General features: G+C 61.3%; 90 protein-coding genes and 1 pseudogene (1 of these 91 cut by a window edge). 48 read left to right on the top strand and 43 right to left on the bottom strand.

What is annotated here, in order from left to right:
• The 6 genes from ACO77H_RS22740 to yaaA form a co-directional block, all read right to left on the bottom strand.
• On the bottom strand, positions 1 to 385 hold the start of the coding sequence (locus tag ACO77H_RS22740; RefSeq protein ID WP_432754597.1) for an alginate export family protein. 1,103 nt of this gene lie to the left of the window's left edge; 385 of the gene's 1,488 nt are visible here — the first part of the coding sequence; its start codon is at positions 383 to 385; its stop codon lies beyond the left edge, outside the window.
• Positions 382 to 1,761: an alginate biosynthesis TPR repeat lipoprotein AlgK gene (gene algK / locus ACO77H_RS22735; protein WP_432754596.1), complete on the bottom strand. Its 1,380-nt coding sequence runs from the start codon at positions 1,759 to 1,761 to the stop codon at positions 382 to 384. Before algK ends, ACO77H_RS22740 begins: the two co-directional genes overlap by 4 nt.
• A 164-nt stretch (positions 1,762 to 1,925) precedes the next feature.
• Entirely contained in the window at positions 1,926 to 3,095 is a 1,170-nt protein-coding gene (locus ACO77H_RS22730) for an alginate biosynthesis protein Alg44 (protein WP_169954545.1), read from the bottom strand.
• A gap of 37 nt (positions 3,096 to 3,132) precedes the next feature.
• Positions 3,133 to 4,614, bottom strand: coding sequence for a mannuronan synthase (gene alg8, locus ACO77H_RS22725; protein ID WP_432754595.1), 1,482 nt, complete (start codon positions 4,612 to 4,614; stop codon positions 3,133 to 3,135).
• 148 nt (positions 4,615 to 4,762) lie between these two features.
• The gene (locus ACO77H_RS22720; RefSeq protein WP_169954544.1) at positions 4,763 to 6,079 is read right to left on the bottom strand and encodes a nucleotide sugar dehydrogenase; all 1,317 of its coding nucleotides are present in this window, start codon (positions 6,077 to 6,079) and stop codon (positions 4,763 to 4,765) included.
• 813 nt (positions 6,080 to 6,892) lie between these two features.
• Positions 6,893 to 7,672, bottom strand: coding sequence for a peroxide stress protein YaaA (gene yaaA / locus ACO77H_RS22715; protein WP_169954543.1), 780 nt, complete (start codon positions 7,670 to 7,672; stop codon positions 6,893 to 6,895).
• A gap of 147 nt (positions 7,673 to 7,819) precedes the next feature.
• Between yaaA and ACO77H_RS22710 the strand changes: the two genes are divergently transcribed.
• The 7 genes from ACO77H_RS22710 (at position 7,820) to ACO77H_RS22680 (ending at position 19,120) form a co-directional block, all read left to right on the top strand.
• Positions 7,820 to 8,944, top strand: a complete 1,125-nt coding sequence (locus ACO77H_RS22710) for a polysaccharide deacetylase family protein (protein WP_432754594.1) — start codon at positions 7,820 to 7,822, stop codon at positions 8,942 to 8,944.
• 323 nt (positions 8,945 to 9,267) lie between these two features.
• Positions 9,268 to 10,662 (top strand): PhoH family protein, encoded by a 1,395-nt coding sequence (locus tag ACO77H_RS22705; RefSeq protein ID WP_169954541.1) that lies wholly within the window; start codon positions 9,268 to 9,270, stop codon positions 10,660 to 10,662.
• Positions 10,663 to 10,811: 149 nt separating this feature from the next.
• On the top strand, positions 10,812 to 11,285 hold the full coding sequence (gene moaC, locus ACO77H_RS22700) for a cyclic pyranopterin monophosphate synthase MoaC (protein ID WP_057438233.1): 474 nt from the start codon (positions 10,812 to 10,814) through the stop codon (positions 11,283 to 11,285).
• Positions 11,282 to 11,524, top strand: a complete 243-nt coding sequence (gene moaD, locus ACO77H_RS22695; protein WP_169954540.1) for a molybdopterin converting factor subunit 1 — start codon at positions 11,282 to 11,284, stop codon at positions 11,522 to 11,524. Before moaC ends, moaD begins: the two co-directional genes overlap by 4 nt.
• A 2-nt stretch (positions 11,525 to 11,526) precedes the next feature.
• Positions 11,527 to 11,973: a molybdopterin synthase catalytic subunit MoaE gene (moaE, locus tag ACO77H_RS22690; RefSeq protein WP_169954539.1), complete on the top strand. Its 447-nt coding sequence runs from the start codon at positions 11,527 to 11,529 to the stop codon at positions 11,971 to 11,973.
• Between the two features lie 223 nt (positions 11,974 to 12,196).
• A complete protein-coding gene (locus ACO77H_RS22685) occupies positions 12,197 to 14,155 on the top strand; it encodes a hypothetical protein (protein ID WP_432754593.1) in 1,959 nt (652 codons plus the stop codon).
• Positions 14,156 to 14,245: 90 nt separating this feature from the next.
• Entirely contained in the window at positions 14,246 to 19,120 is a 4,875-nt protein-coding gene (locus ACO77H_RS22680; RefSeq protein WP_432754592.1) for an RHS repeat domain-containing protein, read from the top strand.
• 17 nt (positions 19,121 to 19,137) lie between these two features.
• Here ACO77H_RS22680 and ACO77H_RS22675 read toward each other — a convergent pair whose 3' ends face one another.
• The 3 genes from ACO77H_RS22675 to ACO77H_RS22665 all read right to left on the bottom strand — a co-directional run bounded on the left by ACO77H_RS22675 (position 19,138) and on the right by ACO77H_RS22665 (position 22,621).
• The gene (locus tag ACO77H_RS22675) at positions 19,138 to 20,265 is read right to left on the bottom strand and encodes an NAD(P)/FAD-dependent oxidoreductase (protein WP_432754591.1); all 1,128 of its coding nucleotides are present in this window, start codon (positions 20,263 to 20,265) and stop codon (positions 19,138 to 19,140) included.
• Positions 20,266 to 20,410: 145 nt separating this feature from the next.
• The gene (gene rhlB, locus ACO77H_RS22670; RefSeq protein ID WP_432754590.1) at positions 20,411 to 21,868 is read right to left on the bottom strand and encodes an ATP-dependent RNA helicase RhlB; all 1,458 of its coding nucleotides are present in this window, start codon (positions 21,866 to 21,868) and stop codon (positions 20,411 to 20,413) included.
• A gap of 78 nt (positions 21,869 to 21,946) precedes the next feature.
• The gene (locus ACO77H_RS22665) at positions 21,947 to 22,621 is read right to left on the bottom strand and encodes an alpha/beta hydrolase (protein WP_432754589.1); all 675 of its coding nucleotides are present in this window, start codon (positions 22,619 to 22,621) and stop codon (positions 21,947 to 21,949) included.
• A gap of 344 nt (positions 22,622 to 22,965) precedes the next feature.
• Between ACO77H_RS22665 and ACO77H_RS22660 the strand changes: the two genes are divergently transcribed.
• The 4 genes from ACO77H_RS22660 to ACO77H_RS22645 all read left to right on the top strand — a co-directional run bounded on the left by ACO77H_RS22660 (position 22,966) and on the right by ACO77H_RS22645 (position 27,135).
• Positions 22,966 to 23,997: an amino acid ABC transporter substrate-binding protein gene (locus ACO77H_RS22660; RefSeq protein WP_169954533.1), complete on the top strand. Its 1,032-nt coding sequence runs from the start codon at positions 22,966 to 22,968 to the stop codon at positions 23,995 to 23,997.
• 72 nt (positions 23,998 to 24,069) lie between these two features.
• Positions 24,070 to 25,251 carry an amino acid ABC transporter permease gene (locus ACO77H_RS22655; protein WP_432754588.1) on the top strand — a complete coding sequence of 394 codons (1,182 nt, stop codon included), beginning with the start codon at positions 24,070 to 24,072 and terminating at the stop codon, positions 25,249 to 25,251.
• Positions 25,252 to 25,261: 10 nt separating this feature from the next.
• Entirely contained in the window at positions 25,262 to 26,359 is a 1,098-nt protein-coding gene (locus ACO77H_RS22650) for an amino acid ABC transporter permease (RefSeq protein ID WP_432754587.1), read from the top strand.
• 11 nt (positions 26,360 to 26,370) lie between these two features.
• Positions 26,371 to 27,135, top strand: coding sequence for an amino acid ABC transporter ATP-binding protein (locus ACO77H_RS22645; protein WP_169954530.1), 765 nt, complete (start codon positions 26,371 to 26,373; stop codon positions 27,133 to 27,135).
• 56 nt (positions 27,136 to 27,191) lie between these two features.
• On the opposite strand, the gene ACO77H_RS22640 is transcribed toward ACO77H_RS22645, so the two are convergent.
• Positions 27,192 to 27,686: a type II toxin-antitoxin system MqsA family antitoxin gene (locus ACO77H_RS22640; RefSeq protein WP_432754586.1), complete on the bottom strand. Its 495-nt coding sequence runs from the start codon at positions 27,684 to 27,686 to the stop codon at positions 27,192 to 27,194.
• Positions 27,683 to 27,994 (bottom strand): type II toxin-antitoxin system MqsR family toxin, encoded by a 312-nt coding sequence (locus tag ACO77H_RS22635; protein WP_169954528.1) that lies wholly within the window; start codon positions 27,992 to 27,994, stop codon positions 27,683 to 27,685. The genes ACO77H_RS22640 and ACO77H_RS22635 overlap by 4 nt, the downstream gene beginning before the upstream one ends.
• A 159-nt stretch (positions 27,995 to 28,153) precedes the next feature.
• On the opposite strand from ACO77H_RS22635, the gene ACO77H_RS22630 reads away from it, so the two are divergent.
• Both ACO77H_RS22630 and ACO77H_RS22625 read left to right on the top strand, forming a co-directional pair.
• The gene (locus tag ACO77H_RS22630; protein WP_432754585.1) at positions 28,154 to 28,813 is read left to right on the top strand and encodes a FadR/GntR family transcriptional regulator; all 660 of its coding nucleotides are present in this window, start codon (positions 28,154 to 28,156) and stop codon (positions 28,811 to 28,813) included.
• Positions 28,803 to 30,083, top strand: coding sequence for a CynX/NimT family MFS transporter (locus tag ACO77H_RS22625; RefSeq protein ID WP_169954526.1), 1,281 nt, complete (start codon positions 28,803 to 28,805; stop codon positions 30,081 to 30,083). The genes ACO77H_RS22630 and ACO77H_RS22625 overlap by 11 nt, the downstream gene beginning before the upstream one ends.
• Here ACO77H_RS22625 and ACO77H_RS22620 read toward each other — a convergent pair.
• From ACO77H_RS22620 to ACO77H_RS22585, 8 genes and pseudogenes are all read right to left on the bottom strand, one after another.
• Positions 30,080 to 30,727: pseudogene (locus ACO77H_RS22620) on the bottom strand (DUF1120 domain-containing protein). The gene ACO77H_RS22625 and the pseudogene ACO77H_RS22620 overlap by 4 nt on opposite strands.
• A gap of 17 nt (positions 30,728 to 30,744) precedes the next feature.
• Entirely contained in the window at positions 30,745 to 31,887 is a 1,143-nt protein-coding gene (locus ACO77H_RS22615; protein ID WP_432754584.1) for a DUF1120 domain-containing protein, read from the bottom strand.
• Between the two features lie 11 nt (positions 31,888 to 31,898).
• Positions 31,899 to 34,322, bottom strand: a complete 2,424-nt coding sequence (locus tag ACO77H_RS22610) for a fimbria/pilus outer membrane usher protein (RefSeq protein WP_432754583.1) — start codon at positions 34,320 to 34,322, stop codon at positions 31,899 to 31,901.
• A 193-nt stretch (positions 34,323 to 34,515) separates the two neighbouring features.
• Entirely contained in the window at positions 34,516 to 35,217 is a 702-nt protein-coding gene (locus ACO77H_RS22605; RefSeq protein ID WP_169954522.1) for a fimbria/pilus chaperone family protein, read from the bottom strand.
• 33 nt (positions 35,218 to 35,250) lie between these two features.
• Entirely contained in the window at positions 35,251 to 35,877 is a 627-nt protein-coding gene (locus tag ACO77H_RS22600; RefSeq protein ID WP_170041794.1) for a DUF1120 domain-containing protein, read from the bottom strand.
• 90 nt (positions 35,878 to 35,967) lie between these two features.
• The gene (locus ACO77H_RS22595) at positions 35,968 to 36,588 is read right to left on the bottom strand and encodes a DUF1120 domain-containing protein (protein WP_169954520.1); all 621 of its coding nucleotides are present in this window, start codon (positions 36,586 to 36,588) and stop codon (positions 35,968 to 35,970) included.
• A gap of 25 nt (positions 36,589 to 36,613) precedes the next feature.
• Positions 36,614 to 37,234: a DUF1120 domain-containing protein gene (locus tag ACO77H_RS22590; protein WP_169954519.1), complete on the bottom strand. Its 621-nt coding sequence runs from the start codon at positions 37,232 to 37,234 to the stop codon at positions 36,614 to 36,616.
• 32 nt (positions 37,235 to 37,266) lie between these two features.
• Positions 37,267 to 37,887 (bottom strand): DUF1120 domain-containing protein, encoded by a 621-nt coding sequence (locus ACO77H_RS22585; protein ID WP_169954518.1) that lies wholly within the window; start codon positions 37,885 to 37,887, stop codon positions 37,267 to 37,269.
• 397 nt (positions 37,888 to 38,284) lie between these two features.
• On the opposite strand from ACO77H_RS22585, the gene ACO77H_RS22580 reads away from it, so the two are divergent.
• The 5 genes from ACO77H_RS22580 (at position 38,285) to ACO77H_RS22560 (ending at position 41,823) form a co-directional block, all read left to right on the top strand.
• Positions 38,285 to 39,094 carry a response regulator gene (locus tag ACO77H_RS22580; protein WP_432754582.1) on the top strand — a complete coding sequence of 270 codons (810 nt, stop codon included), beginning with the start codon at positions 38,285 to 38,287 and terminating at the stop codon, positions 39,092 to 39,094.
• A 194-nt stretch (positions 39,095 to 39,288) separates the two neighbouring features.
• Positions 39,289 to 39,924, top strand: coding sequence for a response regulator transcription factor (locus ACO77H_RS22575; RefSeq protein WP_169954516.1), 636 nt, complete (start codon positions 39,289 to 39,291; stop codon positions 39,922 to 39,924).
• Between the two features lie 96 nt (positions 39,925 to 40,020).
• On the top strand, positions 40,021 to 40,491 hold the full coding sequence (locus ACO77H_RS22570) for a nuclear transport factor 2 family protein (RefSeq protein ID WP_169954515.1): 471 nt from the start codon (positions 40,021 to 40,023) through the stop codon (positions 40,489 to 40,491).
• A 36-nt stretch (positions 40,492 to 40,527) separates the two neighbouring features.
• Positions 40,528 to 40,812, top strand: coding sequence for a GIY-YIG nuclease family protein (locus ACO77H_RS22565; RefSeq protein ID WP_346266476.1), 285 nt, complete (start codon positions 40,528 to 40,530; stop codon positions 40,810 to 40,812).
• A gap of 81 nt (positions 40,813 to 40,893) precedes the next feature.
• The gene (locus ACO77H_RS22560; RefSeq protein ID WP_432754581.1) at positions 40,894 to 41,823 is read left to right on the top strand and encodes a glutathione S-transferase family protein; all 930 of its coding nucleotides are present in this window, start codon (positions 40,894 to 40,896) and stop codon (positions 41,821 to 41,823) included.
• Between the two features lie 176 nt (positions 41,824 to 41,999).
• On the opposite strand, the gene ACO77H_RS22555 is transcribed toward ACO77H_RS22560, so the two are convergent.
• Together ACO77H_RS22555 and yejK are read right to left on the bottom strand one after the other, a co-directional pair.
• Positions 42,000 to 42,353 carry a glutaredoxin family protein gene (locus ACO77H_RS22555; protein WP_169954512.1) on the bottom strand — a complete coding sequence of 118 codons (354 nt, stop codon included), beginning with the start codon at positions 42,351 to 42,353 and terminating at the stop codon, positions 42,000 to 42,002.
• Positions 42,353 to 43,357: a nucleoid-associated protein YejK gene (gene yejK / locus ACO77H_RS22550; protein WP_169954511.1), complete on the bottom strand. Its 1,005-nt coding sequence runs from the start codon at positions 43,355 to 43,357 to the stop codon at positions 42,353 to 42,355. The genes ACO77H_RS22555 and yejK overlap by 1 nt, the downstream gene beginning before the upstream one ends.
• Before the next feature lie 396 nt (positions 43,358 to 43,753).
• Between yejK and ACO77H_RS22545 the strand changes: the two genes are divergently transcribed.
• Positions 43,754 to 44,035, top strand: a complete 282-nt coding sequence (locus ACO77H_RS22545; protein WP_169954510.1) for an HU family DNA-binding protein — start codon at positions 43,754 to 43,756, stop codon at positions 44,033 to 44,035.
• A 66-nt stretch (positions 44,036 to 44,101) separates the two neighbouring features.
• Here the strand turns inward: ACO77H_RS22545 and rlmF are convergent, their stop codons facing one another.
• The 5 genes from rlmF to ACO77H_RS22520 all read right to left on the bottom strand — a co-directional run bounded on the left by rlmF (position 44,102) and on the right by ACO77H_RS22520 (position 50,798).
• A complete protein-coding gene (gene rlmF / locus ACO77H_RS22540) occupies positions 44,102 to 45,118 on the bottom strand; it encodes a 23S rRNA (adenine(1618)-N(6))-methyltransferase RlmF (RefSeq protein ID WP_169954509.1) in 1,017 nt (338 codons plus the stop codon).
• Between the two features lie 216 nt (positions 45,119 to 45,334).
• Positions 45,335 to 48,181: a valine--tRNA ligase gene (locus tag ACO77H_RS22535; protein WP_432754580.1), complete on the bottom strand. Its 2,847-nt coding sequence runs from the start codon at positions 48,179 to 48,181 to the stop codon at positions 45,335 to 45,337.
• Between the two features lie 142 nt (positions 48,182 to 48,323).
• On the bottom strand, positions 48,324 to 48,716 hold the full coding sequence (locus ACO77H_RS22530; RefSeq protein WP_170041798.1) for a DNA polymerase III subunit chi: 393 nt from the start codon (positions 48,714 to 48,716) through the stop codon (positions 48,324 to 48,326).
• A 7-nt stretch (positions 48,717 to 48,723) separates the two neighbouring features.
• On the bottom strand, positions 48,724 to 49,152 hold the full coding sequence (locus tag ACO77H_RS22525; RefSeq protein ID WP_169954506.1) for a DNA polymerase III subunit chi: 429 nt from the start codon (positions 49,150 to 49,152) through the stop codon (positions 48,724 to 48,726).
• A 155-nt stretch (positions 49,153 to 49,307) separates the two neighbouring features.
• Positions 49,308 to 50,798: a leucyl aminopeptidase gene (locus ACO77H_RS22520; protein ID WP_169954505.1), complete on the bottom strand. Its 1,491-nt coding sequence runs from the start codon at positions 50,796 to 50,798 to the stop codon at positions 49,308 to 49,310.
• Positions 50,799 to 51,080: 282 nt separating this feature from the next.
• Here ACO77H_RS22520 and lptF point away from each other — a divergent pair, with 282 nt between their 5' ends.
• The 10 genes from lptF to tadA all read left to right on the top strand — a co-directional run bounded on the left by lptF (position 51,081) and on the right by tadA (position 61,522).
• Positions 51,081 to 52,199 (top strand): LPS export ABC transporter permease LptF, encoded by a 1,119-nt coding sequence (lptF, locus tag ACO77H_RS22515; protein WP_169954504.1) that lies wholly within the window; start codon positions 51,081 to 51,083, stop codon positions 52,197 to 52,199.
• The gene (lptG, locus tag ACO77H_RS22510; protein WP_169954503.1) at positions 52,192 to 53,271 is read left to right on the top strand and encodes an LPS export ABC transporter permease LptG; all 1,080 of its coding nucleotides are present in this window, start codon (positions 52,192 to 52,194) and stop codon (positions 53,269 to 53,271) included. The genes lptF and lptG overlap by 8 nt, the downstream gene beginning before the upstream one ends.
• Positions 53,272 to 53,423: 152 nt before the next feature.
• Positions 53,424 to 55,223, top strand: a complete 1,800-nt coding sequence (gene lepA, locus ACO77H_RS22505) for a translation elongation factor 4 (RefSeq protein ID WP_003210439.1) — start codon at positions 53,424 to 53,426, stop codon at positions 55,221 to 55,223.
• Between the two features lie 5 nt (positions 55,224 to 55,228).
• On the top strand, positions 55,229 to 56,083 hold the full coding sequence (lepB, locus tag ACO77H_RS22500; RefSeq protein WP_032859965.1) for a signal peptidase I: 855 nt from the start codon (positions 55,229 to 55,231) through the stop codon (positions 56,081 to 56,083).
• 154 nt (positions 56,084 to 56,237) lie between these two features.
• The gene (gene rnc / locus ACO77H_RS22495) at positions 56,238 to 56,927 is read left to right on the top strand and encodes a ribonuclease III (RefSeq protein ID WP_029297476.1); all 690 of its coding nucleotides are present in this window, start codon (positions 56,238 to 56,240) and stop codon (positions 56,925 to 56,927) included.
• Complete coding sequence (gene era, locus ACO77H_RS22490) at positions 56,920 to 57,822, top strand: GTPase Era (RefSeq protein WP_029297473.1); 903 nt, start codon at positions 56,920 to 56,922, stop codon at positions 57,820 to 57,822. The genes rnc and era overlap by 8 nt, the downstream gene beginning before the upstream one ends.
• A 188-nt stretch (positions 57,823 to 58,010) precedes the next feature.
• Entirely contained in the window at positions 58,011 to 58,700 is a 690-nt protein-coding gene (recO, locus tag ACO77H_RS22485; RefSeq protein WP_170056784.1) for a DNA repair protein RecO, read from the top strand.
• Between the two features lie 51 nt (positions 58,701 to 58,751).
• Positions 58,752 to 59,495 carry a pyridoxine 5'-phosphate synthase gene (gene pdxJ, locus ACO77H_RS22480; protein ID WP_432754579.1) on the top strand — a complete coding sequence of 248 codons (744 nt, stop codon included), beginning with the start codon at positions 58,752 to 58,754 and terminating at the stop codon, positions 59,493 to 59,495.
• 150 nt (positions 59,496 to 59,645) lie between these two features.
• Positions 59,646 to 61,025, top strand: coding sequence for a multicopper oxidase family protein (locus ACO77H_RS22475; RefSeq protein WP_432754578.1), 1,380 nt, complete (start codon positions 59,646 to 59,648; stop codon positions 61,023 to 61,025).
• A complete protein-coding gene (gene tadA, locus ACO77H_RS22470) occupies positions 61,025 to 61,522 on the top strand; it encodes a tRNA adenosine(34) deaminase TadA (protein WP_169954499.1) in 498 nt (165 codons plus the stop codon). The genes ACO77H_RS22475 and tadA overlap by 1 nt, the downstream gene beginning before the upstream one ends.
• Before the next feature lie 146 nt (positions 61,523 to 61,668).
• Here tadA and cmoB read toward each other — a convergent pair whose 3' ends face one another.
• From cmoB to lon, 5 genes are all read right to left on the bottom strand, one after another.
• Positions 61,669 to 62,625: a tRNA 5-methoxyuridine(34)/uridine 5-oxyacetic acid(34) synthase CmoB gene (gene cmoB / locus ACO77H_RS22465; RefSeq protein WP_169954498.1), complete on the bottom strand. Its 957-nt coding sequence runs from the start codon at positions 62,623 to 62,625 to the stop codon at positions 61,669 to 61,671.
• On the bottom strand, positions 62,622 to 63,365 hold the full coding sequence (gene cmoA / locus ACO77H_RS22460) for a carboxy-S-adenosyl-L-methionine synthase CmoA (protein ID WP_169954497.1): 744 nt from the start codon (positions 63,363 to 63,365) through the stop codon (positions 62,622 to 62,624). Before cmoA ends, cmoB begins: the two co-directional genes overlap by 4 nt.
• Positions 63,366 to 63,401: 36 nt before the next feature.
• On the bottom strand, positions 63,402 to 64,058 hold the full coding sequence (locus tag ACO77H_RS22455; RefSeq protein WP_169954496.1) for a lysoplasmalogenase: 657 nt from the start codon (positions 64,056 to 64,058) through the stop codon (positions 63,402 to 63,404).
• Position 64,059: 1 nt separating this feature from the next.
• A complete protein-coding gene (locus ACO77H_RS22450; protein WP_432754577.1) occupies positions 64,060 to 64,452 on the bottom strand; it encodes a protease inhibitor I42 family protein in 393 nt (130 codons plus the stop codon).
• Positions 64,453 to 64,635: 183 nt separating this feature from the next.
• The gene (lon, locus tag ACO77H_RS22445; RefSeq protein WP_262376934.1) at positions 64,636 to 67,056 is read right to left on the bottom strand and encodes an endopeptidase La; all 2,421 of its coding nucleotides are present in this window, start codon (positions 67,054 to 67,056) and stop codon (positions 64,636 to 64,638) included.
• A gap of 400 nt (positions 67,057 to 67,456) precedes the next feature.
• Here lon and ACO77H_RS22440 point away from each other — a divergent pair, with 400 nt between their 5' ends.
• The gene (locus tag ACO77H_RS22440; protein WP_432754576.1) at positions 67,457 to 69,793 is read left to right on the top strand and encodes a putative bifunctional diguanylate cyclase/phosphodiesterase; all 2,337 of its coding nucleotides are present in this window, start codon (positions 67,457 to 67,459) and stop codon (positions 69,791 to 69,793) included.
• A 186-nt stretch (positions 69,794 to 69,979) separates the two neighbouring features.
• Here ACO77H_RS22440 and ACO77H_RS22435 read toward each other — a convergent pair whose 3' ends face one another.
• The 3 genes from ACO77H_RS22435 to ACO77H_RS22425 all read right to left on the bottom strand — a co-directional run bounded on the left by ACO77H_RS22435 (position 69,980) and on the right by ACO77H_RS22425 (position 76,552).
• Positions 69,980 to 72,391 carry a glucose/quinate/shikimate family membrane-bound PQQ-dependent dehydrogenase gene (locus tag ACO77H_RS22435; RefSeq protein ID WP_169954493.1) on the bottom strand — a complete coding sequence of 804 codons (2,412 nt, stop codon included), beginning with the start codon at positions 72,389 to 72,391 and terminating at the stop codon, positions 69,980 to 69,982.
• Between the two features lie 100 nt (positions 72,392 to 72,491).
• Positions 72,492 to 73,829, bottom strand: a complete 1,338-nt coding sequence (locus ACO77H_RS22430) for a carbohydrate porin (protein ID WP_432755777.1) — start codon at positions 73,827 to 73,829, stop codon at positions 72,492 to 72,494.
• A gap of 704 nt (positions 73,830 to 74,533) precedes the next feature.
• Positions 74,534 to 76,552: a TonB-dependent receptor gene (locus ACO77H_RS22425; protein ID WP_169954492.1), complete on the bottom strand. Its 2,019-nt coding sequence runs from the start codon at positions 76,550 to 76,552 to the stop codon at positions 74,534 to 74,536.
• 296 nt (positions 76,553 to 76,848) lie between these two features.
• Between ACO77H_RS22425 and ACO77H_RS22420 the strand changes: the two genes are divergently transcribed.
• Both ACO77H_RS22420 and ACO77H_RS22415 read left to right on the top strand, forming a co-directional pair.
• Positions 76,849 to 77,082 (top strand): VF530 family DNA-binding protein, encoded by a 234-nt coding sequence (locus ACO77H_RS22420; protein WP_057438302.1) that lies wholly within the window; start codon positions 76,849 to 76,851, stop codon positions 77,080 to 77,082.
• Positions 77,083 to 77,086: 4 nt separating this feature from the next.
• Positions 77,087 to 77,713 (top strand): Pr6Pr family membrane protein, encoded by a 627-nt coding sequence (locus ACO77H_RS22415; protein WP_172312045.1) that lies wholly within the window; start codon positions 77,087 to 77,089, stop codon positions 77,711 to 77,713.
• Between the two features lie 106 nt (positions 77,714 to 77,819).
• Here ACO77H_RS22415 and ACO77H_RS22410 read toward each other — a convergent pair whose 3' ends face one another.
• Positions 77,820 to 78,587: a siderophore-interacting protein gene (locus ACO77H_RS22410; RefSeq protein WP_432754575.1), complete on the bottom strand. Its 768-nt coding sequence runs from the start codon at positions 78,585 to 78,587 to the stop codon at positions 77,820 to 77,822.
• Positions 78,584 to 79,156: a PadR family transcriptional regulator gene (locus ACO77H_RS22405; protein ID WP_169954489.1), complete on the bottom strand. Its 573-nt coding sequence runs from the start codon at positions 79,154 to 79,156 to the stop codon at positions 78,584 to 78,586. Before ACO77H_RS22405 ends, ACO77H_RS22410 begins: the two co-directional genes overlap by 4 nt.
• Before the next feature lie 522 nt (positions 79,157 to 79,678).
• Between ACO77H_RS22405 and ACO77H_RS22400 the strand changes: the two genes are divergently transcribed.
• From ACO77H_RS22400 to ACO77H_RS22375, 6 genes are all read left to right on the top strand, one after another.
• On the top strand, positions 79,679 to 80,173 hold the full coding sequence (locus ACO77H_RS22400) for a CS1 type fimbrial major subunit (RefSeq protein WP_169954488.1): 495 nt from the start codon (positions 79,679 to 79,681) through the stop codon (positions 80,171 to 80,173).
• A gap of 119 nt (positions 80,174 to 80,292) precedes the next feature.
• Complete coding sequence (locus tag ACO77H_RS22395) at positions 80,293 to 82,818, top strand: TcfC E-set like domain-containing protein (protein ID WP_169954487.1); 2,526 nt, start codon at positions 80,293 to 80,295, stop codon at positions 82,816 to 82,818.
• 5 nt (positions 82,819 to 82,823) lie between these two features.
• Positions 82,824 to 84,083, top strand: coding sequence for a hypothetical protein (locus tag ACO77H_RS22390; RefSeq protein ID WP_432754574.1), 1,260 nt, complete (start codon positions 82,824 to 82,826; stop codon positions 84,081 to 84,083).
• Positions 84,084 to 84,098: 15 nt separating this feature from the next.
• Positions 84,099 to 84,836 carry a molecular chaperone gene (locus tag ACO77H_RS22385; RefSeq protein ID WP_169954486.1) on the top strand — a complete coding sequence of 246 codons (738 nt, stop codon included), beginning with the start codon at positions 84,099 to 84,101 and terminating at the stop codon, positions 84,834 to 84,836.
• Positions 84,836 to 85,363, top strand: a complete 528-nt coding sequence (locus tag ACO77H_RS22380) for a CS1 type fimbrial major subunit (RefSeq protein ID WP_169954485.1) — start codon at positions 84,836 to 84,838, stop codon at positions 85,361 to 85,363. The genes ACO77H_RS22385 and ACO77H_RS22380 overlap by 1 nt, the downstream gene beginning before the upstream one ends.
• 14 nt (positions 85,364 to 85,377) lie before the next feature.
• Positions 85,378 to 86,121: a molecular chaperone gene (locus ACO77H_RS22375; protein ID WP_170056790.1), complete on the top strand. Its 744-nt coding sequence runs from the start codon at positions 85,378 to 85,380 to the stop codon at positions 86,119 to 86,121.
• Here ACO77H_RS22375 and ACO77H_RS22370 read toward each other — a convergent pair.
• Together ACO77H_RS22370 and ACO77H_RS22365 are read right to left on the bottom strand one after the other, a co-directional pair.
• Positions 86,111 to 91,123 (bottom strand): NEL-type E3 ubiquitin ligase domain-containing protein, encoded by a 5,013-nt coding sequence (locus ACO77H_RS22370; RefSeq protein WP_432754573.1) that lies wholly within the window; start codon positions 91,121 to 91,123, stop codon positions 86,111 to 86,113. The two genes, ACO77H_RS22375 and ACO77H_RS22370, sit on opposite strands and share 11 nt — an antisense overlap.
• A gap of 118 nt (positions 91,124 to 91,241) precedes the next feature.
• Positions 91,242 to 94,373 carry a transglycosylase domain-containing protein gene (locus ACO77H_RS22365; protein ID WP_170056792.1) on the bottom strand — a complete coding sequence of 1,044 codons (3,132 nt, stop codon included), beginning with the start codon at positions 94,371 to 94,373 and terminating at the stop codon, positions 91,242 to 91,244.
• Positions 94,374 to 94,974: 601 nt separating this feature from the next.
• Here ACO77H_RS22365 and ACO77H_RS22360 point away from each other — a divergent pair.
• Positions 94,975 to 96,393 carry an amino acid permease gene (locus ACO77H_RS22360; RefSeq protein ID WP_170041809.1) on the top strand — a complete coding sequence of 473 codons (1,419 nt, stop codon included), beginning with the start codon at positions 94,975 to 94,977 and terminating at the stop codon, positions 96,391 to 96,393.
• A gap of 48 nt (positions 96,394 to 96,441) precedes the next feature.
• Here ACO77H_RS22360 and ACO77H_RS22355 read toward each other — a convergent pair whose 3' ends face one another.
• Together ACO77H_RS22355 and ACO77H_RS22350 are read right to left on the bottom strand one after the other, a co-directional pair.
• Positions 96,442 to 102,924 carry an NEL-type E3 ubiquitin ligase domain-containing protein gene (locus ACO77H_RS22355; RefSeq protein ID WP_432754572.1) on the bottom strand — a complete coding sequence of 2,161 codons (6,483 nt, stop codon included), beginning with the start codon at positions 102,922 to 102,924 and terminating at the stop codon, positions 96,442 to 96,444.
• A gap of 62 nt (positions 102,925 to 102,986) precedes the next feature.
• On the bottom strand, positions 102,987 to 104,123 hold the full coding sequence (locus ACO77H_RS22350; protein WP_170041811.1) for an OpgC domain-containing protein: 1,137 nt from the start codon (positions 104,121 to 104,123) through the stop codon (positions 102,987 to 102,989).
• A 263-nt stretch (positions 104,124 to 104,386) separates the two neighbouring features.
• On the opposite strand from ACO77H_RS22350, the gene ACO77H_RS22345 reads away from it, so the two are divergent.
• Genes ACO77H_RS22345 through ACO77H_RS22335 form a run of 3 tightly spaced genes read left to right on the top strand, consistent with a single transcriptional unit; the run spans position 104,387 to position 107,210 of the window.
• On the top strand, positions 104,387 to 104,761 hold the full coding sequence (locus ACO77H_RS22345) for a GtrA family protein (protein ID WP_170041812.1): 375 nt from the start codon (positions 104,387 to 104,389) through the stop codon (positions 104,759 to 104,761).
• Entirely contained in the window at positions 104,758 to 105,693 is a 936-nt protein-coding gene (locus ACO77H_RS22340) for a glycosyltransferase family 2 protein (protein ID WP_170041813.1), read from the top strand. Before ACO77H_RS22345 ends, ACO77H_RS22340 begins: the two co-directional genes overlap by 4 nt.
• 23 nt (positions 105,694 to 105,716) lie before the next feature.
• On the top strand, positions 105,717 to 107,210 hold the full coding sequence (locus ACO77H_RS22335) for a glucosyltransferase domain-containing protein (RefSeq protein ID WP_432754571.1): 1,494 nt from the start codon (positions 105,717 to 105,719) through the stop codon (positions 107,208 to 107,210).
• A gap of 38 nt (positions 107,211 to 107,248) precedes the next feature.
• Here the strand turns inward: ACO77H_RS22335 and ACO77H_RS22330 are convergent, their stop codons facing one another.
• Together ACO77H_RS22330 and ACO77H_RS22325 are read right to left on the bottom strand one after the other, a co-directional pair.
• The gene (locus tag ACO77H_RS22330) at positions 107,249 to 107,533 is read right to left on the bottom strand and encodes a putative quinol monooxygenase (RefSeq protein WP_169954475.1); all 285 of its coding nucleotides are present in this window, start codon (positions 107,531 to 107,533) and stop codon (positions 107,249 to 107,251) included.
• Between the two features lie 11 nt (positions 107,534 to 107,544).
• Positions 107,545 to 109,164 carry an FMN-binding glutamate synthase family protein gene (locus ACO77H_RS22325; RefSeq protein ID WP_170041815.1) on the bottom strand — a complete coding sequence of 540 codons (1,620 nt, stop codon included), beginning with the start codon at positions 109,162 to 109,164 and terminating at the stop codon, positions 107,545 to 107,547.
• Between the two features lie 278 nt (positions 109,165 to 109,442).
• Here ACO77H_RS22325 and ACO77H_RS22320 point away from each other — a divergent pair, with 278 nt between their 5' ends.
• The 4 genes from ACO77H_RS22320 (at position 109,443) to ACO77H_RS22305 (ending at position 112,366) form a co-directional block, all read left to right on the top strand.
• Entirely contained in the window at positions 109,443 to 109,715 is a 273-nt protein-coding gene (locus tag ACO77H_RS22320) for a type B 50S ribosomal protein L31 (RefSeq protein WP_169954473.1), read from the top strand.
• A gap of 142 nt (positions 109,716 to 109,857) precedes the next feature.
• Positions 109,858 to 111,186 carry an HD domain-containing phosphohydrolase gene (locus tag ACO77H_RS22315; RefSeq protein ID WP_169954472.1) on the top strand — a complete coding sequence of 443 codons (1,329 nt, stop codon included), beginning with the start codon at positions 109,858 to 109,860 and terminating at the stop codon, positions 111,184 to 111,186.
• A 102-nt stretch (positions 111,187 to 111,288) separates the two neighbouring features.
• Entirely contained in the window at positions 111,289 to 111,702 is a 414-nt protein-coding gene (locus tag ACO77H_RS22310; protein WP_169954471.1) for an NUDIX hydrolase, read from the top strand.
• 25 nt (positions 111,703 to 111,727) lie between these two features.
• Positions 111,728 to 112,366 carry a LysE family transporter gene (locus ACO77H_RS22305; RefSeq protein WP_169954470.1) on the top strand — a complete coding sequence of 213 codons (639 nt, stop codon included), beginning with the start codon at positions 111,728 to 111,730 and terminating at the stop codon, positions 112,364 to 112,366.
• Positions 112,367 to 112,370: 4 nt separating this feature from the next.
• Here the strand turns inward: ACO77H_RS22305 and metR are convergent, their stop codons facing one another.
• On the bottom strand, positions 112,371 to 113,288 hold the full coding sequence (metR, locus tag ACO77H_RS22300) for a transcriptional regulator MetR (RefSeq protein WP_032859924.1): 918 nt from the start codon (positions 113,286 to 113,288) through the stop codon (positions 112,371 to 112,373).
• A gap of 182 nt (positions 113,289 to 113,470) precedes the next feature.
• Between metR and ACO77H_RS22295 the strand changes: the two genes are divergently transcribed.
• Together ACO77H_RS22295 and ACO77H_RS22290 are read left to right on the top strand one after the other, a co-directional pair.
• A complete protein-coding gene (locus ACO77H_RS22295) occupies positions 113,471 to 114,490 on the top strand; it encodes an alpha/beta fold hydrolase (RefSeq protein WP_432754570.1) in 1,020 nt (339 codons plus the stop codon).
• A 61-nt stretch (positions 114,491 to 114,551) separates the two neighbouring features.
• Positions 114,552 to 115,205: a DsbA family oxidoreductase gene (locus tag ACO77H_RS22290; RefSeq protein WP_169954468.1), complete on the top strand. Its 654-nt coding sequence runs from the start codon at positions 114,552 to 114,554 to the stop codon at positions 115,203 to 115,205.
• The last annotated feature ends 138 nt before the right edge of the window (positions 115,206 to 115,343 follow it).

Below are 115,343 nucleotides of genomic sequence, written 5' to 3'. Positions count from 1 at the left end.
CGCTGTAGCCGACCCAGAACTCGCGCAGGGCCAGGTAGTTTTTCTTGGTCTTGCGGTCGTTGTTGCTCGATTGCTCGGTGGTGTCGCCATCGGACTGTTGCAGGGTGTCGGTCTCGATGATGTCGCTGGACGCCACCGCCTGGCCCATGGCGTAAGCGCTCCACGCGCCGCGCTCACCATAGATCCACGGGCGTACATCCAGACCGATGCCGTTGACGTCGCCGCCTTTTTGCGTACCCAGGTCGCGGTCATCTTCGGACTGGCCGGTGACTTTCACTTCCAGGCCGAAGTTCTTGTCTTCGGTCAGCGCGGCCAGGGTCGGGCACGACCACAGCAGGGCGAAGGTCAGGCCAATACCGGCCTTGACGAATGGATTGAGTTTCATAGGGTTTCCTCGCCGTCTTCTTCTTGCAGGGCGTGCAGTTGCAGCGCGCTTTGGCTCAAGGCGCCACGGGCGGCCAGCTCTTGTTGCAGCAGGCGCTGGCCCTCGGCGCGCTGGGCAGGCGGCAGTTGTTGTTCGAGTTGCGCGGCCAGTTCATTGGCTTGCGGCGTGTTTTGGGCTTTGGCCAGTTGGCTGAACACATAGGCGTTGAGCGGGTCGGGCTGGGTGCCCTTGCCTTGGGAAAACAGTTGGGCGATAGCAAAGTCGGCGCTGTTCTGGCCGTTGCGCGCGGCGGTCAGCAAATGGTCCAGGGCTTTTTGCGGGTAGACCTGGCCCAGGTAGCCACGGCGGTAGATCTGGCCGAGGTAGTAATCGGCGGCCACTTCCCGGCCCTGGGCTTTCTGAAAGTGCGCTTGCGCGGCCTTGGCATCGGCCGGCACCCACTTGCCTTCGTAGTAGAGCTTGCCCAGCAGCAGTTCGGCGCGGGGCTGGTCGGCGGCGCGGCCGTTGTCGAGGTACTTCATCATTTGCTCGACGTCGCCCAGTTCCGGGAAGTCGTAGAGCAGCTGCGCGAGGCTGACCCAGGACGCCGGGTAGCCGGGGGCGATTTTTTCCAGCAGGGCCTGGGCGGTCTTTTCGTCCGTCTTGCCGAGTGAGGCATCACCCAACACACGGGCCACACTGTCGACCCGCTGGGCGCTGACGGTGCCACGGCTGTAGCCGGCTTGCATCTGCTTGAGCAGTTCGGCCTGTGGCTGCGGCTGCTCGCGCTTCTGGTAGACGGTGGCCAGTTCGACGTAGCAGATATCGGTGCTGCTGAGCGCGGCCTTGCAGATTTTTTCGATGTCATCCAGGTGCTGGTCGTAGGTGCCCTGGGTGCGGTACAGCAGCACCTGCGCCAGGCCGGCTTCCGGATAGCCGGCGGTGCGCCAGGTATCGATCTGCTGCTGCGCGTTGACGCTGGGGAAATCGTGGGGGTATTGCAGGTACAGCATGGCCAGGGGGATCAGGGTGTTGCCTTCGCCATTGGCAAAGGCTTTTTTCAACAGGCCTTCGGCTTCACGGTGCTCGGCTTCGGTGGCGTCGGGCTTGGCCACCAGCAGGCGGCCGAGACGGGCCTGGGCGCGGGGCGAGATATCGGCGGCCGCGCGGTAGGTGGCTTCGGCTTGCTTGATCTGCGCCGGGTCGCGGCTGCCGACCTGGATATCTGCCAGGCCGACCTGGGCCTCGCTGTAGCCCAGTTCTGCCAGTTGCTGGTAATTGTGCGCGGCGGTGGCGGTGTCGCCACGCTTGAGGGCTTCATTGGCCAGGCGCTGGTCGGGCAGGCCGGCGCAACCGGCCAGTGTGACGGCCAATGCCAGCAGCGCCACAGGTCGCATGGGGGAGCGAGCTTTTGTAGGAGCTGGCTTGCCTGCGATGCGCGCGACTCGGTTTGCCTGCTGCACCGAGTCGATGCTATCGCGGGCAAGCCCGGCTCCCACAGAAGTGGGCTCCCACAAGGGTTGTGTTGTTCTTGAAATAGGGTTCACAGGCAAATCCTCGCTTACAAACCAGCAGCCATGGCTTTATCAATCAGCCAGTTCAGGGACGGGCCACGGTCGCTCGTCACTTCTACCGGGCGGCCGGCATAGGCGCTGTCCAGCGGGGCATCGGGCTTGATCTGCACGCGGATATCCGAGGACAGGTCGGCGCTGTTGAGGCTGGTGCTGCTGACGATGGTGCCGGTGCGGGTCTGTTCCTCATCGGCGACCTGGAAGCTCACCGGGGTGCCTGGGCGCACATCACCGAACTGGCGATAGGAGAAACGCGCCTCGACATTCGCCTGGCTGCCGCGCGGCACCAGTTGGAAGATCACATCACCCTTGCTCGCGTATTGACCGTCGGCCACCAGTTGCTGGGCGACGATGCAATCGCAGGGCGAGGTCAGGGTGCCGGTCATTTGCTTGCCGAACAGCTCTTCGACCTTGGCCGGTTGCAGCTGGTCTTCGTCCAGGTGGCCCTTGAGCACATCCAGCATGCTGGTGCTGAAGGTCGCCAATGGCGCGCCTTTGGCGGCAACCCCGTTGTCCTTGATCAGGCTTTGCACGGTGCCGTCGCGGGGCATGGTCACGTTCATGCCCGGCACGCTGACCAGGCCGGCCTGGGCGTGGCTGACGAAGTACATGCCATACACCGACTTGAACACAAAACCGAACGCCGCCAGGCCCACCAGGAAGATCGCCAGGCTGAAGGTCACGGCGCGCAGGCGGCCAAAGGCGGTCATGCCGCTGCCGCTGTCCTTGACCTTGCGTGCCTTGGTGAAGTTGTCGCGCTGCAAGGTCGCCAGTACATCGCCCATGGTCACGATATCGCCGGACAGGTGCGAAGTGATCAGGTGGCGCAGGGTGGAAATATCCTGGGCATCCAGGTTCTGGAACTGGCAGCCGGTGCGGCCGGTCTGGCGGTCGTGGGAGCGGATCAACAGCTCCACGTCCATCGCCAGGCCGAGGTTGTCGATGACAAATTGCAGGCGCGCCTTATGCACATCGCCAACCTTCAGCGGTTGCTGGGCGGCATTGAAGGCCAGGCCGCCGGCGGACAGGTCGATGACCCGTACTTCCATGGGGGTGCGGTCGGCGCCGAAGAAGCGCAGCTTGGCCGGGATTTTGACCCGGGCGTGTTGGCGCTGGGCTTCGGATTCGTGGACAACATTGGCGTTTACTTGACTGTTCATCAGGGCATTTCCTTAAGTTAATTCAGGCTTGGCAGGGTCAGACCATCATCAGCAACACGGCGACGAAAATGCTGCCGGCGGAGAAGGTCATGGTCCGAGACGACCAGGTGTTGAACCAACGCTGTGCGCTTTCCAAATCACGGGTCAGTTTGGTGTCCTGGCGGGTCCAGGATTGTTGATCGAGGCGGAAGAACACGTAGATCTTCACCAGCGCGCCCATGATCTGGTTGTAATAGAGAATCACCGGGTAGGCGGGGCCGATCTTGTGGCCCGAGCACGACAGCAGCAGGGTCAGGATCAGGCGCGTGATACCAATCCACAAAAGGTAAGCAAGGATGAACGCGCCGCCGTACTTGAAGGTGGCGATGATCGCCACGGTCAGGCCGAGCAGGGAGGTCCACATCGACACGCGCTGGTCGAACAGCACCACGCTGGTGAACAGGCCCAGTCGGCCCATACCCAGGCCCAGGGCCCGGGAGTTCTGGCGCAGGTTGTTGCCGTACCAGCGGAACATCAGCTTGCGGCTGGCCTTGATAAAGCTTTTTTCCGGTGGATGCTCGACGGTGTTGATCGCTGCGTCGGGCACGTAGAAAGTGTCGTAGCCCAGGCGCATCAGGCTGAACCAGCTGGACTTGTCATCGCCGGTGAGGAACTTGAAGCGGCCCAGGCGCCAGTGTTGCAGCGAGTCGCTTTCCACGTCGGCGATAAAACCGGGGTCGGTGACCACGCTGGCACGGAACACCGACATGCGTCCGGTCATGGTCAGCACGCGCTTGGACAGGGCCATGGAACACATGTTGATGTGGCGCTGGGCGAAGCGCAGTTTGTGCCACTCGCTCATGATGTAGCCGCCGCGCACTTCGCAGAACTCGTTGGTGGTCAGGCCGCCGACATTGCCGAACAGCTGGAACCACGGCACGGTCTTGCGTACCACGCCTTCGGCGAGCACGGTGTCTCCATCGATCACCGCCACCACGGCGCGGTCGTCCGGCAGGTGGCGGGAGATGGCGCGGAAACCAAAGGCCAGGCCATCGCGCTTGCCGGTGCCGGCGATGCGCACGAAGTCGAGCTTGACGTGATCCGGTGGGTTCATCTTTTCCCAGAGGCTCTTGACCAGCAGCTCATCGGACATTTCCACCAGCGAGCAGACTACGGTGGTGGGGAAGCCGCACTCGATGGCCTCGCGGATCACCGAGCTGTAGACCTGGGCCGTGGTCAATGCGTCGATGCGAAAGCTGGTGACCATCAGGAACACGTGGGAGGGGTCCGCCGCCTTGCCCAGCTTGCGCACTTTGCGCCGCAGGTGCGGGTAGACCACGTACAGGAACAGCATGCCGCGCACAAAGTGCGTAGCGCCCATGGAGTAGCGCCAGATGCCAACGGCGCCAATCAGGAAAATGAAATTCTTCGACTGCGAGTCGAATGTGCTCGCCGGCAACGCCAGGGCCAGGCACATCAACACGCTTAAAAACAACAGCCAACCGGCGGCCTGAAGGAGGCCGTGCTTTAGCCTGTGCATAATCTGCATCCGTCTGGAGTCTCGGGCGAGCCTGTGGGGTGGCCCGATGGGGTTGTGGCAGGCTTACAGTGGGGCGCCATCGCCGGCGAGCCGGCTCCTACATGACATGCGCGACCTGTAGGAGCCGGCTTGCCGGCGATCAGCGCGCTTACCAGCAAATGCCTTCGGTACGCCCATTGACGCTGGTGGCCTGGGACATGAAGCCCACCAGGTCGATCACTTGCTTACCGTGCGGGGCTTGTTGGGCCAGGGCGCGGAATTTCTCGTCGCGGTTGCCGAGAATGATCACGTCGCTGTTGTTGATCACATCGTCGAAGTCCGAGTTGAGCAGGGACGACACGTGGGGGATCTTGCCTTCGATGTAGTCCTTGTTGGCCCCATGCACACGGGCGTATTCGACGTTGCTGTCGTAGATGCTCAGGTCAAAGCCCTTGCCAATCAGCATTTCCGCCAGTTCCACCAGTGGGCTTTCGCGCAGGTCATCGGTGCCGGCCTTGAAGCTCAGGCCCAGCAGGGCGACCTTGCGCTTGTCGTGGCTGGAGACGATGTCGAAAGCGTTCTGCACCTGGGATTCGTTGCTGCGCATCAGCGAGTTGAGCAGCGGCGCCTCCACGTCCAGGGTGCTGGCGCGGTAGGTCAGGGCGCGCACGTCTTTTGGCAGGCACGAGCCGCCGAACGCAAAGCCTGGGCGCATGTAGTACTGGGACAGGTTGAGGGTCTTGTCCTGGCAGACCACTTCCATCACTTCGCGACCATCCACGCCGACCGCCTTGGCGATGTTGCCGATCTCGTTGGCGAAGGTGACCTTGGTGGCGTGCCACACGTTGCAGGTGTACTTGATCATCTCGGCAACGGCGATGTCCTTGCGGATGATCGGTGCGTCGAGTTCTTCGTACAGCGACTGCAGGACGTCGCCCGAGGCTTTGTCCAGTTCGCCGATCACGGTCATCGGCGGCTGGTCGTAGTCGGCGATGGCGGTGGATTCGCGCAGGAACTCGGGGTTGACCGCGACACCGAAGTCGACCCCGGCTTTTTTGCCCGAGCAGTCTTCGAGGATCGGGATCACGACGTTGGCCACGGTGCCGGGCAACACGGTGCTGCGCACCACGATGGTGTGGCGGGTGGTCTTGTCACGCAGGACAAAACCAATCTCGCGGCATACCGCTTCGATGTAGTTGAGTTCCAGGTCGCCGTTTTTCTTGCTCGGCGTGCCCACACAGATCATCGACAGGTCGGTATCGCGGATGGCGTCGGCGAAGTTGGTGGTACCGCGCAACCGGCCGGTGGCAATGCCCTGGCTCAACAGTTCGCCCAGGCCGGGTTCAACGATGGGGGATTTACCCGCGTTGATCAGGTCGATCTTATCCTTGGAAATATCCACGCCGACCACTTCGTGGCCCCGTGCAGACAGGCAACCGGCACATACTGCACCCACGTAACCCAAACCAAATATGCTGATGCGCATCGCATTTACCTCTATCTTTATCACGCCATTAGATGGCCGGAGTTCATGTTTTCAAGCGTCACTCATGCACTAGGTAATGCCGTGAATAGACACTGCATTGCCATGTACAGGCATGTTAAAAGTCGAGTGACTAACTAATGCACTCAAGTTGTGCGCAACTTGGCCTTGTTGTTGGGGCTTGCCCTGAAATGCAGCCAGCCTTCGGTGAGAAGGGTCTGGCGTCAGTGCCGCAATGCCTTGATATGGACGTGAAGCCCTTATCTATCAATGCCTTGGGTTGTCTCACTGACCCATTTGAGTAGGCTTAGCCTTGGCCTTGTAGGGGATGGTCATGCAACCTTATCGCCCGCCCTCAACTAAACAGTTGGTAATTAGACCGAAGAGTCATAGTTGTATGTGACAACTTCACTACTTCTTTTGGTCGCTGTGTAAGTCATATCGCACAAGAACAGAGATAATCGTTACCGGTGGTATGAGCGGCCCTGGAAGACATAGTTCCGGGCCGCTCATCCTGTTTCTCGAAATTTCTTGAAATATTAGGAAAGATGGCACTGGTACTATATTGATAGCACTTGCGGATTGGGCTAGTGGTTATAGGGAGTTGGCGCGGGGATATAGTTTTATGCCACTACTGTTTTAAAAAAGTGGTGCCACTACGAAAAAAACTGACGAATGTCGAGTGAAAGAAACGTTAGGAATTCTGAAGAAATATTTTTGACGTCAAGTTAATGACGATTTCATTGGGGAAATGCAGATAAAAATGTGGGAGCAGGCAAGCCAGCTCCCACATTGGATTTGCGCTGTATTGGTGACCTATTGCGGTGCGTGGTCGCGCAAAAACACCAGGTTGTCCGGCTTGGACTGTTCGGCACTGAAGCGATAGCCCTGTACATCGAACTGCTTGAGCTGCGCCGGGTCGTTGATGCGTTCTTCGATGACGAAGCGGCTCATCATGCCCCGGGCTTTCTTGGCGTAGAAGCTGATGATCTTGTACTGGCCGTTCTTCAGGTCCTTGAACTCGGTGTTGATGATCCGCGCGTTGAGGGCCGGGCGCTTGACCGCCGAGAAGTATTCGTTGGAGGCCAGGTTTAGCAGCACGTCATCGCCTTGCTCGGCCAGGGCTTCGTTGAGCCATTCGCTGATGCGTGTGCCCCAGAAGGCGTACAGGTCCTTGCCACGGGCATTGGCCAGTTTGGTGCCCATCTCCAGGCGGTACGGCATCATCAGGTCCAGCGGGCGCAGCAGGCCGTACAGGCCCGAGAGCATGCGCAGGTGATCCTGGGCGTAGGCGAAGTCGGCGTCGTTGAAGGTCTGGGCGTTGAGGCCGGTATAGACGTCGCCCTTGAAGGCCAGCAGCGCCTGCTTGGCATTGGCCGGGGTGAAGGCGGGGGTCCAACTGCCGAAACGCGCGGCGTTGAGGCCGCCGATCTTGTCGGAAACATGCATCAGTTCACTGATCTGCGCCGGGCTCAGCTCGCGCAACTGCTCGATCAACTCTTGGGAGTGGTCCAGGTATTGCGGCTGGGTAAAGCGCTGGGTCGCAGGCGGGCTCTCGAAATCGAGGGTTTTGGCTGGGGAAATCACCATCAGCATGAAGTCGTCTCCTGTAATCGTCGGGGGATTCTAGGGGGTTGGGGCCTTCGACTCCACCTATCACGGCAATAGCTGCCATACGGTTATCCCTGTGGGAGGATTGCGATCGGCTATAGTGGCCGACGACTCTGGAGGGGGAGACCCGTTGTGCGAATTGCGCTTTTGTTGTGCGCCTGGCTGACCTGCCTGGGTGCCCAGGCGGCCAGTGTGGATGTCGCGAGCCTGGACCGCGGCACCTGGCCGGAAAAACTCAGCAGCCCGGCGCTGTTCGATGTGGCGTCACGCGCTGAAATCCTCATGTTCGCCAACGCGCTGCTGGCCCGCGAGGCCCTGGATGAGCCGGCCCTCAAGCAGCGCCTGGGGCTGAAGATCATCAATCAGGGGGCCATCGACGACCTGCGTCGCCACCTCTGGCAACGGTTGCTGGAAAACTACGGATTTGCCCAGCAAAGCTGCGAGCAGGACGCCTCGTTCTGCTACCTGGTGGACAACATGGACGACCTGCGCGAGCAGGCCGGCAAGTTCGCGGTGGGCGAGCAGTCCTTCTATATAGGCTGGGCCGGCCCCAGCCGCGTGTTTCACCAGCGCTACCTGGACGAGCTGTTGCGCAAGGCCGCCCTGTTTCCACAGATCAGCAGCGAAGTCGCACGTTTTGGCGATTTCGAGCGCAACGGTGATGAACTCAATGACCGCCTGTTTTTACTGACCTTCGATGGCGGCCCGTCACCGATCAGCGGTAATACCGACTGGCTGGCCGACTACCTGCGCAAGCAAAAAATGACCGCGACCTTTTTTGCCCTCGGCAATAGCCTGCAAACCCGCCTGGAAAAGACCTCGCCCGCCGATATGCAGGCGTTGTACCAGGGCCAGTGCGTGGGCATCCAGGGCTGGCAGTACCGCTCCCATAGCCATTGGGTCGACTGGCAAAGTTCGATCACCCGCACGGCATCACTGACCCAGAACCTGTTGCCGGAAAACTACGTGCCGCTGTTTCGCCCGCCCTACGGCCAGCGGCGGGCTGACAGCCAGGGCTTCTTCCAGGGCCAGGGCCTGCAAGTGGCGCTATGGGATATCGACTCCCAGGACGAGCCCGGCCAGCTCAAGGCCGACGAGTCGGCCCAGCGGGTGCTGACGCTGATGCTGTTGTGGCGCAAAGGGGTGATTGTGTTCCACGACACCCAGGACAAGGCGCGGGTCGCATTGCCGCTGTTGCTCCAGGCAACGGCGCAAAGTGGGCTGGGCTGGCAGGACTGTCGGGAGGCGTTTCGCTGAAAAGCGCAAAGGCCCGGCCCTGTTGGGGATGATGGCGTTTCGGGGTGATTTGCTGCGACATTTCGATGCAGGCGGACTTCCGACTTTAGCGGTGTGTGTGGCGGCCCGCCAGTGCTATTCGTCATCCTGAAAAATAAACTTCAAAAAAGCGTCAAAGTGCTTTTTCCTGTCATGGGTTTTGCGGTATTACGAAGGCAGATCGCCGAAACCTGCACCACAGGTGGCGTCTTCCCAGACTCCCTTTGCGGTGTGTTCGGCGGTCGAATCGAGGCGCAGCACTGTTGTGGTATTGCGTCGACTGGCTCCCACAAAGGTGACCGAGTATGGATGATCATGGACGTAACCCTTCTTCCGACCAGCCAATCCTTTATGTGCTTGATACCAATGTATTGATCCACGATCCAAACGCGTTGCTCAATTTCGAAGAACACCACGTCGCCATCCCAATGATCGTGCTCGAGGAACTCGACAAACTCAAAAGCGGGCACCACAGCGTTGCCGCCGAATGTCGCCAGGCGATCCGCCTGATCGACAAGACCCTGGGCGAAGCCTCGCCCGAGGATGTGGAAGTCGGCGTACCGATCCAGCGTGGCAAGAGCGGGCCCAAGGGCTTGCTGTCGATCCTGATGAGCAAGCGCAGCGAACCCAACAGCCTGCTGCCGGAAAACCTCAACGACAACAAGATCATCAACCAACTGATCGACCTGCACGCACGCGACAAGGACCTGCGCCTGGTGCTGGTGACCAAAGACATCAATATGCGCCTCAAGGCACGAGCGTGTGGGATCGCCGCCGAGGACTACAGTACCGACCAACTGGTCGACGACGTATCGATGCTGTCCCGTGGTTATCACACCATGACCGGCTCGTTCTGGGACCGCGTCAGCAAGGTCGAGACCCGCCAGGACCATGGCCGCACCTGGCACCAGGTGCAGCTGACCGACAACTTGCCGGCGGTGCATATCAATGAATTCATCATCGACGAACAGGGTTTTGTAGGCTGGATCAAAGAGATCCAGGTCGACAAGCTGCTGATCCTCGACCTGCATCAGGAACCCCTGTTGCACCAGGAAGCCTGGGGCCTGAAACCGCGTGATATCTACCAGAGCCTGGCGCTGTACGCGTTGCTCGACCCGGACATCCACCTGGTCAACCTGACCGGCGCGGCGGGTTCGGGCAAGACCATCCTCGCCCTGGCGGCGGCCATCGAGCAGACCATGGTCACCAAGCGTTATCGCCGCATCATCGCCACTCGCAGTGTGCAGGGCCTGGACCAGGAGATCGGCTTTTTGCCCGGCACCGAAGCGGAAAAAATGGAACCGTGGCTGGGGGCGATCACCGACAACCTCGAAGCCTTGCACATGGATGACGAAAACACCCATGGCAGCGTCGACTACATCCTCAGCAAAGTGCCGTTGCAGTTCAAATCCCTCAACTACATTCGAGGTCGCAGCTTCCAGCAGAGCCTGATTTTGATCGATGAATGCCAGAACCTCACCCCGCACCAGATGAAAACCATCATCACCCGTGCCGGCGCCGGTTCCAAAGTGGTGTGCCTGGGCAACCTGGCGCAGATCGACACCCCTTACCTGTCCGCGACCAGCTCCGGGCTGACCTACCTGACGGAACGCTTCAAGGATTTCCCGAACGGCGTGCACATCGCCTTGCAGGGCGTCCCTCGCTCGATTCTGGCCGAATACGCCGAATCCCACCTGTAACCGCCCAGTGTGGGAGCGGGGTTGCCCGCGATAGCGGTGGGTCAGTCGATGATAAGTTGACTGACGCGCTCCTATCGCAGGTAAGCCAGCTCCCACCTTTTGATCTGCGTTGGGTTTACAATCGGGGGCTTCTGATCAGGAGTATCCCCGTGCTGACTCATCTCGATTCCCAGGGCCGTGCCCATATGGTCGACGTCACCGACAAAACCGTGACGTTCCGTGAAGCCGTGGCCGAAGCGCGGGTGCGCATGCTGCCCCAGACCCTGCAAATGATCGTCGACGGCGCCCACCCCAAGGGCGATGTGTTCGCCGTGGCCCGCATCGCCGGGATCCAGGCGGCGAAGAAAACCAGCGACCTGATCCCCCTGTGCCATCCGCTGATGTTGACGGGCGTCAAGGTTGAGCTGGCCGCCGAAGGGGAAAATACCGTACACATCATCGCCCGCTGCAAACTGTCCGGGCAGACCGGCGTGGAAATGGAAGCGCTGACGGCCGCCAGTGTCGCCGCGCTGACCATCTACGACATGTGCAAGGCGGTGGACCGTGGCATGACCATCGAGAACATCCGCCTGCTGGAAAAACTCGGCGGCAAAAGCGGGCATTTCAAGGCGGACCAGGCATGAGCATCCACGTACTGTTTTTTGCACGCTACAGCGAGGCGGTAGGCCTGGACTCCCTGGAGGTCGAAGGCGACTTCGCCACCGTCGATGCCGTGCGCCAGGCACTGGCCGCAGATCCTGGCTTCGAGGTGCTCAATGAGGCCAGCCTGATGTGCGCGCGCAACCAGGAACTGTGCGCCCTCGACGAGCCTTTGCAGGCCGGCGATGAAGTGGCCTTCTTCCCGCCCGTGACCGGAGGCTGACCATGGCCATTCGTGTGCAAGCCCAACCCTTTGACCCCGGCGCCGAAGTCAACGCCATGCACGCCGCCAATGTAGGCGTGGGCGCAGTGGTGAGCTTTGTCGGCTATGTACGCGATTTCAACGACGGCCTCGATGTGGCGGGGATGTTCCTCGAACACTACCCCGGCATGACCGAAAAGGCCCTGGCCAAGATCGCTGTCGAGGCTGAGCAGCGCTGGCCGCTGCTCAAGCTGGAAGTGCTGCACCGCATCGGCGCCCTGGAGCCTGGCGAGCCCATCGTGTTCGTGGCGGCTGCCAGTGCCCATCGCCAGGCGGCGTTTGATGCCTGTGCGTTTGTGATGGACTACCTCAAGACCCGCGCGCCGTTCTGGAAGAAGGAAAACACCAGTGAGGGGCCGCGCTGGGTGGAGGGGCGCGACAGTGATCATGCGGCGGCGGATCGCTGGTAGTGGCGAGCAGCACCCACTACTAGCTCTATTTGACCTATAAAACCTTTGGTTTAGGCCAAAAGGTTCTGCACAACTGTCAATTCTGACAGTTGTTCGTCATTCTCCTTTAATACTTAATTACACTCACGGGCATTGGGTTTTCCTTTAGAGATAACCAGGCTGTATTAAGTAGTTATGCCTCCGATTGTACTTCATCGAAGATGAAAGTTTCAGGGAGAAAAAAATGACTGAGGAAAATAAACTGTCCAGGCTTTCCCATTTCAGGGTTACATGCCCGGATGGCTCGAACTTTACGGATAATCTTTATGCCAACGGGCGCCATCAATGTGAGGTTGTTGTTGAAGTAATAAAAGAGTGCCAAAATAGAATTGGGGTATGGGAGCGTACTGAATTAACTGATGAAGAAATTGAAAGTATCAGAGTTGTTTCGTTTTTTTCAGAAGATGGAGGATTTTTACCTAGTGGTTGGAGTTGTGATGAGAGAAAAAATATTTACAGTGAAGGGCTTTGGGAAGGTGATAAAAAAGTAGAACTGAAACCAACTGATTATAATCCGGGTCCCCTGGTTCAGAGGGTTTCTCGTTACTTGCGTTTCAGTTCGCAAGGCTCTATGGAGTCAGTCAGACTTGTAGCATGTATGGTTTTGAACGGTCAGGTTTATAAAACCAAGTCGTTGGCGGAAGATAGCGGTTTTGATTCGTCGGTTACCCTCCAGCCAGTGGTTCCATTTAGACTCTCTGTGAAAGATTTGGTTGAGTATAAACATGCAGCAGTTTCGGATACAACGTTCTATGCGACGGTATATTATTGGACTCCTCCTGCTGGGGTGGTGTTCGTTGCGCAAGAAGGTCTTGACCGGCCGTTGGATATGGACTACGAGGGTGACCATTTTCAGACTGGTTACGCTTATGCAAAACAGGGCAATAACACTCCCCATAAGGGGGGTGTAGTTGTTAATAAGGGGAACTCTCCCGTTATGCGGTCGGATATATTCAAGCCTTACGGTATTCCGGTTTACAATTATTATGTGCGGACTGATATGCGGCCGACAATCATGAGGGCAATAACGGCACGATCTCTTGCTTTGAAAGTTGATGTTACGCACGACTCGAATAGCACATGGAGTTTAATAGATAATTTTGGAAACTTACATCAGTTTGTATTGGAGTCGGCCGGTGCTAACTATGAAGGATTGCGTATAAAAGATAAGGGGCCAGACCTGAAGTTGACCTATTTCAAGATAAAACTTCCTAATAATCAAACTTGGACGGATGCTCTTTATAGCAACGGTCGTCATCAGTGCAAGGTCCAGGTCGAGGTGATATTGGAGCGCGAGGATACAGGTCCTGTTCCACTGACTGCAGAGCAGCGTGCTAGTGTGACGATTACACGTTACTCAACAAATGTACACGAAGTATTGCCGCCTGGATGGTCGTGTGATGTTGAAAAAAATATGTTTGACACGGGACGCTGGGTGAGAGATGGCATCATGGAAGATGAGCAACGCAACATAGGCCCGGATGATAATGGTTCGGTACCGTTTTCAGAAATAATTGATCGGTATATGCGTTTCGACTCGACCACTCCGATCGAAACTCAAAAATTCATGGCCAGAATCATAATAGATGGGGTTGTTTATACAACTAATCCGATATCTACTCCAGGTGGTAGTTCAATTGATATTCTTCCGATTAGACCATACCGTCTAAGCGTGCGCGATTTGACAGTTTATCATGATTTTGATGCGCAGCATGATGCTAATAGTGACGCAGATGTTTTTTATTATAATCCACCGGCGGGACTGAGGATTGTCTCCACGATGGGGCTTGACAACCCTTTGCAAGTCAATGATGAGGGTGATTACTTTCAAACGTCATTTTCGCAAAAAATCAACAGAGATGGATATCGGTATTGTAAGGCCGGTGTTGTCTTGCAAAAAGATGTGCCAGGCTTGAAGCTGCGGACTCATGATGTTCAGAGAAATGCTAACTTTCTTAATCCTTATATTGAATACAATGTTGTGTCTACTATTTTTCGTGTAGTGAAAATTTGGACAAAAAATCCAATTGTTGAAGGTGATACAAAAAGTACATTGCGTGTCTGGGATAATTTTGGATGTGAGCATAGATTTTTTATAGAGAAGGCGGACAGTGGACGTAGTTTAGAACTGAGAGATGCGTGAGTGTGCGATTTCTGATGGCGAGTTCGGGTATGTAGTGTGCGTTTGGATTTAACTATTTTGCTGGTTGTCTGTACAGTTGAGGAGTTAAAAATGAATGTCTATTCTAATGCTTTTAATTTCAGTTCGTATCTCAACGGTTCAGTTGATCCGCGCACGGGGCAGTATGGTGGGCAAATTCGCTTGGCCACTTTGTATCCTGAAGGCCCACAAGAGGTGAGTCGGGATATTATGCTGTCGTTTTCTATGCTTAATTCAATTAATAGCCCTTACGGTATCGGATGGCAGCTCAGTAATACTTCATTTGATTTGGTCAGCCTGAATTTTACCTTGCTCAATGGCGGAAGATATCAAACCAGTGGTCTGCCTTCGGTAGGCGGCACGATGATATTCAAGGATTACAAGTTAAAAGATCTAGTCGTCAAACGGCCGGATACCAATACGCTGCATGTAATTTACAAAGATGGATCTGTAGAAGTTTTACGTCGCACAAGCAGTACTGTGCCGTACCGGATAGACGCTATATTGTTCGAGAATGGCGAGCGCTTGACTTTCCGGTACGGCACTACAGGTTTTTTGGAGCGGATCCTCAACCATAAGCAAGAAGATCTACTTATTCTGACCTACTCCACCGGGCGTTTGTCGTACGTAGATGCTCGGGTCGAAGGAGGGCGTTATGCCCGCATTCAATTTACACAGATCAATAATCTTTTGACGAGAGTGACGGCCCCCTATGATCGTAATGAACCGCCCGGCGCTGCGGCTTATGCGTTTGAATACTGGCCGGAGTTTCGCAACGGCCTGGTCCCTCTTAAGCGAGTTTATTCGCCGATGGGTGGGGAGGAACTGATTAGTTATGAGGAGAACGGGCACCAATATGCCAACAACCAATACATTCCACGGGTCGTCCGTTGGGTGCAGACACCAGGGGCCAGTCAGCCGGACATGATCCGGACCTATGCCTACAGTCAGGGCAAGAATTTTACCGGTTACCCGTTCTCCGGCGGTTTTCGCGAAGGCGAAGACAACCTGTACTTGGTAGGCAGCGCTTATGACTACTGGACCGAAGAGACCAGCCGCAGTGCTAATAATGCGGTGCTGAGCGTCAGCCGCACCACCTATAACAAGTTTCACCTGTTGACCGAAGAACGGGTTACGCGTGAGGGGACGCGGACCCAAATGAACATCACGTACAACACGGTCCCCGGCCTGTTTCCCGCCCAGCCAGCCAATCTCCACCTTGCCAAAACCATCACCAAACGCTATGAGCTAGTGGCTGGTGGTACCCCGAGGGAAGAGATCCAGCAGATAGAAACTGACGACTACGGCAACGAACTCAGTCGCACTGAGCCTTCCGGTATCCGTACCGAATACAGCTATTACCCGATTGCGGGAGAAAGCGGCAAGTGCCCTGCCGACCCCCACGGTTTGTTCCAGCGCTACCTCAAAGAAGAGCGACTCGTGCCCGTAGGAGGCGCGCCTGCCGCGCGGCTCACGGAATATACCCATACACGTGTCCCGCAGACGGGCAGTAGCTATTTTGTGCTGCAGCAATCCATCAACCAGGCTGGTGTGCTGGCCATGCAGCAGACTTATTACCAAACCCCTGTCGAGCTGGCTGGCCGGTTGAAGAGCGCCACCAGTACGGTCGGCGGGCAGGCGCTGACCAGTGAGTTCAGTTACGTGATTCAAGGCGATAATGTGCTCGAAACCCGGCGGCTGAAGGGGCGCGAGGGGCAATGGCTTGAGGCCAAGCGCACGCTTTCGCTGGTCAATCGACGCCTGTTGTCGATGACGCGAGACGGCGAAAGCACTCTGGATCTGGCTTACGACGTCAGTGGCCGGTTGACGGTGGAAACGGTTGCTCCCGGCACACCGCAAAAAGCCACGCGGCAATACGCCTACCATTTTGCGCAGGGGGTGACGCGTGCCCATTTGATCACCACGGATGCGCAAGGGATCAAGGCCATTACTTACTATGATGGTGCTGGCCGCCAGGTGGCCGAAGCACAGGTGATCGGCTCGAATCAGGAGCGACCCACTTGTACCTGGCGTTATGACGCGCTCGGGCAAACCGTCGAAGTGGTCGATATGGATTACGTGACCGAAGGGCAACGCTTGTTGAAAAGCACCCACACCTACAACCGCTGGGGCAACGCGAGCCGTGTCACCCACGCCGATGGCCGCGTAGTGATCAATGAGTACGACCCGCTGCTCAATCTCACGGAAGAGGGCGTTGTGGGCGGGGAACGCCGTATCACCTATTTCAATGCCTACAACCAGCCGATCAAGGTCGAGCGCCTGGATGCCAGCAACAATAAAGTTGAAGTGGAGTCGTACACCTACGATGGCCTGGGGCGATGCCTGACGGTATTGGATATCAATAAAACGCTCACTGAGTTGACTTACGACGGGTTTGACCGGCTGGTGACGACCCTGCAGAAACCGGTCGACGGTACCCCGCAGCGGCTGAGTAAAACTGACTACGTCCCAGGAACCAGCAGTGAGTTGGCCAGTGCCATCACCGTCGACGGCAAGCGGTTGGGGGCCCGTACTTACGACAGCCTGGGCCGGATGACCAGCCAGGTGCGTGGGACGGGACAGGCTACGACCTGGGAGTACGAGGCCGGTTGGTTTGAACCTATTGCCATGGTTTCCCCCCGGGGTGGGCGCCAGGTCATGACCTATGACAAGCAACTCGATGTGCCGACTCGGATTGAGATGACAGGACTGCCGGTGAGCACCTACCGGTATGATCCGGTGGGCGGAGCATTGACGCGTTCGGAGGCCAATGGCCTGATCCATGAGCTTTTCCAGGATGCCATCGGCCATCCCGAGAAGGACATTCAAACCGCCAGCGGTACGTCGCTGACTTCCCAGTATGGCTACTCCCCCGCAGGGCGCCTGCTGCATCAGACCTCAGCCGATGGCCAGCGCAGTGCGCTTGCATACGATACCCTCGGGCGATTTTCCAAGATGACCACCGGCCCCCTGGTGATCGAACAGACTTACGACACCCTGGGCCGGCCGCAGAACCTGACCACCACCTATGAAAGCACGAAGATTCTCACACGCGTGACCTACGACTCGCTGGGTCGGGAAGCTGAGCGCCGCTTTGAGCAAAACGGTGCATTGTTCCAGGTGTTGGCCAGTACGTATTACGTCAACGGTATGTTGGCGACTCGGTTTCTTCGCAATGCGAGTTCACAGGTGGTCATTGGCGAGACCTTCACCTACGACGCCTACCTGCGGCTCAAGACCTATCGCTGTGAGGGGCCTGAACATCCCAAGGATCACCTGGGCCGGGGCATTGTCGGGGAGGATTACACCTTCGACAGCCTCAATAACATCACGCGGGTCGTCACTGCATTTGCCGATGGCACACAAGACACCTGCCAACGTTATTTTACCGGTACCGACCCCACGCAGTTGACCCGCCTGACCCATACCCGCCCGGTGCAGGATGTCACCCTGACATATGATGCAGCGGGCAATTTGCAGGCGAGCCCAGAGGGCCACGCCTATACGTACAATGGCTTTGAACAACTGACGGCGGTGAAGGCCGGCCCTCTCAACTACAGCTATAAGTACGATGCCGAGGCGCGCCAGGTGCATGCATCCCGGGGCGCTGAACCGCCCGTGATGCTGGCATACGCCGGTAGGCGTCTGGATCTGCTGGTTGAAGGCAGTAAAAAGATCCGTTTCGCTGACGGTGGGGATGAGGTGATGGCGCGCAGTGGTGGCGTGGACGGCCCACAACTGCATATGAACGATGCCAGCGGTAGTGTGCGCGGCCTGTCAACTCCCGGTCAGCCCCATGTCCGCCGGCACTATACGCCCTATGGTGATGCATATATCCCCCTGGATGATGGCAAGGTCCGCAGCATGGCCGACCTGCAACTGCCGGCGTTCAATGGCGAGCGTCTGGATGTGCCGACCAACCTGTATTTCCTCGGTAATGGTCTGCGGGCCTACAGTCCTAGCCTGAGGATGTTCTTGCAGCCTGATCTGTTGGGCCCATTTGATGAGGGGGGGATCAATTGCTATGCCTACTGTGCCGGCAACCCGATCAACATGCGCGATCCTAGTGGGATGTGGCCTGGCTGGGTGAAGTGGGTATTGACCGGGGTAGCACTGGCGTTGTCGGTGGTAACGCTTGGGTTTGGGGCTGTCGGTCTTGCGGCCACGGTATCAGCTGCTGCAGCTTCGGCAACGTCAGTTGCTGCGGGGTTAGCTGCGGCAACAGTGGCGATGACCGCTGTGGGGGCGCCGGTCGTTGCGGGGGTTTTTGCGGGCGCGGCAGCCACTGCGACTGCGGCTGGCGCTACGATTGCCGCTGCCGCCGCTGCCGCCACAGGGTGGGTTATCGCCTCCAAGGCAGCGATCACCGTCGGAGCGGGGCTCGGTGTTGTCGGCGGGACGTTGAGTGTCGCGGGGCTGGCTACTGCCGAGGTCGATAAAGCCATGGGGTGGGACCGTTCGCACATCATCCGTAGGCTGGGGTGGGCCTCCCTCGGGTTTTCAATTGCCTCGTTGGTAGTGGGTATTGGGGGGGCTTATACCTCGTGGCACATGACCTACACCTCTGCGGCCTCAAAGGCGGCCGGAACCGGAAAACTGCTGGAAAGTCCCGCCGCCTTGGGGTTAATCGCGGGGGGCAAACGCATGTTGGGCTTATCTTACAAATTCACCGATAAATGGGGCATCACCCCATACAGCCAGCTTTTTGGGGCTACACGGGCTGTATTGAGATTTACCAATCTGGGGCGCTCGATTCAAGCGAGAGTCGGCTCACCGGCCACACCTCGACCGGAAGGCGGCGGCCCTGCTCCAGCCCAACCCCAGTCACAACCCACTGCCAGTCGAGTGGTCGATATGCCCGGCAGCAGCGCCGGCTTCTACCAGTCATTCAGAGAGGAAGCCTCGCGCATTCGCCAGCCCATCCTGGGGGAATTGTATCGAGGGTAGTCTTGGCAAACGCCGCATTAACCCAGACGCCGGGGCGACAACATCGCCTCGGTCAACCCCGCTCCCACCAACGCTTCGGGTAACGCCAGCCCACGCACCAGCGCCGCGCTGGCCTGGCCCATCGCCGGTGAGGTCTGGATGCCGTAGCCACCCTGGGCCGCGACCCAGAACAAGCCCTCTACCTGCGGATCAAAGCCACACACCAGGTCGCCATCGCTGACAAAACTGCGCAGCCCGGCCCAGGTGCGCGTGGGGCGGCGGATGCTCAGGGTGGTGGCCTGTTCGATGTGATAAATCCCCGTGGCGATGTCCAGTTCTTCGGGCTGCACGTCGTGGGGCTCGACCGGGTCGGCATTGGCCGGGGAGCCGAGGAACATGCCGGCGTCGGGCTTCATGTAGAACGAGCCGTCGAGGGCGGCCAGCTCCGGCCAGGCATGGATATTCACGTCTGCCGGCGGGGCGAAGATAAAGGCACTGCGGCGCTTGGGTTGCAGGCCGATTTTTTCGGCGCCGGCCAGTTCCGCGACTTGGTCGGCCCAGGCCCCGGCGGCGTTGATGATCACTGGGGCACTGAAGCGCTGTTGCGCGGTGCGCACTTGCCACTGGCCTTGATCGTCACGGGCCAGTTTCTGCACCTCGTTGTCGGTGTGGATTTGCCCGCCATTGCGCCGAATGCCACGCAAGTAGCCCTGGTACAGCGCATCGGTGTCGATATCGCAGACCGTCGGGTCGTAGATCGCGCCGTGGACTTTTTCCGCGCGCAGGATCGGCAGCATACGCAGCGCCTGCTCGGCACTCAGCAGCCGCGTCTCGGGCACCAGCGCCTTGGCGCTCAGGTATTGGCGCTGCAACTCGTCAGGATCGCCCGCCAGGTCCACCAGCAGTTCGCCACGGGGCGTGAGCAAGGGGTGTTCGCTGAAACCTGCGGGCGGGTGATCGAAGAAGTCGCGGCTGCCCAGGGTCAGGGCGCGCACTTGCGGCGTGCCGTAGGCCGCGATGTACAGGGCGGCGGAGCGGCCGGTTGCGTGATAGCCCGGCATGGACTCACGCTCCAGCACGATGACGCGGGCGTGTCGAGACAGCCAGTAACCGGCGCTGGCACCGGCGATGCCGCCGCCGATGATGAGGTAGTCGGCCTGGTTCATGGGTTCCTCCTTGAATATAAAAGCGCTGAAAGCCAATGTGGGAGCGGGCTTGCTCGCGAATGCGGGGTGTCAGTCTCTGGATATATTGACTGATCCACCGCATTCGCGAGCAAGCCCGCTCCCACATGGTTTACCGCATTCCAGCTTAAGGGCGTTTACGCTCTACGGGGCGCAGCAAGTGCGTCGGCGGCGTCTCGCAGCTGATCTTGCGGCCCAGCAGGGTTTCAATCGACGGCAATTGATACGAATCGTCTTCCCCGGCAAAGCTGATCGATACACCCGCAGCGCCCGCCCGGCCGGTACGGCCGATGCGGTGTACGTAGTCGTCCGGCACTTCCGGCAGGGTAAAGTTGATCACGTGGCTGATGCCATCGATATGAATCCCGCGGCCCGCCACATCGGTGGCCACCAGCACGCGGATCTTGCCCTCGCGAAAGCCTTCCAGGGTCTTGATGCGCTTGTGCTGCGGCACATCGCCCGACAACTGCGCGGCGTTGACGCCATCGCGTACCAGGCGTTCTTCGATGCGCCGTACTTCGTCCTTGCGGTTGGCAAACACCATGACCCGCTCCCAACCGTTGTCGTTGACCAGGTTGTAGAGCAGCTTGTATTTGTCGGCACCGGCCACGGCATAGATATGCTGCTCGACGTTCTCGCTGGCAACGTTCAGTGCCTCGATCTCGACGATGGACGGGTCGGTGGTCCATTGCTTGGCAAGGTTCATCACGTCTTCGGTGAAGGTCGCGGAGAACAGCAGGGTCTGGCGCTCGTTTTTCGGTGGGGTCTGGCGAATGATCTGGCGCACTTGTGGGATAAAACCCATATCGAGCATCCGGTCGGCTTCGTCCAGCACCATCACCTCGACCATGTCCAGATGCACGTCGCCGCGCTGGTTGAAGTCCAGCAAACGGCCCGGGGTGGCGACCAGGATGTCGCAGTGCCGCGCTTCCAGGTGCTTGAGCTGTTTGTCGAAGTCCATGCCACCGACGAACGTCATGACGTTGAGGCCGGTGTACTTGGTCAGGTCGGCGGCGTCCTTGGCGATCTGCACCACCAGTTCGCGGGTCGGGGCGATGATCAGCGCCCGTGGCTCACCCATGTAGCGCTCTTTGGGCGGTGGGGTCTGCAGCAACTGGGTAATGATCGAGATCAGGAACGCAGCGGTCTTGCCGGTGCCGGTCTGGGCGCGGCCGATGGCGTCTTTGCCGGCCAGGGTAAAGCCCAGGACCTGGGCCTGGATCGGTGTGCAATACGGAAACCCCAGGTCCTGGATGGCGTGCATCAGTTCCGGAGCCAGCTTGAAGTCATGAAAGCGAGTCTTGCCCTCTTGGGGCTCGACCACGAAGTCTTCCAGCTTCCACGGCTTTACCACAGGTTTTGGCGCGCGTTCGCGGCGCGGTTTTTCTGCGCGCTGGGCGGCGACAGGGGCCGGGACAGCAGGCGTGGCGGGCGGCGGTTTTGGCGAGGCAACAGGCGCGGTTCGGCCAGGCTGTTTACCATCATTGCGGCTGCCGGACGTTTGGACAGGGGCGCTGGGAACAGGGGCGAGTGGTTCAGCCTCGCTTTTACCGAACATCTTCTTGAGTGCTTTGAGCACGGTCATCTCATCAATTGGTTAAGGAATGTACGCCGGCCAGTGTAATGCAAGAATCGGGCGCGGCGTAGTGCGTTGGTCATGCGGCTACATAATGGCGGGCTTTGAGCCCAGGCGGCCGGACAACCAGGTGCCGATGTCGCGGATTTCTTCGGGTAACACCTCGTGACCCATTGGGTATTCCTGCCATGTCACGGTGACACCACGCAGCTTTAAATGCTCGTAGGCGCTGCGGCCCATGGCGTTCTGCACCACCTCATCGTACTGGCCATGCAGGCACAGGGCTGGAATTCGCTGCTGGCTGGCGGACAGTTCCAGCTCATCGCTGAAAGTCGGCGCATAAGTGGAGAGGGCAAGCACGCCACCCAAGGCACCCTGCCATTTCACAAACGCGGCGTGCAGGACCACGGCGCCACCCTGGGAAAAGCCGGCAAGGAAAATTCGCGAGGCGTCTATCCCGCTGGATTTTTGTTGTTCGATCAAATCGATGACCATGTCTGCCGACTCATCCAGCTGTTCGCGGCTGATGGCCCGTGCCGGACTCATGGCCAATATGTCGTACCAGCTTGGCATCTCGTAGCCACCATTGATGGTCACCGCACGGGTCGGCGCCTGGGGCAACACAAAGCGCGTCGACAGCAAGGTTTCCTGCAACGCTTCGGCCACTGGCAGGAAGTCGTAGCGATCGGCACCCAGGCCATGCAACCAGATTACGCAGGCGTCTGCGGGCTTGGCGGGCTGAAGAATCAAGGGTTCGGTCATGTTTGCTCCAAAAATGTGCGTGCGCGCCGATGGGGGGCGTCGGGGCGGTGCGTGGACGGTGGCTCAGTTAACAAGATGTCGCATGGCTGACTGTTTTGCGATTGATCCTGGGCTGAAACGGCTCAGCAGACACTCTGGTACGCCGCTTGCTATGTGTAGGTCGATGTCAGAACTATCTGAGGACGGTAACACTATCAGTGACTGCCGCCTCTGGGATAGCCGCTGCAATTACAGCGAAAGTCTCTGTCGCTTGACCCAAAAAAAAGCCAACACGGGTCGATATCGCCTCATAAGGGTGCGCAGAGGTTGGAGCTCCGACACAACAAGAGCAACTGGAGGTTTGAATGAAGGTATTGAAGTCTACCCTGGCCATCGTGACCGCGGCGACCGTCCTGGGCATCAGTGGCCTGGCCCAGGCCGGTGCCACCCTGGATGCGGTACAGAAGAAAGGTTTTGTGCAATGTGGCGTCAGTGATGGTTTACCGGGGTTCTCGGTGCCGGATGCCAGCGGCAAGATCCTCGGGATCGACGCTGACTACTGCCGCGCCGTGGCCGCTGCCGTGTTCGGTGACGCGACCAAGGTCAAGTTCAGCCAGTTGAATGCCAAGGAGCGTTTCACCGCGCTGCAGTCTGGCGAAGTCGACATCCTCTCGCGCAACACCACCATGACCAGCTCCCGTGATGCGGGCATGGGCCTGAAATTCCCAGGGTTCATCACCTACTACGACGGCATCGGCTTTTTGGTCAACAGCAAGCTGGGGGTAAAAAGTGCCAAGGAACTGGACGGTGCAACCATCTGCATCCAGGCCGGTACTACCACTGAGCTGAACGTTTCCGACTACTTCCGTGGCAATAACCTCAAGTACACCCCGATCACCTTCGATACCTCCGACGAAAGCGCCAAGTCCCTGGAGTCCGGGCGCTGCGACGTGCTGACCTCCGACAAGTCGCAACTGTTCGCCCAGCGCAGCAAGCTGGCCGCGCCGAAAGACTACGTGGTATTGCCGGAAACCATTTCCAAGGAGCCCCTGGGCCCGGTCGTGCGCAACGGCGACGACGAGTGGCTGGCCATCGTGCGTTGGGTAGGCTACGCCATGCTCAATGCTGAAGAAGCCGGCGTCACCTCGAAAAACGTCGAGGACCAAGCCAAGTCCACCAAGAACCCGGACGTTGCGCGTCTGCTGGGGGCTGACGGCGAATACGGCAAAGACCTGAAAGTGAAGAAGGACTGGGTGGTACAGATCGTCAAGCAGGTCGGCAACTACGGCGAAGTGTTCGAGCGCAACCTGGGCAAGAGCACCCCACTGGAAATCGACCGTGGCCTGAACGCGCTGTGGAACAACGGTGGCATTCAATACGCACCACCAGTGCGCTGATAGCTGATGGTTCTATCACCCGGTGGGCCAACCGCCGGGTGATGTTCTGTTCCATTATTCCTGGGGCACTTAATGCAAACTCAAATCGGCGCACCAAAACAGAAGCTCAGCTTCAGTGATCCAAAAGTGCGTGGGTGGCTGTTCCAGATCATCACCATCGTGGCGGTGGTCTCGTTGGGCTGGTACCTGTTTAACAACACGCAAACCAATCTTCAGCACCGGGGCATTACCTCCGGTTTCGACTTCCTGGAGCGCAGTGCCGGGTTTGGCATCGCTCAGCATTTGATCGACTACACCGAATCGGACAGTTATGCCCGGGTCTTTGTGATCGGCCTGCTCAACACCTTGCTGGTGACCGTGATCGGTGTGGTCCTGGCGACGCTGCTCGGGTTCGTCATTGGGGTGGCGCGGCTGTCACCGAACTGGATGATCAACAAACTGGCGACCGTGTATGTGGAAGTGTTCCGCAACATTCCGCCGTTGTTGCAGATCCTGTTCTGGTATTTCGCGGTGTTCCTGACCATGCCGTTGCCGCGCAACAGCCATAACCTGGGCGACACCTTCTTTATGAGCGCCCGGGGCCTGAATATGCCGGCGGCGCTGGCGGCCGACGGTTTTTGGCCGTTTGTGGCCAGTGTGGTGGTGGCCATCGTGGCAGTCGTGCTGATGGCGCGTTGGGCCAACAAGCGCTTTGAAGCCACCGGCGTACCGTTCCATAAATTCTGGGCGGGCCTGGCGCTGTTCATCGTGATTCCGACGTTGTGCACCTTGATCTTCGGTGTGCCGCTGCACTGGGAAATACCCAGGCTTGCGGGTTTCAACTTTGTCGGCGGCTGGGTATTGATCCCCGAACTGCTGGCGCTGACCTTGGCACTGACCGTCTACACCGCCGCGTTTATCGCCGAAATCGTGCGCTCGGGCATTGAGTCGGTGAGCCACGGCCAGACCGAAGCTGCGCGCTCCCTGGGCCTGCGCCCGGGGCCTACGCTGCGCAAGGTCATTATCCCGCAAGCCCTGCGGGTGATCATTCCGCCTTTGACCAGCCAATACCTGAACCTGGCGAAAAACTCATCCCTGGCCGCCGGCATCGGCTACCCGGAGATGGTGTCGCTGTTTGCCGGCACGGTGCTCAACCAGACCGGCCAGGCCATCGAGGTCATTGCCATCACCATGAGCGTGTACCTGGCGATCAGCATCAGCATTTCCCTGCTGATGAACTGGTACAACAAGCGCATTGCGCTGATCGAGCGGTGAGGAAACCAGCATGACTTCCCATACTTTCAAACCTGACATGCCACCACCGAACAAAGTGTTCGGGCCGATGGCATGGATGCGCGCCAACCTGTTCTCCAGTGGGTTCAACACCCTGCTGACGTTGCTGGCGATCTACCTGGTCTACTTGGTGGTGCCGCCGATCGTGCAGTGGGCGATCCTCGACGCGAACTGGGTCGGCACTACCCAGGCCGATTGCACCAAGGAGGGTGCTTGCTGGGTGTTTATCCAGCAGCGCTTCGGGCAATTCATGTACGGCTATTACCCCGGCGACCTGCGCTGGCGCGTGGACCTGACCGTGTGGTTGGCCATCGTCGGCGTGGCGCCGTTGTTCATCTCGCGTTTTAAACCCAAGGCGATCTACGGCCTGGGCTTTCTGGTGGTGTACCCGATCATCGCCTTCTTCCTGCTGCACGGCGGAATCCTTGGCCTGGCCAACGTCGCGACCAGCCAATGGGGCGGGCTGATGCTGACCCTGGTGATCGCCACCGTCGGTATCGCTGGCGCCTTGCCGCTGGGCATCGTGCTGGCGTTGGGGCGGCGCTCCAATATGCCGGCGATTCGCGTGATCTGTGTGACCTTTATCGAGTTCTGGCGCGGCGTGCCGTTGATCACGGTGCTGTTCATGGCGTCTGTGATGCTGCCGCTGTTCCTGCCAGAAGGCATGAACTTCGACAAGCTGCTGCGGGCGTTGATCGGCGTAATCCTGTTCCAGTCGGCCTACGTGGCGGAAGTGGTGCGCGGTGGCCTACAGGCGATTCCCAAGGGGCAATACGAAGCCGCCGCCGCGATGGGCCTGGGCTACTGGCGCAGCATGGGCCTGGTGATCCTGCCGCAAGCGTTGAAGCTGGTGATCCCCGGCATCGTCAACACTTTTATCGCGCTGTTCAAGGACACGAGCCTGGTGATCATCATCGGTCTGTTCGACCTGCTCAACAGCGTCAAGCAAGCCGCCTCCGACCCGAAATGGCTGGGCATGGCCACTGAGGGCTATGTGTTCGCGGCCCTGGTGTTCTGGATTTTCTGTTTTGGTATGTCGCGCTATTCCATTCATTTGGAACACAAGCTCGACACTGGCCACAAGCGTTAGGAGTTCTTTTGATGAGCGAAGCAATCAAACAGCCTGTGAGCCCTGAAGGCATTATCCAGATGCAGGGCGTCAACAAGTGGTACGGCCAGTTCCATGTGTTGAAAGACATCAACCTCAACGTCAAGCAGGGCGAGCGTATCGTGCTGTGCGGCCCGTCGGGCTCGGGCAAATCCACCACCATCCGCTGCCTCAACCGCCTGGAAGAACACCAGCAGGGGCGCATCGTGGTCGATGGCGTGGAGCTGACCAACGACCTCAAGCAGATCGAAAGCGTGCGCCGCGAAGTGGGCATGGTGTTCCAGCACTTCAACCTGTTCCCGCACCTGACCATCCTGCAGAACTGCACGCTGGCGCCGATGTGGGTGCGCAAGATGCCCAAGCGCAAGGCTGAGGAAATTGCCATGCACTACCTGGAGCGCGTGCGCATCCCGGAGCAGGCCCACAAATTTCCGGGGCAATTGTCCGGCGGCCAGCAACAGCGCGTTGCCATTGCCCGTGCCTTGTGCATGAAGCCGAAAATCATGCTGTTCGACGAGCCAACCTCGGCCCTCGACCCGGAGATGGTCAAGGAGGTGCTGGACACCATGATCGGCTTGGCTGAGGACGGCATGACCATGTTGTGCGTAACCCACGAAATGGGCTTTGCGCGCACCGTGGCCAACCGCGTGATCTTTATGGACAAAGGCGAGATCGTGGAGCAGGCGGCGCCCAATGACTTCTTCGACAACCCGCAGAATGAGCGGACCCAGTTGTTCTTGAGTCAGATTTTGCATTGATTGCGATGTGATGTTCAAAAGCAAACCCGGCCTGGCGCCGGGTTTGTTTTTGCGGGCTAGGAAGCTTTGAGTGTTTCTGCGTCGTTGTTTACGGCATACGTGAAGGCTGCGCGCAAATCAGCACCTTCGGCGAGGACTTTTGCCTCCGCCAGCAAGTGCGGGTGACGGTCCAACAACCGCATCAACAGCACCAAGGGTTTGGGCGCCATAAGCTCACCGCGCTCATACCGAGAGAACGCGTTGTGGCCGCCCCCGGACAACCATTGCACCGCTTCCTTTTGTGTAAGGTGAAGTTTTCGACGGATGCGTTTCATCTCGGTGCCGATCATTTTCCGAGCTGCCAGAACTAACTCGTCACCTGCTTCTCCATAGCGATCGGCACTATCGGCCTCGGGGTCCCAAAAGCCGTCGCCGCAGGCTTTGCATTCCCAGCCTGAAAGATTGTCGACCCGACGCTCCATGCCGTGGACACTGATGGTTTCGCTGCGGCCCTCGAAATAGCTCAAGGCATCAGGGGCGCCACAGATGTAGCACAGCTCGGTTTTTTTCATGGATTTTTCTCCTTGAAGGAGATTACCGGAGGCCTTCCGTCTGTGCGGTAAGTGACCTTGATGTAAATCTCCCGGTCTTTTGAGTGAGTGTGGTACACGTCCTGCCAGACTCGATGGTCTCCATAAGTGGTCATCGACTTGTACAACATCCAGTTTTCCAACGCATAGATCACTTCCTGCATTTCCTCGATGCTCAAGCGCAGGTTCCAGGCACATTGCTGTGCTGTCTTGGTAAATGCGTTCCTCCCAAGCCGCCTGACATCCGCCTTTATCACCGCCAAATCGTAATGAGGTGTGTACTTTTCCATAAGACACCTGCGTTCAATAATTACCCTCAGAGGGTAATTTTACTAATCGAAAATTCCGTTCTTTTGCCCGCCTGAAAACCCTAGTGCGTTGCTTCCGTAGGCAACTCCGAATAGGCTGTACGAAAATTCATCCTATGATTGGACGAAAGCACCAGGCCCATGCCAAACATCGCCCCGCTTATCAAACGCTCTCTGGTCGATCTGGCCCTCGATCAACTGCGCCAGCGCATCACCCAGGGCAAGTGGGCCATTGGTGAACGCCTGCCCACCGAGCCGGAGCTGTCTGCCGAGCTGGGCATCAGCCGCAACACCGTGCGCGAGGCGATGCGGGTGCTGGCGTTTTCCGGGTTGATCGAGATCCGCCAAGGGGACGGCAGCTACCTACGCTCGATGACCGACCCGCTGGGGGTGATGAATGCCATGTCCCATTGCACCCTGGTCCAGGCCCAGGAGACGCGGCAGATTCTCGAAGTCGAGGCCATTGGCCTGGCGGCCTTGCGCCGTACGCCGGAGGATTTGCTACAGCTGCGCCAGGCGCTGCAGGCCAGTGGCGAGCACTACCACGGCGACCTGGAGCACTACATCCAGTGCGACCTGGTGTTCCACAAGCGCCTGGTGGATGCGGCCCACAACCCGGCCCTGAGTGAGCTGTACCAGTACTTTTCGAGCATTGTCGGCGCCCAGTTGCGCCAAACCCTGAATATCAAGCCGCGCCGCCAGGCGGTATTCGACCTGCATGTCGAACTGCTCGAGGCCGTGGAACAGCAGGACCCGGAGCGTGCCAAGGCGCTGTCCCGGCAGTTGATCAATGAACCTTGAACCCGAGAACGCCATGCCCCGTGCAGATAACGCCCTTGAAGAATTGCTGATCGACGCCGAAGCCGATGATGCGGTGGTCCAGCACAGCCCGGTGCAGGTGCATCGCCCGTGGCTGTTGTTGCTGGGCCTGATCCTGGTGGCGTTGAACCTGCGTCCGGCGCTGTCGAGCATGGCGCCGTTGCTCAGCGAAGTGTCCAGCAGCCTGGGGCTGTCGGCGGCCCAGGCAGGGCTGCTGACTACCTTGCCGGTGCTGTGCCTGGGCCTGTTTGCGCCCATGGCGCCGATCCTGGCCCGCCGTTTTGGCGCCGAGCGGGTGGTGCTGGGGATTTTATTGACCCTGGCCGCCGGGATCATTCTGCGCAGCTCGTTCGGTGAGGTCGGGCTGTTCGCCGGCAGCCTGCTGGCCGGGGCCAGTATCGGCATCATCGGGGTGTTGTTGCCGGGTATCGTCAAGCGTGACTTTGCCAGGCAGGCCGGGGCCATGACCGGTGTCTACACCATGGCCCTGTGCCTGGGCGCGGCGTTGGCGGCCGGTGCCAGCGTGCCGTTGAGCCACTATTTCGCCGACAGCTGGAACATCGGCCTGGGCTTCTGGATGCTGCCGGCACTGGTGGCGGCGCTGTTCTGGTTGCCGCAAGTGGGGCACAAACACGGTGCGCACCAGGTGGCTTATCGGGTCAAGGGGCTGTTGCGTGATCCGCTGGCCTGGCAGGTGACCTTGTATATGGGCCTGCAATCCTCCCTGGCCTACATCGTGTTCGGCTGGTTGCCGTCGATCCTCATCGGCCGTGGCCTGAGTGCCACCGAAGCCGGGTTGGCCCTGTCCGGCTCGATCATCGTGCAGTTGGCCAGTTCCCTGGCGGCACCCTGGTTGGCCACCCGTGGCAAGGACCAGCGCCTGGCAATCGTGGTGGTCATGCTGCTGACGCTCGGCGGTTTGTTCGGGTGCCTGTACGCACCGCTGGACGGTTTGTGGGGCTGGGCGATCCTGCTGGGCCTGGGCCAGGGTGGCACGTTCAGCCTGGCGCTGACCCTGATCGTGCTGCGCTCGCGCGACTCCCACGTGGCCGCCAACCTGTCGAGCATGGCCCAGGGCATCGGCTACACCCTGGCTTCCCTCGGCCCGTTCGCGGTCGGCCTGGTACACGACTGGACCGGCGGCTGGACTGCCATCGGCTGGATTTTCGCGCTGATCGGCCTTGGCGCAATCGCCGCCGGGCTCGGCGCCGGGCGTGCGCTGTATGTGCAGGTCAGCAGCGAAAAACTCTAGAGGTACAGCACTTCCAGAGTCGCCGAGCCGTCGAGCGGGGTGTCGCGGCTCAGGTCCAGGTTCTGCCGGGCATTGATCACCGCTTCGACCTTGACCGTGCTGACCAGCTCCTGGATCGCCGACGGCCCGGCGGTGCTGCCCTAAATGTCGGTGAACCCCAAGTAGCTGTTGGCGCCGATATCGATGGGGTTGAGGTTGGCCGTGCGCCAGGCCAGGCCGCCTGTGGTGGACTCGGTGCCAAAGACCGTTGCGGTGCTGTCCACCAGGGTGTGGCGCGGGTCGAAACTCATGGAGTAGAGGCCGATGCGATTGCCGCTGTGGTCCAGCCCCAGCCCGTAGTAAATCTCGCTGTTGACCGTGGCTGTGCCATCGCGATTGTCGCGCATGCGCAAGGCAAAGCGACTCGGGGCGTTGCAGCCGATACTGACTTGCAGTTGCTTGATTGGCAGGCGCGTGCCGCGTTCGAGGTTCAGGTCCTGCTGGGAAATCTTGCCGTAGTCGATCAGCCCGCCACTGGACAGCAGTGGGGTGCAGGCGGTGGGCGTGATCCGGCCCGTGACGCTCAGGTCGACGGTCGAGGCTGCTGTCGCAGGGAGGGCGGCCCACAGCAGCAGGGAAGAAACAGCCAGGCTCAAGTTGTTCATAAGACAGGTTCCAGAGGTCAGAGGTAGATGATTTCGAGGGTGCCGGAGCCGTTGATATGCACCACGTTGCGCAGGTCCAGGGACTGGATCCGAGCCAGGTAGGCCTTGACGCGTACCGTGCCGGCCAGGTGCTGGATGGCAATCGGGCCCTGGGTGTTGCCGACGCTGTTGGTGAAGCCCATCAGGCTGTTGGCGGCGATTGGGATTTGCCGGGCACTGGAGCTGCTCCACGCCCGGCCATTGCTGGTGGAGTCGGTGCGATACAGCGTGCCGAAACTATCGGCGCTGAAGTCTGCGGGGTCGATGTTCAGGTAGTAGCGTCCGATCTTGTTCCGGCTGGCGTCCAGGTCCAGGCCGTAGGCGGTTTCATCGGTGCCGCCGGTAGCCGAGCCGAAGCGGTTGTCATGCATCAGCAAGGCAAAGCGTGCGGGCGCATCGCAGCTCACGGAAAACTGCAAGGTGCGGGTGGGCAGTGGGTTTTCTTGGGTGGCGCTCAGGTCCTTGGCCAGCAACGTGCCGTAGTCCACCAGGCCGCCATTGGACAGCAATGGGGTGCAGGCGGCTGGGGCGAAGTGGGCGTGCAGCGTCAGTTCCCGGTAGCGCCCGCTCTGGCGTGCGTCGAATGTCCCGGACACTTCCCAGGTGGTTGCCTCACGCACGTGGGTGGCGGCCACATCGGCCCAGGCGCTGAGGCTCAGTTGCAGGGAAAACTGCCGGCCCTGGACCACGCTGGCACCTTGTACCGGTGCGACGCCATGGCCTGGCCGCCAGCTCAATGCGCTAGCGACGCTGGCCGGTGGCTGGCCGGCGCCAGGCAACAACCCCAGCTCCACGGCCTGGCCATCCAGCACGCCATCGCTGACATGCAGGGCATAGGTGCCGTGCTCGGTAAATTGCAGGCGGTGTGCATTTGCAGCCAGGGCGCTATAGAACACGCTCATGTCCGACGGTTGCGGGCAATTGAGGTTCAGGCTCAAGCGGCGTTCGCCGAGCAGACGCTGGGGGGCACTGTCGTTTTGTGCAAGACGGCTCATCTGGCCGAAGTCCAGCAGCGACTCGCTGATATTCAACTGGCACTCGTCATTGGCCAGGGCGTTGCCGGCGAGGCCGACGCTCAGCACTGCAGCGGTCAGTCGCCGCAGGGCGCGCAGAAGGGGCATGGTGATCTTCCTCATAAGGGGTTGCAGCGCGCGGGCGCGGTTTCGAAATACACCTGGGGATCGCCCTTGGCCGGCAGTTCGAACTGCAGCCGGCAACGCGCCAGACCTGGCGCGCTGACCCACAATCCCGATGGCTCCAGCACGTTGGGCAGAAACACCTGGCCGCTGTCCTGGACCAGGGTCACGAACTCGCCGCTGGCGGTACTGACCGAGGCCCCGCGGGGCAACAGCACGCCCTGTTCGGTGCGTGCGGTGAGCAACACCCGGCGGGTCAACGTCACTGCGAATTCCACCCGATCCACCGCCCCGCGCCCGGCCGAGATCATCGTCAGGCCATTGTTGATATCGGCATTGCGCGGCAGCGAGCGGGTCTGCACTTCCACCGGGCTGCGGCCATAGGCGCTCACCTGGGGGACGACGGCCTGGCCTTGCCAGTCGGTCCATACCGGGCCGCTGGGGGTGCTCAGCTTGATCCCGCCCATGTCGCCCACCGCGACCACGGCAAAGGTGTCGCGCACCGGATAAGGGGAAAACGTCACGCCACCGTCGTGCACCACCACGCCGCCGCGGGCGCTGCCCTGGTAGCTTGAACGCTCGGCGTCGGAGCGGCTGTAACTGAAGTCCAGCTGGCTGTAGCGGGGCAGGGCGGAGACGCCGAGGGTGGTTTCCACTTGTTGGTCACGGGTGTCGTGTTCGGCGCTGACGCGATAACTCAGTTGATCGTCGATCTGTTCGTTCAGTCCCAGCCCCGTGCGATGTTCGCCGCCCGAATTGCGGACCCAGCCCCGCACCCGACGGTTCTCACCCAACGGCAGGCTGACATTCAGGTACACCGCGTTGTCCTGCTGCTGGTGGCCGCCCATCTGCCACTCGGCACTGGCCGACAACGACACGCTACCGACGCTGGTGCCCCAGGACGCCAGGCCGCGGCTGCTGCTGTCGCCATCAAAGCTGCTGGAGCGCGACACCCCGGCACTGAATGCCCCCAGCCACGGGTGGGACCAGCCCACCGTGGCGCTCTGTTGATCGCGATAACGGGAGCGGCGCTGCTGGGTGGATTGCGGTTCATAGGTGGCTTCTTCCAGTTCCCGGTAGCCCGGTGTGCGCCAGGAGTTGGCCACGCTGAAGGCCCATTGTTCATTCAGGCGCTGGGACCATGACAGGTCGGTCTGCACCCCCCGGACTTTGTCCGGGGCCTGGGTGTCGGCCACTTGGGTGGCCAATTGCACCTGGCTGTCGAGCCACGGCAGCCACCCCAGGCTCAGCCCCGCCGCCCGGTATTCGCTGGACGCCAGCACGCCACTGCCCAGGGACAGCTGCGGATGTACAGCGCCGGTCCAGCCCGCGCTGACCACCCACGGATCGTCGCCCTGGGCATCGCCGATATTGCGCACGCGGCCTGCCGCCACCGAGTACCCCGGCGCGGGCAACCCAAGGCCGAGCATGGCGGCGGGGACCGTAAAGCGGCGTTCGCCACCGCTGCTTTCCTTGACCGTGACTTCGACGTCCGAGCGTGAGTTCAGACGGCGCACATCGGTCAGGGAAAACGGCCCGGCTGGCACCACTGTGGAGTGAATCAACGCGCCGTTCTGCCGCACCTCGACCTGGGCCGGACTGTTGGCGATGCCTTCGATGGTTGCGCCCTGGCCTTGCTCCTGCAGGGCCTGTTCGGTGAGCACTTGCACCCCGGTGATCTGCGCGCCGGCCAGTACCGGGTTGTAGAGGTTGATCTGCCCCGTCTGCAGCACTGCCTGATGGTTGGCAAAGGTGCGTTGGGCGTAGGCTTCCAGGTGGGTGCTGCGCGACAGGCCATCCTGCCAGGTCTGTACCTGGCGGCTGCGCACGATCCAGTCACCGGCGTTGAAACCCACTTCGGTGTTGGCCGAGCCGAACCGGCTGTCGTCGTCACCGAAGCGGTTGTAGAACCCGGTGAGATCGTAATTGAGCAGGCCGGCAAATCCCCCGGTCCGATAGCCCGAGACGTCCTGTTGCAACGGCCGCAGCGCCTCGGTCGGCACCACCAGCGATACGCTGAGGTTGGCCGGATCGGGTTCTACCAGGCTTTGCGGATACTGCGCGAGCACATCGTGACAGGGGCCGCTGTCATCGGGCACCACCAGGTTGGCGGCGTCCAGCAAGGCCTGGTCAAAGCACAGGCGGCCCTGTGCATCGAAGCGCACTTCCAGGCGCCCGCGGTGCTGGCCATTGACCCGCAAGGTCACGGCGTGCTGGCCTGCGGTAAAACGCGGGGCGTCCAGTAGCAGGCTGGCCAACTGCGGGTCGATACCGCGCTGGTGCAGGGTGGTGGCGTCGAAGCCCGGCTGCTCCTGGGCCCAGCCCGTGGCGGGCAATAGGACTCCCGCCAGCAGCAGGGTGGGGAAGGTGAACCGTGTGGGCACGGCGTTGCCGGCACGGCAGCTCAATACTGTTTTCACGAAAGGCACTCGAGTGATGGGCGTCTGTGCGCCCTGGCGACGGTCTTCGAGCAGGCCCACTGTGGGCGCCGGCTGACCAGCGAAAGCCGTCGACGATTGCGCGGGGGGCCTGGTGCCTCGCGTTGCTCTCGGTTTTTTCGCCGGCAAGCCGGCGCCTACAGGGGGGCAGGACGCCTGGCTCTTGGTTTTTTCGTCAGGTGATAGGGGCTTCGTAGGCGGCCACGGCAAAGCCATAGACGGTGGCCGGTTGCAGCCGCACTTTGCTGGCAGGGCCGCCGGTGGCCGGCACACTCAGGGTTTCCCCCGGCAACACGTAGGTGCGTGGCAGCATGGCCTTGCCATCGCCGGGCAGCAGGCGCAGTTCCTGGGCCAGGCGCACTACATACGGGCTGTCGTTGCGCACCTGCAGGGTGTTGCCGTGCTGCGACCAGGTGAGGCCGGTCCAGGGCGTGCGATTGGGCGCCAGGCCTTTTGGATGAATGATCACCGGCAGGTTCTGGCGGACCGTCACCCCCACACGGGCATGCCCCGCTTCGGTGGCCGGGCGGCCCTGGGGCATACCTTCGAAGATCGCCCGCTTCAGCCGTTGGGTCAGCAGCGGTTGCGGGCTTTGCAGGATAAACCGCACCAGTTGCGATTTGCCCGCCTCCACCCGCGACAGCGGCGGCGTGACCACCAGCAGCGGTTCGCTGTCTTCGGGAATGTCTTGCAAGGTGACGTGCAGCAGGGCCAGTTGGCTGTCGGTGTTGGTGACCGAAACAGCGGCCTCACCTTCGGCTTCGTAGACGATGACCACGGAGGTATCCGGGACCATGCCGTCGGCCTGTGCAGGGGCGCCAAACAGCAGTGTCAGGGCCACGATGCAGGCCCTGGTGTTGAACAATGTCGTCGTCATGACGGGGTTTTCCATGGGGGCTGCGTGAAGAGGTCAGAGGTAGCGCAAGTCCAGCACGATGGAGCCATCGAGCGGCACTTCCTGATTGAGGGTCAGGTACTGGGCGAAGTTGATGGACGTGTCGATGCGCAACTGGGCGCTCAACTGGCCGATAAAGTCGGGTTGGCGGTCACCGGGCGGGGCAAAGCCGACATAGGATTTGGGGTAGGCATTGGGTTCCGGCGACCAGGTTTCACCGTTGTCGCTGGAGGCCAGGGTTTGCATGGGTTGCGCGTCACCCACCGGGTTGCGGTAAGACAGCGCCACCGATCCCAGGCGCTCGGCCGGGACGTGAATGTTGCGGCCCAGGCCGTAGAAAAAACCGGGCGCCAGTGAGGACTCGGCGCGGTTGTCCAGCCCCACCAGGGCAAACAGCATCGGCCTGTTGCACTGCACGTTGAGCTCCAGCAATTGGCTGGGCAGCACGGTGAACTCGTTGGAGATCAATGTATGGGCAGGAATCTTCCCGTGATCGACCGTGCCGTCGTCAGACAGCGTGACGTGGCAGGCATCCGGTGTCAGGCGGCCGGTCACTACAAGGTCGACAAAGGAAGCGGCTAAGGTCGCCGCAGTGGTCGTCAACAAAAGCAATACTGTCAGGAGGCGAGGGAGCGTGTTCATCAGTGGGCGCCACGGGTCGGGGTGAATGCGGGCGATACAAAAACAACGCCCATGCCGCAGAGGGGTTGCCAGGCATGGGCGCCCATGGCGTTACAGGTATTTCACTTCAAGGGTTGCCGAGCCGTCGAGGGTGACCTCGTTGCTCAGGTCCAGGCTATCGGTACGGGCGATGCTGGTGACGACCAGCAGCTCGGTGACCATTTCCTTGACGGAGGCGGGCTGGGTGGCGTCGTCCAGGGCGGCGACTGCCATGTACAAGCCCGCGTCCCAGAACTTCTCGCTGTACCAGGTGTTGCCGCCGTCCCCGGAAGCAATCGGTTGCATCGCCACGCCATCGGCCACGGGATTGCGCAAGGTCAGTTGATACCAGCCCAGCTTCTGGGTGCCGTTGATCAGGCCCAGGCCGTAGTCGGAGGCCACGGTGGAGGATCCGGCACGGTTATCGATGGAGTGCAGGGCAAACTGAATCGGCGCATCGCACAGCACAGCCAGGGTGATGACGTGGCTGCCGATATGCGTCGGGTTGTCGGGGCGCAAGTCCTTGGCGGAAATCTTGCCGTGGTCGATCACCCCGCCGCCGGACAGGTTGGGGGTGCAGGCGCTAGGCACAATCAAGCCCTTGACGGTGAGGTCGACGGTCGATGCGGCGTAGGTGGTGGCGCAACCGAGCAGCATCAGGCTGGTGGCGAGGGCGGTAAACAGCGGCTTCATGGGGACGAATTCCTTTCGATTAGGTTTATAGATAGGTGACTTGGACCGTGGCGTGCCCATCGACGGGGACTTCGTCGGTCAGGGTCAGGCCATCGGCGGGGGCGATGTGGGTGTACAGGCGGATCTGTGCGTCGAAGTCCCGTACCGCAATCGGCACCAGTTGGTTGCCCAGGGCGACGGCCGTCAGCATGTTGTGGGTGAGCAGGCTGGTGGGTAGCCAGGTCACGCCGCCATCCACGGAAGTGATGGTGCGCACCGCCACACCATCGGCCACGGGGGCATACAGATGGAACGCGGCACCGCCGAGTTTTTCCCCTTCTGCCGTCATGCCCAGGCCATGCCAGCTGGCATGGTTGGCCGAGGAACCGGCGCGGTTGTCGACCGTGGTCAGGGTGAAGAACGTCGGCGCCTCGCAGCGCACGCTCAACTGCATGGATTGGCTGGGCAGTGCGGTGTACTGCTCGGCCTGGAGATCCCTGGCGGCCATTTTTCCGTAGTCGACCATGCCACCGCCGGAGATCAGCGGCGCACAGGCGCTGGGGGTAATGGTGCCTTTGACGGCGAGGTCGGTGCTGCTGGCGGCCAGGGCCAGTGGCGAGGCGGCAAGCCACAACACGGCCAATGGAATAGCGGTGGAAAAATGCATGATTGGAACCTTCCGTGTGGACGGGGTTTTAGTTACAGGTACAGCACTTCCAGGGTCGCGGAGCCGTCGATGGGCGTCTCTTGACTGAAGTCGAACTGGTCGGCACGGGCGATGCTGGCGCCGACTTCCAGGTCCATCACCAGGCTCTTGACCGGCAGCAGGGTGGTGGCGTCGTCCAGGGCGCCGGCGCCCCATAGGGTCTGCAGTTCCCAGTTGCGCTCGTTGTACCAGGTGCGGCCACCGTCACCGGAGGCGATAGGTTGCACACTCACGCCGTCGGCGAGCATGTTCAGCGGGGTCAGGTAAAACCGGCCCAACCGCTTGTCGCCATTGACCAGGCCCAGGCCGAAGTCGCTGCCGCTGGTGGAGGTGCCACTGCGGTTGTCGATGGGGTTGAGGGCGAAGGGAATGGTTGCGTCGCAATCGATGGTCAATTGCAGCGTCACCCGGGGCAATGAGGTGGGATTGTTCTGGAGCAGGTCTTTGGCGGCTATTTTTCCGTGGTCCACCACGCCCCCGGCGGAGAGCGCGGGGGTACAGGCATTCGGGGTGATCAGGCCTTTGACGGCCAGGTCCACGCTGCTGGCGGCGAAGGCGGAGGTAGCGCTGGCGAGCAACAGGGCGGTGCCCACCAGGTTTAGCGACTTGTTCATTTCAGGTTGTTCCAGTGCAAGTTCGGCGATTGATGCGTGCAGCCGGCAGTGCCTGTCCCTTGGAGGGGGCGGGTTGCAAGGCGGCTTGGCGTATCTGTTTCGGGGTGGCCGCAGTGCGGCCTGCCCGTTCCCTCTGATTGGGGTGGAGCGCAATTTAGCGACGGGGGGGAGCGGGGGAAATACAACTATTACGACAATCACCGGGAGGCGGAAATCAGTTTTGTTTGTGTCGGAATAGGTTGCTGGATATGTAGGAAAGTTAGGTTTTTCGTAGTTGTTGCATCGTCATGCCGCCATCCATAAGGCTATTTTCAGGCGGCGATAGCAGTCATGAGGGTTTGGCTGTTGCGTCAGCGCCGTCGTGCGCTGCAGGACGGATCGTCACAATGAGGTGAACATGGAGACTGACGTATCGTTGAGCGCAGTGCTTTCCCGTGAATTGACACCCTCGAGCGCCCCCCCATTGCATTGGCAGCACCTGACCGTATTGGTGGTGGAGGACCACTCCACCTACCGCGCGCTGATGGGCTGGTTCCTGAAAAAACTGGGGCTGGGCCATCACTTGGTTGGCGACGGGCAACACGGCCTGGCTGCCCTGGCCGAACGTCCGTTCGATCTGGTGATCAGCGATTGCCAGATGCCACTGATGGACGGCTACACCATGAGCCGGGCGATCCGCCTGCGCGAACACGCCAACGCACAGCGGCGTGTACCGATCATTGCCTTGACCGGCAACCTGGTCCACGACGATCCCCAACGCTGTCGTGATGCCGGCATGGACGCCTGGTTGCTCAAGCCGCTGAGCCTCGAGCAACTGCATGGCGTGCTGGCGCTATGGCTACCCGGCCCGGCCACCATCGCCCCGAGTGCCATCGCGCCGGTGCCCTGGCCGACCCGTGCCGGCCTGATCGAGACCTTTGGCGATGCCCGCGTAGTGGACCAGATGCTCACCAGCCTGCTGTGCGAAGCCCGGGAAGACAGCGCCGCCCTGGCTCACGCGCGCCAAGCCCTGGATGCGCCGTTGACCGCCGAGCGCCTGCACCGCCTGGTGGGCAGCCTGGCGTTCCTCGGCGTCGCCGAACTGGAGCTGCGCGGGATGAGCCTGATCGAGCGCATCCACACCCATGGCATAGTGCTGAGCAAACAGCAGTTGGACGCCTTCCAGGAGGACTTGCGGGCGTACCTTCGTTACTTGGGGGCGTTGTGATCAGGGGGGCTTGTAGGTCATTGCCAATCTGTACTGCAGGTTATGTATGTAGGTAATTTCTGTTTACTTTGTAGGCTTTAAAAAAATCACTACAAAACACTGATCGCCACGCAAAAGCCTGGGGTATGGACGGTTGTTGAGGGCCGCCGGCGAGGGTATTTTGCGGGCTCAGTTGCCATCATCCGTGGGGATTTATGCTTCGCGTAATTATTGCTGACGATCATCCCATTGTGCGTATCGGGCAGAGAGTGGTGATCGAGGCGAACGGTCGGTGCAAAGTGGTGGGGGAGGCTGACGGGCCCGATGAGCTGCTGCGGTTACTGCAAACCACTGCGTGCGATGTGCTGGTGACCGACTTCGCCATGCCCGGCGGGCAGCAGGCCGATGGCTACGGCTTGCTCAGCCTGTTGCACCGCCAGTATCCACAGTTGCCGGTGATCCTGGTGACCATGTTTGCCAACGTCGCCACCCTACGGGCTTCTTTTGCCCATGGCGCCCAGGCCATTGTCGCCAAGAGTGCTTCGGCCAAGGAGTTGCCCCAGGCGATCAAGACGGTGAGCGCCGGCCAGACCTTTGTCAGTGAATGCCTGCGGGTGCAACTGGTGGAGGCGGGCACCGGCGATCAGTCGCAACAACCGCAATTGTCCGGCAAGGAACGGGAAGTGGTGCGCATGCTCGCCAGCGGCATGACGGTCAGCCAGATCGCTGCTCGGGTCAATCGCAGTATTTCCACCATCAGCAAACAGAAAAGCACGGCCATGAACCGCCTGTGTATTTCCACCGACGTGGATCTGTTCGCCTATGCCCGTAGCTGCGGCATGGTGCCTTAGGGGTTTACCCCTGGCATTCCCGGGATTGATGCCGATGGCGTTGCAGGCCATTGCACACTATCGTGACTGACTTCCCACCTTTGCCGGATGCAACCCATGAGCGACGCCCACAACGCCCTGATCAGCGAGTTCTACAGCGCCTTCCAGCGCCTGGATGCCGAGGCCATGAGTGCCTGCTACACCGAGGATGTGCGGTTCAGCGACCCGGCGTTCGGTGAACTGCGCGGGCGCGATGCCGGCGACATGTGGCGCATGCTCACCACCCGGGCCAAGGACTTTTCCCTGACCTTCGACCAAGTGCGCAGCGACGACACCCTCGGCAGCGCCCATTGGGTGGCGACGTATCTGTTCAGCCAGACCGGCAACACCGTGGTCAACGATATCCAGGCCCGTTTTGTGTTTCGCGACGGCAAGATCTGCGAGCACCACGACCACTTCGACCTGTGGCGTTGGTCGCGCCAGGCCCTGGGTGCGAAGGGCCTGCTGCTGGGCTGGACGCCGCTGGTGCGCAACGCGGTGCGCGCCCAGGCGTTGAAAGGGTTGAAGGCGTTCCAGGCCAGTCGTTGATAAGATTGGCGCTCTTTTCGTTTGCCAGAACCTTTTGTGAACAATCCACCTGAACCCATCGCGCCCAAGCCCTGGTTTGTCTACCTGGTGCGGGCGGCCAATGGCTCGCTCTATTGCGGGATCAGCAACGATCCGCTGCGCCGCTTTGCGATGCATCAGAGCGGCAAGGGCGCGCGGTTTTTCCTGTCCAGCCCGGCGGTCGCGCTGGTGTATACCGAGGCCTGCGCGAGCAAGGGCGAGGCGCTGCGCCAGGAACGCCTGATAAAAAAGCTCAAGAAAAGCGCCAAGGAGTGTCTGGCCCGGGCTTATCAATCTGACTGATCAGTTCCCATCAGGCCAATGGCTAGGCCGCAGGGTTTTTGCACGATAATCTGGCCGCTCCTTCATCTGGCGGAGTCCGGCATGTCTGAGTTGATCCTGCACCACTACCCCCAATCCCCTTTCGCGGAAAAAGCCCGCCTGCTCCTGGGCTACAAAGGACTGTCCTGGCATTCGGTGACCATTCCCCCGGTGATGCCCAAGCCCGACCTGACGGCCCTGACCGGCGGCTACCGTAAAACCCCGGTGCTGCAAGTGGGTGCAGATATTTACTGCGACACCGCGCTGATCGCACGCCGCCTGGAACAGGAAAAGGCCACGCCGCCGCTGTTTCCCGAAGGCCAGGAACTGGTCAGCCAGAGCTTTGCCGCCTGGGCCGATTCGGTGGTGTTTTCCCATGCCGTGGCCTTGGTGTTCCAGCCCGAATCCCTGGCCGTGAAATTTGCCAAGGTGCCGCCGCAGTTGCTGCAGGTGCTGGTGGCCGACCGCAGCAAGATGTTCGGCGACGGCAGCGCCAGCCGCGTGCAACTGGACGTGGCGCGGCACCAGTGGCCGGCAATCATTGCGCGCCTTGAGCAGCAATTGCAGCGCCAGTCGGGGGATTTCCTGTTTGGCGAGCCATCGATTGCCGACTTTGCCATGGCCCATCCGTTGTGGTTCCTCAAAGGCTCGTCGGTGACCTCGCCGCTGGTGGATAACTATCCGGCTGCCAGCGCCTGGCTGGCGCGGGTCCTGGGCTTTGGGCATGGCACTGCCAGCGAGATGAGTGCCGGGCAGGCCCTGGAAATCGCCCGCGATAGCGCTCCTGCAGCGTTGCCGGATGAAGTGTTTGCAGAGCCCAACGGGTTCAAGGTCGGCCAGCAAGTGACCATCGCCGCGACCGACTACGGCGTCGACCCGGTGGCGGGGGAGTTGATGTTTGCCGGCCGTGAAGAACTGATCCTGCGTCGCGAGGATGAGCGCGGCGGCACTGTGCATGTGCACTTTCCGCGCCTGGGCTTCTTAATCCGTTAATCAAACCGCTATAGGCGTGGGTTTGCTCTAATGCGCAGATCGCCTGTGGGAGCGGGCTTGCCCGCGATAGCGGTGGGTCAGTTAATGCAACTCTGACTGACACACCGCCATAGCGGGCAAGCCCGCTCCCACATTTGATCTGCGCTTAACTGATCGGCATTAGGGCTTGCTCGCGCCTACAGGTTCAGGGCGGACAGGATGGCATCCGGGTTGTAGTCGCGAATCTGCGTGCCATTCACGTCCACAAATGGAATCCCGCCGCCTCCCAGGGCCTCATAGGCCTTGCGGCCCTGGGTATCCTTTTCGATATCCACGCTCTTGTAGGGAATGCCTTTCTGATCGAGGAACCGCTGGGTCTGCTTGCAGTACCCGCACCACTCGGTGGTGTACAGCGTCACCCGGGCGGTGGCCCGCACCTGCTCCGGCACCACCTGCGAGGGGTTGAACAACCGCTCGATCTTGCCCCAGTTCTGGATCGCCACCACCACCAGCAGCACCAGCAGGACTTTCTTCAGGACCCCGCCGAGCATCAGTTACGGCGCTTGAGCTGGTCGGTCAGTTGGGTCGGCAAGCCCTTGATGATCAGGGTGCCGGCAGCTTCGTCATACTCGATCTTGTCGCCCAGCAGGTGCGCTTCAAAGCTGATGGACAAGCCTTCGGCGCGCCCGGTGAAGCGGCGGAACTGGTTGAGGGTGCGCTTATCGGCGGGGATTTCCGGTGACAGGCCGTAGTCCTTGTTGCGGATATGGTCGTAGAACGCCTTTGGCCGATCTTCATCGATCAAGCCCGACAGTTCTTCCAGGCCCATCGGCTCGCCGAGCTTGGCCTGGCTGCTGGCGTAGTCCACCAGGGTCTTGGTTTTCTCGCGGGCGGACTCGTCCGGCAGGTCTTCGCTCTCGACGAAGTCGCTGAAGGCCTTGAGCAGGGTGCGGGTCTCGCCCGGGCCGTCGACGCCTTCCTGGCAGCCGATAAAGTCGCGGAAGTACTCCGAGACCTTCTTGCCGTTCTTACCCTTGATAAACGAGATGTACTGCTTGGACTGCTTGTTGTTCTGCCATTCGGACACGTTGATCCGTGCCGCCAGGTGCAACTGGCCCAGGTCCAGGTGGCGCGAGGGCGTCACGTCCAGCTCGTCGGTCACCGCCACGCCTTCGCTGTGGTGCAGCAGGGCGATGGCCAGGTAGTCGGTCATGCCCTGTTGATAGTGGGCAAACAGCACGTGGCCGCCGACAGAGAGGTTGGATTCCTCCATCAGCTTCTGCAGGTGTTCCACGGCAATCCGGCTGAAGGCGGTGAAATCCTTGGCGCCGTCGAAATATTCCTTCAACCAGCCGCTGAACGGGTGCGCGCCGGACTCGGCATGGAACAAACCCCAGGCCTTGCCTTGCTTGGCGTTATAGCTCTCGTTGAGGTCGGCGAGCATGTTCTCGATGGCGGCGGACTCGGCCAGTTCGGAGTCACGGGCGTGGAGAACTGCGGGCGTGCCGTCGGGTTTTTTGTCGATCAGGTGGACGATGCAGTGACGGATCGGCATGGGCTTCTCGGCTGGTTGGGCGGGAGCGGTTGGCCTCCCGGAAAAAGTCGCCAGTGTACCGCACCCGTTGGTCGCGGCGTCGTTTGCAGCGGTTTTGGCAGGCCTCTGACGGCCCATATGCCTTTTTTTCACGGTTTAGAGCGATAAAGCTGACCAAATGGGTAGGTAGAAGCGGATATTTCCCCGTCTCTGTGCTAGTTTTGCCCCGTCTTACGCGATGTATCGGCGTTAAGCGTGCATTCAGCATTTGTCAGGTCGAACCAAACCCCGTTTCAAGCATCTATAACCCCGATCTCTCGCGGTTATGGCCAGGGGTGCCAGGCCTTGACGGTCGGGCTCGATGGCTGACACTGCACTCTGCAATCCAAATGAATTTGATAGGGAAGGAACACCACAATGGCTTTGACTAAAGACCAACTGATCGCTGATATCGCCGAATCCACTGACACCACCAAGGTTCAAGTACGTGCAGTACTGGAGCAACTGGCTCAGATCGTTGGTGACCAGCTGGACAACGGCGGCGAAATCACTCTGCCAGGTGTTGGCAAGCTGAAAGTGGCCGAGCGTCCAGCCCGTACCGGCCGTAACCCTTCGACTGGCGCTGCCATCGAAATCGCTGCGAAGAAAGTGATCAAGCTGGTTGTGGCCAAAGGCCTGACCGACTCGATCAACAAGTAATACGCAGCAAAAAAACCGTGCATCGGAGCGATCCGGGCACGGTTTTTTGTTGCCTGCGATTTGCCTCTAGCGCACCCAGCGCTGGCGCCAGATCTGTTGCTCGTTCTTGGTCTGGAAGGTCCATGCCACAAAACGGCTCTGTTTCTGGCCCTGGGACATCTCCACCACCTGGCTTTCCAGGACCCCGGCCTTTTTCAGCGCGGTCTCGATGGCAGGCAGGTTGGACGCTTTTGACACCAGAGTGCTGAACCACAGCACTTTATGCGCAAAATGCGCGCTTTCGGCGATCAATTGCGTGACAAACCGCGCCTCACCGCCCTCGCACCACAGCTCTGCCGATTGGCCGCCGAAGTTCAATACCGGCAATTTGCGCTTGGGATCGGCCTTGCCCAGGGCACGCCACTTGCGCTCGCTGCCTTTGGTCGCTTCATCCATGGAGGCATGGAAGGGCGGGTTGCACATGGTCAGGTCAAAACGCTCACCCGGCTCCAGCAGCCCCAGCAGAATATGCTTGGGATTGGTTTGCTGGCGCAGTTGGATGACCTTGCTCAGGTCATTGGACTGCACAATGGCCTTGGCGGCGGCCACGGCGGTCGGGTCGATCTCGGAGCCGAGGAAGTTCCAGCGGTAGTCCATGTAGCCGATCAGCGGATAGACGCAGTTGGCGCCCATGCCGATGTCCAGCACCTTGACGATCGAGCCACGGGGAATTTTGCCGTCATTGACGCTGGCCAGCAGGTCGGCGAGGAAGTGCACGTAATCGGCACGGCCCGGCACCGGTGGGCACAGGTAGTCAGCCGGGATATCCCAGTGCTGCACGCCATAGAACGCCTTGAGCAGCGCCCGGTTGAACACCCGCACCGCGTCCGGGCTGGCGAAGTCGATGCTTTCCTTGCCGTAGGGGTTGAGGATCACATACTGGGCCAGTTCTGGCGTGGTCTTGATCAGCGCGGGGAAGTCGTAACGGCCCTGGTGGCGGTTGCGCGGGTGCAGGGTCGCTTCCTTGCGCGGCGCGACGGGCTTGGCCGTGGCGGCGGTTTTCGGCTTCTTGCGGGGCGGTTTGGGTGTGCTGGGGGCGGTCATGATGATTCTGGTGTTGGCTCAAAGTGGCGGCCATTGTCACACATCCTGAGCCCAACCCGTTCAACTGTAGGAGCCGGCTTGCCGGCGATGCGGGTGACTCGGTGTATCGGGCAGACCGAGGTGATGCTATTGCCGGCAAGCCGGCTCCTACATTGATTGGGTTTGCAGGGCCAAAAAAAAGAGACCCGAAGGTCTCTTTTTTACGCAGGCCGGCCCTTACAGGCTGGAAATCCGCGCATGTTGCTCCGCCAGCTTGCCCAACGCCTGTTCGGCCTCGGCCAGCTTGGCGCGTTCCTTGTCGATGACTTCGGCCGGGGCCTTGTCCACGAACGCCGCATTGGACAGCTTGCCGCCGACGCGCTGCACTTCGCCCTGCAAACGCAGGATTTCCTTGTCCAGGCGTGCCAGTTCGGCGCCTTTGTCGATCAGGCCGGCCATCGGCACCAGCACTTCCATCTCGCCAACCAGTGCGGTGGCAGACAGCGGTGCTTCGGCGCCATCAGCCAATACGGTGATCGACTCCAGCTTCGCCAGCTTCTTGAGCAAGGCGTCGTTCTCGGTGAGACGGCGCAGGTCTTCGGCACTGGCGTTCTTCACGAACACTGCCAAAGGCTTGCCCGGGCCGATGTTCATCTCGGCGCGGATGTTGCGCGTGCCGAGCATCAGGGCCTTGAGCCATTCGATATCGCTTTCGGCGGCCTCGTCGATGCGGGCTTCATTGGCCACCGGCCAAGGTTGCAGCATGATGGTCTTGCCTTCGATACCGGCCAGCGGCGCCAGGCGCTGCCAGATTTCTTCGGTGATGAACGGCATGAACGGATGCGCCAGGCGCAACGCCACTTCCAGCACGCGCACCAGGGTGCGACGGGTGCCGCGCTGGCGCTCGATCGGTGCGTTCTCGTCCCACAGCACCGGCTTGGACAGTTCCAGGTACCAGTCGCAATACTGGTTCCAGATGAACTCGTACAGCGCTTGTGCGGCCAGGTCGAAACGGAACTGGTCGAGTTGGCGGGTCACTTCGGCTTCGGTGCGCTGCAACTGCGAGATGATCCAGCGATCAGCCAGGGACAGCTCAAAGGCTTCGCCGTTCTGGCCGCAGTCTTCGCCCTTGTCCAGCACGTAGCGCGCCGCGTTCCAGATTTTGTTGCAGAAGTTGCGATAGCCTTCGACGCGGCCCATGTCGAACTTAATGTCGCGACCGGTGGACGCCAGCGAGCAGAAGGTGAAGCGCAGGGCATCGGTGCCGTAGCTGGCGATGCCGTCGGCGAACTCGTCGCGGGTCTGCTTCTCGATCTTTTTCGCCAGTTTCGGCTGCATCAGGCCCGAGGTGCGCTTTTGCACCAGGGTTTCCAGGTCGATGCCGTCGATGATGTCCAGCGGGTCCAGCACGTTGCCCTTGGACTTGGACATCTTCTGGCCCTGGCCATCACGCACCAGGCCGTGTACGTACACGGTCTTGAACGGCACCTGCGGGGTGCCATCCTCGTTCTTCACCAAATGCATGGTGAGCATGATCATCCGGGCAACCCAGAAGAAAATGATGTCGAAACCGGTGACCAGCACGTCGGTGGAGTGGAATTTCTTCAGGAACTCGGTCTGCTGCGGCCAGCCCAGGGTCGAGAAGGTCCACAGGCCCGAACTGAACCAGGTGTCCAGTACGTCGTTGTCCTGTTGCAGCGCCACGTCCGCACCGAGGTTGTGCTTGTCGCGCACTTCGGCTTCATCGCGGCCGACGTAGACCTTGCCCGACTCGTCGTACCAGGCCGGAATGCGGTGGCCCCACCACAACTGACGGCTGATGCACCAATCCTGGATATCGCGCATCCACGAGAAGTACATGTTTTCGTACTGTTTGGGCACGAACTGGATACGGCCATCTTCCACGGCAGCAATCGCAGGTTCTGCCAACGGCTTGGTGGAGACGTACCACTGGTCGGTCAGCCACGGCTCGATCACCGTGCCGGAGCGGTCGCCTTTCGGTACTTTCAGGGCGTGGTCATCCACGCTGACCAACAGGCCGGCGGCATCGAACGCAGCAACGATCTGCTTGCGCGCTTCAAAGCGGTCGAGGCCGGCGTATTCGGCCGGGATCTTGCCGTCGATGCTGTCGTTCAGCGTGCCGTCGAGGTTGAACACCTGGCAGGCCGGCAGAACGGCGGCGTTCTTGTCGAAGATGTTCAGCAGCGGCAGGTTATGGCGCTTGCCGACTTCGTAGTCGTTGAAATCGTGGGCCGGGGTGATTTTCACGCAGCCGGTGCCGAATTCAGGGTCGCAGTAATCATCGGCGATGATCGGGATGCGGCGGCCGACCAATGGCAGCTCGACAAATTTGCCGATCAGGGCCTGGTAGCGTTCGTCTTGAGGGTTAACGGCCACGGCGGCGTCGCCGAGCATGGTTTCCGGACGGGTGGTGGCGACGATCAGGTAGTCGTTGCCTTCGGCGGTCTTGGCGCCATCGGCCAGCGGGTACCTGAGGTTCCACAGGAAACCTTTCTCGTCGTGGTTTTCCACTTCAAGGTCGGAAATCGCCGTGTGCAGCTTGGTATCCCAGTTCACCAGGCGCTTGCCGCGGTAGATCAGGCCATCTTCGTGCAGGCGCACGAAAGCTTCCTTGACCGCTTCCGACAGGCCGTCGTCCATGGTGAAGCGCTCGCGGCTCCAGTCTACGGACGAGCCGAGGCGACGGATCTGACGGCTGATATTACCGCCGGACTGGTCCTTCCATTCCCAGATTTTTTCCAGGAATTTCTCGCGGCCCAGGTCGTGACGGCTCTGGCCGGTGGCTTCCAGTTGGCGTTCCACCAGCATCTGGGTGGCGATGCCGGCATGGTCGGTGCCCGGCTGCCACAGGGTGTTGCGACCCTGCATGCGGCGGAAACGGATCAGGGCGTCCATGATCGCGTTGTTGAAACCGTGACCCATGTGCAGGCTACCGGTGACGTTCGGCGGCGGGATCATGATGGTGTAGGACTCGCCCGCACCTTGCGGAGCGAAATAGTTCTCGGACTCCCAGGTCTGGTACCAGGAAGTTTCAATAGCGTGCGGCTGGTAGGTCTTATCCATGCGCGGCGGGACCCTAGTTGGCATTTATTCAGGAAAGCCGACAAGTATAACGAGGGATAGGGGAGAGGGCGAGACGAAGAGAAGGGCTACGGCTGGCGCGGGTCAAATGTGGGAGCGGGCTTGCCCGCTCCTACAGGGGATCTCAGGACTGGTACTGGCTGAGCAACCGCTCCATGCGCGCATCCATCCGGCGCTTGATCTCGGTTTCGATGTGCGGGGCAAAGTCGTCGATCACGTCCTGCATGATCAATTGCGCAGCGGCGCGCAGTTCGTTGTCCAGGTGCAGCAGCAAGGCGTCGGGGGCTTTTTCGGCGGCAGGTTGCGCGGGCGCCGCTTGTACGACGGGCGGCTCGACAGGCTCGGCTACGCCAGGCTTGGCGCCGACCTGGTCGAACAGCAGAGGGATCTGTACCTCTTCTGCGACAGTATCGGTCAGCAGCGGTGGTTGCAGGTTGTCATCACCCAGCAACTGGCGGATCGACTCAAGGTCGTCCAGCAGGTGGTCAGACGGTTTTAGCGGGTTTGAAGTGTCCATCATGTGCTCAGAGTCGCTGTAATCGGTGATCTTGCAGAGAATAGCCCTGTTCGCGGTAGAAACGGAAACTCTCCCGCGCGGCCTGACGAATAGCCGGATCTTCCACCACCACTTCCGCCACGCGGGCGAAACCCTTGGCGAACGCCGGCACTTTCAGGTCCAGGTTGACCAACAGGTCATGGTGATCACCACAACTGTCGCCCACACCCAGTACCACCAGGCTCTCAGGCTCCGATTCTGCGGGGCCGTGGGGCACGAAGCTCTCGCCCTTGAAGCGCCACAGGCGGGCATCGAGGTCGTCACGCTGGGCGCTGTCGCTGCAATGCAGGTAGATGCGATGGCCCATGCGCCAGGCTTTTTCCGTGAGCTTGCAGGCAAAGTCCAGGCGCGCCGACGGATCGGCGCTGGGCAATATATAGAAGTCGACTTGGGTCATTACATGTCCTGCAGCGGCCTGCATGCTTTACCTGTAGGAGCGAGCTTGCTCGCGAAAATCGTTAACGATGACGCGTTCATTCTGAATGAACGCGTTGTCCTCAGGTTTTTCGCGAGCAAGCTCGCTCCTACAGGGTCAAGCAGGGGCCGTGATGTTTAGGCCTTGGCGCGATCCAGCAGGTATTGGGTCAGCAGCGGCACCGGACGACCGGTAGCGCCCTTGTCTTTGCCACCGCTGGTCCAGGCGGTGCCGGCGATGTCCAGGTGGGCCCAGTTGAAGTTCTTGGCAAAGCGCGACAGGAAGCAGGCGGCGGTGATGGTGCCGGCCTTTGGCCCGCCGATGTTGGCGATGTCGGCGAACGGGCTGTCCAGTTGCTCCTGGTACTCATCGAACAACGGCAGTTGCCACGCACGGTCGTCGGCGGCCTTGCCGGCGCTGAGCAGTTGCTCGACCAGCTCGTCGCTGTTGCCCAGCAGGCCCGAGGTATGGGAACCGAGGGCGACGATGCAGGCACCAGTCAGGGTCGCGATATCGATCACCGCCTGTGGCTTGAAGCGCTCGGCGTAGGTCAGGGCATCGCACAGCACCAGGCGACCTTCGGCGTCGGTGTTGAGGATTTCCACGGTCTGGCCGCTCATAGTGGTGACGATGTCACCTGGGCGCGCAGCCCCGCCGCTCGGCATGTTCTCGGCACAGGCCAGGATGCACACCAGGTTGATCGGCAGCTTGAGTTCGAGCACGGCACGCAGGGTGCCGAAGACACTGGCGGCGCCGCCCATGTCGTACTTCATCTCGTCCATGCCGGCGCCCGGCTTGAGGCTGATGCCGCCAGTGTCGAAGGTGATGCCTTTACCGACCAGGGCGAACGGCTTGTCGGCCTTCTTGCCGCCGTTGTATTGCATGACGATCAGGCGGGGTGGCTGGTCGCTGCCCTGGCCCACGGCATAGAACGAGCCCATGCCCAGTTCCTTGATCTTCTTCTCGTCGAGCACTTCGACTTTCAGGCCCTTGAACTCTTTACCCAAGGCCTTGGCCTGCTCGCCGAGGTAGGTCGGGTGGCAGATGTTGGGTGGCATATTGCCCAGGTCGCGGGTGAACGCCATGCCGGCGGCGATGGCCTGGGCGTGGGTGGTGGCGCGCTGTACTTCAGCCTGGGCGGCCTTGATGGTCAGCAGGGTGATTTTCTTCAGGGCGCGGGGTTCGGCTTTCTGGCTCTTGAACTGGTCGAAGGTGTAGCCGCCATCCAGCAGGGTTTCGGCCAGCAGGCGGGTCTTGCCATAGCTGTCGCGGCCCTTGACCACGATTTCGTCCAGCGCCAGTGCCGCATCGCTGCCGCCCAGGCCCTTGAGGGTGTTGAGGATGGCGCTGATGATCTTGCGGAACGGGCGGTCGCCCAGTTCGGCGTCCTTGCCCACGCCCACCAGCAATACGCGGTCGGCCTTGAGGTTGGGCAGGCTTTGCAGCAGCAGGCTTTGGCCGACCTTGCCGGCCAGGTCGCCACGCTTGAGCACGGCGCTGATGGCGCCACCGCTCAGTTCATCGACTTGTTTGGCGGCCGCGCCGAGCTTGCGGCCTTCGCCGATGGCGACCACGAGGGTGGCGGTCTTCAACGTTTCGGGGCTAACGCTTTTTACAACCAATTCCATGTTCGGGTCCCTTATATAAGGTCAAAGAGCCTGGAGTCTGTACTCCGGCCTGTAGGCTGGGCCGCCTGTAGGCGAGCCCGACAAGGCCCGCAGTTTGTACCGCGCCGCCCGAGCCTGACAACCCTTGACGCCAGCTTTGTGCACGGCTGTGAGCAAGCTCCGTGACAGGCGCCGACAATCACAGGATAATGCGCCATCTTTTTCGCCGGCCCGTGTCAACGGGGCGACTTGATATGCTTGCTTGTTTGGCCGCCTTAGCCTGACAACCCTGGAGTGTCTGGTTTGATTGTCTTCCGTTATCTGTCCCGCGAAGTCCTGCTGACCCTGAGTGCCGTGAGTGCGGTGTTGTTGGTCATCATCATGAGTGGTCGTTTCGTCAAATACCTGGCCCAGGCTGCCTCGGGGGCCCTGGATCCGGGTTCGCTGTTCCTGATCATGGGCTTTCGCCTGCCGGGGTTCCTGCAACTGATCCTGCCCCTGGGCCTGTTTCTCGGGATCCTGCTGGCCTATGGCCGGCTCTACCTCGAAAGCGAGATGACCGTGCTCTCGGCCACCGGCATGAGCCAGCAGCGCCTGCTGGCCATGACCATGGTCCCGGCCACTGGCGTGGCGCTGGTGGTGGCCTGGTTGAGCCTGAGCCTGGCCCCCCAGGGCGCCATGCAGTTCCAGCTGGTGCTCAACAAACAGGACGCGATGACCGAGTTCGACACCCTCGAGCCGGGCCGTTTCCAGGCGCTCAACGACGGCACCCGCGTGACCTACACCGAGCGCATGACCGACGATCGGGCCAACCTCGGCGGCGTGTTCATCTCCGAGAAGCGCCTGGGCCAGGACAAGAAAGACCGTGGAATTTCCGTACTGGTGGCCGATAGCGGGCGCCAGGAAGTGCGTCCGGATGGCAGCCGCTACCTGATCCTGGAGAACGGCTATCGCTACGACGGCAGCCCCGGCCAGGCCGACTACCGCGCCATCAAGTACGACACCTACGGGGTGATGCTGGCCCGGCCGGATGTGAGCAACGAGGTCACCGACCGCGACGCGATCCCGACCCCGGCCCTGATCGGCAGCAAGGAGTTGCGCTCGATTGCCGAACTGCAATGGCGTATTTCCCTGCCACTGCTGGTGTTTATCGTCACGCTGATGGCGGTGCCGCTGTCCCGGGTCAACCCGCGCCAGGGCCGCTTCCTCAAGCTGCTGCCGGCGATCCTGCTGTACATGGCCTACCTGACCATCCTGATTTCCGCCCGTGGCTCCCTGGAGAAGGGCAAGCTGTCGCCGACCCTGGGGCTGTGGTGGGTCCACGGCATCTTCCTGGTGATTGGCCTGGGCCTGCTGTATTGGGAACCGATTCGCTTGAAAATGCAGAGCCGTCGCGGCATGAAGGAGATGGCTCGTGGGTAAGTTGGATCGCTACATCGGTAGCAGCGTACTGGTCGCCATCCTGGCGGTATTGGGCATCATCCTCGGGTTGGCGTCGTTGTTTGCCTTCATTGATGAAGTGGGCAACGTCACCGATACCTACACGGTCACTGACGTACTGAGCTACGTGGCGCTGACCGCACCGCGCCGCCTCTACGACATGATGCCAATGGCCGCGCTGATCGGCTGCCTGATCGGCCTGGGCAGCCTGGCCAGCAACAGCGAGCTGACCATCATGCGCGCGGCGGGGGTGTCCATCGCCCGTATCGTCTGGGCCGTGATGAAACCCATGCTGCTGTTGATGGCCGCCAGCGTGCTGATCGGCGAATACGTGGCGCCACCGGCAGAAACCACCGCCCAGGCCAACCGTGCGCTGGCCCAGGGTTCGGGCGATGCCCAGAGCTCCAAGCGAGGCCTGTGGCACCGCCAGGGCGATGAATTCATCCACATCAACGCGGTGCAACCCGGTGGCCTGTTGGTGGGTGTCACCCGTTATCGCTTTGATGAAGAGCGCCACATGCTGTCGTCGAGCTTTGCCAAACGGGCACAGTTCAATGACAACCAGTGGGTGTTGAGCGATGTCACCACCACTCATTTCCGCAACCCCGGCAAAGGCACCGAGGCCAGCACCGAGGTGATCAACGAGCCGACACAGGCCTGGGACATCGCGCTCAAGCCGGAACTGCTCAATACCGTGGTGATGATCCCGGAAAGCCTGCCGATCTCCGGTTTGTGGAGCTATATCCACTACCTCAAGGACCAGGGCCTGAACAACGGCCGCTACTGGCTGGCATTTTGGGTCAAGGTGTTGCAGCCGGTGGTGACCGCTGCACTGGTGTTGATGGCGATTTCGTTTATTTTCGGCCCGTTGCGCTCGGTAACCCTGGGCCAGCGGGTATTTACCGGGGTCTTGGTAGGGTTCACCTTCCGCATTGCCCAGGACCTGCTGGGGCCGTCGAGCCTGGTATTCGGCTTCTCGCCGCTGTTTGCGGTGCTGGTGCCGACCGCCATCTGTGCCCTGGCCGGGTTCTGGCTGCTGCGCCGGGCCGGTTGATCCGCGCTTGTTGAACAAAAAATGCCCCATTCGCAAGAACGGGGCATTTTTGTTATTGGTCGCCAAAGATGACGTCTGGCCCGAGCATCAGGTACAATTCCCGGCTATTTTTCAGCGGGCAATCTGCCTGCAGCCTTTTTGAGTGTTGATCCGTGAGTGATTTGAGTCATATCCGCAATTTCTCCATCATCGCCCACATTGACCATGGTAAGTCGACGCTGGCCGATCGATTCATCCAGATGTGCGGCGGCCTTGCCGAGCGTGAAATGGAAGCCCAGGTCCTGGACTCCATGGACCTCGAACGCGAGCGCGGGATCACCATCAAGGCCCACAGCGTTACCCTGTACTACACCGCCAAAGACGGTATCAAGTACCAGCTGAACTTCATTGACACCCCGGGCCACGTCGACTTTACCTATGAAGTCAGCCGTTCCCTGGCGGCCTGTGAAGGCGCGTTGCTGGTAGTGGATGCGGGCCAGGGCGTAGAAGCCCAGTCCGTGGCCAACTGCTACACCGCCATCGAGCAGGGCCTGGAAGTCATGCCGGTGCTGAACAAGATCGACCTGCCACAGGCCGATCCGGACCGCGTGAAGGAAGAAATCGAAAAAATCATCGGCATTGACGCCACCGACGCCGTCGAGTGCAGCGCCAAGACTGGCCTGGGTGTCGACGAAGTGCTCGAGCGCCTGGTCAAGACCATTCCCGCGCCAACCGGCAACTACGAAGATCCGCTGCAAGCGTTGATCATCGACTCCTGGTTCGACAACTACCTGGGCGTTGTGTCCCTGGTACGCGTGCGCCATGGCCGGGTGAAGAAGGGCGACAAGATCCTGGTCAAGTCCACCGGCAAGATCCACCTGGTGGACAGCGTCGGTGTATTCAACCCCAAGCACACCGCTACCACTGATCTGAAAGCCGGTGAAGTAGGCTTCATCATCGCCGGTATCAAGGACATCCACGGTGCGCCGGTCGGTGACACCCTGACCTTGAGCTCGACGCCTGATGTCGATGTGCTGCCAGGTTTCAAGCGCATCCAGCCACAGGTTTATGCCGGTCTGTTCCCGGTCAGCTCGGACGACTTCGAGGATTTTCGCGAAGCCCTGCAAAAGCTGACCCTCAACGACTCTTCGTTGCAGTACACCCCGGAAAGCTCCGACGCCCTGGGCTTCGGCTTCCGCTGCGGGTTCCTGGGCATGCTGCACATGGAGATCATCCAGGAGCGCCTGGAGCGCGAGTACGACCTGGACCTGATCACCACCGCGCCAACCGTTATTTTTGAGCTGGCGCTGAAAACTGGTGAAACGATTTACGTCGACAACCCGTCCAAGTTGCCGGATCTGTCGTCCATCGAAGACATGCGCGAACCGATCGTGCGCGCCAATATTCTTGTGCCGCAGGAACACCTGGGCAACGTCATTACCCTGTGTATCGAAAAGCGTGGCGTGCAGCACGACATGCTGTTCCTCGGTACCCAGGTCCAAGTGACCTACGATTTGCCGATGAACGAAGTGGTCCTGGACTTCTTTGACCGTCTCAAATCCACCAGTCGCGGCTATGCTTCGCTGGATTACCATTTCGACCGTTATCAATCGGCCAATCTGGTGAAGCTCGATGTATTGATCAACGGTGACAAGGTTGATGCCCTGGCGCTCATCGTCCACAAGGACAATGCGCACTACAAAGGTCGCCAACTGACCGAGAAGATGAAAGAACTGATTCCGCGCCAGATGTTCGACGTCGCGATCCAGGCCGCCATTGGCGGGCAGATCATTGCGCGGACTTCCGTCAAGGCACTCAGAAAGAACGTACTGGCCAAATGCTATGGCGGCGACGTGAGCCGTAAGCGCAAGCTGCTCGAGAAGCAAAAGGCCGGTAAAAAACGCATGAAGCAAGTGGGCAACGTGGAAATTCCACAAGAAGCCTTCCTTGCGGTGCTCAGGTTGGATAGTTAGGTCCTATGTCACTAAATTTCCCGCTGTTGCTGGTCATCGCCGTTGCCGTCTGTGGTCTCCTGGCGCTGCTCGATCTGCTGTTCTTCGCCCCGCGTCGTCGGGCGGCCATCGCGTCCTATCAGGGCAGCGTCAGCCAGCCCGATGGCGTAGTGATCGAGAAGCTGAATAAAGAGCCTTTGCTGGTTGAATACGGCAAGTCGTTCTTCCCGGTGTTGTTCATCGTGCTGGTGCTGCGCTCGTTTCTGGTAGAGCCGTTCCAGATTCCTTCGGGCTCGATGAAACCAACCCTGGATGTGGGCGACTTCATCCTGGTGAACAAATTTTCCTACGGGATCCGCTTGCCGGTGATCGACAAGAAAATCATCGAGGTGGGTGATCCGCAGCGCGGTGATGTGATGGTGTTCCGCTACCCAAGCGACCCGAACGTCAACTACATCAAGCGTGTGGTCGGCCTGCCGGGTGACGTGATCCGCTACACCAGCGACAAGCGCCTGTTCGTCAATGGCGAATCGGTGGCCGAGAAACTCATCGGTTCCGAGCCGAACACCCTGGGCAGCGCCGAGCTGTACGAGGAAAAACTCGGGGCGGTAGAGCACCAGATCCGCAAGGAAATGAGCCGCTACCGTTCGCCGCCCGACAACCAGTGGACCGTGCCTGCCGGGCACTACTTCATGATGGGCGACAACCGCGACAACTCCAATGACAGCCGCTACTGGGATGATCCAAGCATTCCCAAGGAGCTGCTGGGCATGGTTCCCGACCAGAATATCGTCGGCAAGGCCTTCGCGGTCTGGATGAGCTGGCCCGAACCCAAGCTCAGCCACCTGCCGAACTTCTCGCGGGTGGGGCTGATCAAGTAATCCATGCGGCGCTGTGAACACAGCGCCGAATGCTTTTCTGGGGCTTGGACATTGGTCCGGCCTCGAGCAACACACAGCATTGCCAGGATTTGAATTTGAACACAGCGTTAATCGTCGATGGCCTTTGCCGCCACGTACTGAAAGTAGGTAAACCGTGAGCGTTTCTTTGAGTCGTCTTGAGCGTCAGCTCGGTTACACCTTCAAGGACCAGGAATTGATGGTCCTTGCCCTCACACACCGCAGTTTTGCCGGGCGCAACAACGAACGCCTGGAATTCCTCGGTGATGCCATTCTCAACTTCGCCGCTGGCGAAGCCCTGTTCAACCGCTTCCCCCTGGCCCGTGAAGGCCAGTTGTCGCGCCTGCGCGCGCGCCTGGTGAAAGGCGAGACCCTGGCCGTCCTGGCCCGTGGTTTTGACTTGGGCGAATACCTGCGCCTGGGTTCCGGCGAGTTGAAAAGCGGCGGTTTCCGCCGTGAGTCGATCCTGGCCGATGCCCTGGAAGCCCTGATCGGCGCGATCTATCTCGATGCCGGGATGGAAGTGGCCAAGGAGCGGGTCATGGCCTGGCTGGCGTCGGAAATCGACAGCCTGACCCTGGTGGATACCAACAAGGATCCCAAGACCCGCCTGCAGGAATTTTTGCAGTCGCGCGGCTGCGAACTGCCACGCTACGAAGTGGTGGATATCCAGGGTGAGCCGCATTGCCGTGTGTTCTTCGTCGAATGCGAAGTCACCTTATTGAACGAAAAAAGCCGAGGTCAGGGTGTGAGCCGTCGTATTGCCGAACAGGTAGCGGCCGCTGCAGCACTGATTGCCCTGGGCGTGGAGAATGGCCATGACTGATTCAACCGCAACACGCTGTGGCTATGTTGCCATCGTCGGCCGTCCCAACGTGGGCAAGTCCACGCTGCTCAACCATATCCTGGGGCAGAAGCTGGCGATCACCTCGCGCAAGCCGCAGACCACCCGCCACAACATGCTGGGCATCAAGACCGAAGGCAACGTGCAAGCGGTCTATGTCGACACCCCGGGCATGCACAAAGGCGGCGAGAAAGCCCTGAATCGCTACATGAACAAGACCGCTTCAGCGGCGTTGAAAGACGTCGACGTGGTGATCTTCGTGGTTGACCGCACCAAGTGGACCGATGAGGACCAGATGGTGCTGGAGCGTGTGCAGTATGTCACCGGCCCGTTGATCGTCGCGCTGAACAAGACCGACCGTATCGAAGACAAAGCCGAGTTGATGCCGCACCTGAGCTGGTTGCAGGAACAACTGCCGAACGCCCAGATCATGCCGATCTCGGCCCAGCACGGGCACAACCTTGAAGCCCTGGAGCGGGTGATCGCCGGCTACCTGCCGGAGAACGAGCACTTCTTCCCGGAAGACCAGATCACCGACCGCAGCAGCCGTTTCCTTGCCGCCGAACTGGTACGCGAGAAAATCATGCGCCAGATGGGCGCCGAGCTGCCGTACCAGATCACCGTGGAAATCGAAGAGTTCAAGCAGCAGGGCAAGACCCTGCATATCCACGCGCTGATCCTCGTCGAACGTGACGGCCAGAAAAAAATCATCATTGGCGACAAGGGCGAGCGCATCAAGCGCATCGGCACCGAGGCGCGCAAGGACATGGAATTGCTGTTCGATTCCAAGATCATGCTTAACCTGTGGGTGAAGGTTAAGGGCGGCTGGTCTGATGATGAGCGCGCACTGCGCTCCCTGGGCTACGGCGACCTGTAATCAGTCACCAGTAACACCGCAGGACAAAATGTGGGAGCGGGCTTGTGTGGGAGCTGGCTTGCCTGCGATAGCATCGCCTCGGTCTACGTGACACATCGAGGCGTCTGCATCGCAGGCAAGCCAGCTCCCACACAAGACAGGTCCCACATTGGTTTATCGCTGTTCTTAAGTTCTGCGAAGAGACATTCATGTCCCCAACCCCACCCCCCAGCCAACCCGCCTACGTCCTGCACAGCCGCGCCTACCGCGAGACCAGCGCCCTGGTGGACTTCCTCACGCCCCAAGGCCGGCTACGCGCGGTACTGCGCAGCGCGCGGGGCAAGGCGGGCACGTTGGCGCGGCCATTCGTGGCCCTGGAGGTGGAGTTTCGCGGCAAGGGCGAGCTGAAAAACGTCGGCCGCCTGGAAAGCATCGGCACCTCGGCCTGGCTCAATGGCGAGGCGCTGTTCAGTGGCCTGTACCTCAACGAATTGCTGATCCGTCTTTTGCCCGCCGAAGACCCGCACCCAGCGGTGTTCGATCACTACGCCGCCACCTTGCTGGCCCTGGCCGAAGGCCGTCCCCTGGAGCCGCTGTTGCGTGCCTTCGAATGGCGCCTGCTCGACGACCTGGGCTACGGTTTTGAACTGAGCAACGACCTGCACGGCGAGCCCATCGCCAGCGACGGCATGTACCGCCTGCAAGTGGACGCCGGGCTGGAGCGCGTCTATCTGCTGCAACCGGGCCTGTTCCAGGGCACCGAGCTGCTGGCCATGAGCGAGGCCGACTGGACAGCGCCTGGCGCCCTGTCTGCCGCCAAGCGCCTGATGCGCCAGGCCCTGGCCGTGCATCTGGGCGGTCGGCCATTGGTCAGTCGCGAGTTGTTTCGAAAGCCCTGACATCCCCGTGTATGCTGTGCACCGATTCTTTCCCTTTTCAGGAGCGCTTCCGTGACCACCAGCAATCGCATTCTTCTTGGCGTCAACATCGACCACGTTGCCACCCTGCGCCAGGCCCGGGGCACTCGCTACCCTGATCCGGTGAAGGCTGCGCTGGATGCCGAAGAAGCAGGCGCCGACGGGATCACCGTGCACCTGCGCGAAGACCGCCGGCACATCCAGGAGCGCGACGTACTGGTGCTCAAGGACGTGCTGCAAACCCGCATGAACTTCGAAATGGGCATCACCGAAGAAATGATGGCCTTCGCCGAGCGTATCCGCCCGGCACATATCTGCCTGGTCCCGGAAACCCGCCAGGAACTGACCACCGAAGGCGGCCTGGATGTGGCCGGCCAGGAAGCGCGGATCAAAGCCGCCGTCGAGCGCCTGTCGCAGATCGGCAGTGAAGTCTCGCTGTTTATCGACGCCGACGAACGGCAGATCGAAGCCTCGCGCCGTGTGGGCGCCCCGGCCATTGAGTTGCACACCGGGCGCTACGCCGATGCCACAACCCCGACCGAAGTCGCCGACGAACTGCAACGCATCATCGACGGCGTGGCCTGCGGCCTGCGTGAGGGCCTGGTGGTCAACGCCGGCCATGGCCTGCACTACCACAACGTCGAAGCCGTGGCGGCGATCAAGGGCATCAACGAACTGAACATCGGCCACGCCCTGGTCGCCCATGCGCTGTTCGTCGGCTTCAAGGGCGCGGTCGCTGAGATGAAAGCGCTGATCCTGGCCGCCGCCAAGCCCTGAGCAACGCTGAAGATCCAACGTGGGACGGGCTTGTGTAGGAGCGGGCCCTTTCCCACATGCGGCAATGCGAAGCCTTACTGTTTAGCCGGCAGGGGTGTATCGTATTTGCCCTTTGCGGGCCCTGGGCCCGCGCAGATCCGTGAGGTTGTTGTGTCCCGATCCTTTTCCCGTCGACAAATCCTTGGTGGCCTCGCCGGCCTGGCAGTGGTGGGTGTCGGTGCCGGTGGCGCCTATCGCTACTGGCTGGGGAAAGTCGCGGACGCCAGCGCCGGGCGTGATTACGAGTTGATTGCCGCACCGTTGGACGTGGAACTGGTGCCGGGACACAAGACCCAAGCCTGGGCCTTTGGCCCCTCGGCGCCGGGCACCGAGTTGCGTGTACGCCAGGGCGAATGGCTGCGGGTGCGCTTTATCAACCACCTGCCCGTTGCCACCACCATCCACTGGCACGGCATCCGCCTGCCCCTGGAAATGGACGGCGTGCCGTACGTCTCGCAATTGCCGGTACTGCCTGGCGAGTATTTCGACTACCAGTTCCGCGTGCCCGACGCCGGCAGCTACTGGTATCACCCCCATGTCAGCAGCAGCGAAGAACTGGGCCGTGGCCTGGTCGGCCCATTGATTGTCGAGGAGCGCGAGCCCACCGGCTTCCAGCACGAACGCACCCTGAGCCTGAAAAACTGGCATATCGACGAGCAGGGTGATTTTGTCGAGTTCAGCATCCCCCGCGAAGCAGCCCGTGGCGGTACGGCCGGGCGCCTGTCGACCATCAACGGTGTGCCGCAGGCGGTCATCGACCTGCCTGCCGGGCAAATCACCCGGGTGCGCTTGCTCAACCTCGACAACACCCTGACCTATCGCCTGAACATTCCCAACGCCCAGGCGCAGATCTACGCGCTGGACGGTAACCCCATCGAGCCACGGCCTTTGGGCAAGGAATACTGGCTGGGCCCGGGCATGCGCATTTGCCTGGCAATCAAGGCTCCGCCGGCCGGCGAAGAGCTGTCGATCCGTAATGGCCCGGTGCGCCTGGGTACCTTCCGCTCGGTGGCTAATACTGATGCGCCGGGCGAGTGGCCGCCCGCGTTGCCGGCCAACCCGATTGCCGAGCCGGACCTGGCCAATGCCGAGAAACTCAACTTCAATTTCGAATGGGTCGGCTCGGTCTCGGTCAACGTCGAAAACAGGCCGCCGAGCCTGTGGCAGATCAACGGCCAGGCCTGGGATATCACCGACAAGACCTGCGCCGACCGGCCGATTGCCAAGCTCGAGTTGGGCAAGAGCTACATCTTTGAATTGAAAAACATGACCCAGTACCAGCACCCGATCCACCTGCATGGCATGAGCTTCAAGGTCATCGCCTCGAACCGCCATAAAGTGACGCCGTACTTCACCGACACCTACCTGCTGGGCAAGAACGAGCGCGCCCGCGTGGCGTTGGTGGCGGATAACCCCGGGGTGTGGATGTTCCACTGCCATGTGATCGACCACATGGAAACCGGCCTGATGGCCGCCATCGAGGTGGCGTGATGCGCCAGATTCGCCCCACGGCGATCATCGACCGCAGCCGTGACCAGGACTTCATGCGTGAAGCCCTGGCTCTTGCCGCCCAGGGCGCGGCCCTGGGTGAAGTACCGGTAGGCGCGGTGTTGGTGCAGGACGGCGAAATCATCGGGCGCGGCTTCAACTGCCCGATCAGCGGCAGCGACCCCAGCGCCCATGCCGAGATGGTCGCCATCCGCGCGGCGGCCCAGGCCGTCAGCAACTACCGCCTGCCGGGCAGCACGCTGTACGTGACCCTTGAGCCGTGCAGCATGTGCGCCGGGCTGATCGTCCACTCGCGCATCGCCCGGGTGGTGTACGGCGCGCTGGAGCCCAAGGCCGGGATTGTGCAGAGCCAGGGGCAGTTCTTCAGCCAGGGCTTTCTCAATCACCGGGTGTTGTATGAAGGCGGGGTACTGGCCGAGGAGTGTGGGACGGTGTTGAGTGAGTTCTTCAAGGCCAGAAGGGCCAAGCCCAGCACCTGATCTCAATGTGAAAACCCAATCACTGTGGGAGCTGGCTTGCCTGCGATAGCGGTCTGCCAGTTGCCAAATGTGTAGCTGACCCACCGCTATCGCAGGCAAGCCAGCTCCCACATTCTTGATCTGCATTTTCTCAGGGCGATTGGGGGTTACTTCTTGGCGATAATCACCGCGCGCATCGGCGCCGGCAGCCCTTCAATCGTCTTGCTGTGATCTTCAGGGTCGAGGAAGTCACTCAAGGACTGATACTTCATCCACTCTGTCCCACGCTGTTCCTCGACCGTGGTCACGCTCACATCCACGCAACGCACTTCGCTGAACCCGGCACGCCGCAGCCAGAGCATCAACGCCGGCACCGAAGGCAGGAACCACACATTACGCATCTGTGCGTAACGGTCTTCTGGCACCAGTACCTGTTGTTGATCACCCTCGATCACCAACGTCTCCAGCACCAGTTCGCCTCCCTTGACCAGGCAATCCTTGAGCGCCAGCAAATGCTCGATCGGCGAACGGCGGTGGTAGAACACGCCCATGGAGAACACTGTGTCGAAACCTTCCATGTTCGGCGGCAGGTCCTCGAACGGGAACGGCAGGTGCCAGGCGTTGGGGGCCGACAGGTAGCGCTGCACCGCCTGGAACTGGCAGAAGAACAGCCAGTTGGGATCCACGCCAATCACACTGTCGGCGCCGGCGCCGAGCATGCGCCACATGTAATAACCGTTGCCACAGCCCACATCGAGGATGCGCTTGCCTTTGAGGTTCAGGTGCGGCGCGACCCGCGACCATTTCCAGTCCGAGCGCCATTCGGTGTCCACATGCACCCCGAACAGGTTGAACGGCCCCTTGCGCCACGGGCTCAGGCCCATCAGCGCGGCATGCATCTGCTCACGGGTTGCGTCATCGCAATCGGTGTCCAGGGTCAGGCCGTTCAGCAGGTCGATTTTGCTTGGCTGGATCTTGGGCAAGGCGTCCAGCGCACTTTGCCAGCGGGCCAGGTCGCCATGGCCCTTTTCCATCTTTGCATCGAGTTGTGCTTGCAGGCCCTGGGCCCATACGGCCAGGGGAGTGCCGACCAGATGGCGGGCGAGGGGAGACAGATCAATCATGGCAAGGCAATCAACGAGGCAAAGTTAAGACACTGGAACCACGGCACGACTTTCGAGAACCCGGCCGCCAGCAGGCGTTCACGGTGTTCCTCGAGGCTGTCGGGCTTCATGACGTTTTCGATGGCGCTGCGCTTCTGGGCGATTTCCAGTTCGCTGTAGCCGTTGGCGCGCTTGAACGCCACGTGCAGATCGGTGAGCAATGCATGTTCTTCGGGATCATTGAAACGCAGTTTTTCCGAGAGAATCAGCGCGCCACCGGGCAGCAGCGCCTGGCGAATCCGCCCAAGCAGCGCCAGGCGCTCCTCGGGGGCGATAAATTGCAGGGTGAAATTCAGCGCCACCACCGAGGCCGGCTGGAACTGCAGGGCGAGGATATCGCCTTCGATTACCTCCACCGGCAGCAGCTCCTGGAACATCGAGTCCTGGCCGTTGAGGTATTCGCGGCAGCGCTCGACCATCGCCGCCGAGTTATCCACAGCGATCACCCGGCAGCCGTCGGTGCGCACATGGCGCCGCAGGGCCTGGGTCACCGCGCCCAGGGACGAACCCAGGTCATACAGCACACTGCCCGGCTGGGCGAACTGCGCTGCCAGTACGCCGAGGTTCTCGACAATGGTCGGGTAACCGGGCACCGAACGCTTGATCATGTCCGGGAACACCCGCACCACGTCCTCGTTAAAGGCGAAGTCCGGCACCTGGGGCAAGGGCTGGGCGAATAGGCGATCGGGTTCTTTGCTCACGGCTGTTCCGGCGACGAAGTGGAAAAGGCCGGCATTTTAGCCAGGTTGGCGAGGCGATGCGCGGGTTGTCTGATGGAAAGCCGATGCGGTGATGCCCCATTGCCCCAACCAGTAGGTGATGATCAACAGATACGGCGCCGCATCGAAGGTCACCACAAAGCGGTTGATGCCGATCAGCGTGTCGGAAAACACAAACAACGCCGCGCCGATGGCCGCCAGCTGTGCCGAGCGCTTGGGCACGTCACTACCCAGGCGAGCCAGCGCACGCCAGAGCATGGCGCTGATCACCAACGCGTACACCACCACCGGAATCAGCAAATCGCCCAGGCCGTGGGAAATCAGGATGCTCAACAAAATTGCCCCAACCCCCAGCGCCAGGGCCAGTGGCAACAGCGCCGGGCGGCGGCAGTCGCTGAAGTAGGCCTTGAGGTACGCCAGGTGCGCGAACAAAAACGCGCCCAGGCCGAAGATAAACAGGTCGCCGGGCCAGGCCAGCAACACATCGCCCACTACGGAGAAAATCAATCCCAGGCTGATCCAGCGTCGATAGTCGCTGGGCGGCGCATCATGCAGCCAGCCCAGCATCGCCAGCACCGGTAGCGGCTTGACCAACAGGCAAAGCAAGGTGGCATGCGTGCTCAGACCGTAGATAAAGGTACCGGCACCCATCAACGCAAGAATCATCCATGGCATATCAGTTCACCGTAATGGCGCAGTCAAAGGTGTCCACCGGATTCACTTCCGGGGCCCAGGGTTGTTGGGAAGTCAGGCGCAGGCGGCCACTACCTGCGGTAAAGGCCTGGAAGCGCCAGGTGGATTGCCCGGCGGCACCCACCACGCCGGCGTCCTCCGGGTTGCTGTAGACCTCGGGGCCGAGGCTGCGCAGCACGCCGCCTGCCGAATCCTGGATCGCCCAGCGATAACCGGTGGTGGGGTTGCTCGGCAAGGTCAGGGTCAGGTTTTGCCCGGCCTTGAGCTTGAGCGGGCAGGCGCTCTGTTTTTCGACGGTGACGTTTTGCTTCGGTGCACTGGCGCAAGCCCCGAGCAGGGCGAGGCTTAGCGCAAGAAGCAGGCGGGCAGCGGTCATGAAGGCTCCGTTTATTGGCGACGAAGGGCGAGCATAACCGAAGATGAGACAAGGTGTTACAGCAGGGGGGTGATGTTGGCCGTGCTGGCCCTATCGCGGGCAAGCCCGCTCCTACAGAGTACGCATTCCAACTGTAGGAGCGGGCTTGCCCGCGATGAGGCCAGTGCAGGCGCTACAGAACTATCAGAACAACACCTTCGCCACATCCGCAAACCGCTTGGCAAAGTGCACCGTCATGCCCTCTTTGAGGTACTCCGGCAATTCCTCGAAGCTGCCACGGTTAGGCTCTGGCAGGATCAACTCGTGAATCTTCTGCCGCCGCGCCGCAATTACCTTCTCGCGCACACCGCCAATCGGCAGTACATGCCCGGTCAGGGTCAGTTCGCCGGTCATGGCCACGCCTTTTTTCGGCGGCTGGTTGCGTGCCAGCGAGAGCAACGCACTGGCCATGGTCACCCCGGCACTTGGGCCGTCCTTGGGCGTGGCGCCTTCCGGCACGTGCAGGTGCACGAAGGCTTCGTCGAAGAACTTCGGGTCACCGCCAAACGACTTCAGGTTGGAACTGATGTAGCTGTAGGCGATTTCGGCGGATTCCTTCATCACTTCACCCAACTGCCCGGTGAGTTTGAAGCCGCGATTGAGCGTGTGGATGCGCGTCGCCTCGATCGGCAAGGTGGCGCCGCCCATGCTGGTCCAGGCCAGGCCGGTGATGACACCCGTGCCCGACAGTACCTGCTCGTTACGGAACACCGGCATGCCCAGGGAGCTTTCCAGGTCCTTGTTGCCGATCTTGATCACCGAGTCCGGCTCATCCAGCAGCTTGACCACCGCCTTGCGTACCAGCTTGCCCAGTTGCTTCTCCAGCTGGCGCACCCCGGCTTCGCGGGCATAGCCGTCGATCAGCGCGCGCAGGGCGCCGTCGGTGATGCTCAGGCTGGTTTTTGCCACACCGGCTTTTTCCAGCTGCTTGGGCCACAGGTGGCGCTTGGCGATGGCGACTTTTTCTTCGGTGATGTAGCCCGACAGGCGAATCACTTCCATGCGGTCCAGCAACGGGCCGGGGATCGAGTCCAGGGTGTTGGCGGTGCACACGAACAGCACTTTGGACAGGTCCAGGCGCAGGTCCAGGTAGTGGTCGAGGAATTCCACGTTCTGTTCCGGGTCGAGGGTTTCCAGCAGGGCCGACGCCGGGTCGCCCTGGTAGCTCTGGCCCATCTTGTCGATCTCGTCGAGCATGATCACCGGGTTCATCACTTCTACATCTTTGAGCGCCTGCACCAGCTTGCCCGGCAGGGCGCCGATGTAGGTGCGGCGATGGCCCTTGATCTCGGCCTCGTCGCGCATGCCGCCGACGCTGAAGCGGTAGAACGGCCGCCCCAGGGACTCGGCAATCGATTTGCCGACGCTGGTCTTGCCCACGCCCGGCGGTCCCACCAGCAGCACGATGGAGCCGGCGACTTCGCCTTTATAGGCGCCCACGGCAAGGAACTCGAGGATGCGACTCTTGATGTCGTCCAGCCCCGCATGGTGTTTATCCAGGACTTTGCGTGCGTGCTTGAGGTCGAGCTTGTCCTCGCCATACACGCCCCACGGCACCGAGGTGGCCCAGTCCAGGTAATTGCGCGTCACCGCGTACTCCGGCGACCCGGTCTCGAGGATCGACAGCTTGTTCAGCTCTTCATCGATGCGTTTCTGCGCCTGGGCCGGCAGCACCTTGCCTTCCAGGCGTTGCTCGAACTGCTCGACGTCGGCACTGCGGTCGTCCTTGGTCAGCCCCAGCTCCTGCTGGATCACCTTGAGCTGTTCCTTGAGGAAGAACTCGCGCTGGTGCTCGCCGATCTTGCGGTTCACCTCGGCGGAGATTTCCTTTTGCAGGCGCGCAACTTCCACCTCTTTGCGCAGCATCGGCAAGACTTTTTCCATGCGCTTGAGCATCGGCACGCAGTCCAGCACTTCCTGCAACTCGTTGCCGGTGGCCGAGGTCAGTGCGGCGGCGAAGTCGGTCAGGGGCGACGGGTCGTTGGGGCTGAAGCGGTTGAGGTAGTTCTTCAGCTCTTCGCTGTACAGCGGGTTGAGCGGCAGCAGTTCCTTGATCGCATTGATCAGCGCCATGCCGTAGGCCTTGACCTCATCGGTCGGCTCGCTGGGCTGGTGCGGGTATTCGACTTCTACCAGGTACGGTGGGCGGTGATGCTTGAGCCAGGTCTTGATGCGCACGCGGGTCAGGCCCTGGGCAACGAACTGCAGCTTGCCGTTTTCGCGGCTGGCGTGATGCACCTTGACCAGGGTGCCGTACAGCGGCAGGGCGGAGGTGTCGAAATGCCGTGGGTCTTCGGGTGGCGTGTCCATGAAGAACAGCGCGAGGGAGTGATGGTCGGATTTGCTCACCAGCTCCAGGGTCTCGGCCCAGGGTTCTTCATTGACGATCACCGGCAACACTTGCGCCGGGAAGAACGGGCGGTTGTGGATCGGGATGATATAGACCTTGTCCGGCAGGTTTTGCCCAGGCAGGGCCAGGCCGGTGTTGGACGACGGGGTTTGTGCGTTTTCGGGGTCGGCGTAGTCGTTGAGGTCGATATCGGGGAATTCTTGCTGGTCGCTCATGGGGCACCTGCATAGTGAAGTATGGAGGTTAGATGGGGCAGGTGAGCGGTGGTTTCAATGGCGGCGGGTGGTTAGCAACAAATTGCATGATATTTCGACGTCAGCGCGGTGCCGCTGCGGGAACGGGCAAGTCACCGCGCACCGGCACTCTCTTGCGCAAAAAAACACGGCGATTTGAGGCCTGCCTGCGGGGTTTAGACGGTGATCTGTCGTCAAAATAATGTCAGCCAGGCGCCCGCATTTATTAGGTTTACTTCTGCCCGGCTGCGGCTAATCTGGGTTTTCCAAATGCCCCGAGAGAACGGGCATTTATTTGACACCGGGTCTGCAGTCGCGAGGGATGCGTATGACAAAAGGACGCTTGAGCTGGGGCGCGGGCACGCTGCCAGGAGGCAAGCGAATGAAGTGGCGCCACGCCTTCCAGACGCGGCTGGTCGGGGTGTTGGGGTTATTGCTGCTAGTGGTGGTGGGCGCGGTGTACTTCGCCGTGAAGGTTGCCACCACCCGCGCCGTGGAAAACCAGGCCCAGGTGCAACTGGAGACCGGCAGCCGGGTGTTCGAGCGCCTGCTGGACCTGCGCGGACGGCGCCTGCAATACGGCCTGGACTGGCTGACGGTGGACGAGCAATTTCGCCGCGCGGTCGCCGAGGGCCAGCCGGCACCGATCCTCGCTGCCCTGCGCCGGCATGGCAGCGGGATCCGTTCCAGCGAGGTGTTTGTGCTGGGGCTCGATGGCCAGGTCATCGTCAGCACTCTGGCTGGCGTGCCGGCGCAGCAAGCCTTCCCCTATGCCGATGCACTGCGCCATGCCCGGCGCAACTCCCTGCAAATGTTGATCGTCGCCCTGGCCGGCCAGCCGTTTTTGCTGGTGCAGGAAGAGGTGCTGGACCCGCTGCCCATTGCGCGGGTGGTCATGGGCTTTTCCATGGATGAGGTGTTTGCCGCCGAATTGCGCTCCCTGAGCAATCTGGAGGTGTCGTTCATGAGCATGGACCAGGGGCAGCCGGGCACCCTGTTCAGCACCCAGCCCTCGGCCGACCGCCCGGCCATCATCCAGGCGCTGCAGGAATCGAGCACCGCCGAGCTGGCGCAGATGAGCGAATTGCACGGCCAGCGTTTTCTCAGCCAGGTCCTGCCCCTGGCCAACACCGGTGATGGCGGGCAAGTCATGGCCTTGCTGCAAAGCCCGCTGGACCATGCCCTGCAATCCTTTGCGCCGCTGGACCAGCAGTTTCTCGGCATCGCCCTGGCAGCCCTGCTGGTCTCGCTGGTGGGCGCGCTGTTGATGGCGCGCCGCGTGTCCCGCCCTCTCGATGCCCTGGTGCAGGCGGCCGAGCGTATTGGCGGCGGGGATTACCGCACCCCAGTGGCGGTGCGCGGCAAAGATGAGTTCGGCCTGCTGGCCCGGGCCTTCAACGCGATGCAAAGCGGCATTGCCGTACGTGAGCGGCAGTTGGCGCACAACGCCCTGCACGATGCGCTGACCGGCCTGCCCAACCGCGCCCTGGCCATGGAACGCCTGGGCAGTGCGATCAGTGCGCGGCGGCCGGTGGTGGTGCTGTACCTGGGGATTGAAAACTACCGGGTGATCAACGAAGGCTTTGGCCCCCAGGGCGTCGAGGAAATGCTGCGTGAGGCCAGCCGCTGCCTGCTGTCGAGCCTGGCGGCGGGGGATTCGGCGGCGCGCATTACCGGCAGCGAATTCCTCGTATTGCTGGAAAACACCAAGCTCGACAGCGCCGTGGCCCGCGCCGACCGCCTGTACAGCCTGTTGACCGAGCCGCAGCGGGTCGGTGGCGACGAACTGCGCCACGAAGTGAGCATGGGCATTGCCGCCTACCCCGAGGATGGCCAGCAGGTCGAAGAGCTGATCAGCCGCGCCGCCATTGCCCGTCACGACGCGGCCGCGCTGCCTGGCTATTTACAGATTTATCAACAGGACCGCGACCTCGCCCATCAACGCCAGATCAGTCTGATCCGCGACCTGCGCCGCGCCGCCATCGAAGACGAACTGTTCCTGTGCTATCAACCCAAGCTCGACCTGCGCCACGGCTATGTGCGCCAGGCCGAGGCGCTGTTGCGCTGGCAGCACCCGACCCTGGGCCTGGTGTCCCCCGCCGAATTCATCCCGCTGGCCGAACGCTCCGGCAGCATGGCCAGCCTGACGCACTGGGTGATCGAAGAGGCGATCCGCCAGTTGGCAGAGTGGAGCGTGCGTGGGCTGGAAGTGCAGCTGTCGCTGAATATTTCGGTGGACGACCTGGGCGATGAAGGGCTGGCACCACGGGTCACCGAGCTGCTGGAACTGCACGGGGTGCTGGCCGGGCAGTTGATTTTCGAAATCACCGAAAGCGCGATCATGCACAACCCGGAACAGGCGTTGCGCATTCTCGAGCAATTGCGCGGCTGTGGCATCAGCCTGTCGGTGGACGATTTCGGTACCGGCTACTCGTCCCTGGCCCAATTGCAGCGCTTGCCGGTGCAGGAACTGAAGATCGACCAGTCGTTCGTGCGCAACCTCGACAGCACCAGCGGCGACGCGGTGATCGTGCGTTCGACCATCGAGATGAGCCACAACCTGGGGCTCAAGGTGGTGGCCGAAGGGGTGGAGTTCGAACCCAGCCTGAGGCTGCTCAAACAATGGAATTGCGACACCGCCCAGGGCTACCTGATCAGCCGGCCATTGAATGCCATGGCCTTTGAGATGTGGATGCGCCGCGATCGCAGCACGGTGTGACGGGCCCGGCGCGGTCAACATGTGGGAGAGGGCTTGTGTGGGAGCTGGCTTGCCTGCGATAGCGGTGGATCAGTTGGCATATGTTGCACTGACCCACCGCTATCGCAGGCAAGCCAGCTCCCACATTTGAGCGGTATTTCAAATAAAAAACCCCGGAATCCCGGGGTTTTTTGTTGCAGCTGTCGCTTAATCCGCCAGCTTGAACGCCATCACATAGTCACCCTGCTTGGTCCCCAGGGAACCATGACCGCCCGCCACGACCAGCACGTATTGCTTGCCGTCCTTGCCGGTGTAGGTCATCGGGGTGGTTTGCGCGCCCGCAGGCAGGCGGCCTTCCCACAGTTGCTTGCCGTTTTTCACGTCATAGGCACGCAGGTACTGGTCGAGGGTACCGCTGAGGAAGGACACGCCACCGGCCGTGGTGAAGGTCCCGCCCAGGCTTGGCACGCCCATGCTCAGGGGGATGGGCACTGGCGAGCTGTCACGCACGGTGCCGTTCTTGTGCATCCAGATGGTCTTGTTGTTGGTCAAGTCCACAGCGGCCACATAACCCCAGGCCGGCGCCTGGCACGGCAGGCCCATGGGCGAGAGCATCGCTTCCAGGACCACGCCATAAGGCGTGCCTTTGTTCGGCTGCACGCCTTCGGTCTCGCTGACACGCGGGCCCATGGCGGCGATTTTTTCCGCCGGGATCATGGTCGACTTGAACGCCATGTAGCTTGGGTTGACGAACGCGATCTGGCGTACCGGGTCAACCGAGATGCCGCCCCAGTCGAACACGCCGAAGTTGCCTGGGTAGACGATCGAGCCTTGCAGCGAGGGCGGGGTGAACGGGCCGTCGTAGCGCAGGGACTTGAAGTCGATCCGGCACAGCAGTTGGTCGAACGGGGTCACGCCCCACATGTCACGTTCCTTGAGGGGCGGTGGCATGAAGTTGAGGTCGGACTTGGGCTGGGTTGGCGAGGTGTGATCGCCCGCGACCGCACCTTGCGGTACCGGGATTTCGTTGATCGGCACCACCGGCTCGCCCGTTGCGCGGTCGAGCACGTAGATGCTGCCTTGCTTGGTCGAGGCCATTACGGCTTGCTTCACGCCGGCGGCGGTCTTGATGTCGATCAGGCTTGGCTGGCCGCCCACGTCCATGTCCCACAGGTCATGGTGAGTGAACTGGAAATGCCAGCGCACTTTACCGCTGTCGATATCCAGGGCAGTCAGGCCGGCAGCATGCAGCTCGGAAGCCGGGGTACGGTAGCCACCGAACTGGTCCGGGGTCTGGTTGCCCATCGGCAGGTAGAGCATGCCGAGTTTTTCATCGACCGCGAACATCGACCACATGTTGGGCGAGTTGCGGGTGTAGGTCTTGCCTTCGGCAATCGGCGTGGTGTCGTCCGGGTTGCCGCTGTCCCAGTTCCACACCAGCTTGCCGGTGTGCACGTCGAACGCGCGGATCACGCCGCTCGGCTCGTCGGTGGAGACGTTATCGGTGACGTGACCGCCAATCACCACCAGGTTCTTGGTGACGGCTGGCGGCGAGGTGGAGTAGTAGCCACCGGGGGCGAACGTGCCGATGTTGGCGCCCAGGTCGACCTGGCCTTTGTCGCCGAAGTCTTCACACATCTTGCCGGTGTCGGCGTTCAGGGCGATCAGGCGGGTGTCGGCAGTCGGCAGGAAGATGCGGCGCGGGCAGGCATTGGCGGCTGGCGCAGCGGCGCCGGTGGCCGGGCTTTGCTCGGTGGCGGCATAGGCTGCGTCATCGTGATACGACACGCCACGGCAGGTCATGTGTGCCCAACCCTTGAAGTTCGCGGCTTTTTGCGTCGAGAGCTTGGGGTCGAAACGCCAGATTTCCTTGCCGGTATCCGGGTCAAGGGCAATCACCTGGCTGTGCGGGGTGCACACGTAGAGCATGCCGTTGACTTTCAGCGGGGTGTTCTCCGCAGTGGTTTCGCCGGGGTCGCCCGGGCCAGGCAGGTCGCCGGTGCGATAAGTCCAGGCCGGTACCAGCTTGTGGGCATTTTGCGGGGTGATCTGCGCCAGCGGCGAGTAACGGTCACCGAAGGCCGAGCGGCCATAGGAATTCCAGTCGCCATCGGCCTGGGCCGGCGCGGCATTGGTCATGCCCGGTACCGCGTCGCGGTCCAGTTGGCCCTTGATTTCACCGGGGTTGGTGAACTGGCTGGCGATGGCGGTTGCGCCGGCCAGCACCACGGCCACGCTCAGCGCGCCGGTGCCCAGCGGGGCGGGTTGGCCACGCAGCAGGGGACGGCGCAACCACGGCAGCAGCATGACGATGCCCAAGGCGAACAGCAGGGCCAGGCGCGGCACCAGTTGCCACCAGTCCAGGCCGACTTCCCACAGGGCCCACACCGTACTGGCGAACAGCACCACCGCGTACAGGCCCAGCGCCGCGCGGCGCGTGGCCAGCAGCAGGAGGCCGGTCAGGGTGATGCCGATACCGGCCAGCAGGTAGTACAGCGACCCGCCGAGCATGCTCAGCTTGATGCCCCCGGCCAACAAGGCCAGGCCCATGATCAGCAGCAAGATCCCCAGCAACCTGGGCAGCAGGCGGCTTGGACTTGAAGCACCATCAGTGCTCATAGTGTGATTCTCCGTGACGTTTAAGGTAGTCCCGCGCTTGTTCACTGTAGATGACGTTTGCGCACAGGCTTGGTTCAGGGCTAATTGCGTTTATTGCGATTCAAAAGGACGCTTGCAGCTTGATCCCGCCGACCAGCGCGTCATCCACCTGGGCGACGGCCCCCGGATGACGGATGTATTGCAGGTTCGGGCGCACGGTCAGCCAGTTGCTGACGTGCACGCCGTAATAGAGCTCGGCGCTGTATTCGGTGTCTTGCACCGGCAGGTACGCGCCGTCGTCAAAATCGTAGAGCGCACGGGCCTGGTTGCGGGCCTTGGCGTTCTTGCGATAGGCCGGGTTGACGTGCACGCGGGCCACGGCAAAGCCGATATCGTCGCGGGCGCGGGCATCGAAGGGGCCTTTGTAGACCACACCTGCCTGCACATAGTTATCCACAGCGTTGGTTTTCTTATCGTGCATCGTCGCGTTGGCGAACACGCTCAAGCCACGGGAGTGGTCACTGGCCAGGCTGGTGACTTGCTGCTGCACACCCAGCCACACGCCATGCTTGCTGGAGGCGCTGCGATAGGCCTCGCCACTGACGGCGGCGGGTTGGTTGTGGCGGTCCTTGTACACATCGCTGGCCTTGGCGCTACTGTAGTAGTAGCCGGCGCGGTATTCGCCCGGCAGGTCGTGGAACGTTGGCGTCCACACCAGCTCCACCGGCAACAGGGCGCCCTGGGTGCCGCTGCCGCTGAGCTTGAAGCCATTGCCGCGATCGAGGTTGGACGGGTTCTGCTCAAAGGCGCCGATTTGCGCGTACAGCTCGGGTGTCAGGTGGTATTTGACCCGCAGCGCCCATTGGCTCACCGGCCAGTTGTACCAGATGCCACCGACCCAATTGCCCACCTGGGAGCCGCAGAACGCCAGGTTCTGGAAGTCGCAGGGGAAGCTGTTGAAGTCTTCGCCTTCGCCAAAACGCCCAGCTTTGATATCCAGTTTTTGGTCGAAGAATTTCTGCTGGTACCACATCTGCGTCAGGCGCCAGGTCTGGCCACGGCCCCAGACTTCCTGGGACGAGGTAAAGCCGCCGACCCGCGGGTCGTTGATGCGGTCGTTGCTGATGTTATTGCCACTGCGCTCGGTGATCGTCAGTTGGAACTCGGCGTCGTGCCAGCCGAGGATCTTCTGCAGATCCAGGTGACTGCCGAAGGCCCACTGGTCGCTATAGCGAGCGGTGCGGTCATGGTCCGAGCCGCCGTGCAGGTTGCTGCCCATCTCGCCTGTGTAGTCGATCTTGAAGTCGTAGCCTTGCTCAGACAGCGCTGTCCGGGAACCGCCAAGATCACCCAGCATCCACGAGGACTCATGGTCAAAGGCAGGGACGGCCTGGGCGCAGTCGATCAGGCACAAAGGCAGCAGCGCAGCGCACAGGCGCAGTGTTGGGAAAGCAGGCATAGGCAAGGGCAGGTCTTAATAGTTTTTGGTTTTAGTACGCAAACGGCGGCCGGGGGATGGACGCTCGTCAGGTCTGGCTGAATGATGAAACGTTTCAGTTTGTTGCAGACAAGGATAAAGCGCCGGCTCGGGGAGAGAAAGGGCTAATCGCAAGATGGATTATTTCGGATTTGGTAACAGTCGGCGCAGATACCGCAGAGCGATGTGGGAGCAGGCTTGCCCACTCCCACAGGGGATCTCGTTTACAGCACGAGTTTGGCTAGACAACAGAATTTAATGTGGGAGCTGGCTTGCCTGCGATAGCGTTGTGTCAGCACCGGATAAGCTGGCTGACCCACCGCCATCGCGGGCAAGCCCACTCCCACAGGGGATCTCGTTTGCAGCACGAGTTTGGCTAGACAACACAATTTAATGTGGGAGCTGGCTTGCCAGCGATAGCGTTGTGTCAGCACCGGATAAGCTGGCTGACCCACCGCCATCGCGGGCAAGCCCGCTCCCACAGGGGGCTCGTTTACAGCACGAGTTTGGCTAGACAACAGAATTTAATGTGGGAGCTGGCTTGCCAGCGATAGCGTTGTGTCGGCACCGGATAAGCTGGCTGACCCACCGCCATCGCGGGCAAGCCCTCTCCCACAGGGGGCTCGTTTGCAGCACGGGTTTGGCTAGACAGCACATAGCTCCCACAGGCTGAACATCACTGTCTGTTAGAAGGTCGTGCGCAGGCCCACCTGCACACTACGGCCTGGCGCCGGCGCGATATCGCGCAGGATCGAGCTGGCATAGCGTACGGTCTGGTTGGTCAGGTTCTCGCCGTTGACGAACGCCAGCCACTGGCTGCCGCCCAGGTTGAAGCGATAGCCGGCACTGGCGCCCAACGTGGTGTAGCCATCGGTGCCGCTTTCGTTGCTAGGCACCCGGCCCTGGCCAGCAGCATGCTCAACATCAATGCGCGCTTGCCAGCGATCCAGTTCCCACAGCAAGCCGCTGTTCAGACGCAGTGGAGCAATCCTTGGCAGGGCTTCGCCAGTATCCAGGTTGGTGGCGCGGGTGTAGTCGCCCGACAGTTCCAGGGCAAATTTACCGTAGGCACTTTCGCCAAGTTTCCAATGGTCCTGGGCTTCGAAGCCGACGAAACGTGCGCGCACACCCGAGTAGGTGTATTCCGGGATGCCATCGGCAGCCTCTTCGCCCTCGTCATTCAAGGTGCGACCGCTGTTCAGCAGGCCGATGTAGTTGGAAAAGTGGCTGTAGAACACGCCAACACTGCCCTTGTGCGTGCCATTGTCAAAGCGCAGCGCCAGGTCGCTGGCCACGGCTTTTTCCTTGGACAGCTTGGCATCGCCCACTTCATAGGTGCCGGTGGCGACGTGGGCGCCATTGGCATACAGCTCGTAGAAGGTCGGCGCGCGTTCGGTATAGCCCAGGGTCGCGGCCAGCGACCAGATCGGGGTCAGGGTGTAGACCGCACCCGACGACAGGCTGCCGGCAGTGAAGCTGCTGGAGCTGTTGGCATTGGCAAACCGCTCGTTGCCTTTGCCATCCGGGTCGACGGTGGTGTGTTCCAGGCGCCCGCCCAGGCTCAGTTTCAGGCGTTCGGTGGCCTGCATTTCTTCAAGGATAAACAGCGCGCCGGCATTGGTATCGGTTTGCGGTACGAAAGCTTCCTCGCCCAGTGCGGAAAATTCGCTACGGCTGACCTGGGCACCGACGATGCCATCGAACGGCCCCAAGGGCTGGTGCCGTGCCTCGATGCGCGCTTCATAGCCCTTGTTCTTGAAGGTGGTGCCGGTTTCGCCGCCTTCGATTTCCCGGTGTTCGTAGTCGGTGTAGCCGGCGTCGAGTTTGACCGAGGTAAACGGGCCTTGCAGGTTGCGGATCTCGGACGCGAAGGCGTAGTGCTCCTGCTGCATGCGGATGCGCACGTCCTGTTCGGCGGGCGAGCCGTAGTTGCTGTCGGAGTTGCTGTAGGACAGCCCGGCGTAACCGTCGTCCCACGTGTAGGAACCGCCCACTGCACCACTGTCCTGACGCCCGTCGCTGTTGCCCAGGCGGCCGTTTTTTCCGGGGCCGTTTTCGCTTTCCGCAGCGTGGCGGCTGCGGGCGTAACCTGGGATTTTCAGGTCGTTGAATTGCCGTGCGCTGGCATCCAGGTGCAGGGCGAAGGTGCCGTTGCCGGCCTCCAGTTTGCCCGCGCTGCTGCGGGTGGTATCGGCGCCGCCGTAGCGCAGTTCGCCCGCGCCATGGATGCCTTCGATGGCTTCGGTGGGGATGCGGTTGTCGAAGGTATTGACCACCCCGCCGATGGCGCTGCCGCCGTAGAGCAGGGCGGCCGGGCCACGGACGATCTCGATGCGCTCGACGTTGACCGGGTCCAGCGGCACCGCATGGTCATACGACAACGACGAGGCATCCAGCGCGCCGACACCATTGCGCAGGATGCGAATGCGGTCGCCATCCTGGCCACGGATGATCGGGCGGCTGGCACCGGGGCCGAAGTACGACGACGACACCCCAGGCTGCTTGTTCAGGGTTTCGCCCAGGCTGCCTTTTTGTTGCAGGGTCAGGTCATCGCCTTCCAGCACGGTGCTTGGCGAGGCCAGTTGTTGGCTGCCCAGCGGGTTGCCGGTGATGACTTGGGGTTGCAGCTCCAGGGCGTGGGCCTGGGTACTGATCAGCAGGGCAGCGGCCAGCGGGGTCAGGCGCCAGAGAGGGGAGAGGGACATCGGGGGTTCCTTGGCAAAGCAGAGAGGTTGGATATGAATAGTTACAATATAACATCTCTTTTTCCTCCGGGAAGCGGAACTTTTCATAAACCTCTGTAGGAGCGAGCTTGCTCGCGAAGATCGTCAACGATGACGCGGGCAGCCTGAATACGCGCAGTGCTCCTACGTTTTTCGCGAGCAAGCTTGCTCCTACATTGGTTCGGGAGTGGGCCTACAATCATGGCAATGCTTCCACCTGCCTGGCCTCTCGGCTAAGGTGCGCGGCTTCCTCTTTATTTACTTGGCAAAGGCCCGGCATGACCGCATCGAACAACAACCCCCTGCACGGCGTTACCCTGGAACAGGTGCTCACCGCACTGGTGGCGCATTACGAATGGGAAGGCCTGGCCGAGCGCATCGATATCCGCTGCTTCAAAAACGACCCGAGCATCAAGTCCAGCCTCACCTTCTTGCGCAAGACCCCGTGGGCGCGGGAGAAGGTCGAAGGCCTGTACGTCAAGCTGATGCGCACCAAACGCCCGCTGGACTGATCCCATGAAGCGGTATGTGGCGGCAGCGGCGCTGGCCGGTTGGGCAGGCCTGGCGATCCAGCAATACTTGATCCTCTACTCACGCTGGCTGGTCGATGCCAGCCTGTTGGGCGGGTTGGTGAATTTCTTCAGTTTCTTCACGGTGCTGAGCAACACCCTGGCGGCGGTGGTGCTGAGTTATGCACTGGTGAGTCGGCCTTCGGCCGGGCGCAGTTTCTTCCTACAGCCTGCGGTCAGCAGCGGCGTAACCGTGAGCATCGTGGTCGTAGGGCTGGCCTATAGTGTGCTGCTGCGGCATTTGTGGAGCCCCGAGGGCTGGCAGTTCATCGCCGACGAACTGCTCCACGACGTGATGCCGCTGCTGTTCCTCGGCTATTGGTGGTGGTGCGTGCCCAAGGGCACGTTGCGCCTCGGGCACATCGGCTACTGGGTGATTTACCCGCTGGTGTATTTCGTTTATGTGCTGCTGCGCGGGCATGTGCTGGGGCAGTATCAGTACCCGTTTATTGATGTAGGCACCTTGGGTTATCCACAGGTGTTTATGAATGCAGGGGGGATATTGCTGGGGTTTGTGGCGGTGGCGTTGGCGATAGTAGGGCTGGACAAGCTCCCCAGGGCAACCAAGAACTAATGTGGGAGCGGGCTTGCCCGCGATTGCAGTGGATCAGTAGCAAATGTGCCGACTGATACAGCGCAATCGCGGGCAAGCCCGCTCCCACATTTTGACCGAGTAAGTCCTATTCTTCGCTGCTGCCCTCGGCCCGCCAGTAGCCTACCGCCTTGACGAACTCGTCGTTAAGCTGATGTTTATCCAGCAGCACCCGCCGAACCTGGCGCGACAGCTTGGTCTCGGTGGCGACCCAGGCATACAGCGATCCACCCGGTAGCTGCAGGTTCTCCACGGTGCTCAGCAGGTCATCGACCCCGCGCACCACCCAGATCACCTCGACATTTGCCGCACTGCCAAGCGCCTGCTTTTCATGCACATCGGCAATTTCAATCACCGCCAGCACCGTGCGCCCGGCCGGCAGTTCTTCCAGGCGCCGGGCAATGGCCGGGATCGCGGTTTCGTCGCCCACCAGCAGGTAGCTGTCGAAGATATCCGGCACGATCATCGAGCCCCGTGGCCCGCCGATGTACAGGTGTTGGCCGACGGCAGCCTGTTCGGCCCAGGTCGACGCCGGGCCGTCGCCATGCAGTACAAAGTCGATATCCAGCTCGCCAATGGTCAGGTCGAAACGCCGTGGCGTGTAGTCGCGCATCGCCGGTTGTGGGCCTTCGCCCTTGATGGCGAAGGTCGGGCTTTGCAGCGCAGCCAATTCAGCGGCGTTCTGCGGGAACAGCAGCTTGATATGGTCATCGCTGCCCAGGCTGACAAACCCGGCCAGTTGCTCGCCACCCAGGGTGATGCGGCGCATGCGCGGGGTGATATCGACCACCCGCAGTACGTCCAGGCAGCGGCGTTTAATCTCGTGGGTGACGCGGTGGATGACGGGCTTGTTCATTCACTTTTCCCCTGTACAGGTTGGACGGCGGGACCATCCACAATGGCTTGGGCGGTGCTGTTGAGCAGCTCCGCGACACGCGTGATTTCTGCCGGGCTCCAGCGCCCGTGGTGCAGTTGCAAGGCATGGCGCAGGTTATGCACCGCCTCGTGGATCTCCGGTGGCCGGTCATGGCCGCGCAGCGAACGCTTGCTCACGTCGATGCGCATGCGCACACCGTCCAGGGCAATTTTCTGTTCGCTCAAGAAGAGACGTCCGGCGTCGGTGATTGTGTAGCGTTTTTTCCCGCCCTCGGCGTCGCCGCTGATCAATTCGCTCTCTTCGAGAAAGGTCAGGGTGGGGTAGATCACTCCGGGGCTGGGGCTGTAGGCACCGTCGAACAGCCCTTCGATCTGGCGGATCAGGTCGTAGCCGTGGCACGGCTGCTGGGCGATCAGCGCTGGCAGGAGGATTTTCAGGTCGCCGGGGGCAAAGACCCGCGGGCCTCGGCCACCGCGCTCGCGGCCTGGGCGTTTCTCGAAGCCGTCGCGGCCGTCACCGGGTTCACGGTGGGAATGATGGTCTCTCATTGTGCTGCTCTCTGTGGTTATCTAAGACATAACGTAAGATATATCTTATTGCTCAAGCAATGTGTTCTGACGAACGGTAGGCTGGCACTACTGCCTGCGGTACCCGGTCTGCCACGTCAAATAATTGCAATATCCACTACAAACTAACGAGTTCTCGGCTTAAATAAGGCGTGGAGTCTTTGCTCTAAATCGAGTGATGATTAGTTGTGCTGGTGCATGTAATACATTTCTGACGGAATGATGTTTTCAGTATGTAAGTTAAACAGGTTTCAGTTGTCTTCCATGTATGACAGTTAGTCCGTGATTTATTGAGAAATAAGGTTTTTTTCTGCCTGTGTATAAGGGCTGGAAACTACGTGTTACACGGAATTTGCTGGCTTACCTGAAGTTGAATTCGGTTGATCATTTACTTGCGTCTTAGGACTCGACCTCTTCATTGAAAGTTAGGTTTTTTGCGCGGCGTGAAGTTTCGATCGACTCGAATCTTTAACTTACTTAAAAAGCACCAACAGGTATTTAACGATGCTGAAAAAAACTGCTCTCGCCCTGCCACTGGCCTTGCTGGCCGTCGCTTCCTCCAGCGTGTTTGCTGCCGGTGAAGCCACCAGCGTGATCAACATCAAGGCCTCGATTCCTACCAAGCAGTTCCACGCCCAGCCGCTGGATCCGGACTTCGGTAAGGACGAAACCATGACCTACAACACCGTCACCGGTCAGTTGAGCTCGCTGCGGGCCACTTATGCGGTAAAAAACACCGACGGTTCGATCAACGCCTACATCCAGGGTGGCCCGGCGTCCCTGACTAACGGCACTTCCTCCATTCCCCTGACCACCACCTTCAACGGCGTGACTCTGACCGCTAACCCGCAGCAAGTTGTCGATGACGCCAGCTCGACCCCAGGCACCCAGGCCGACATGGTGGTCGCCGCTGCCAAGCCAGCCGACACCGATGCGGGCCTGTTCACCACCGACTTCACCGTGGTGTTCGACCACGTGCCACGCGTCTCCAACCCTTGAGCGCGGCGCGTTGATCAATAAGTCCTGGCTTGTTGCTTGACCTCTACCGATCGACAGGCAGCCGCTGTCGGTTGATCGGTATTCAAGTCTTCCCCTGAGCGTAATCAGAGTATCCGTTCATGTTCCCGATGATTCTCATCGCGGCAGCGCTTGCCTTGTTGTTTTGTACGGGGGCGTTTGCAGCTGACGCGGCAACTGGCACAACCCCAAGAAGTTTGCTGTCCCAGGCCAAGGGTTTACCGGCGGACTTTGAAGAACATTTTTTTGATGTGCCATTGGCGGTACGGGTCGAACTGGACCAGGAGTTTGTGTCCGAGGCGATGATCGTCCTGACCCGCGATGACCGCCTGACCCTGCTGGATTTCACTGACCACGAAGGCAGTGTGATCAAGGACATCGACCGCGACCGCTGGGGTGACTACCTCAAGCAGGGCGTGTCCCTGGGCACCTGCGCCACTGATTGCCCGGAGCAATTGCTGGCAGTGCACTACAACCTGGAAAAGTCCCTGGTCACCTTGCTGACCGAGAACGCCGAGCGCGATGGCCTCCAATCCCAGTACTACACCCTGCCCACCGCAGGCAGCAGCGGCTTGATCGTGCGTAACCAACTCAATATCAGCGGCGGCCAGGGCCAGGACCTCGGCGGGCGCCTGGGCCTGGATGCCAGCGGCAGCCTGGGTAACTGGAACCAGGTCTTGAACATGCAGTTCTCGCGCCTGGGCGGGCCGGATGATGACGACCTCAACCACGCGGTGTACTCGCTCTACGGCCAGCGTGAATTGCACGGGCAATTCCTGCGCCTGGGTTACTTCACGCCCAACGCCGAAGGCCTGACCCGCCAACTGCGAACCTTCGGCGCCAGCCCCGACACCGCCGTAGGCGTGATGTATGGCAGCTCCGACAGCCTGATGATCAGCAACCCCAAGCCGAGCATCTACCCCATCTACGTCACCGCCAACCGCCAGGGTTCGGTGGAGATCTACCGCAACGGCCTGCTGATCAACACCCAGGCGGTCGGCACTGGCCTGCAAAGCCTGGATACGCGGCCGTTGCCCGGCGGGATCTATGAAGTGGAAGTGCGCCTGCTCGAAGACGGCCAGGTCACCAACACCACCCAGGAGTTGGTGTACAAGCCCAACAACTGGCGCAACCTCGACAACCGCTGGCGCTATAACGTGTTTGCCGGCCAGGAAAGCAAGCTGCTGAGCAACTGGGACAACCAGTCCAGCGGCGACCTGACCGCCGGAGCCTCGGTCAACTACCTGGCGCACCCACGGGTGGTGCTTGGGCTGTCCGGGCGCCAGGTCAAGGACAGCATGCAGTACGGCACGTCCATCGACTGGAGCCTGGCCAATAACTTCAGCCTCTACGCCAACGTCTACCAGACCGATGACTACGGCACCGGCGTGGACCTCAACAGCCTCTATAACTACGGCCTGGGCAGCGTGGTGTTCAGCCACACCCGCAGTTGGCTGGATACCCGCAACACCTACGAAACCCTGCCCGACGGTACGCGCATTCGCCAGCGCGATGTGTTTGTCGGCCAGACCAGCCTGTCGTCGGTCTCTCTCAGCCATCGCTTGAGCAACCTGCGCTCCATCAGCGCGCGGCTGTCCTACAGCGAAGGCAATGTGCAAGGTACCGGCCTGGACCTGGGCTGGAACGAACGCAGCCATCTGTTTGGCAGCGACGCCAACTGGCGCTTGTCGCTGTTCGACCGCCCGGCCAGTGCCAGCACTGGCGACAAGCGTAACCGTGGGGTCGACCTGAGCGTCAGCCTGGCCCTGGGCGGCCCAGGCGAGCAGTGGGCGGCGAGTATCGGCACGCGCACCTCCCGCGAGGGCGAACGTGACAACAATGCCTCGCTGAGCTACCGCCGCGACCTGCAAGACCACGTGCTGCAAAGCGTCTCGGGCACGGTGCTGGCCGACACCTATGGCGTGGGCCTGTCGGGCATGGCCAGCTTCCAGACCGACAGCGTCAATGGTGATGGTTTTGTCCAGCGCTCATCGTTTAACAACGACCTCACCGGTGGCCTGAACCTGGACAGCACCTTCGCCTTAGGCGGCAACCGGATGGTGCTGACCAGCCAATACTCCGGCGCGGGCTCGGGAATGATTGTCGACGTAGAAACCGATGTCGATGACATCGTCCTGCGCGCCGATGACTTGAGCGGTGGCAGCACGGTCCTGCGTCCGGGGCGCAACTTTATTCCGATCACCGCCTACAAGGGCAGCTCGGTCAGCTTCGACTTCGACGGCAACCACGCGCCTGCGGCCAGTATCCAGCCGCCGCGCGCTGCCTACCACCTGAACAAGGGGGGCGTGGACTACCGCAAGGTCAGCGTGATGCGCAGTGTCACGGTGCTCGGGCGCCTGGTGGACCCCGAGGGCAAGCCGCTCAAGGGCCATCACATCATCAACCACGCCAGCCGTGGGGTGAGCGAGGTCGACGGGTTCTTCTCCCTGGAAATGAACGCCAGCTCGCCCACCCTCGAAGTGCGCCGCGATAACCGCCTGCTCTGCCAGTTCCGCCTCGACACCAGCGGCGCGCGGGAGGCCGACGACGTGCTGATGATCGGCGACCTGCGCTGCACGCCGGACACCCTGGCCGATTCCACTTTTACCACTCAGACCGCAGGTTGAGGGTCATGACGAGATTGCCTAGCACCATGAGACGTATCAGCACCTTGATCACCCAGCTTGGGGTCGCGGGCGCGGCACTGTTGTGCAGCTCCACGGCGCTGGCCCTGACCCAGGACATCACGGCGGTATTTACCCCGGACCCTGGCAACCCTTTTGTGAACACGTTTCGCAATACCACGCCGGTCAGTTCTATCTGTCAGTCGCACATTCCCAGCCAGTGCAAGGCGCTGAACTTGTTCAGCCTGCGGATCCCGGCGTTCGACGCCCTGAGCAACGCGCCGATCCAGGCCAACCACGAAGATGAGCGCCAGGGTTTTATGGTGCAGGTGCCCTCCAGTTGGCGTGATGCACAAGTCACCCACACCCGCACCGGGGAAGTGGAGACCGTGCAGATGCGCATCGCCGGCTTCGGTGGGCTGTGGCAGGTTTCCTATCCGCCGGGCGTGTCGGGCTGGGCCCAACCGGGGGTGTTTTGGACGACTCAATGGCTCAGGGCCCCAAGCCCTTGCGTCAGTACTGGCCACCTTGCGGCGGGTCGGCAAACGGCGACCTACTTCTGGATCGTCCCGGAAGGCGCCGGGGTGTGCAGCCGCAAGCCGTCCCAGGACCTTGACTACATGCGTATCTACCAAATGGAGTACGCCTATGAGATCCGCACGCCCAACCCCTTGGGTATGTCCAGTGGCGAGTACACCGGCAGCCTGACCTACACCCTGGGGCCACGGGGTGACTATGACTTTGGTGATGTGCTGATCCCCACCGACAACCAATTGACCTTCAACTTCAACCTAGAAGTGCAGCACCAACTCCAGGTGGAGGTCCCGCCGGGCGGCAACCGCGTCGAGTTGGTGCCCCAGGGCGGCTGGCAAGCCTGGGTCAACCAGGGCCGCAAGCCGGCGCGGCTGTTTCGCGACCAGACCTTCAATATCTCTGCCTCGTCACGCTTCAAAATGCAGATGACCTGCGAGCGGGTGATTGGCGACACCTGTGCCTTGCGCAACACCAGCGACGGTCACGAGGTGCCGGTGGATGTCGCCGTCAGCCTGCCCCATGGCCTCAACCGTGAGGATGGCGCCGGGGTGATCCGCCAACCGCTGTTGCTCAGTGGCGTCGGCACCGAGATGTTGCAACCGACTTTCTACGTCAACCGCCGGCCCGGCACGTTGCACTTCGAGGTCAAGAAAGAGTACGCCGACCAGATGCTGGAGCGTGGCGGCACCACCTATGCGGGCCAGGTCACGGTGGTCTGGGATTCGGAGCTTTAAATGAGGTGTATGGGTATGAAATATCTGTTGGCGCTGTGCACGCTCTGCTGGCTGCCGCTGTCGATGGGCGCGCCGAACATCAATGTCGGCGTGTTCTACGACTACCTGGCTGAGGACAAGAGCACCTACCTCAAGCGGGTGTTCAACAGCGGCGACAGCACGGCGTTTATCAAGGTGTCGGTGATGGAGATTGTCTACAACGCCGACGGCACTTCCGAAGAAGTCGAACTTAAAAGCAACCCCGAAAACACCGCCCGTGACGGCTTGGTGGCGACCCCGGCGCGGCTGATCGTACCGGCCAACGGCATGCAGGGCACGCGCCTGCTGTACCTCGGCCAGCGCGACAAGGAGCGTTATTTCCGCCTGCGTTTTGTGCCGGTGATGCCAGAGCCCGAAGACGGCTTTGTGGTGTCCAGTGAAGAGCGCGAGACCTACAAAAATAGCCTGTCGGCCGGGGTCACAGTACTGGCCGGGTTTGGCACGGTGTTTTTCGTGCGGCCCAAACACAGCCGCTTCGCCACCCGTGTCGATGAGCGCAACGACGCCTATGGCCTGCACAACGACGGCAACAGCGTGGTGGTGGTGGATCAGTTCAAGGACTGCCCCACTGGCCAGACCCAGGAGTGCCTGCCCGTGACCAAGAACCACATCCTGCCGGGGCGCAGCTTCAGCTTTGCCAAAGAGGCCGGGCGTACCTACCGCTTTACGCTGGTCGAGGGCCGCGCGAAAAAACACTACGAGGTCAAAGGCTGATGATCATTCAACGCGCCCCCGAACCCCCGCGCCGCTCGGGCAAATTGTGCAAGGTGCTGACGGCAACCCTGCTGCTGCTCGCCGTGGCCCTGCTCAGTACCCAGGCCCTGGCGATTCGCGAAGAACAGGTGTTTGACGTCACGGTGAGCATTCCCACCGCAGACTTTTATGTGTTGCCGATCCGCCCCGCGTTCCTTGAGCGCCAGCAGGAAATGACCTGGAACCTGGTGACCCGCACGCTCAAGCCGCTGCGCGAACAGTTCGACGTGAAGAACAGCGGCGGCGGCATTGTCGCGCGCCTGGGCCAGTTGCCGACCCTGTCCAATGGCCGGCGCCTGATCCTGCTCAATGTCGAGTTCAACGGCCAGTTGCTGGATTTGACCGATACCCAAGTGGTCTCTGCCGAGCAAGCGCGGGCCGGCAAACGTGTGCAGCTGGAAATTTCCGCCGTCGAGCCCGAGGACGGTTATGTGGCCGGCGACTATTTTGGCAGTGTGCATCTGATCTTCGACGCGCTGCGCCCGTAATCAATGAGGTGCTTATGAAATACCTGTTTGCAGCACTGGGAATGTGCCTGTGGTCGCTGAATGCCCAGGCGGGACCGGCGATCAATGTCGGTGACTTCTACGACTACATGAACGGCGACAAGAACACTTACCTCAAGCGCGTGTTCAATGGCGGCACCAGCACCGCGTTCGTCAAGGTCGACATCACCGAAATGCTCTACAAACCCGACGGCAGCTATGACGAAGTGCCGCTCAAGGACCAGGCCGGCACTGGCCTGGTACGCGATGGCCTGATGGCCAGCCCGGCGCGCCTGATCGTGCCGGCCAACGCCATGCAGAGCACGCGCCTGCTGTTTATGGGCGAGCGCGACCGCGAGCGTTACTTCCGCGTGCGCTACCTGCCGGTGGCGCCGGAGAAGGACGACGAATTCGGTGTCAGCGACGAAGACCGCGCCGCCTATGAGGCCTCGCTGGCGGGCGGGGTGCGGGTGATGTCCGGCTACGGCACGGTGTTCTTCGTACGCCCCAGCCAGAGCCGCTTCGACACCCGTGTCGAGAACGGTGGCCAGCGCTACACCTTGCGCAACGCCGGTAACACCGTGGTGGTGGTAGACGAGTTCAAGGACTGCGCCGTGGCCGATCGCCTGGACTGCGCGCCCGTGACCAAGAACCACATCTTCCCTGGCCGGGTGTTCAGCTTCGACAAACAGGCCGGGCGGATCTATCGGTTTTTCCTGGTGGAAGGCGCGGCCGAAAGGGTGATTGAAATCAGCGGCTAGCCCGGCGATTACGCAGCTCTCGCGCCGCCATCAAGGCGGTGCGGGTGCGCTGGCGCATCCACTCCTCGGCGTTGTAGCCCAGTTCCTCCTCACGTTTTTCGCAGGCAGCTTGGAATTTCAGCGGGTCTGCCAGGTTCGACTCGATCATGCCCTGCGCCTTGGCCAGGGCAGCGATCTGTGCGGGTAACGGTACTTTCTGCGGCACCTGTTCCCACATCTCTTGCAGATCAAGCAACTGCTCATGCTGGGTCCTGAGCCACTGCTGCTGTTCGGCGTATTGGCCGGCATAGCGTTTTTGCAGCCAGGCGCGCCAGTGCGGGTCCAGCAGCATGCGGTTGACCAGGCCGTCACCGTTTCCCAGCTCCTGCACCCGCGCATAGGCCGCGTCAATCTGTGCGGCGCTGACCCGGGCGGTGCTGCGGTACAGCATATGCTCGGCGATCCACGGCAGGTCCAGGCGCACGGCAAGTGCGGTCTGGTAGGCCAGGTAGATTTCTACCTCATCGACCTGGCCGGCCACGCCGTCGACCACTTCGGTGAGAAACCGCAGGCCCTGGCCGCCCTCGGCGACCGGCGCCAGGCGTTGTTGCACATCGGTGCGGATCACATCGTTGAGCTGTTGCAGGCGCGCCCGGCCCCTGATCAGGGTGGCCAGTTGCAGTTCATGCGCCTCTGGCGTCTGCGCCTGGTGCTCGATCTGGTAGAGCAGCACCTCGACCCCCAGTTCATTGAAAATCTGCGTCCCCGCATCCGGGCAGTTGCTGGGGAAGCTGGCCATCTCGAACAACCGTTTGCGCAGCGGCGTGTCGACCACCGCCGCTTGCAGCAAGAGCCACACCTGCTGCGTCAACTGGCGGTGGTTGGCGGCGTAGCGTTGTTGATCTTGCGGGGTCTGGAACACCTCCGGCTGCTCCAGGGCCTTGAGCACCTCGAACAAACCCTGGGAGCCATGTTCGTGCTCCAGCGCGTCCCAGACTTGCCGGGCTTCTTCCCGGGCGGCCGGCGACAGGTAGTTCAGCCACGGCGTGCAATCGCCGCGAGGTTCATAGGTGCGCTCCGGGTCCAGGCCGACCGACGCGCGGTAGGCTTTGAACTGTTCGCGTTGCAGGGCGTCCAGCGCCGAGCGGTTGAGGTAGGTGCGGGCCACCAGCGCGGCTTCGCGACTGCCCAGGGCCACCGCGGGCAGGCGGGTGATCGCGGTGCCTTGCAGGTTCAAGAAGAACGGCGCCGGTCGCGGCACCTCGAACAGTCCTTCGGGCCAGCGTTTGATTGGGCTGTGGCTGAGGTCCAGGTGTATCAGGTCGCGCATGCGCCCGATGTCCGGCGCTTGCTGGGCGCGGGTGTTGTTGAGCTTGAGGCGCCGCAGGTAGCGCAGGTTTTTCAGGCGGGTGATGTCTTCGACCGGCAAAGTCAGCGGGCACCCGGCCAGGTCGAGGTCTTCCAGGTGGCGCAGCTCGCGGATTGCCTCAGGCAGGCGGGTCAGCGGGTTCTCTGCCAGATACAGGGCCGACAGTTGCGGGAAGTGCTGCAGGAACTGGCCGTGGGCCGGGCCGAACTGACTGCGGATCAGGTTCAGCTCCGTGACATGGCTGAAGTCGGCGCGCAACGGCGGCAGCGTATCGGGCAGTGTCACTCCGCTGAGGTCCAGGCGCGAGCCGAGGGGCTCGGTGGCGGCGCGGATCTGGTCCTGCCAGCATTCGAGAACTTGCCCCTGAATGAAACTGCGCAACTCCCGTTCCATGGCGGGCGGATGATGCCCCGGCTGGCGCGACCAGTGCGCCAGATCGCCGTCCAGACGGTAATGCTCAACGATTAACTGGTTGACCCGGGGGCCGATCTGCTCGTGGCCGACCTTGTCCATAAAGGCCAGGATGCGCGCTTCGCTCTGGTGCGCAAAGACTGTCTTCAAGGCGTTCAGGATCAACGCGTCTGCACTTCTGAGTACCGCAGTGCGCACGGGCATGGGTTTGCCGAGCAGCTTCAGCGTTTGCGGGTCGGCGTGGCGTGGGACCGGCGGTTGGGCCAGGGCGGCGCGGCGTTCGGCCAGAGGCTCCAGGGTGGTCAGCAGCCAATGCCGCAGACCTTCGCCCTGGCCGGGGCCAACGCCCAGGGCCCGGCGGCTGTCGAGGGGGGCGGCGTGCAGCAGGGCTTCGTACAGGGTGTCGAGGTCATGCAGCTTGCGGTGCTCGGCATCGCGCACTTCGTAGCCCAGGTGGTCTTTCCTGACCAGGATGCGCCGGGTACTGGCGTTGGCCGGCCCTGCCTCGCAGCGCAGCCGGCCATCTGCGCTGTGCTCGCGGATTTGCAGGTGCAGGTCGGCAAACCAATCGCTGTGGCGTTTGAGGGTGCCGAGCAGCATGCGTTCGCTGTCGATACTCTGGCGCCAGGGGAAGTAGAAACCTTCATAGGCGTGGCTGGTGCCGGCGCTGAAGTGCAATTCGCGGGCGAGGTTTTTCAAGCGCAGCGGCAGGCGCCCCTGGGTCGCCATCAGGTTGCGCTCGGCTTCATCGGCAGTGGCGAGCAAGGCCCGCGCCACGCTCGAATCCATCTGCGCGAAATGCTCGCGCAGCAGGCGGACACCCGGCTCATCGGACAGCTCGCGCAGATGATGGGCGTACTGGCCGATCTCTGGCGCCTGGCGGGTGACGTAGGCCGCCAGTTGCTCGCGCAGGTGTTGCACTTGCTGGGCCTTGGGCACCTGGGCGCCGAGCAGGGCACGGGTTTGCGGCTCATCGAGAAAACCCAGTACCTGTTCCGGCAACTGGCCGGACATGACTTGCGCCACACTCAGGCGCAGGGTGTCGGCAGGCGCCGCAGCGAGGTTGCCGTAGCGGTGCGAATCGCCGCTCAGGCTGGCGCTGAGGAACACTTGCAGGGCCTTGTCCTGGGGCCAGCCCTCCAGTTCGGTGACGGTTTGCTCGAACCAGGCGGAGTCTGGGGCCAGGGGCATGCCTGCGCGGATCTGCGCGCTGGCCTGTTGTGCGCTGGCGTAGGCCTCGAAGCGGTTCAGGGTGTCGGCCAGCAACGGCGGCAGAGGCTGCTCATGCAGGTACAGGCTGCGCAACTGGTCGTCATCGCAGCCACTGGTGCGGCGGATCTGCTCCAGTTGCGCGGCGCTGAAAGCCTCGGCCCTGGGCCCGAGGCGGCGCATCAGGGTGGAGCTGTCCCAGGTTTGCGGCTGCTCGGCTTCATGCACCACGATGCCATTGCCGCGCCGATGCACGTGGGGCCGGTAGGCATCCGCGCGGCGCGGGTGGACGATGCGCCCGTGTTGCACCTGATACTGCGCACCCTCGTGGCGCATTAACGGTTGATCTGCGGGTGCGCCCGGGTCGGCGACATAGGGCGCCAGGTCCGGGTTCCACAGGCGCCGGCGGCCGTCGGCGAGCGTCACTGGCGTGAGCCCTTCGACAAACGCCGACAGCTTGAGGCGCAGCGGCGCCGCCACCTGGATGCCGGCGGCGAACAGGCCGAACTGCACCAGGTCCTGGGCCACCCCGATCAAATGCTGCGCCGCCTCTGTGCCTCGGCCCTGGGCCCAGTCGACCACCCCCTCGAACACCTGATCGGTGAGCTGATAGGCGGTGTAGGCGAGCATCACTTCCCCCAGCCCCGGCACAAACGGGGTGAGCACTTGCAAGGCAGCGTTGAGGATATCGCCGAGGATTCGCCCCAGGTTGTCCCACCAGGCCTGGCGGGCCAGGCGGTCGACGCGGCTGGTCGAGACGGCAATGTCCTGGGCGTCATTGAGCACCTTGTTCAGGTGCACCCGGTAACGGTAGTGCCACAGGTCATTGTTGCCGCTTGAATGCGCGCGGTTCTGGTAGTCGTCGGCAATGGGCTGCACATGGAATTGCAGGTGGGGATGGTCCAGGGGCGTGTCTTGCCAGGTCGGTTGGCTATCGGTCGCGGCTTTGGCGCGCCACTGCACCCGGCTCAGGCGGGTATTGAGGTTGGCGAAAAAAAAGCCGCGCTGATCATGGTCGACAAAGCGGCTGAAGAACACCTGATAGCGTTCGCTGTCACGCAACTGGCGGGTCAGTTCGTGGATGAAGGACAGGGGCGTGGGGTATTGCTTGAGGGGGTGCGCGGGGTCGTCCGGCACATAGGCAATCACCCGCGCCGCCGAGTGGGGCGTGGCGCAGAACAGCAGGATGCCGGTCAGGCGCGTGTTCATCAGGTCCAGGGTGTGGCCGGCAAGCACCTGGCCATCCAGGCGCAGGGCGGTGTTGCCAGCGATCAGCGCGAGCACTTCGTCACAGGCATCCTGGGCCAGGTCGCCCTTGACCAGGGCCAGGTGGGCGGCGGCCTTCAACGCGGCTTGGTGCTGGGCGATCACCTGGCGGCGCAGGTCGCGGGCCACCGTGGGGTTGTAGACACCCATGACAATCTTCAGATGTTCACGGTAGTGCCCGCCGATGTTCAGTGCGCGGCACAGTTGCTTGAAACCCTCGGCGGTCAGGGGCGTGCCGCGGGTCTTGTGCTTGAAGGTCAGGCTGCGCTGCTGCCCACGGGCATCGGCGCCAGACAGGAAGGCATAGTCGACAAAGCTGTCGGTGGCGGCAAAGTTATGCAGCGCCGCATCCAGCAGCGACAGCGTATGGCTGGTGACGCCTGACTTGAAGTCATGTACCCACCAGGCTGTCGACGCTTTGACATACAGGCGCACATAGGTGTTGCGCACATCAATCGGACCATAGTCGGCGCTTAGCGCGCCGCCCAGGATGCGCTCGGCGTAGGCATACAGATCATTGAGGGGCTGGAGGCGCTTATCCAGGGTGTTGAGGGCTTGCCAGTGGCCGGCGATAGCCTGCCGCAGGTTGGCGTGCTGCGCCGGCGCGGCGTTCGGGTAGGGCGCCGGGTCCTGGAGCCCGACGGCCTGCAAGGCATCCAGGCGGTGCGGGGCGGTGGTTTTCAGCCACGGCGGCAGGGCACTTTCAAGCAATGGGTAGTGCCGGCCTTGAAACGTGGCCGGGCGCGGGGAAGGGAGTAAGTCAGCCATGCAACAGATCCTGAAAAGAGCCATGAAAGCGCTTCAGTCTATTTTGGGCTGGGGCCGAGAATAAGTTTGAATACTGGGTCCAACAGGCCGCTTACACAGGCGAACCGTTCAAAATTCATCACCTTGAAAACAGCCGGCTACCGCCCTGGTTCAGCGCCATTGAGGCGGGGGCACACAAGGTGTGGCTGCCCGGTTGCAGATAAGGCGTGAGGATCGGCGCCATGCCCTTGAGCACCTGCACCGGCAAGGCCGAGGTGAAACTGAAGCCCTGGGCCGTGGCGCCGGGGACGAAGGCGGTCAAGGTGCCGAAATGGTGCTCGCCGATATAGAACACAAACGTCGCCGTGCGGTTGATGGCCTTGGAGCTGAGCACGCGCCCGCCGGCCCCGATGGCTTCGATGCGGTTGTCGCCGGTGCCAGTCTTGCCACCCATGGCCAGTGGTGTGCCGTCGGCCAGCTTGAAACTGCCGGCCACGCGCTTGGCGGTACCGGCATCCACCACTTGCGACAGCGCCTCGCGCAGGGCCGTGGCCACGGCGCTGGGCATCACCCGCTTGCCGCGTTCGGGGTCGTTGACCAGGCGTGTGTCATAAGGCGTGCGGGCGGCAAAGTGCAGGCTGTCGATGCGCAGTGTCGGCTGGCGGATACCGTCGTTGAGAATAATCCCCACCAGTTCGGCGAGCGCGGCCGGGCGATCGCCGGAACTGCCGATGGCGGTGGCGAGGGACGGTACCAGATGGTCGAACGGGTAGCCCACCTGTTGCCAGCGCTGGTGGATATCCAGGAAGGCCTCGATCTCCAGCATGGTGCGGATGCGGCTGTCCCGCGCGCTCTTGTGTCGGCTCTTGAACAGCCAGCTGTAGACCTCCTGGCGCTCGTGCGTGCTGGCCGCCACCGCCTGGGTGAAGGTGGCGTCGGGGTGTTGCAGCAGGTAGCCGAGCAACCACAGGTCCAGGGGATGGACCTTGGCGATATAGCCCTGGTCCGGCAAGTCGTAGGCACCGGGGCCGTAGTTCTGGTAGAGGTTGGCCAGGCGTTCGTCGCTGAGTTTGGCGCGGGCCGTGGGGTCATTGAGGTGGGCGCGCACAAAACTGTTGAAACTTTGCTGGCTGGCCTGCGGCAACAGGTAGCGGTGTACGGCGGCCAGGCGGATGGCGGTGGGGTGCAGGCTGTCGAGAAAGGTGTCGAGGCGCGCCTGGGTGTCCTTGTTACGGTACTTTTTCCAGAACCGCAGCAAAAAGGTGGTGCCCTCGCGGTCGGCGAATTTGGCCAGGTATTCCTGGCGGCGCGGGTCGCTGTCGTCCTTGAGCAGTTCGGCGCTGTTGTTGGCGCCCTGGTAGGTGCTGTAGCGCACCAGGTCGCGCATCAGGCGGATAAATGGCAGGTTGATCGACTCGCGTAGCGCCTCGCGCAAGGTCGGGTTGCGGCCGTTGTCTTCGTTGCGAAAGTTATGGAAGTGATGCAGGCCGCCCCCTGTGAAAAAACTTTCGCCGGGGCTGGCGGAGTAGTGCCGGTCCAGGGCTGCGGCGAGCATCGTCGGCAGGTTGCGGTCACTGTTCTGTGCCAGGTAATCCACGGCCCAGCGTGTCAGGCGGTCCTGCTCGTCGATGACGACTTTTTTCAGCGCCGCCGGGCTCTGGTCGGCATAGCGTTGGTGCAGTTCGCTGATGATTTGCATGTAGGTGGTCAGCACCCGCAGCTTGGCGGTGGAGCCCAGTTCCAGCTTGCTGCTTTCATTGATATCGAAGGGCTGGTCGGTGTTGTCGGTCTGCACCCGCACCCGGGCGCCGTCGGTGGTCATTTCGTAGAGGGTGAAGCTATAGCGCACCTGGGCCGTGCTGGCGGGGGTCAGCAGACGCGGCCCGAGCAGGCCGAGCTGGCCGGCGAAGGCCGGGTCGGCCAATTGCTTGAGGTACGCGGTGGCCTGGCTTTGCAGATCGCTTTGCAGGGTGCTGGTGGCGGCCAGGTCGAGGCGGTCGAGGTCGTACAGCGGGCGATCGAGCAGGGCGGCCAGGCGGCTGCGCGCGACACTGATGCCCTTGTTGGTTTCTATGGGCTGCAGGGTCGGTTGCTGCTGCCAGTTGCGGTAAGTGACCTGGCTGGCCAGTGCGGCGCTGGCCAAGGCCGGATCGATCACCGCGTTCTGCGCCAGCAGGCGGATATGGCTGTCGGTGAGGCTGGCCAGCTCGTCGCGGCCCTTTGACAGGTAGTGGGAAGGACGGCGCTGGGCGATGGTCAGCGACAGCACTTCACGCAGGGCCAGGCCTTTTTGCGCAAGATCCTTGGGGTCGTCACTGGCCAGCAGGCTGTTGGTCCGGTTGAAGTCGGCGCCGTACCAGACCCGCAAGCCTTCGGCCATACCATGCACTTCACCATGCCCGGGCACCGCCGACAGCGGCACGCTGTTGAGGTAATCGCGCACGATCGCCTGGCGCGCTACCAGCGTCTGGGGGCCGTCCAGGTAGGTGCGCACGCTGGCGGAAATCATCTGGCGGATCTTCTCGCCACCCGACAGTGTCAGCCCGTCGGGCGAGTGGCGATATTTCTCCAACTGCGTGGCCAGGGTGCTGCCGCCTGCAGTCTGGCCCGGCAGGTGCAGCAGCCGGGCCACCTGCGACCAGGCGGCCTTGGCAAAACGCGGCCAGTCCACGGCGGGGTTGGCCTGGGGCTGGGCGGGGTCGAGCAGCTCGCGGTTCTCGATAAACAGCAGGCTGTTGACCACCACCGGCGGGATCGCGGCAAAGGTCGGATAGAACTGCTGCGGGTAGCTGAACTGGTACAGCGGCTCGGCGCGGCAATCGCTGATCGACAGGCCTGCCTGGATCTTCTCGTCATAGGGCACAAACAGCCCCTGGCGGCTGTAGTCGAGCAAGGCCTGGGAGAACTGCGCCTGGCTCTGGATCAGGTAATTGCGCTTGAGCAGGCGTGGCAGAAAATCACTCAGGGCACTGTAGCCCAGGCGTTTGTCGAAGGGGCCGGCGCCGGGGTAGACAATCGCCGCGCTCGGGCCGGGCTGCACCTGGTAACTGAGGGTGGCGGCGATCCGGCTGAATTCCCGGGCCTGCCACTTGGAGGTGCGCATTTCCCGGGACGCGGCATAGGCCAGGCCGATCAGCAGCATCACCAGCAACAGCCAGAACATGCGCCAGCCGAAGCGGCGTGGGCGGGTTTTTTGTGGCAAAGGCGGTTCATCCGCACTGTCGGTTGGCACCGCAGCCTGGGTCGAATCGGTTTGCCATAAAACACCCATAGTCGATTGATCCATTCACGCAGATTGATCGGACTTGTTTCAAGCGTAGTCGCTGATTGGTCCACGCAAGGAATTTGTCTGCGCCGGCCATGACCGACTACCACCGACGGCAGCGGGCGCGGCCTTTCGCAGCATCCAGGCCGGGCAGAGCGGGCGCGTGACGCAGACCCTGGCGATTCATCGCGGCGAAATCAACTTGCGCATGGCGCGCGAGCTGTTCTTTGACGCGCCGCCCTGGCCTGAGGGCGAAGTGCCGTTCTAGAGCCTTTGCGATTGGTAAATGCGACCAGGGTAGGGGCATGACGCTGCACCCATGCTGTGCAATACTCGCCGCCGTTTTCCAGGGAGAACGGCGTTCCAGGCAGATGATGCCTCGCCGTCATATCGGCTTTTGCCGAGAGTTCTCGCTGAATTTTGCCGTTTATTGAGTGAAAAGCTCTATAGGGAGCTTTTTATACTGCACGCCCGCTGATCTGGCCGGTTTTCCTGTCAGACGGATCTGCCCACAAGGTAGGCCCGGTGACCCAGGCGTACGAGCCCACCCGCTGGTACGCCCGAGACTCGGTGGTTCAATCCAATAACAAAATGAGGTTGTACCCCTATGCCTGTTGGCAACCATCAGCCCCACGGCGAGACCGCTTCCGGCGGCCCGCTCAAACGCGAACTCGGCGAACGGCATATTCGCTTGATGGCGCTCGGCGCCTGTATCGGTGTCGGTCTGTTCCTCGGTTCGGCCAAGGCCATTGAAATGGCCGGCCCGGCAATCATGCTTTCGTACATCATCGGCGGCCTGGCGATCCTGGTGATCATGCGCGCCCTCGGTGAGATGGCCGTACACAACCCGGTGGCCGGCTCCTTCAGCCGTTACGCCCAGGACTACCTCGGCCCGTTGGCGGGCTTTTTGACCGGTTGGAACTACTGGTTCCTGTGGCTGGTGACCTGCGTTGCAGAAATCACCGCCGTCGCCGTGTACATGGGCGTCTGGTTCCCCGATACACCGCGCTGGATCTGGGCCCTGGCCGCCCTGATCAGCATGGGCACCATCAACCTGATCGCGGTCAAGGCCTTCGGTGAGTTCGAGTTCTGGTTCGCCCTGATCAAGATCGTCACCATCATTGCCATGGTGATTGGCGGCGTCGGTATCATTGCCTTTGGTTTCGGCAACGACGGCGTGGCGCTGGGGATTTCCAACCTGTGGGCCCACGGTGGCTTCATGCCCAATGGCGTGCAGGGTGTGTTGATGTCCTTGCAGATGGTGATGTTCGCCTACCTGGGCGTGGAAATGATCGGCCTGACCGCTGGTGAAGCGAAGAACCCGCAAAAAACCATCCCCAATGCCATTGGCTCGGTGTTCTGGCGCATCCTGCTGTTCTACGTCGGTGCGTTGTTCGTGATCCTGTCGATCTACCCATGGAATGAAATCGGCACCCAGGGCAGCCCGTTTGTGATGACCTTCGAGCGCCTGGGCATCAAGACTGCCGCCGGCATCATCAACTTCGTGGTGATCACCGCCGCGCTGTCGTCGTGCAACGGCGGGATCTTCAGCACCGGGCGCATGCTCTACAGCCTGGCGCAGAACGGCCAGGCCCCGGCGACCTTCGGCACCACCTCGCGCAACGGCGTACCACGCAATGCGCTGCTGCTGTCGATCTTCGCCCTGCTGCTGGGCGTGCTGCTCAACTACCTGGTGCCGGACAAGGTCTTCGTCTGGGTCACTTCCATCGCCACCTTCGGCGCGATCTGGACCTGGGTGATGATCCTGCTGGCCCAGCTCAAGTTCCGCAAAAGCCTGAGCCCGGCCGAACAGAAGGCCCTGAAGTACCGCATGTGGCTGTACCCGGTCAGTTCGTACCTGGCCTTGGCGTTCCTGGTGCTGGTGGTGGGCCTGATGGCGTACTTCCCCGATACCCGTATCGCGCTGTATGTCGGGCCGGTGTTCCTGCTGTTCCTGACCGTGCTGTTCTACGTGTTCAAGCTGCAACCGACCCAGGCCGGCGTCGGCTCGCAGCGTTCGGCGTAAACCCTTGAGCCCTGGCCGGCCTGTCACCTGCGACAGGCCGGCCCAGGTTCAGGTGCGCATCAGCGCCCGTTGCGTGCCCTCCGTCAGCTGCCGGACCAGGCGGTTATGTTCGCTGGTTTCCAGGTCAACCAGTGCCTGGCGCCGCTCCAGAAATACCTGCGAACGCTTGTCCTGGAGTTCCCGATTCAACAGGCTGACCTTGTAGCTCACGGCTTGCTTGACCGTGATAAAAGGCTCCGGATGACTGTTGGCCAAATACTCAATCCAGAACTCACTCATCAAAATCGCCTCCTGCACGGCCGGTGATTGGCCGAGTCTGCGCAGGGTGCTGCGAGCCCGGCCCACCACCTCATCGGTGACATAGTCATCCACGGTGTACAGCAGCTCCAGCGGATAAAACGGCAATTTGAATTCACTGGCCAATTGGCTGCGCAGGTACACCGTGACCTCGGCCGGATCGACAGGCAGCCCGGCACGCTCGCGCTCGAGAATGAACTGGTCGGCAAAGTGGTCCAGTTGGTTGAGGTAGAAGCAACTCTCGGCCAATTCCAGCAACGCCCGGTCAGCCAGATAACTGCGCGGTTGCAACTTGGCCTGATGGATCCGGTGGTGCAGTTCCATGTTGGTAAAGGCCAGCAGCACACTGTCGCCGCAGTTGCCGGAGCCGTAGGTGTTGAGGCACACCGCGTTGCGCAGTTGCGTCGACTCGCCCATGGCCTGCAACAAGGTCCAGACTCGCTTGGTCAGGCCAGGCCTCAACTTTTTGTTGCGGTAGGCGTGCGTATTCTTCAGGTCACGCAGCACGCGGAATACATCATCGGCACTCGCCGTTTCATTGGCCTTGAGCTGTTCCCACAATTGTCGGCGCGGCGTTACGTCCTTCTCGGCGACGTCGGTCAGCCAGGTGTCGAAGTCATTGGGCGTCGCTGGGGCATGGGCGGGGGTGCGCAGTTGGCCACCCAGGCGAATACCGGTCTCGAGGTAGTAGCGGTCGATGCGTGCCAGGGTCTCGGCGGTCAGCGGGTTCTCATGCAAAAAGGTGTTGCGATTGGCGGCTTGCAGCCACGGGTTGGTGAACACTTCTTCGGGAATGGTGCTAATCGAGTTGGTCTGCAGGTGCAACTCCTCCAAAACCGGCAGGGCGCCGGCGCCGATCGGCCATTGGCTGATGCCGGTGTTGGCCAGGCGCAGGCGGCGTAGCCGGCTCATTTGGCTGACATCCGGGGTCAGGTCCAGGTCCGGATTATCGTTGAGGTCGAGGTGTTGCAGATTGACCATGCCGGCCAGGCGTTGCACGGCGTCTTCGGTCAGGCGAAGGTCGTTGTCGTTCAGGTCAAGGTGGTTGAGCGTGGTCATATCGGTGACCGCGCTGGGCAGTTCCGTCAGGTAACAATCCAGGCGCAGCACTGCGAGCCCGGTGAGCTTGGTCAGAAAGTCCGGCCCCGAAGCGGGGAACGCGTTACCGGAAATCCGCAGGAATTGAATGTGATTGAAACCGCTGGTCCCGGTTATGAACGAGGCCGGTGGCAAGCCTTCGTCGTCCAGTTGCAACTCCAGTGACGGTACGTTGAACAGGCCGGCCATGTACACCGTGGAGGTTTCCCGGCGCCATGCCGCACACAGTTGGGAGGCGATATAGCGCCGCCTGCCCCGGCCGGTGCCCAACGGGTCGATCAGAGGGTTGTCGGCCGCCACAGGGGTTTCGCTCCAGCGCGTCAGTTGCGTATCCATGGCCTGGTACTCGGCTTTCAGCCGTTCCAGTTCGAGCAGTTTTTCCGGGTCGGTCATGTTCAACGCGCTCAGGAAGCTGCGTGCATCGGCATTGCCCAAGCGCGGGTACAGCTCCTGGACCTTGGCTACCAGGTTCGGCGGCCGTGGCCCGTGAAACGGCCAGAGGCGCTGCCACAGCGGGTACACCAGGAACGAACGATCCAGGCCCATGGGCGGTTGCATCCAGGGCTGCAAGTGCGGGATATCCAGCAGGCCCTTGATCTCCACGCGGCGGGCCAGGGCCTGCTCGGCGATCTGGCGGCGCAACTCGGCAATCGCGCTGTCGGTGTCAGCCTCCAGCAGCACCTGCTCGGCAGCGGACAAGGTGCTGAGAATGACCGCCAGCAATCGGGTCGACGGTTGGCCGAGTGTCTTGCCGTGTTCGTCATAGGCCTGATATCCACGGTTGGTCCTGGCCACGGTCTTGCGTGACGAACCCGCCAGGTGGCCCGCTGTTTCCAGCAGGCGTCCCTGGTCGTCCCATTCGCGGATATCGACGCGCAGGTTCTTCGGCCAGGTCGGCAGCCGGCGCAGCAGGTACAGCGTGATCCGGTCGCTGTCGGCATTGGCGCAGGCGTCCACATACAAGCCTTCGAAGGCACGGTTGAGGCGCAAGTCATGGGTTGTCAGGCGCGCCTGTTCTGACAGGCGCAGGCTCAGTTGGTTTTTTTCATGCAGTTGCTTGAGTTCCCGCGGCGAGGCATGGCCGAGAATCGCCTTGACCGCGTTGTTCGGCAGCGCCGGGTACTGGGTCTTGACGGGGCGCTCCTGGGCGGTGGTTGCGGCCTCGCTGCGCTGGTACATGGATTCGAGGATTTGCCCACGCTCGCGCTCAGTGTATTCGACCATCCGGTTGATCAGTTGGACCAGGCGCTGTTCCAGGGTTTGCGGCAGCTCGCCGAGCAGGGCCAGGGCAAGGTCGTCGTCGGTGACGAGTTTTTCCAGGAGCCCGGGGCTCCTGATGTCCTGGTCGGTGACTTGTACCACCTTGGCCCCGGGTGCTTGGTTTGTTGGGTAGCGCAGGGGGCTGGCGCTGCCGACAATCTCCAGCACGTGGCTGGCGGGCCAGCCTGGCAGGCTGGTGAGGATCAGCAGGCGCAGGTCCGGGTTGGCGACCGAGGTGCTGGGCACCTGATAGAGCGAGACGATGAACTGGGTGATCTGCTGGTCCATCCTGAAGCGCTTACAGGTATCGGCAAGCATCGGCGGGGCCGGCCGGCCGCTGCGGTGGACCTGGCGCAGCACGTGGGCCGGGGTGTCGGTCAGGGCGATGATTTTCGCAGCTTCGCCCTCGTCGACCAGTTGGTGGTCACCCCCCAGGCGGTACAGCAGTCGATGCTCGTCCCATTCCATGGGGTTCTCGCTGGACAGACGCCAGGCCCCTTCACGGTTGTGTTCCAGGGTGGGCGTATCGACGCCAATCTTGTCCGGGTGCTTGAGCCGCCACCGGAAAACCCGCTGGTCATAGATGACGCGGTACAGCGAGCCAAACAACGGCAGGTAATGCTCGCCCTCATGGGAATACAGCCCCTGGGTATCGGGCAGCAGTTTGGCCGGCAGAGACAGGGTGTGCTCGTATTGCTTCAGCGAACCGTCGGCCAGGCGCACATAGCCTTGCGGGTTGCGCTGGTCGCTCATGTACTTGCCCAGGGTGTTTCGCAGGCCTGGGGCGTCGGTCACGCTGGCCATGCCCAGCAGTTCCCGCTCATGGGGTTGCAACACCGAACCGATGGCCAGGTAGAAACTGTCGACGGCCGGTGTTACGGCGATCGTGCCCGCGTTGCGCATGTCATAGGCTTCATAGTGGCCGTCGCCGCTGTGGCGCAGCTCCACGGTGAGATCGTCAGGACCGCTGGAGCGATAGGGTTTGGCGATCCCGCCGTCGCGCACCTCGGTAATCACGAAGCCGCGCTGGAGCCGCTGGCGTACCAGGGCCGAGGCGAACTCCCTGGCCCATTGGTCGGCGTCGTTGTTGAATAACCGTGGGTGGTACAGGCCATCGATGGCCGCGTCGATGCGCAGGCAAGTGCGGTGGTTGTCCAGCAATTCACGAAAGGCGCCGGGCAGTTCCCCACCTTGCAGGTAGGCCCGTTGTTGGCGGGGTGTCAGCGGCTGTTGTTCCAGCAGCCGTTCCAGCAGGGCTGCAGACAAGGGGCGGTTGAGGTCGCGCAGTTTTTTCAGCAGCGGTGTGACGGCCACCAGCGGCGCGGAGGCCTTGACGGGCAGGAAGCGGCGCACAGCGGCGGGCGGCAGTTGCTCGGGTTTTTCATAGCCGGCGTAACTGACCAGCGCGGCAAACAGCGTCAGGCGCTCCTGGCGTGCCAGGGTGACCACGGCCTGGCGCACCGCCATGATCCGCTGGGCCGGTGTGGCATCGGGTTGGTTGCTCAGGCCCAGTTGCGAGGTGCCGGGTTGCAGGCTGATCACCAGGCCCAACAGCGGTTCGGCGCGGTAAGGCACCTGGCCGCTATCCTCTTCGCTTTGGTAGCTGCCGTCTTCGTTACGGATGATCGTAATGGTCGTCGGCTCGAGCAGTGGCTGGGTGCTTTTGCCGAAGGTCTCGATCACGCTGCGCTGCGGATCGCGGATGCTCAGCAGGGCGGTGGCCGGCCATTCGGGCAACTGGGTCAGCAGGCACAACACTACGCTGTCGCCATAGGGCGGTAGATAACCGGCTTGATGGAAGCGCCCGATGATGTGCTGGATCAGTTGGTCGGCTTGCAGGCGCCGCACACCTTCGATCAGGTTCAACGGCGCCGGCTCGCCGTGCCATACCTTGTCGAGGGTTGCACGGGAGGTGGCGGTGCAGAGCAACATTTGCTCGAGGTCGAGCTGGGTGATGTTCGAGGAGTCGCCGGGCAGCATCTGTTGCAGCAACTGGGTATCCGACAGGGCCTGGGCGTTATGCAGGTCGAAGGTCCAGGCTTGCAGCGCCGGGTCGAACACGATGGGTGGCTTGTAGCTGCTGCGCCCGTTCTTGAGCACGTAGCGCTGGGTTTGCTGGTCGTGGGTGACTTCGGCGACCTGGGTCTGCTGTTCATGGTGCAGCTTGACGTACTGCTTGCCCTGCACGGCGAATACGCACAGGGCATCGGCAGTCTTGCCCTCCAGCAGGTAAGGCTCGTCATGGGCGTAGGGGTGCGCGTCAGGCTTCCACAGTTCATCGACCCCGTCGGGCCGCGTCACCTTGCGCGGGTTGCCCAGGCGCTGCAGGTGTTCGAGCATGCGCTGGCGATGGACCCTGCCGGCGATGCTGATCAGGCGCCCGCTGATGGCCAGGTCGGCGACATCGCTGAGGGTCGTGGCAAAGCTGCTGGCATCGCCCTTGGCTGCTTCATTCAGGCCCACGCTGACGCTGTAGGTCATGCTGCCCAGCACCGCCAGTTGCATCACCCGGTTCATTCCCGTGACTCCGCCGGGCAGGGGCGTGAGCAGCAGTTGCAGGACTTCGGCGGCGATGGCCGCAGCGGCGTCCTTGAGTGCTTGCCAATCGGCTTCGGAGCGGGTGTTGGCCAGGGTGTCCATATCGGCCTGGCAGCGCTGGACCTGCCGATAAGTCAGGGTTTGCAGCAGGGTTTCGGCGGGGCCTCTGGGTGGATCGGCGGCGAAGCGGATGTCGTCGAGGGTGCGTTCGGGGAAGGCTGCGTGAAACCCGTCGTACAGCTTGCCGGCCAGCCAGTTCAGGCCTTCGGGGCGCTTCTCCAGGGTCAGCAACGGCTTGAACACCGACAGCCCCACCAGCGGCAGTTGCCGGGCAAACCAGCCGAGGTCGTCCTGGCGATGGCTGTCGCGCAGTTGCCGGCGAAAGTCGGCTTCTGCCGCGCGCGCGTCGGGGTGGTAGCGAAACGCACCGCCGGGGCGGAAAGGGAAATACGACAGCACCCCGAGGCTGGCCACGCGGATCAGCAGGAGCGGCACGGGAATGGCGCTCTCCCAGGGCACGAAGGGCACGGCGGCAATCGGGGTGACGCCCGAGGTCAGGCTCAGGCTCTCGACCGCCAGTGGCGGCCCGCTGCCATCGAGCGAGGCGGTGAGGCTTGCGTACACCGTTTGCGTCAGGCCGTTATGGGCGCGGTTGCGCCAGGCGTCCAGGGCATCGAACTGCAACAGGGCCTGCGCTGCCACCCCCATCAAGCGGCGCAGCGTACCCTGCTGATCGAGGGTGGCCTTGATCTTCACTTGCAGTTGGTGGCCCAGGTCCAGCTCGCGGGCGATGGCGATAAACTCCCGAGCCTTGAGACTGCGATCGCCGTCGGGGCCCACCACTTTGCTGGCGTCGACGAGGCTGTAGCCGGAGTCCTGGCGCAGGCCTGAGGTGAAGCCGAAGTTCACACAGGCTGCTTCCCACAGGGACATGCTCTTGACGTGTTCGATTTCGCGGTAATCGATATCGGAGCGGCGCGGCGTGCGGATGTGGCTGCCGGGCTGGCGATCCCAGGGTAAGGGTTGCTCGATTTTTTCAATGTAGGTGGTGTCGAAGCGGTACTGCTCGGGATCGCGCCCGCCGATCCGGCTGCGCAACTGCGCCAGGCCATCGGCCTTGAAGGAACGCACCACCCGTTCTTTTTCGCTTTCAACGGCCGCCAGTGCCGCGTGGGCCTGGCGTTGCAGTTGCACGAAACGCTGTTGTTCTTCGGTGTCCAGGCCCTGTAGGGCTTGGGTCACATTGCGCTGGATCAGCTCCAGCGCCTGTTGCTGGGCCCAGGAGGTGCTCGATTGCAGATTGCCAGACAGGCCGTTGAGTAAATGATGAGTCGGCATGCGCTCTACCTTTCACGATAAGTGGAAGGCAGATGGAAGCACTGCGCATGCGCGCCCGGGGCCTAACTATTTAACGGGCGGCCCTCACTGCGTTGGGCCTGGTTCAACTGCTTGTTGAACTCCAGCCACGCCGCCAGCCCGGCCATCAACACCAGGCCCAGCAGCGCACTGAATATCTGCATCGGCCAGGCGTCGTCGACCTGGGCGTTGAGCATGTCAGCCAGCGGCGCCAGCAGCACCCCCAGGCAGAACACCTCCAGGGAGTAGCGCCCCATGCGGCAGCTTTGTTGCGCCAGCCAGTTTTGCGTCCAGCCCCGGCCGGGCAGCAGCTTGGCGGTGACATAGGCCAGGGCCAGGAAGTGCAGCAGGCGTACCGGCGACAGGTCGGTCTTGCTGATGGGGTACAGCAGCTCGCTCAACACGGCCGGCATCACGGCATCGTGGATTTCGGGCCAGCGCCAGGACAGGGTGATCACCCCAGCCAGCAGCGTATAGGCCGCCGCGCCAAGAAACAGCGGCTGCCTGTGCAATGGCCGGGTTTGCGGTGCGCGGGGCATACCTGCGCGGATCGCCGCCGCACCGCCGAGGACGAACAGGAACTGCCAGGTCACCGGATTGAAGTACCACACGCCATCGGCAATCGCCGCCAGGTTCCAGCCCAGCCGTGGCGCCAGCAGGTACACCACCATCGACACCACTACCACCGCCAGGGGCTTGCGTACCAGCACCGGCAGCACCAGCGGCAAGCCCAGCAGCAACACGATATACAGCGGCAACGGGTCCATCAGGTTGGGCTTGAAGCGCAGCAGCAATTCATCGGTCAGGGCTTGTTGTGGGTTGGTGATGAAGTGGGTCAGGCCCATTTCCTGCACCAGGTCGCGGGTTTCTACCTTGCTGTTGGCGAAGAACACGATGCCCATCAGCATCGCCAGCAAAAAGATATGCACCACATACAACACCCAGGCGCGGCGCAGGATTTTCAGGCAGGCCATCGGGTAGCCTTCGCGCTGCAACACCTTGCTGTAGGCCAGCACCGAGGCGTAGCCGGCGAGGAACACAAAGACCTCGGCGGCGTCGCTGAAACCAAAATTGCGCAGGGTGATCTGACCGAGCGGGTTGTGGGGCACGTGATCCCAGAAAATGAAGATCAACGCCAGGCCCCGAAAAAAATCGATGCGCGGGTCGCGTCCGTTAAGCATGGCTGCGGGCTCTTGAACAAGTCGTTAAGTAATGACCCGGGATGGTCGGCAATGGTACGCGCCGTACGTCGGGCCGGCGCAGGTTGGCGGTATTTGTAAGCAATTGCAAAGGTTGGGTATTACTGAATGTCTCAATTGCCCGAAAGGGTCATGCCGTTGGTCGTATAAGCGCTGCTACCTGTTATTTCTGACAGTAGACGGGCTTTTGTGAGCATGGCTTGCTTGCCTATCGGCTGCGATAGGCAACGAGGCGTGATGGTGGCATGAGCAGACTATGGATAGGGTTCTCCAGCTATACGGTGATTGGCATCGCCAACACAGTGATCCACTGGCAGCTTTTTTTCGTGCTCCGGGCAGCGCTTGACCTGAGCCAGGCCGTGAGCAATTTCCTGGCGTTTTGCGTGGCGGCGAGCTTCTCGTTTTTTGTGAATGCCACGTTCACCTTTGGGGTATCCGCTTCGCTTGGCCGCTACCTGTTATTCATGCTGTGCCTGGGCAGTTTGAGTCTGGTGGTCGGCTGGATGGGTGACTATTGGCGATTGCCCGGCCTGGTCACGGTGGCGGTGTTTTCCCTCAGTAGCCTGTTGTGTGGCTTCCTGCTGTCCAAGTACCTGGTGTTTCGCAGGCCTGAATCATGAGGCTTTCGCTGATCGTGCCGTTGTTCAATGAAGAACTGGCGATCGAGCCGTTCTACCAGGCCATACGCCGCGAACCATCGCTGCTGGAGCATGAGGTCGAGATCGTCTTTATCAACGATGGCAGCACCGACCGCACGCTGGAGATCGCCAGGGATATCGCGCTGCTTGATCGCAACGTGGTGCTGATCAACTTTTCGCGCAACTTCGGCAAGGAGCCGGCGTTGTTTGCCGGCCTTGAGTACGCCAGTGGCGAGGCGGTGGTGCCGATGGACGCCGACCTGCAAGACCCGGTGGAGGTGGTTGCTTGCCTGATCGAGAAATGGCAGCAGGGCGCCGATGTGGTCCTGGCCAAACGCCGCGACCGCTCCAGCGATGGCTACCTAAAACGCCACAGCGCCTCGCTGTTCTACCACCTGCTCAATCGCATCGCTTACACCCATATCGAAGAAAACGTCGGCGACTTCCGCCTGATGGATCGCAAGGTGGTGGACGTGATCAAGGCGCTGCCAGAGCAGCAACTGTTCATGAAGGGCGTGTTGTCCTGGGCAGGGTTCACCGTGGCGATTGTCGAATATGACCGGGCCTCACGGGTGGCTGGCCAGAGCAAATTCAATGCCTGGAAGTTGTGGAACCTGGCGCTGGAGGGCATCACTTCGTTCAGTACCTTGCCGTTGCGGTTATGGAGTTATATCGGTGCCGGTATTTCGTTATTGGCACTGGGGTATGCGGGGTACCTGATTGTCGACAAGTTGCTGTTTGGCAATGAGGTGCCGGGGTATCCGTCGTTGATGACGGCGATCCTCTTTCTGGGCGGTGTGCAACTGATCGGAATAGGCATATTGGGGGAGTATGTGGGGCGGATCTATATGGAGGCTAAGCATCGGCCGAGGTATGTAGTGAAAGAAGTAGTTCGGAACATGGCTCGGAGGTAGGTGCGATGTGGAATCAAAGGGAGTTGAGCCGAAAAGAAATAATGATAGTGTTTGTAGTGCTTTCCTTCGCTTATATTTATCCACTTGTTCATGCGGACTATGCCTATGTCGATGATAATTGGCGAGCTTTGCATCAGGCGCAAGAAGCGTGGAAAAATCAAGGCCGGATCTTGCTTGAAGTGTTGCATAGGGTCTTGACGTTTACCGGTGGTACAACCAATATATTTCCTCTGCCGCTGTTGATATCTGTATTCGCACTTGCATTGGCCATGACGCGGTTGACCCTGTGGTATTTTACTCACCCCTGTATTTTAAGTTGCCTGGTGGTGTTGCCCATTTTATGTAACCCCTTTTTCTTGGGCAATCTGACTTATCAGTTTGATGGTCCAGGCATGGTGTTGGCGGTTGTTGCGATCATTTATGCAATTACCTGCACTATTGAGCATGTGGTTTATCGGGGTTTTGCATCCGCATTATTGATAGCTATTTCATTGAGCTTGTACCAGCCCACCCTGTCGCTGTTTGTTGGCTTGAGCATTGTTGAATTCGTCTGTGGAGTAAAAAATAGGATTTCTACCGTTAAAGCTTTGTCATTAGCTACGCAGAGGTTTGTGCAACTGACTGCAGGAAGCCTGATCTATGCTCTGACTGCCTACCAGTTGACTGTGGATGGACGAGGAAACTTGAGTGTTTTTGACGCTAGATGGCTTGAGGTAGCGGGTCAAAAACTGATCTTCGCTATGGAACAGGTTGGTCTATTGGTTAACCCTGGGGCAATTTATTTTACTGTTTTGTTGCTGCTTGTCGCGACGTTTGCGTTTGTTTTATTTATGAAAAATATCGTTGATATGCCAGGAGGAGTACTCAGCAGAGTTATAGTGCTGGCTGTGTATTTGCTTGGTTTTCCAATATTGCTGTTAAGTATCCCTGGCGTCATGCTGTTTCTCGTGGAGCCAAATCTGGATGCAAGAAATTACATCGGATTTTCCGCTGTCTTGGTTCTTGTCTTGTATTTGAACTATGAGGTGCTGGGGCGAGCTTGGCTAGCCGCTCGATGGGTGTTGGTAGTTCCAGTGTTGTTCATGTTTGCCTTTTGTTATGCCTATGGTCAGGTAATTATCGCGAAAAAAGAGCTTGAGATGGCGATGGCTCAATACATTGCAAAAGACATTGTTTCGGAAAAACAGCTGGGATTGGTACCGGTATTTTATTTTGTAGGTCCACAAACGGGGGGTAACTGGCTACCTCGGGGGCACGATGCCATGACCTATATGCCAGCACTGAGGTATATTTTGAGTAATGCTAACGTCTTGCTGCATCCTCACTTTTTTCCTCGGTTGGGAATCAATAATGTTGTTGGCGGTAAGCGTGATGTTTTTAACAAGTTGGTTGCTTTAAATGGCGTGGGTTCGCCTGTGGTGGACAGTAAGTTCTATTCGATTTATGTGACCTCTGAAGGGGGATACATTGTCATGAAAGAAATACGCGATTCCGAAAACTACAATGACATCCCCTAGAGCCGCTGCCGAATCGATGATCGGCAGCGGGAGATTATTTAAAACCCATCCATCAACAACACCCGGCACGGCCTGGCCTGATACGCATTGATCTGCGGCACCAGGCGGGTGAAGTGTTCGGTCTGGCAGTGCGCATCCAGCGCGGCCTGGTCGGGCCATTGCTCGATAAAGATAAAGTGCCCCGGGTCTTTCTGGTCGATGAACAAGTCGTAGGCAATGCACAGCGGTTCCTGGCGGGTTTTTTCCACCAGTTCGGCGTACCAGGGGCGCACGGTGTCCAGGTGTTCGGGTTGGATAAAGTCTTCAGCAATAACTTTCAACATCAGATCGGTCCTTAGGCAGCTTCTACTTCATGGGGCTCGAAACTGTCGGCTCGCGCCATCTGCCACATACGTGAATAAAACTCGCCGTTCACTTCGCCGGTCAGCAGTTCCCCAGGCTTTAAGAACACATGCAACTGCGAAAACAGTTTGATCTCGGTGGCCGACATGCGCCGTACCAGGTGCTTGGCCGACAATTGCGACGGATGATCAAGGCCGGCCGCCGCGAGCATTTCCGCCAGGGCCTTGAGGGTGTTGCGGTGGAAGTTGAACACCCGCTGGGCCTTGTCCGGCACCACCAGTGCGCGTTGGCGCAAAGGGTCCTGGGTGGCCACGCCGGTCGGGCATTTGTTGGTGTGGCAAGACTGCGACTGGATACAGCCGATGGCGAACATAAAGCCCCGGGCCGAGTTGGCCCAGTCGGCGCCGATGGCCAGCACGCTGGCGATATCGAAGGCGCTGACGATCTTGCCGCTGGCGCCCAATTTGATCTTGTCGCGCAGGTTCAGGCCCACCAGGGTGTTGTGCACAAACAGCAGGCCTTCGCGCAGGGGCACGCCGATGTGGTCGGTGAATTCCACGGGCGCAGCGCCAGTGCCGCCTTCCTTGCCGTCGACCACGATAAAGTCCGGCAGGATCCCGGTTTCCAGCATGGCCTTGGCAATGCCCATGAACTCCCACGGGTGGCCCAGGCAGAACTTGAAGCCCACCGGCTTGCCGCCCGACAGCTCACGCAACTGGGCGATAAAGTGCATCAGTTCAATCGGCGTGGAAAACGCGCTGTGGCGGGATGGCGAGATGCAATCTTCGCCCATCAAAATGCCGCGGGTCTCGGCGATTTCCTTGGTCACCTTGTGCTTGGGCAGGATCCCCCCGTGACCGGGCTTGGCGCCCTGGCTCATCTTGATTTCGATCATCCGCACTTGCGGATTTTGCGCCTGCACGGCAAAGCGTTGCGGGTCGAAACGGCCGTCGCTGGTGCGGCAGCCGAAGTAGCCGCTGCCCAGCTCCCAAGTCAGGTCGCCGCCGTTTTCCCGGTGGTAGGCGCTGATGCTGCCTTCGCCGGTGTCATGGGCGAAGTTGCCGAGCTTGGCCCCCTGGTTGAGGGCGCGGATGGCATTGGCGCTCAACGAGCCGAAACTCATCGCCGAGATATTGAACACCGACGCCGAATACGGCTGCGTGCACTGCGGGCCGCCGACCACCACGCGAAAGGCGCTGGGGTCGCTCAACGGGGCCGGGCGCATGGAGTGGCCGATAAATTCGAAGCCGGACTGATACACGTCGATCAGGGTGCCGAAGGGTTTGTCGGCGCTTTCATTCTTGGCCCGCGAATACACCAGCGAACGCTGGGCCCGGGAGAAGGGCAGGGCATCGCTGTCGGACTCCAGTAGGTACTGGCGGATTTCCGGGCGGATGCCTTCCACCAGGTAGCGGATATTGCCCAGGATCGGGTAATTGCGGCGCACCGCGTGGGGGCTTTGCAGCAGGTCGAACACGCCGATCAGGCTGAGCACGCCGGTCACCAGGGTAAAGGGCCACAGCCATTCGTGTTGGATAAAGGGGAGGCTGGCGAGGGTGAAAATCACACACACGGCAAAGAATGCATAACGGCTAAGCAACGACAGGCTCATACGGTTTCCTTGGGTTCGGACTCTTTCTAACCTGCGGGAGCCGGCTGGCCGGCAATGGCGTTTTCGATCGCGCTATCGCTGGCAAGCCAGCTCCTGCAAGGATCTCCAGGCTATGGATGCCTGTGCTCTCACGGAGTCCCAGCTTACGGGCGAGGTCCTTGCCGGGGCAACCACATAGAACCCGGGCTTCTATCGGTATTGCAATACGTTCTCGTTTAGGTGCATTATTTGTGTTATTGTATAACATATTGATTCTGCTCAAACGCCCCGGAGGCCCTATGAAAGCTGGTATCCATCCCGACTACCGCACCGTGCTGTTCCACGATACTGCCGCCGATGTGTTTTTCCTGATCGGCTCCACAGTCGACACGGACCGCACCTACCAACACAGCGATGGCAACACTTACCCCTATATGGCCCTCGACGTGTCCAGCGCATCCCACCCGATCTACACCGGCCAGCAGCGCAAGACCCAGGTCGAAGGACGGATTGCTGGCTTCAACAAGCGCTTCGCCTCGTTCAGTTCGTCCGGCAAAGCAGCTGAGGCCTAAGGGGCTTAAGGCACACTGGTGGCGAATGGCATCATTTAGCCACTATTGACTGAAAACTGACTAAACTACTAGGTAATAGCCAGGAGGCTGTTACCTTGACCGTAGGAAGCGCACACCGACGCGACTAGATCCGAGGTGTCCCGTGGGAGAGTCAGTTACCTTTTCTGAAACCGATCGTCCCGTGGTGCTGTTGATCGACACCCACCCGGACGTGCATGACCGCCTCGCGCAGCTGCTGCGCCTGGAGCCCTTTGAACTGTGCAGCGCCACCACGGCGGCCGAGGCCCTGGCCATTCTGGCGCGCCAGCCCGTGGACCTGGTGATGAGTGCCGCACGCCTGCCGGATATGGACGGGGCCACGCTGCTGGCGCAGATCCATCACGCCTATCCCCAAACGGTGCGCCTGTTGTTGACCGGCGAGACTGACCTGACCCTGATCATCAAGGCGATCAACGAAGGGCAGATCTACCGCTACCTGAGCAAACCCTGGAAGGATGAAGAACTGCTGCTGGCCCTGCGTCAGTCCCTGGCCCACCAGCATTCCGAACGGGAGCGCCTGCGTCTTGAGCAACTGATCCGCCAGCAGAACGAGGAGCTCAAGCAACTCAATGCATCCTTGGAAAAACGCGTGGTTTCGCGCACCAGTGAATTGCAGCAGACCGCCGACATGCTCGACCTGGCCTACGAAGAACTCAAGCACAGCTACGCCACCGGCACCGAGGTGTTCTCGCTGCTGGCCAACCTGCGCCTGCCGCGCAGCAAGCAGACCAATCGGCAGATCATCGAGCTGGTCCGCACCTGGTGCGTGCTCCATGGCCTGGACGATGCCAGCAGCCGCGACCTGACCATGGCTGCGGCGCTGTACAACATCGGCAAGTTGAGCTGGAGCGACAGCATGATGGTCGCGCCCTCGGACTTGCTGCACAGCACCGACCGCGAGCGCTTTCGCGAGTACTCCACACAGAGCGAGTCGCTGTTGATGACCCTTGAGCCGATGAAGGACGCCGCGCGGCTGATCCGCCATCACCAGGAACGCTGGGACGGCAGTGGTTTCCCCGACCATCTCAAGGGCGAGGCAATTCCCTTTGGCTCGCGCCTGCTAAAGCTGGCGGTGGACTTTATCGAACTGCAGCGCGGCCTGATCCTTGAGCGGCAGATGAACAGCGACGAGGCGCTGCTGTACATCCGCAAATACGCCGGGCGCCTGTATGACCCGGACATGGTCGAAGACTTCGTCCAGGCCTGTGCGGCCTTCCTCAGCGACGTGACCCTGGGCGACCCGATGGTCAAGGTGCTCGGCACTCGCGAGCTGGCCGAAGGCATGGTCTTGGCGCGCAACCTCAATGCCGACAACGGCATGCTGCTGCTCAACGCCGGCAAGGTGCTGAACCTGCCGCTGGTGGACAAGTTGATCGCCTTTGAAGCCATGGAGGGCGCCAAGTACAGCGTGTTCATCAAGGAAGCCGAGTAACCCGAAACCCTGTAGGAACCGGCAAGCCGGTTCCTACATTCATTGCGAGGAACAGGGCAGCCGTGTGATCCTTTGCGCCCTTTACTCCAAGGCGTTTTTTTCATGTCCAAGACCATCCGTATCGCCGCCGCCCTGTTGATCGGCAGCGACGGCCAGACTCTACTGGTGCGCAAGCGCGGCACCCAGGCCTTCATGCAGCCGGGCGGCAAGATCGACGCGGGCGAGCAACCGGCGCAGGCCCTGGCGCGTGAGCTGCACGAAGAACTTGGTCTGCGGATCGACCCGGCAGCGGCGCAGTACCTTGGCCACTTCTCGGCGCCAGCGGCCAATGAGCCGGGGTTTACCGTGGAGGCCGAGTTGTTTGAAGTACGGATCGATGTGCCGGTGACACCCGCCGCCGAGATCGAAGAAGTGCGCTGGATCGACCCGGCCGGCGATGGCGGCCTGCAGTTGGCGCCCTTGACACGTGACCTGATCCTGCCGTTCTATCGCGCATCGCTGACTACCACTGCCTGAACTGTCGGGCGCAAAGGACTGAGCCGTGATCCCCCTCAATGACCTGCTGATTTTTGCCGCCGCCTCGCTGCTACTGGTGCTGACACCCGGCCCGAACATGATCTATTTGATCTCCCGTTCGATCTGCCAGGGCCGCAAGGCCGGGGTGACGTCGTTGCTGGGGGTGGTCGCGGGTTTTTTTGTACACCTGTTTGCCGCCGCTGCCGGTTTGACCGCGGTGTTTCTTACGGTGCCGGTGGCCTATGAAGTGCTGAAATGGGCCGGCGCGCTGTACCTGCTGTGGCTGGCCTGGCAAGCAGTGAAACCGGGCGCGCGTTCGCCGTTCGAGGCCCAGCAACTGCCCGCCGACTCACCGCGCAAGCTGGTGACCATGGGCTTTTTGACCAGTGCGCTGAACCCGAAAATCGCGGTGTTCTACCTGTCGGTATTCCCGCAGTTCATCACCCCGGAGCACGGCTCGGTCTTCACCCAGAGCCTGATGCTGGGCTTTACCCAGATCAGCGTCAGCTTTGTGGTCAACCTGCTGATCTCGCTGTGCGCCGCCAGCATCGCCGCCTGGTTTATCCACAACCCCACGTGGCTGGCGGTGCAGCGTTACTTCATGGGGTTTGTGCTGGCCGCCCTGGCGGTGCGCCTGATGCTGGAGCAACGGCGCAGCGCGTGAGCCGTCACCGCACCGCGCTGACCCCATCCAGGGTCGAAAACGACGTGTCCTTGGCCGTCAGCAAAAAGTCGCGCATGTACGGCGCATCCAGCATATCTGCGCGGATCCCGGCGTACAGCGTGGCGAACAGACCCTTCTCCCCCAGCCGCTTGGCCTTCACATAACCCCGCGAGCTGTACTCGTGCAGCGCCCAGTGGGGCATGCCACACACGCCGCGTCCGCTGGCCACCAGTTGCATCATCATCACCGTCAGCTCCGAGGTGCGCACCTGGGCGGGTTCGACGTCGGCCGGTTCCAGGAAGCGAGTGAAGATGTCCAGGCGGTCGCGCTCCACCGGGTAGGTAATCAAGGTTTCGCTGAGCAAATCCTCGGGCACGATGTATGGCTTGTTCGCCAGGGCGTGCTGGTTGGCCACGGCGAGCATCGCTTCATAGGTGAACAACGGCACATAGGTGATGCCCGCCAGCTCTAGCGGGTCGGAGGTCACCACCAGGTCCAGGTCGCCACGGGCCAGGGCTGGCAGCGGGGCGAAGGCAAAGCCGGAGGCCAGGTCCAGCTCGACTTCCGGCCAGGCATCGCGGAACTGGTCGATGGTCGGCATCAGCCACTGGAAGCAGCTGTGGCATTCGATCGCCATATGCAGGCGCCCGGCAGTACCGCCGGCCAGGCGCGCAATATCCCGTTCGGCACCGCGCAGCAGCGGCAGGGTGGCATCCGCCAGTTGCAGCAGGCGCAGGCCGGCGCTGGTGAAGCGCACCGGCTTGGTCTTGCGCACAAACAGCGGCATGCCCATGCGCTCTTCCAGCTCCTTGAACTGGTGGGACAACGCCGACTGGGTCAGGTGCAGGCGCTCGGCGGCTTCCACCAGGCTGTCGGCTTCGCGCAAGGCGTGCAGGGTCTTGAGATGACGGATTTCGAGCACGGGCTCTCCATGAAGACAATTTGTGACAAGTTCGGATAGCGTGAGTTTGTCTCATGTTGGCAAATCTGTCGACCATGACCGCTGGGCGCTCTTCATCAAACTGTCACGTAAATGTGGCAGCGCGCTTGAACAAACTTCATCAGACTCGCGCTCTACTGGGGTTCTGCGTTTCGGTGTTTTTCATGCGCGTGTTGCTTTTACTGGCTGCCTTACTGGTCGGCCTGCCGTCTTTTGCGGCGTCTCGATGTGATGTCAATGTCCCGACTGAGCGGGTCGACCTGGACCAGGTGAGCCTGGCGTACCAGAGCATTGGCCGTGCTTCTGACCCAGCGTTGCTGCTGGTGATGGGCTTGGGCGGGCAGTTGATCCATTGGCCGGACGAGGTGGTGGTCGCCTTGTGCCAACAAGGTTTTCGGGTGATCCGCTACGACAACCGCGACGTCGGCCTGTCCACCTGGCGCCAGCCGCCCGCCAGTGCCAACCTGACCTTTGAAGTGTTGCGCTACAAACTCGGCCTGCCGGTGGCCGCGCCCTACACCCTGACCGACATGGCCGACGACGCCCTGGGATTGATGGATGCGTTGCAGGTGCGCCAGTTCCATGTGCTGGGCGCGAGCATGGGTGGGATGATCGCCCAGCACCTGGCGGCCATGGCCCCGCAGCGCGTGGAAAGCCTGACCCTGATCATGACCAGCTCCGGTGCCGAAGGCCTGCCTGCGCCGAATGCCGCGCTGGTACAACTGTTGTCACGGCGCAGTGCGCCCAACCGCGAAGTGGCCCTGGAGCAGCAGGCCGACTTGCTGGCGGCCCTGGGCAGCCCCGAGGTCAAGGATGATCGCCAGGCGTTGTTGCAGCAGGCTGCGCAGTCCTATGACCGGGCGTTCAATCCCGAGGGTGTGAAGCGCCAGATCATGGCGATCCTTGCCGAACCGAGCCGCGTGCCGCTGCTCAACCAACTGCGGGTGCCGACCCTGGTGGTGCATGGCACGGCCGATCCATTGCTGCCGGTGATGCATGGGGTGCACCTGGCGGCGCATATCCAGGGCAGCCAGTTGCGGCTGATCCCGGGTCTGGCCCATCGGTTCCAGGAAGCGTTCAAGGCGCCGTTGCTGGCGGCGGTGTTGCCGTACCTGCAAGCCCACCGCGAAGAGGCGGCGCATTGGGCGCAGGTTGATCCCGCGCCGCCTTCCAAGGTTTTATGAGCGGCGCGTAGGGGTGTATGGTGCGACATTTATGGCGTGTAATGCCTGCGAGGTTGCCTGAATGAGTACTTCCCTGAAAATCGATTTCGTCAGCGACGTGTCCTGCCCCTGGTGCGTCATCGGCCTGCGCGGCCTGACCGAGGCCCTGGACCAGCTGGGCGCCGAAGTGCAGGCCGAGATCCACTTCCAGCCGTTCGAACTGAACCCGAACATGCCTGCCGAAGGGCAGAATATCGTGGAGCACATCAGCGAGAAATACGGCTTCACTGCCGAAGAGTCCCAGGCCAACCGCGCGCGCATCCGCGACCTGGGCACCGCGTTGGGCTTTGCGTTCCGTACCGATGGCCAAAGTCGTATCTACAACACCTTCGACGCCCATCGCCTGCTGCATTGGGCTGGGCTTGAGGGCTTGCAGTACAACCTCAAGCACGCGTTGTTCAAGGCTTACTTCAGCGATGGCCAGGACCCGTCCGACCACGCCACGCTGGCAATCATTGCCCAGAGCGTTGGCCTGGACCTCAAGCGCGCAGCCGAGATTCTGGCTTCGGACGAGTACGCCGCAAAGGTGCGCGAGCAGGAGCAACTGTGGGTATCGCGCGGGGTGAGTTCGGTGCCGACCATCGTGTTCAACGACCAGTACGCGGTCAGCGGCGGACAGCCGGCTGAAGCGTTTGTGGGGGCGATCCGCCAGATCATCAACGAAGCCAAAAGCTAACAAACACCACCGGCCAAAGGTGGGAGCGGGCTTGCCCGCGAAAGCGGTATATCAGCTAAGTATCTCTTAACTGACCCACCGCCTTCGCGAGCAAGCCCGTTTCCACATTGGCTCCTGGCCCATCCCTTGCATTACCCC

The organism is Pseudomonas sp. WMBT8 (assembly GCF_050916005.1).
In the GTDB taxonomy this organism is placed as follows: Bacteria; Pseudomonadota; Gammaproteobacteria; order Pseudomonadales; family Pseudomonadaceae; genus Aquipseudomonas.
The sequence above is the reverse complement of the archived record's forward strand: the minus strand, read 5'-3'. Positions and strand labels throughout refer to the sequence as shown.

Bases quoted from the DNA above. Each gene is read 5' to 3' on its own strand.
- algK (WP_432754596.1), bottom strand. From the start codon at position 1,761: ATGCGACCTGTGGCGCTGCTGGCATTGGCCGTCACACTGGCCGGTTGC.
- ACO77H_RS22730 (WP_169954545.1), bottom strand. From the start codon at position 3,095: ATGAACAGTCAAGTAAACGCCAATGTTGTCCACGAATCCGAAGCCCAG.
- alg8 (WP_432754595.1), bottom strand. From the start codon at position 4,614: ATGCACAGGCTAAAGCACGGCCTCCTTCAGGCCGCCGGTTGGCTGTTG.
- ACO77H_RS22720 (WP_169954544.1), bottom strand. From the start codon at position 6,079: ATGCGCATCAGCATATTTGGTTTGGGTTACGTGGGTGCAGTATGTGCC.
- yaaA (WP_169954543.1), bottom strand. From the start codon at position 7,672: ATGCTGATGGTGATTTCCCCAGCCAAAACCCTCGATTTCGAGAGCCCG.
- ACO77H_RS22705 (WP_169954541.1), top strand. From the start codon at position 9,268: ATGGATGATCATGGACGTAACCCTTCTTCCGACCAGCCAATCCTTTAT.
- moaD (WP_169954540.1), top strand. From the start codon at position 11,282: ATGAGCATCCACGTACTGTTTTTTGCACGCTACAGCGAGGCGGTAGGC.
- moaE (WP_169954539.1), top strand. From the start codon at position 11,527: ATGGCCATTCGTGTGCAAGCCCAACCCTTTGACCCCGGCGCCGAAGTC.
- ACO77H_RS22685 (WP_432754593.1), top strand. From the start codon at position 12,197: ATGACTGAGGAAAATAAACTGTCCAGGCTTTCCCATTTCAGGGTTACA.
- ACO77H_RS22680 (WP_432754592.1), top strand. From the start codon at position 14,246: ATGAATGTCTATTCTAATGCTTTTAATTTCAGTTCGTATCTCAACGGT.
- ACO77H_RS22675 (WP_432754591.1), bottom strand. From the start codon at position 20,265: ATGAACCAGGCCGACTACCTCATCATCGGCGGCGGCATCGCCGGTGCC.
- rhlB (WP_432754590.1), bottom strand. From the start codon at position 21,868: ATGACCGTGCTCAAAGCACTCAAGAAGATGTTCGGTAAAAGCGAGGCT.
- ACO77H_RS22665 (WP_432754589.1), bottom strand. From the start codon at position 22,621: ATGACCGAACCCTTGATTCTTCAGCCCGCCAAGCCCGCAGACGCCTGC.
- ACO77H_RS22660 (WP_169954533.1), top strand. From the start codon at position 22,966: ATGAAGGTATTGAAGTCTACCCTGGCCATCGTGACCGCGGCGACCGTC.
- ACO77H_RS22655 (WP_432754588.1), top strand. From the start codon at position 24,070: ATGCAAACTCAAATCGGCGCACCAAAACAGAAGCTCAGCTTCAGTGAT.
- ACO77H_RS22650 (WP_432754587.1), top strand. From the start codon at position 25,262: ATGACTTCCCATACTTTCAAACCTGACATGCCACCACCGAACAAAGTG.
- ACO77H_RS22645 (WP_169954530.1), top strand. From the start codon at position 26,371: ATGAGCGAAGCAATCAAACAGCCTGTGAGCCCTGAAGGCATTATCCAG.
- ACO77H_RS22640 (WP_432754586.1), bottom strand. From the start codon at position 27,686: ATGAAAAAAACCGAGCTGTGCTACATCTGTGGCGCCCCTGATGCCTTG.
- ACO77H_RS22635 (WP_169954528.1), bottom strand. From the start codon at position 27,994: ATGGAAAAGTACACACCTCATTACGATTTGGCGGTGATAAAGGCGGAT.
- ACO77H_RS22630 (WP_432754585.1), top strand. From the start codon at position 28,154: ATGCCAAACATCGCCCCGCTTATCAAACGCTCTCTGGTCGATCTGGCC.
- ACO77H_RS22625 (WP_169954526.1), top strand. From the start codon at position 28,803: ATGAACCTTGAACCCGAGAACGCCATGCCCCGTGCAGATAACGCCCTT.
- ACO77H_RS22615 (WP_432754584.1), bottom strand. From the start codon at position 31,887: ATGCCCCTTCTGCGCGCCCTGCGGCGACTGACCGCTGCAGTGCTGAGC.
- ACO77H_RS22605 (WP_169954522.1), bottom strand. From the start codon at position 35,217: ATGACGACGACATTGTTCAACACCAGGGCCTGCATCGTGGCCCTGACA.
- ACO77H_RS22600 (WP_170041794.1), bottom strand. From the start codon at position 35,877: ATGAACACGCTCCCTCGCCTCCTGACAGTATTGCTTTTGTTGACGACC.
- ACO77H_RS22595 (WP_169954520.1), bottom strand. From the start codon at position 36,588: ATGAAGCCGCTGTTTACCGCCCTCGCCACCAGCCTGATGCTGCTCGGT.
- ACO77H_RS22590 (WP_169954519.1), bottom strand. From the start codon at position 37,234: ATGCATTTTTCCACCGCTATTCCATTGGCCGTGTTGTGGCTTGCCGCC.
- ACO77H_RS22585 (WP_169954518.1), bottom strand. From the start codon at position 37,887: ATGAACAAGTCGCTAAACCTGGTGGGCACCGCCCTGTTGCTCGCCAGC.
- ACO77H_RS22580 (WP_432754582.1), top strand. From the start codon at position 38,285: ATGGAGACTGACGTATCGTTGAGCGCAGTGCTTTCCCGTGAATTGACA.
- ACO77H_RS22575 (WP_169954516.1), top strand. From the start codon at position 39,289: ATGCTTCGCGTAATTATTGCTGACGATCATCCCATTGTGCGTATCGGG.
- ACO77H_RS22570 (WP_169954515.1), top strand. From the start codon at position 40,021: ATGAGCGACGCCCACAACGCCCTGATCAGCGAGTTCTACAGCGCCTTC.
- ACO77H_RS22560 (WP_432754581.1), top strand. From the start codon at position 40,894: ATGTCTGAGTTGATCCTGCACCACTACCCCCAATCCCCTTTCGCGGAA.
- ACO77H_RS22555 (WP_169954512.1), bottom strand. From the start codon at position 42,353: ATGCTCGGCGGGGTCCTGAAGAAAGTCCTGCTGGTGCTGCTGGTGGTG.
- yejK (WP_169954511.1), bottom strand. From the start codon at position 43,357: ATGCCGATCCGTCACTGCATCGTCCACCTGATCGACAAAAAACCCGAC.
- ACO77H_RS22545 (WP_169954510.1), top strand. From the start codon at position 43,754: ATGGCTTTGACTAAAGACCAACTGATCGCTGATATCGCCGAATCCACT.
- rlmF (WP_169954509.1), bottom strand. From the start codon at position 45,118: ATGACCGCCCCCAGCACACCCAAACCGCCCCGCAAGAAGCCGAAAACC.
- ACO77H_RS22535 (WP_432754580.1), bottom strand. From the start codon at position 48,181: ATGGATAAGACCTACCAGCCGCACGCTATTGAAACTTCCTGGTACCAG.
- ACO77H_RS22530 (WP_170041798.1), bottom strand. From the start codon at position 48,716: ATGGACACTTCAAACCCGCTAAAACCGTCTGACCACCTGCTGGACGAC.
- ACO77H_RS22525 (WP_169954506.1), bottom strand. From the start codon at position 49,152: ATGACCCAAGTCGACTTCTATATATTGCCCAGCGCCGATCCGTCGGCG.
- ACO77H_RS22520 (WP_169954505.1), bottom strand. From the start codon at position 50,798: ATGGAATTGGTTGTAAAAAGCGTTAGCCCCGAAACGTTGAAGACCGCC.
- lepB (WP_032859965.1), top strand. From the start codon at position 55,229: ATGTCACTAAATTTCCCGCTGTTGCTGGTCATCGCCGTTGCCGTCTGT.
- era (WP_029297473.1), top strand. From the start codon at position 56,920: ATGACTGATTCAACCGCAACACGCTGTGGCTATGTTGCCATCGTCGGC.
- recO (WP_170056784.1), top strand. From the start codon at position 58,011: ATGTCCCCAACCCCACCCCCCAGCCAACCCGCCTACGTCCTGCACAGC.
- tadA (WP_169954499.1), top strand. From the start codon at position 61,025: ATGCGCCAGATTCGCCCCACGGCGATCATCGACCGCAGCCGTGACCAG.
- cmoB (WP_169954498.1), bottom strand. From the start codon at position 62,625: ATGATTGATCTGTCTCCCCTCGCCCGCCATCTGGTCGGCACTCCCCTG.
- ACO77H_RS22455 (WP_169954496.1), bottom strand. From the start codon at position 64,058: ATGCCATGGATGATTCTTGCGTTGATGGGTGCCGGTACCTTTATCTAC.
- ACO77H_RS22450 (WP_432754577.1), bottom strand. From the start codon at position 64,452: ATGACCGCTGCCCGCCTGCTTCTTGCGCTAAGCCTCGCCCTGCTCGGG.
- lon (WP_262376934.1), bottom strand. From the start codon at position 67,056: ATGAGCGACCAGCAAGAATTCCCCGATATCGACCTCAACGACTACGCC.
- ACO77H_RS22440 (WP_432754576.1), top strand. From the start codon at position 67,457: ATGAAGTGGCGCCACGCCTTCCAGACGCGGCTGGTCGGGGTGTTGGGG.
- ACO77H_RS22435 (WP_169954493.1), bottom strand. From the start codon at position 72,391: ATGAGCACTGATGGTGCTTCAAGTCCAAGCCGCCTGCTGCCCAGGTTG.
- ACO77H_RS22430 (WP_432755777.1), bottom strand. From the start codon at position 73,829: ATGCCTGCTTTCCCAACACTGCGCCTGTGCGCTGCGCTGCTGCCTTTG.
- ACO77H_RS22425 (WP_169954492.1), bottom strand. From the start codon at position 76,552: ATGTCCCTCTCCCCTCTCTGGCGCCTGACCCCGCTGGCCGCTGCCCTG.
- ACO77H_RS22420 (WP_057438302.1), top strand. From the start codon at position 76,849: ATGACCGCATCGAACAACAACCCCCTGCACGGCGTTACCCTGGAACAG.
- ACO77H_RS22415 (WP_172312045.1), top strand. From the start codon at position 77,087: ATGAAGCGGTATGTGGCGGCAGCGGCGCTGGCCGGTTGGGCAGGCCTG.
- ACO77H_RS22410 (WP_432754575.1), bottom strand. From the start codon at position 78,587: ATGAACAAGCCCGTCATCCACCGCGTCACCCACGAGATTAAACGCCGC.
- ACO77H_RS22405 (WP_169954489.1), bottom strand. From the start codon at position 79,156: ATGAGAGACCATCATTCCCACCGTGAACCCGGTGACGGCCGCGACGGC.
- ACO77H_RS22400 (WP_169954488.1), top strand. From the start codon at position 79,679: ATGCTGAAAAAAACTGCTCTCGCCCTGCCACTGGCCTTGCTGGCCGTC.
- ACO77H_RS22395 (WP_169954487.1), top strand. From the start codon at position 80,293: ATGTTCCCGATGATTCTCATCGCGGCAGCGCTTGCCTTGTTGTTTTGT.
- ACO77H_RS22390 (WP_432754574.1), top strand. From the start codon at position 82,824: ATGACGAGATTGCCTAGCACCATGAGACGTATCAGCACCTTGATCACC.
- ACO77H_RS22385 (WP_169954486.1), top strand. From the start codon at position 84,099: ATGAAATATCTGTTGGCGCTGTGCACGCTCTGCTGGCTGCCGCTGTCG.
- ACO77H_RS22380 (WP_169954485.1), top strand. From the start codon at position 84,836: ATGATCATTCAACGCGCCCCCGAACCCCCGCGCCGCTCGGGCAAATTG.
- ACO77H_RS22375 (WP_170056790.1), top strand. From the start codon at position 85,378: ATGAAATACCTGTTTGCAGCACTGGGAATGTGCCTGTGGTCGCTGAAT.
- ACO77H_RS22370 (WP_432754573.1), bottom strand. From the start codon at position 91,123: ATGGCTGACTTACTCCCTTCCCCGCGCCCGGCCACGTTTCAAGGCCGG.
- ACO77H_RS22365 (WP_170056792.1), bottom strand. From the start codon at position 94,373: ATGGGTGTTTTATGGCAAACCGATTCGACCCAGGCTGCGGTGCCAACC.
- ACO77H_RS22360 (WP_170041809.1), top strand. From the start codon at position 94,975: ATGCCTGTTGGCAACCATCAGCCCCACGGCGAGACCGCTTCCGGCGGC.
- ACO77H_RS22355 (WP_432754572.1), bottom strand. From the start codon at position 102,924: ATGCCGACTCATCATTTACTCAACGGCCTGTCTGGCAATCTGCAATCG.
- ACO77H_RS22350 (WP_170041811.1), bottom strand. From the start codon at position 104,123: ATGCTTAACGGACGCGACCCGCGCATCGATTTTTTTCGGGGCCTGGCG.
- ACO77H_RS22345 (WP_170041812.1), top strand. From the start codon at position 104,387: ATGAGCAGACTATGGATAGGGTTCTCCAGCTATACGGTGATTGGCATC.
- ACO77H_RS22340 (WP_170041813.1), top strand. From the start codon at position 104,758: ATGAGGCTTTCGCTGATCGTGCCGTTGTTCAATGAAGAACTGGCGATC.
- ACO77H_RS22330 (WP_169954475.1), bottom strand. From the start codon at position 107,533: ATGTTGAAAGTTATTGCTGAAGACTTTATCCAACCCGAACACCTGGAC.
- ACO77H_RS22325 (WP_170041815.1), bottom strand. From the start codon at position 109,164: ATGAGCCTGTCGTTGCTTAGCCGTTATGCATTCTTTGCCGTGTGTGTG.
- ACO77H_RS22320 (WP_169954473.1), top strand. From the start codon at position 109,443: ATGAAAGCTGGTATCCATCCCGACTACCGCACCGTGCTGTTCCACGAT.
- ACO77H_RS22310 (WP_169954471.1), top strand. From the start codon at position 111,289: ATGTCCAAGACCATCCGTATCGCCGCCGCCCTGTTGATCGGCAGCGAC.
- ACO77H_RS22295 (WP_432754570.1), top strand. From the start codon at position 113,471: ATGCGCGTGTTGCTTTTACTGGCTGCCTTACTGGTCGGCCTGCCGTCT.
- ACO77H_RS22290 (WP_169954468.1), top strand. From the start codon at position 114,552: ATGAGTACTTCCCTGAAAATCGATTTCGTCAGCGACGTGTCCTGCCCC.